General features: G+C 60.1%; 132 protein-coding genes and 3 tRNA genes (1 of these 135 cut by a window edge). 75 read left to right on the top strand and 60 right to left on the bottom strand.

Features of this window, described 5'->3' with window-relative positions; translation table 11 throughout:
- Window positions 1-102: 102 nt before the first annotated feature.
- Window positions 103-360: a hypothetical protein gene (locus DS839_RS16380; RefSeq protein ID WP_119271515.1), complete on the top strand. Its 258-nt coding sequence runs from the start codon at window positions 103-105 to the stop codon at window positions 358-360.
- 3 nt (window positions 361-363) lie between these two features.
- Here the strand turns inward: DS839_RS16380 and DS839_RS16375 are convergent, their stop codons facing one another.
- The gene (locus tag DS839_RS16375; RefSeq protein ID WP_119271514.1) at window positions 364-1068 is read right to left on the bottom strand and encodes a LexA family transcriptional regulator; all 705 of its coding nucleotides are present in this window, start codon (window positions 1066-1068) and stop codon (window positions 364-366) included.
- Window positions 1069-1140: 72 nt separating this feature from the next.
- Between DS839_RS16375 and DS839_RS16370 the strand changes: the two genes are divergently transcribed.
- From DS839_RS16370 to DS839_RS16350, 5 genes are all read left to right on the top strand, one after another.
- Window positions 1141-1554 carry a hypothetical protein gene (locus DS839_RS16370; RefSeq protein WP_162918587.1) on the top strand — a complete coding sequence of 138 codons (414 nt, stop codon included), beginning with the start codon at window positions 1141-1143 and terminating at the stop codon, window positions 1552-1554.
- Window positions 1555-1706: 152 nt separating this feature from the next.
- On the top strand, window positions 1707-2264 hold the full coding sequence (locus tag DS839_RS16365) for a hypothetical protein (RefSeq protein WP_162918586.1): 558 nt from the start codon (window positions 1707-1709) through the stop codon (window positions 2262-2264).
- Window positions 2265-2494: 230 nt separating this feature from the next.
- Window positions 2495-3316, top strand: a complete 822-nt coding sequence (locus DS839_RS16360) for a FecR family protein (protein ID WP_119271511.1) — start codon at window positions 2495-2497, stop codon at window positions 3314-3316.
- 53 nt (window positions 3317-3369) lie between these two features.
- Window positions 3370-6420: an autotransporter domain-containing protein gene (locus tag DS839_RS16355; protein WP_119271510.1), complete on the top strand. Its 3051-nt coding sequence runs from the start codon at window positions 3370-3372 to the stop codon at window positions 6418-6420.
- A 263-nt stretch (window positions 6421-6683) separates the two neighbouring features.
- Window positions 6684-7427, top strand: a complete 744-nt coding sequence (locus DS839_RS16350; protein ID WP_162918585.1) for a FecR family protein — start codon at window positions 6684-6686, stop codon at window positions 7425-7427.
- A 133-nt stretch (window positions 7428-7560) separates the two neighbouring features.
- Here DS839_RS16350 and DS839_RS36945 read toward each other — a convergent pair whose 3' ends face one another.
- Window positions 7561-7692 carry a hypothetical protein gene (locus DS839_RS36945; RefSeq protein WP_368911687.1) on the bottom strand — a complete coding sequence of 44 codons (132 nt, stop codon included), beginning with the start codon at window positions 7690-7692 and terminating at the stop codon, window positions 7561-7563.
- A gap of 146 nt (window positions 7693-7838) precedes the next feature.
- Here DS839_RS36945 and DS839_RS16345 point away from each other — a divergent pair, with 146 nt between their 5' ends.
- Complete coding sequence (locus DS839_RS16345) at window positions 7839-8012, top strand: DUF1328 domain-containing protein (protein WP_119271508.1); 174 nt, start codon at window positions 7839-7841, stop codon at window positions 8010-8012.
- Window positions 8013-8132: 120 nt separating this feature from the next.
- Here the strand turns inward: DS839_RS16345 and DS839_RS16340 are convergent, their stop codons facing one another.
- The 4 genes from DS839_RS16340 to DS839_RS16325 all read right to left on the bottom strand — a co-directional run bounded on the left by DS839_RS16340 (window position 8133) and on the right by DS839_RS16325 (window position 11568).
- On the bottom strand, window positions 8133-8633 hold the full coding sequence (locus DS839_RS16340; protein WP_119271507.1) for a YciE/YciF ferroxidase family protein: 501 nt from the start codon (window positions 8631-8633) through the stop codon (window positions 8133-8135).
- 146 nt (window positions 8634-8779) lie between these two features.
- Entirely contained in the window at window positions 8780-9055 is a 276-nt protein-coding gene (locus DS839_RS16335; protein WP_119271506.1) for a hypothetical protein, read from the bottom strand.
- Window positions 9056-9627: 572 nt separating this feature from the next.
- Window positions 9628-9993, bottom strand: coding sequence for a hypothetical protein (locus DS839_RS16330; protein ID WP_119271505.1), 366 nt, complete (start codon window positions 9991-9993; stop codon window positions 9628-9630).
- Window positions 9994-10080: 87 nt separating this feature from the next.
- A complete protein-coding gene (locus tag DS839_RS16325) occupies window positions 10081-11568 on the bottom strand; it encodes a PAS domain S-box protein (RefSeq protein ID WP_119271504.1) in 1488 nt (495 codons plus the stop codon).
- Between the two features lie 194 nt (window positions 11569-11762).
- On the opposite strand from DS839_RS16325, the gene DS839_RS16320 reads away from it, so the two are divergent.
- Window positions 11763-12116 (top strand): response regulator, encoded by a 354-nt coding sequence (locus DS839_RS16320; protein WP_119271503.1) that lies wholly within the window; start codon window positions 11763-11765, stop codon window positions 12114-12116.
- Window positions 12117-12288: 172 nt separating this feature from the next.
- Here the strand turns inward: DS839_RS16320 and DS839_RS36515 are convergent, their stop codons facing one another.
- Complete coding sequence (locus tag DS839_RS36515; protein ID WP_162918584.1) at window positions 12289-12453, bottom strand: hypothetical protein; 165 nt, start codon at window positions 12451-12453, stop codon at window positions 12289-12291.
- A gap of 195 nt (window positions 12454-12648) precedes the next feature.
- On the opposite strand from DS839_RS36515, the gene DS839_RS36510 reads away from it, so the two are divergent.
- Genes DS839_RS36510 through DS839_RS16310 form a run of 3 tightly spaced genes read left to right on the top strand, consistent with a single transcriptional unit; the run spans window position 12649 to window position 13801 of the window.
- Entirely contained in the window at window positions 12649-12855 is a 207-nt protein-coding gene (locus DS839_RS36510) for a hypothetical protein (RefSeq protein WP_162918583.1), read from the top strand.
- Between the two features lie 42 nt (window positions 12856-12897).
- Entirely contained in the window at window positions 12898-13176 is a 279-nt protein-coding gene (locus tag DS839_RS16315; RefSeq protein ID WP_119271502.1) for a hypothetical protein, read from the top strand.
- Between the two features lie 19 nt (window positions 13177-13195).
- Window positions 13196-13801 carry a cysteine hydrolase family protein gene (locus tag DS839_RS16310; RefSeq protein WP_119271501.1) on the top strand — a complete coding sequence of 202 codons (606 nt, stop codon included), beginning with the start codon at window positions 13196-13198 and terminating at the stop codon, window positions 13799-13801.
- 126 nt (window positions 13802-13927) lie between these two features.
- Here the strand turns inward: DS839_RS16310 and DS839_RS16305 are convergent, their stop codons facing one another.
- Window positions 13928-14143: a hypothetical protein gene (locus DS839_RS16305; RefSeq protein ID WP_119271500.1), complete on the bottom strand. Its 216-nt coding sequence runs from the start codon at window positions 14141-14143 to the stop codon at window positions 13928-13930.
- A 302-nt stretch (window positions 14144-14445) separates the two neighbouring features.
- Here DS839_RS16305 and DS839_RS16300 point away from each other — a divergent pair, with 302 nt between their 5' ends.
- The gene (locus DS839_RS16300; protein WP_119271499.1) at window positions 14446-15342 is read left to right on the top strand and encodes a hypothetical protein; all 897 of its coding nucleotides are present in this window, start codon (window positions 14446-14448) and stop codon (window positions 15340-15342) included.
- A gap of 55 nt (window positions 15343-15397) precedes the next feature.
- Window positions 15398-15601, top strand: coding sequence for a CsbD family protein (locus tag DS839_RS16295; protein WP_119271498.1), 204 nt, complete (start codon window positions 15398-15400; stop codon window positions 15599-15601).
- A 63-nt stretch (window positions 15602-15664) separates the two neighbouring features.
- Here the strand turns inward: DS839_RS16295 and DS839_RS16290 are convergent, their stop codons facing one another.
- Complete coding sequence (locus tag DS839_RS16290) at window positions 15665-16417, bottom strand: adenylate/guanylate cyclase domain-containing protein (RefSeq protein WP_119271497.1); 753 nt, start codon at window positions 16415-16417, stop codon at window positions 15665-15667.
- Between the two features lie 202 nt (window positions 16418-16619).
- On the opposite strand from DS839_RS16290, the gene DS839_RS16285 reads away from it, so the two are divergent.
- Window positions 16620-16793: a hypothetical protein gene (locus DS839_RS16285; RefSeq protein ID WP_162918582.1), complete on the top strand. Its 174-nt coding sequence runs from the start codon at window positions 16620-16622 to the stop codon at window positions 16791-16793.
- Window positions 16794-16900: 107 nt separating this feature from the next.
- Window positions 16901-17395 carry a low affinity iron permease family protein gene (locus tag DS839_RS16280; RefSeq protein WP_368911686.1) on the top strand — a complete coding sequence of 165 codons (495 nt, stop codon included), beginning with the start codon at window positions 16901-16903 and terminating at the stop codon, window positions 17393-17395.
- 70 nt (window positions 17396-17465) lie between these two features.
- Here the strand turns inward: DS839_RS16280 and DS839_RS16275 are convergent, their stop codons facing one another.
- On the bottom strand, window positions 17466-17807 hold the full coding sequence (locus tag DS839_RS16275) for a hypothetical protein (RefSeq protein ID WP_119271495.1): 342 nt from the start codon (window positions 17805-17807) through the stop codon (window positions 17466-17468).
- 212 nt (window positions 17808-18019) lie between these two features.
- On the opposite strand from DS839_RS16275, the gene DS839_RS16270 reads away from it, so the two are divergent.
- The 3 genes from DS839_RS16270 (at window position 18020) to DS839_RS16260 (ending at window position 19891) form a co-directional block, all read left to right on the top strand.
- On the top strand, window positions 18020-19108 hold the full coding sequence (locus DS839_RS16270; RefSeq protein WP_368911685.1) for a YihY/virulence factor BrkB family protein: 1089 nt from the start codon (window positions 18020-18022) through the stop codon (window positions 19106-19108).
- Window positions 19109-19170: 62 nt separating this feature from the next.
- Complete coding sequence (locus DS839_RS16265) at window positions 19171-19410, top strand: hypothetical protein (RefSeq protein ID WP_162918581.1); 240 nt, start codon at window positions 19171-19173, stop codon at window positions 19408-19410.
- Window positions 19411-19582: 172 nt separating this feature from the next.
- A complete protein-coding gene (locus DS839_RS16260; protein WP_162918580.1) occupies window positions 19583-19891 on the top strand; it encodes a hypothetical protein in 309 nt (102 codons plus the stop codon).
- 173 nt (window positions 19892-20064) lie between these two features.
- Here the strand turns inward: DS839_RS16260 and DS839_RS16255 are convergent, their stop codons facing one another.
- The gene (locus tag DS839_RS16255; RefSeq protein ID WP_119271492.1) at window positions 20065-20880 is read right to left on the bottom strand and encodes a PRC-barrel domain-containing protein; all 816 of its coding nucleotides are present in this window, start codon (window positions 20878-20880) and stop codon (window positions 20065-20067) included.
- A 267-nt stretch (window positions 20881-21147) separates the two neighbouring features.
- Here DS839_RS16255 and DS839_RS16250 point away from each other — a divergent pair, with 267 nt between their 5' ends.
- Window positions 21148-21753: a L,D-transpeptidase gene (locus DS839_RS16250; protein WP_119271697.1), complete on the top strand. Its 606-nt coding sequence runs from the start codon at window positions 21148-21150 to the stop codon at window positions 21751-21753.
- A 155-nt stretch (window positions 21754-21908) separates the two neighbouring features.
- Here the strand turns inward: DS839_RS16250 and DS839_RS16245 are convergent, their stop codons facing one another.
- From DS839_RS16245 to DS839_RS16225, 5 genes are all read right to left on the bottom strand, one after another.
- Window positions 21909-22556, bottom strand: a complete 648-nt coding sequence (locus tag DS839_RS16245; protein WP_119271491.1) for an SOS response-associated peptidase — start codon at window positions 22554-22556, stop codon at window positions 21909-21911.
- Entirely contained in the window at window positions 22557-22835 is a 279-nt protein-coding gene (locus DS839_RS16240) for a hypothetical protein (RefSeq protein WP_119271490.1), read from the bottom strand.
- Between the two features lies 1 nt (window position 22836).
- A complete protein-coding gene (locus tag DS839_RS16235) occupies window positions 22837-23091 on the bottom strand; it encodes a hypothetical protein (RefSeq protein ID WP_119271489.1) in 255 nt (84 codons plus the stop codon).
- A gap of 13 nt (window positions 23092-23104) precedes the next feature.
- Window positions 23105-23419 (bottom strand): hypothetical protein, encoded by a 315-nt coding sequence (locus tag DS839_RS16230; RefSeq protein ID WP_119271488.1) that lies wholly within the window; start codon window positions 23417-23419, stop codon window positions 23105-23107.
- A 96-nt stretch (window positions 23420-23515) separates the two neighbouring features.
- On the bottom strand, window positions 23516-23722 hold the full coding sequence (locus DS839_RS16225) for a hypothetical protein (RefSeq protein WP_119271487.1): 207 nt from the start codon (window positions 23720-23722) through the stop codon (window positions 23516-23518).
- Window positions 23723-24316: 594 nt separating this feature from the next.
- Here DS839_RS16225 and DS839_RS16220 point away from each other — a divergent pair.
- Window positions 24317-24559: a hypothetical protein gene (locus tag DS839_RS16220; RefSeq protein ID WP_119271486.1), complete on the top strand. Its 243-nt coding sequence runs from the start codon at window positions 24317-24319 to the stop codon at window positions 24557-24559.
- A gap of 109 nt (window positions 24560-24668) precedes the next feature.
- Here DS839_RS16220 and DS839_RS16215 read toward each other — a convergent pair whose 3' ends face one another.
- Window positions 24669-26759 (bottom strand): catalase, encoded by a 2091-nt coding sequence (locus tag DS839_RS16215; RefSeq protein WP_119271485.1) that lies wholly within the window; start codon window positions 26757-26759, stop codon window positions 24669-24671.
- A gap of 211 nt (window positions 26760-26970) precedes the next feature.
- Between DS839_RS16215 and DS839_RS16210 the strand changes: the two genes are divergently transcribed.
- On the top strand, window positions 26971-27507 hold the full coding sequence (locus DS839_RS16210; RefSeq protein WP_368911684.1) for a DUF421 domain-containing protein: 537 nt from the start codon (window positions 26971-26973) through the stop codon (window positions 27505-27507).
- An 88-nt stretch (window positions 27508-27595) separates the two neighbouring features.
- Here DS839_RS16210 and DS839_RS16205 read toward each other — a convergent pair whose 3' ends face one another.
- A complete protein-coding gene (locus DS839_RS16205) occupies window positions 27596-29215 on the bottom strand; it encodes an FAD-dependent oxidoreductase (protein ID WP_368911683.1) in 1620 nt (539 codons plus the stop codon).
- On the bottom strand, window positions 29212-29592 hold the full coding sequence (locus tag DS839_RS16200) for an NUDIX hydrolase (RefSeq protein WP_119271484.1): 381 nt from the start codon (window positions 29590-29592) through the stop codon (window positions 29212-29214). Before DS839_RS16200 ends, DS839_RS16205 begins: the two co-directional genes overlap by 4 nt.
- Before the next feature lie 237 nt (window positions 29593-29829).
- Between DS839_RS16200 and DS839_RS16195 the strand changes: the two genes are divergently transcribed.
- A complete protein-coding gene (locus DS839_RS16195; protein ID WP_119271483.1) occupies window positions 29830-30441 on the top strand; it encodes a cupin in 612 nt (203 codons plus the stop codon).
- Window positions 30442-30557: 116 nt separating this feature from the next.
- On the opposite strand, the gene DS839_RS16190 is transcribed toward DS839_RS16195, so the two are convergent.
- From DS839_RS16190 to DS839_RS16150, 9 genes are all read right to left on the bottom strand, one after another.
- Entirely contained in the window at window positions 30558-31244 is a 687-nt protein-coding gene (locus DS839_RS16190) for a hypothetical protein (protein ID WP_119271482.1), read from the bottom strand.
- On the bottom strand, window positions 31241-31639 hold the full coding sequence (locus DS839_RS16185) for a phage holin family protein (RefSeq protein WP_119271481.1): 399 nt from the start codon (window positions 31637-31639) through the stop codon (window positions 31241-31243). Before DS839_RS16185 ends, DS839_RS16190 begins: the two co-directional genes overlap by 4 nt.
- Window positions 31640-31662: 23 nt before the next feature.
- A complete protein-coding gene (locus tag DS839_RS16180) occupies window positions 31663-32103 on the bottom strand; it encodes a hypothetical protein (protein WP_119271480.1) in 441 nt (146 codons plus the stop codon).
- 58 nt (window positions 32104-32161) lie between these two features.
- Window positions 32162-33139: a hypothetical protein gene (locus DS839_RS16175; protein ID WP_119271479.1), complete on the bottom strand. Its 978-nt coding sequence runs from the start codon at window positions 33137-33139 to the stop codon at window positions 32162-32164.
- 291 nt (window positions 33140-33430) lie between these two features.
- Complete coding sequence (locus tag DS839_RS16170) at window positions 33431-33649, bottom strand: hypothetical protein (RefSeq protein WP_162918579.1); 219 nt, start codon at window positions 33647-33649, stop codon at window positions 33431-33433.
- Between the two features lie 20 nt (window positions 33650-33669).
- A complete protein-coding gene (locus DS839_RS16165; RefSeq protein WP_119271477.1) occupies window positions 33670-34032 on the bottom strand; it encodes a hypothetical protein in 363 nt (120 codons plus the stop codon).
- 199 nt (window positions 34033-34231) lie between these two features.
- On the bottom strand, window positions 34232-35320 hold the full coding sequence (locus tag DS839_RS16160; RefSeq protein WP_119271476.1) for an ROK family protein: 1089 nt from the start codon (window positions 35318-35320) through the stop codon (window positions 34232-34234).
- A gap of 111 nt (window positions 35321-35431) precedes the next feature.
- Window positions 35432-35827 (bottom strand): response regulator transcription factor, encoded by a 396-nt coding sequence (locus DS839_RS16155; RefSeq protein ID WP_119271475.1) that lies wholly within the window; start codon window positions 35825-35827, stop codon window positions 35432-35434.
- Between the two features lie 548 nt (window positions 35828-36375).
- Window positions 36376-36867, bottom strand: a complete 492-nt coding sequence (locus DS839_RS16150; protein ID WP_119271474.1) for a pyridoxamine 5'-phosphate oxidase family protein — start codon at window positions 36865-36867, stop codon at window positions 36376-36378.
- A gap of 252 nt (window positions 36868-37119) precedes the next feature.
- Here DS839_RS16150 and DS839_RS16145 point away from each other — a divergent pair, with 252 nt between their 5' ends.
- Window positions 37120-38424 carry a sensor histidine kinase gene (locus tag DS839_RS16145; RefSeq protein WP_162918578.1) on the top strand — a complete coding sequence of 435 codons (1305 nt, stop codon included), beginning with the start codon at window positions 37120-37122 and terminating at the stop codon, window positions 38422-38424.
- Window positions 38425-38861: 437 nt separating this feature from the next.
- On the opposite strand, the gene DS839_RS16135 is transcribed toward DS839_RS16145, so the two are convergent.
- The 7 genes from DS839_RS16135 to DS839_RS16105 all read right to left on the bottom strand — a co-directional run bounded on the left by DS839_RS16135 (window position 38862) and on the right by DS839_RS16105 (window position 42039).
- Window positions 38862-39338: a hypothetical protein gene (locus DS839_RS16135; protein ID WP_119271471.1), complete on the bottom strand. Its 477-nt coding sequence runs from the start codon at window positions 39336-39338 to the stop codon at window positions 38862-38864.
- A 13-nt stretch (window positions 39339-39351) separates the two neighbouring features.
- A complete protein-coding gene (locus DS839_RS16130) occupies window positions 39352-39792 on the bottom strand; it encodes a hypothetical protein (protein ID WP_119271470.1) in 441 nt (146 codons plus the stop codon).
- 51 nt (window positions 39793-39843) lie between these two features.
- A complete protein-coding gene (locus tag DS839_RS16125; RefSeq protein ID WP_119271469.1) occupies window positions 39844-40344 on the bottom strand; it encodes a YciE/YciF ferroxidase family protein in 501 nt (166 codons plus the stop codon).
- A 293-nt stretch (window positions 40345-40637) separates the two neighbouring features.
- Complete coding sequence (locus DS839_RS16120; RefSeq protein ID WP_119271468.1) at window positions 40638-41219, bottom strand: DNA-3-methyladenine glycosylase; 582 nt, start codon at window positions 41217-41219, stop codon at window positions 40638-40640.
- Between the two features lie 5 nt (window positions 41220-41224).
- Window positions 41225-41503, bottom strand: a complete 279-nt coding sequence (locus DS839_RS16115) for a helix-turn-helix domain-containing protein (protein ID WP_368911697.1) — start codon at window positions 41501-41503, stop codon at window positions 41225-41227.
- A gap of 18 nt (window positions 41504-41521) precedes the next feature.
- Complete coding sequence (locus DS839_RS16110) at window positions 41522-41716, bottom strand: hypothetical protein (RefSeq protein ID WP_119271466.1); 195 nt, start codon at window positions 41714-41716, stop codon at window positions 41522-41524.
- A complete protein-coding gene (locus tag DS839_RS16105) occupies window positions 41713-42039 on the bottom strand; it encodes a DUF982 domain-containing protein (RefSeq protein ID WP_119271694.1) in 327 nt (108 codons plus the stop codon). The genes DS839_RS16110 and DS839_RS16105 overlap by 4 nt, the downstream gene beginning before the upstream one ends.
- A 321-nt stretch (window positions 42040-42360) precedes the next feature.
- Here DS839_RS16105 and DS839_RS16100 point away from each other — a divergent pair, with 321 nt between their 5' ends.
- A complete protein-coding gene (locus DS839_RS16100) occupies window positions 42361-42564 on the top strand; it encodes a hypothetical protein (RefSeq protein WP_119271465.1) in 204 nt (67 codons plus the stop codon).
- 251 nt (window positions 42565-42815) lie between these two features.
- Here DS839_RS16100 and DS839_RS16095 read toward each other — a convergent pair whose 3' ends face one another.
- The 3 genes from DS839_RS16095 to DS839_RS16085 all read right to left on the bottom strand — a co-directional run bounded on the left by DS839_RS16095 (window position 42816) and on the right by DS839_RS16085 (window position 44597).
- On the bottom strand, window positions 42816-43061 hold the full coding sequence (locus tag DS839_RS16095) for a hypothetical protein (RefSeq protein WP_119271464.1): 246 nt from the start codon (window positions 43059-43061) through the stop codon (window positions 42816-42818).
- Window positions 43062-43450: 389 nt separating this feature from the next.
- Window positions 43451-43885, bottom strand: a complete 435-nt coding sequence (locus DS839_RS16090) for an NUDIX hydrolase (RefSeq protein ID WP_119271463.1) — start codon at window positions 43883-43885, stop codon at window positions 43451-43453.
- Between the two features lie 127 nt (window positions 43886-44012).
- Window positions 44013-44597 (bottom strand): LysE family translocator, encoded by a 585-nt coding sequence (locus DS839_RS16085; protein WP_119271462.1) that lies wholly within the window; start codon window positions 44595-44597, stop codon window positions 44013-44015.
- Between the two features lie 291 nt (window positions 44598-44888).
- On the opposite strand from DS839_RS16085, the gene DS839_RS16080 reads away from it, so the two are divergent.
- Together DS839_RS16080 and DS839_RS16075 are read left to right on the top strand one after the other, a co-directional pair.
- Window positions 44889-45395, top strand: a complete 507-nt coding sequence (locus tag DS839_RS16080; protein WP_119271461.1) for a ferritin-like domain-containing protein — start codon at window positions 44889-44891, stop codon at window positions 45393-45395.
- A 17-nt stretch (window positions 45396-45412) separates the two neighbouring features.
- Window positions 45413-45625: a DUF2934 domain-containing protein gene (locus tag DS839_RS16075; protein ID WP_119271460.1), complete on the top strand. Its 213-nt coding sequence runs from the start codon at window positions 45413-45415 to the stop codon at window positions 45623-45625.
- Window positions 45626-45787: 162 nt separating this feature from the next.
- On the opposite strand, the gene DS839_RS16070 is transcribed toward DS839_RS16075, so the two are convergent.
- Together DS839_RS16070 and DS839_RS16065 are read right to left on the bottom strand one after the other, a co-directional pair.
- Window positions 45788-46393: a cell envelope biogenesis protein TolA gene (locus tag DS839_RS16070; RefSeq protein ID WP_368911682.1), complete on the bottom strand. Its 606-nt coding sequence runs from the start codon at window positions 46391-46393 to the stop codon at window positions 45788-45790.
- Window positions 46394-46526: 133 nt separating this feature from the next.
- Window positions 46527-48698, bottom strand: a complete 2172-nt coding sequence (locus tag DS839_RS16065; protein WP_119271458.1) for a cation:dicarboxylate symporter family transporter — start codon at window positions 48696-48698, stop codon at window positions 46527-46529.
- 444 nt (window positions 48699-49142) lie between these two features.
- Here DS839_RS16065 and DS839_RS16060 point away from each other — a divergent pair, with 444 nt between their 5' ends.
- Entirely contained in the window at window positions 49143-49472 is a 330-nt protein-coding gene (locus tag DS839_RS16060) for a hypothetical protein (RefSeq protein ID WP_119271457.1), read from the top strand.
- Between the two features lie 760 nt (window positions 49473-50232).
- On the opposite strand, the gene DS839_RS16055 is transcribed toward DS839_RS16060, so the two are convergent.
- Window positions 50233-50859 (bottom strand): hypothetical protein, encoded by a 627-nt coding sequence (locus tag DS839_RS16055; protein ID WP_119271456.1) that lies wholly within the window; start codon window positions 50857-50859, stop codon window positions 50233-50235.
- Between the two features lie 470 nt (window positions 50860-51329).
- Here DS839_RS16055 and DS839_RS16050 point away from each other — a divergent pair, with 470 nt between their 5' ends.
- The 4 genes from DS839_RS16050 (at window position 51330) to DS839_RS16035 (ending at window position 53515) form a co-directional block, all read left to right on the top strand.
- Window positions 51330-51698 (top strand): hypothetical protein, encoded by a 369-nt coding sequence (locus tag DS839_RS16050; protein ID WP_119271455.1) that lies wholly within the window; start codon window positions 51330-51332, stop codon window positions 51696-51698.
- Window positions 51699-51940: 242 nt separating this feature from the next.
- On the top strand, window positions 51941-52252 hold the full coding sequence (locus tag DS839_RS16045; protein ID WP_119271454.1) for a hypothetical protein: 312 nt from the start codon (window positions 51941-51943) through the stop codon (window positions 52250-52252).
- A gap of 261 nt (window positions 52253-52513) precedes the next feature.
- Entirely contained in the window at window positions 52514-52831 is a 318-nt protein-coding gene (locus DS839_RS16040) for a DUF1236 domain-containing protein (protein WP_119271453.1), read from the top strand.
- A gap of 486 nt (window positions 52832-53317) precedes the next feature.
- Window positions 53318-53515 carry a hypothetical protein gene (locus DS839_RS16035; RefSeq protein ID WP_119271452.1) on the top strand — a complete coding sequence of 66 codons (198 nt, stop codon included), beginning with the start codon at window positions 53318-53320 and terminating at the stop codon, window positions 53513-53515.
- A gap of 278 nt (window positions 53516-53793) precedes the next feature.
- Here the strand turns inward: DS839_RS16035 and DS839_RS16030 are convergent, their stop codons facing one another.
- Window positions 53794-54162, bottom strand: a complete 369-nt coding sequence (locus tag DS839_RS16030; RefSeq protein ID WP_162918576.1) for a hypothetical protein — start codon at window positions 54160-54162, stop codon at window positions 53794-53796.
- Between the two features lie 348 nt (window positions 54163-54510).
- On the opposite strand from DS839_RS16030, the gene DS839_RS16025 reads away from it, so the two are divergent.
- The 4 genes from DS839_RS16025 to DS839_RS16010 all read left to right on the top strand — a co-directional run bounded on the left by DS839_RS16025 (window position 54511) and on the right by DS839_RS16010 (window position 55971).
- Entirely contained in the window at window positions 54511-54708 is a 198-nt protein-coding gene (locus DS839_RS16025; RefSeq protein ID WP_119271450.1) for a hypothetical protein, read from the top strand.
- Between the two features lie 47 nt (window positions 54709-54755).
- Window positions 54756-54974 carry a hypothetical protein gene (locus tag DS839_RS16020; protein ID WP_119271449.1) on the top strand — a complete coding sequence of 73 codons (219 nt, stop codon included), beginning with the start codon at window positions 54756-54758 and terminating at the stop codon, window positions 54972-54974.
- A gap of 539 nt (window positions 54975-55513) precedes the next feature.
- Window positions 55514-55702, top strand: coding sequence for a hypothetical protein (locus DS839_RS16015; RefSeq protein WP_119271448.1), 189 nt, complete (start codon window positions 55514-55516; stop codon window positions 55700-55702).
- Window positions 55702-55971 (top strand): hypothetical protein, encoded by a 270-nt coding sequence (locus tag DS839_RS16010; protein ID WP_119271447.1) that lies wholly within the window; start codon window positions 55702-55704, stop codon window positions 55969-55971. The genes DS839_RS16015 and DS839_RS16010 overlap by 1 nt, the downstream gene beginning before the upstream one ends.
- Window positions 55972-56093: 122 nt before the next feature.
- Here the strand turns inward: DS839_RS16010 and DS839_RS16005 are convergent, their stop codons facing one another.
- Both DS839_RS16005 and DS839_RS16000 read right to left on the bottom strand, forming a co-directional pair.
- Window positions 56094-56543 carry a universal stress protein gene (locus tag DS839_RS16005; protein WP_119271446.1) on the bottom strand — a complete coding sequence of 150 codons (450 nt, stop codon included), beginning with the start codon at window positions 56541-56543 and terminating at the stop codon, window positions 56094-56096.
- A 924-nt stretch (window positions 56544-57467) separates the two neighbouring features.
- Complete coding sequence (locus tag DS839_RS16000) at window positions 57468-57707, bottom strand: hypothetical protein (RefSeq protein WP_119271445.1); 240 nt, start codon at window positions 57705-57707, stop codon at window positions 57468-57470.
- A 156-nt stretch (window positions 57708-57863) separates the two neighbouring features.
- Here DS839_RS16000 and DS839_RS15995 point away from each other — a divergent pair, with 156 nt between their 5' ends.
- From DS839_RS15995 to DS839_RS15945, 10 genes are all read left to right on the top strand, one after another.
- Window positions 57864-58373 carry a hypothetical protein gene (locus DS839_RS15995; protein ID WP_119271444.1) on the top strand — a complete coding sequence of 170 codons (510 nt, stop codon included), beginning with the start codon at window positions 57864-57866 and terminating at the stop codon, window positions 58371-58373.
- A 360-nt stretch (window positions 58374-58733) separates the two neighbouring features.
- Window positions 58734-58916, top strand: coding sequence for a ribbon-helix-helix protein, CopG family (locus DS839_RS15990; RefSeq protein ID WP_119271443.1), 183 nt, complete (start codon window positions 58734-58736; stop codon window positions 58914-58916).
- A 340-nt stretch (window positions 58917-59256) separates the two neighbouring features.
- Window positions 59257-59724 carry a hypothetical protein gene (locus tag DS839_RS36505; RefSeq protein ID WP_162918575.1) on the top strand — a complete coding sequence of 156 codons (468 nt, stop codon included), beginning with the start codon at window positions 59257-59259 and terminating at the stop codon, window positions 59722-59724.
- Window positions 59708-61075: a PBSX family phage terminase large subunit gene (locus tag DS839_RS15985; protein WP_162918574.1), complete on the top strand. Its 1368-nt coding sequence runs from the start codon at window positions 59708-59710 to the stop codon at window positions 61073-61075. Before DS839_RS36505 ends, DS839_RS15985 begins: the two co-directional genes overlap by 17 nt.
- Entirely contained in the window at window positions 61075-63252 is a 2178-nt protein-coding gene (locus DS839_RS15980; RefSeq protein WP_119271441.1) for a hypothetical protein, read from the top strand. Before DS839_RS15985 ends, DS839_RS15980 begins: the two co-directional genes overlap by 1 nt.
- Before the next feature lies 1 nt (window position 63253).
- On the top strand, window positions 63254-63661 hold the full coding sequence (locus tag DS839_RS15975; protein ID WP_119271440.1) for a hypothetical protein: 408 nt from the start codon (window positions 63254-63256) through the stop codon (window positions 63659-63661).
- Window positions 63661-64320: a hypothetical protein gene (locus tag DS839_RS15970; RefSeq protein WP_119271439.1), complete on the top strand. Its 660-nt coding sequence runs from the start codon at window positions 63661-63663 to the stop codon at window positions 64318-64320. The genes DS839_RS15975 and DS839_RS15970 overlap by 1 nt, the downstream gene beginning before the upstream one ends.
- Before the next feature lie 62 nt (window positions 64321-64382).
- Window positions 64383-65000, top strand: coding sequence for a hypothetical protein (locus DS839_RS15965; protein WP_119271438.1), 618 nt, complete (start codon window positions 64383-64385; stop codon window positions 64998-65000).
- Window positions 65001-65331: 331 nt separating this feature from the next.
- Window positions 65332-66060 carry a hypothetical protein gene (locus DS839_RS15955; RefSeq protein WP_162918573.1) on the top strand — a complete coding sequence of 243 codons (729 nt, stop codon included), beginning with the start codon at window positions 65332-65334 and terminating at the stop codon, window positions 66058-66060.
- A 482-nt stretch (window positions 66061-66542) separates the two neighbouring features.
- Window positions 66543-66701: a DUF3309 family protein gene (locus DS839_RS15945; RefSeq protein WP_119271434.1), complete on the top strand. Its 159-nt coding sequence runs from the start codon at window positions 66543-66545 to the stop codon at window positions 66699-66701.
- Window positions 66702-66857: 156 nt separating this feature from the next.
- On the opposite strand, the gene DS839_RS15940 is transcribed toward DS839_RS15945, so the two are convergent.
- Entirely contained in the window at window positions 66858-67856 is a 999-nt protein-coding gene (locus DS839_RS15940) for a DNA topoisomerase IB-related protein (RefSeq protein ID WP_119271433.1), read from the bottom strand.
- A gap of 342 nt (window positions 67857-68198) precedes the next feature.
- Here DS839_RS15940 and DS839_RS15935 point away from each other — a divergent pair, with 342 nt between their 5' ends.
- From DS839_RS15935 to DS839_RS15880, 12 genes are all read left to right on the top strand, one after another.
- The gene (locus DS839_RS15935; RefSeq protein ID WP_119271432.1) at window positions 68199-69305 is read left to right on the top strand and encodes a glycosyltransferase family 4 protein; all 1107 of its coding nucleotides are present in this window, start codon (window positions 68199-68201) and stop codon (window positions 69303-69305) included.
- A gap of 15 nt (window positions 69306-69320) precedes the next feature.
- The gene (locus DS839_RS15930) at window positions 69321-71501 is read left to right on the top strand and encodes an amylo-alpha-1,6-glucosidase (RefSeq protein ID WP_119271693.1); all 2181 of its coding nucleotides are present in this window, start codon (window positions 69321-69323) and stop codon (window positions 71499-71501) included.
- Between the two features lie 214 nt (window positions 71502-71715).
- On the top strand, window positions 71716-72759 hold the full coding sequence (locus DS839_RS15925) for a hypothetical protein (protein ID WP_119271431.1): 1044 nt from the start codon (window positions 71716-71718) through the stop codon (window positions 72757-72759).
- A gap of 29 nt (window positions 72760-72788) precedes the next feature.
- Complete coding sequence (locus tag DS839_RS15920; RefSeq protein ID WP_119271430.1) at window positions 72789-73787, top strand: phage major capsid protein; 999 nt, start codon at window positions 72789-72791, stop codon at window positions 73785-73787.
- A gap of 183 nt (window positions 73788-73970) precedes the next feature.
- Window positions 73971-74459: a hypothetical protein gene (locus DS839_RS15915; RefSeq protein ID WP_119271429.1), complete on the top strand. Its 489-nt coding sequence runs from the start codon at window positions 73971-73973 to the stop codon at window positions 74457-74459.
- A gap of 18 nt (window positions 74460-74477) precedes the next feature.
- Entirely contained in the window at window positions 74478-75221 is a 744-nt protein-coding gene (locus DS839_RS15910) for a hypothetical protein (RefSeq protein WP_119271428.1), read from the top strand.
- A 78-nt stretch (window positions 75222-75299) separates the two neighbouring features.
- A complete protein-coding gene (locus DS839_RS15905) occupies window positions 75300-75995 on the top strand; it encodes a phage adaptor protein (RefSeq protein WP_119271427.1) in 696 nt (231 codons plus the stop codon).
- Complete coding sequence (locus DS839_RS15900) at window positions 75995-77572, top strand: hypothetical protein (RefSeq protein ID WP_119271426.1); 1578 nt, start codon at window positions 75995-75997, stop codon at window positions 77570-77572. The genes DS839_RS15905 and DS839_RS15900 overlap by 1 nt, the downstream gene beginning before the upstream one ends.
- A gap of 26 nt (window positions 77573-77598) precedes the next feature.
- Window positions 77599-78012: a GNAT family N-acetyltransferase gene (locus tag DS839_RS15895; RefSeq protein WP_162918572.1), complete on the top strand. Its 414-nt coding sequence runs from the start codon at window positions 77599-77601 to the stop codon at window positions 78010-78012.
- Window positions 78005-79003 carry a tail fiber domain-containing protein gene (locus tag DS839_RS15890; protein WP_162918571.1) on the top strand — a complete coding sequence of 333 codons (999 nt, stop codon included), beginning with the start codon at window positions 78005-78007 and terminating at the stop codon, window positions 79001-79003. The genes DS839_RS15895 and DS839_RS15890 overlap by 8 nt, the downstream gene beginning before the upstream one ends.
- Window positions 79004-79366, top strand: a complete 363-nt coding sequence (locus DS839_RS15885; protein WP_119271423.1) for a hypothetical protein — start codon at window positions 79004-79006, stop codon at window positions 79364-79366.
- Between the two features lie 40 nt (window positions 79367-79406).
- Entirely contained in the window at window positions 79407-80522 is a 1116-nt protein-coding gene (locus DS839_RS15880; RefSeq protein ID WP_119271422.1) for a hypothetical protein, read from the top strand.
- Between the two features lie 137 nt (window positions 80523-80659).
- Here DS839_RS15880 and DS839_RS15875 read toward each other — a convergent pair whose 3' ends face one another.
- Window positions 80660-81169: a hypothetical protein gene (locus DS839_RS15875; protein WP_119271421.1), complete on the bottom strand. Its 510-nt coding sequence runs from the start codon at window positions 81167-81169 to the stop codon at window positions 80660-80662.
- Window positions 81170-81782: 613 nt separating this feature from the next.
- Here DS839_RS15875 and DS839_RS15865 point away from each other — a divergent pair.
- From DS839_RS15865 to DS839_RS15825, 9 genes are all read left to right on the top strand, one after another.
- Window positions 81783-82649, top strand: a complete 867-nt coding sequence (locus DS839_RS15865; RefSeq protein ID WP_119271419.1) for a hypothetical protein — start codon at window positions 81783-81785, stop codon at window positions 82647-82649.
- On the top strand, window positions 82646-83041 hold the full coding sequence (locus DS839_RS15860; RefSeq protein ID WP_119271418.1) for a hypothetical protein: 396 nt from the start codon (window positions 82646-82648) through the stop codon (window positions 83039-83041). The genes DS839_RS15865 and DS839_RS15860 overlap by 4 nt, the downstream gene beginning before the upstream one ends.
- Window positions 83042-83339: 298 nt before the next feature.
- On the top strand, window positions 83340-83516 hold the full coding sequence (locus tag DS839_RS36500; RefSeq protein WP_162918570.1) for a hypothetical protein: 177 nt from the start codon (window positions 83340-83342) through the stop codon (window positions 83514-83516).
- A 30-nt stretch (window positions 83517-83546) separates the two neighbouring features.
- Window positions 83547-84473, top strand: a complete 927-nt coding sequence (locus tag DS839_RS15850) for a S1C family serine protease (RefSeq protein ID WP_119271416.1) — start codon at window positions 83547-83549, stop codon at window positions 84471-84473.
- Window positions 84470-85147: a lysozyme gene (locus DS839_RS15845; protein ID WP_119271415.1), complete on the top strand. Its 678-nt coding sequence runs from the start codon at window positions 84470-84472 to the stop codon at window positions 85145-85147. The genes DS839_RS15850 and DS839_RS15845 overlap by 4 nt, the downstream gene beginning before the upstream one ends.
- On the top strand, window positions 85144-85482 hold the full coding sequence (locus DS839_RS15840; RefSeq protein WP_119271414.1) for a PilN family protein: 339 nt from the start codon (window positions 85144-85146) through the stop codon (window positions 85480-85482). Before DS839_RS15845 ends, DS839_RS15840 begins: the two co-directional genes overlap by 4 nt.
- On the top strand, window positions 85463-85690 hold the full coding sequence (locus DS839_RS15835; RefSeq protein WP_119271413.1) for a hypothetical protein: 228 nt from the start codon (window positions 85463-85465) through the stop codon (window positions 85688-85690). The genes DS839_RS15840 and DS839_RS15835 overlap by 20 nt, the downstream gene beginning before the upstream one ends.
- A 1-nt stretch (window position 85691) precedes the next feature.
- Window positions 85692-85937: a hypothetical protein gene (locus DS839_RS15830; RefSeq protein ID WP_119271412.1), complete on the top strand. Its 246-nt coding sequence runs from the start codon at window positions 85692-85694 to the stop codon at window positions 85935-85937.
- A gap of 54 nt (window positions 85938-85991) precedes the next feature.
- Entirely contained in the window at window positions 85992-87497 is a 1506-nt protein-coding gene (locus tag DS839_RS15825) for a hypothetical protein (RefSeq protein ID WP_119271411.1), read from the top strand.
- 404 nt (window positions 87498-87901) lie between these two features.
- Here DS839_RS15825 and DS839_RS36495 read toward each other — a convergent pair whose 3' ends face one another.
- From DS839_RS36495 to DS839_RS15810, 4 genes are all read right to left on the bottom strand, one after another.
- Window positions 87902-88069 carry a hypothetical protein gene (locus DS839_RS36495; protein ID WP_162918569.1) on the bottom strand — a complete coding sequence of 56 codons (168 nt, stop codon included), beginning with the start codon at window positions 88067-88069 and terminating at the stop codon, window positions 87902-87904.
- Window positions 88070-88183: 114 nt separating this feature from the next.
- Window positions 88184-88576: a hypothetical protein gene (locus DS839_RS15820; RefSeq protein WP_119271410.1), complete on the bottom strand. Its 393-nt coding sequence runs from the start codon at window positions 88574-88576 to the stop codon at window positions 88184-88186.
- A gap of 91 nt (window positions 88577-88667) precedes the next feature.
- Entirely contained in the window at window positions 88668-88943 is a 276-nt protein-coding gene (locus DS839_RS15815; RefSeq protein WP_119271409.1) for a hypothetical protein, read from the bottom strand.
- 429 nt (window positions 88944-89372) lie between these two features.
- A complete protein-coding gene (locus DS839_RS15810) occupies window positions 89373-90266 on the bottom strand; it encodes a hypothetical protein (RefSeq protein WP_162918568.1) in 894 nt (297 codons plus the stop codon).
- Between the two features lie 351 nt (window positions 90267-90617).
- Here DS839_RS15810 and DS839_RS36490 point away from each other — a divergent pair, with 351 nt between their 5' ends.
- Complete coding sequence (locus tag DS839_RS36490) at window positions 90618-91010, top strand: hypothetical protein (RefSeq protein ID WP_162918567.1); 393 nt, start codon at window positions 90618-90620, stop codon at window positions 91008-91010.
- Here DS839_RS36490 and DS839_RS15805 read toward each other — a convergent pair.
- The 3 genes from DS839_RS15805 to DS839_RS15795 form a co-directional block, all read right to left on the bottom strand.
- Window positions 91011-91087: transfer RNA gene (locus DS839_RS15805), tRNA-Arg, on the bottom strand.
- A 96-nt stretch (window positions 91088-91183) separates the two neighbouring features.
- Window positions 91184-91912: a class I SAM-dependent methyltransferase gene (locus tag DS839_RS15800; RefSeq protein ID WP_119271692.1), complete on the bottom strand. Its 729-nt coding sequence runs from the start codon at window positions 91910-91912 to the stop codon at window positions 91184-91186.
- 224 nt (window positions 91913-92136) lie between these two features.
- Window positions 92137-92457: a hypothetical protein gene (locus DS839_RS15795; protein ID WP_119271407.1), complete on the bottom strand. Its 321-nt coding sequence runs from the start codon at window positions 92455-92457 to the stop codon at window positions 92137-92139.
- 211 nt (window positions 92458-92668) lie between these two features.
- Between DS839_RS15795 and DS839_RS15790 the strand changes: the two genes are divergently transcribed.
- Together DS839_RS15790 and DS839_RS15785 are read left to right on the top strand one after the other, a co-directional pair.
- On the top strand, window positions 92669-94975 hold the full coding sequence (locus tag DS839_RS15790; protein WP_119271406.1) for a sensor domain-containing protein: 2307 nt from the start codon (window positions 92669-92671) through the stop codon (window positions 94973-94975).
- Window positions 94936-95430 carry a pyridoxamine 5'-phosphate oxidase family protein gene (locus tag DS839_RS15785; protein WP_119271405.1) on the top strand — a complete coding sequence of 165 codons (495 nt, stop codon included), beginning with the start codon at window positions 94936-94938 and terminating at the stop codon, window positions 95428-95430. The genes DS839_RS15790 and DS839_RS15785 overlap by 40 nt, the downstream gene beginning before the upstream one ends.
- 62 nt (window positions 95431-95492) lie before the next feature.
- Here the strand turns inward: DS839_RS15785 and DS839_RS15780 are convergent, their stop codons facing one another.
- Together DS839_RS15780 and DS839_RS36485 are read right to left on the bottom strand one after the other, a co-directional pair.
- Window positions 95493-95708 carry a hypothetical protein gene (locus DS839_RS15780; protein ID WP_119271404.1) on the bottom strand — a complete coding sequence of 72 codons (216 nt, stop codon included), beginning with the start codon at window positions 95706-95708 and terminating at the stop codon, window positions 95493-95495.
- A gap of 105 nt (window positions 95709-95813) precedes the next feature.
- A complete protein-coding gene (locus DS839_RS36485; protein WP_162918566.1) occupies window positions 95814-95951 on the bottom strand; it encodes a hypothetical protein in 138 nt (45 codons plus the stop codon).
- A 326-nt stretch (window positions 95952-96277) separates the two neighbouring features.
- On the opposite strand from DS839_RS36485, the gene DS839_RS15770 reads away from it, so the two are divergent.
- Window positions 96278-97087, top strand: a complete 810-nt coding sequence (locus tag DS839_RS15770; protein ID WP_162918565.1) for an imm11 family protein — start codon at window positions 96278-96280, stop codon at window positions 97085-97087.
- Between the two features lie 223 nt (window positions 97088-97310).
- On the top strand, window positions 97311-97499 hold the full coding sequence (locus DS839_RS15765; RefSeq protein WP_162918564.1) for a DUF1127 domain-containing protein: 189 nt from the start codon (window positions 97311-97313) through the stop codon (window positions 97497-97499).
- 60 nt (window positions 97500-97559) lie between these two features.
- Here DS839_RS15765 and DS839_RS15760 read toward each other — a convergent pair whose 3' ends face one another.
- Window positions 97560-98009, bottom strand: coding sequence for a carboxymuconolactone decarboxylase family protein (locus DS839_RS15760; RefSeq protein WP_119271400.1), 450 nt, complete (start codon window positions 98007-98009; stop codon window positions 97560-97562).
- Between the two features lie 175 nt (window positions 98010-98184).
- Here DS839_RS15760 and DS839_RS15755 point away from each other — a divergent pair, with 175 nt between their 5' ends.
- Window positions 98185-98811, top strand: a complete 627-nt coding sequence (locus DS839_RS15755; protein WP_119271399.1) for a LysE family translocator — start codon at window positions 98185-98187, stop codon at window positions 98809-98811.
- 369 nt (window positions 98812-99180) lie between these two features.
- Here DS839_RS15755 and DS839_RS15750 read toward each other — a convergent pair.
- Window positions 99181-99255, bottom strand: a tRNA-Gln gene (locus tag DS839_RS15750).
- Window positions 99256-99451: 196 nt separating this feature from the next.
- Here DS839_RS15750 and DS839_RS15745 point away from each other — a divergent pair.
- A tRNA-Pro gene (locus DS839_RS15745) sits at window positions 99452-99528 on the top strand.
- A gap of 48 nt (window positions 99529-99576) precedes the next feature.
- On the opposite strand, the gene DS839_RS15740 is transcribed toward DS839_RS15745, so the two are convergent.
- Window positions 99577-100902, bottom strand: a complete 1326-nt coding sequence (locus tag DS839_RS15740; RefSeq protein ID WP_119271398.1) for a hypothetical protein — start codon at window positions 100900-100902, stop codon at window positions 99577-99579.
- A 302-nt stretch (window positions 100903-101204) separates the two neighbouring features.
- Between DS839_RS15740 and DS839_RS15735 the strand changes: the two genes are divergently transcribed.
- Together DS839_RS15735 and DS839_RS15730 are read left to right on the top strand one after the other, a co-directional pair.
- Window positions 101205-102440, top strand: a complete 1236-nt coding sequence (locus tag DS839_RS15735) for an MFS transporter (RefSeq protein WP_119271397.1) — start codon at window positions 101205-101207, stop codon at window positions 102438-102440.
- Complete coding sequence (locus DS839_RS15730; protein ID WP_119271396.1) at window positions 102433-103425, top strand: asparaginase; 993 nt, start codon at window positions 102433-102435, stop codon at window positions 103423-103425. The genes DS839_RS15735 and DS839_RS15730 overlap by 8 nt, the downstream gene beginning before the upstream one ends.
- Before the next feature lie 4 nt (window positions 103426-103429).
- Here the strand turns inward: DS839_RS15730 and DS839_RS15725 are convergent, their stop codons facing one another.
- Window positions 103430-104611, bottom strand: a complete 1182-nt coding sequence (locus tag DS839_RS15725) for an adenylate/guanylate cyclase domain-containing protein (protein ID WP_119271395.1) — start codon at window positions 104609-104611, stop codon at window positions 103430-103432.
- A 44-nt stretch (window positions 104612-104655) separates the two neighbouring features.
- A protein-coding gene (locus DS839_RS15720; RefSeq protein WP_119271394.1) for a TIGR03808 family TAT-translocated repetitive protein crosses the window boundary here: on the bottom strand, window positions 104656-105961 show its 3' portion. 32 nt of this gene lie beyond the right edge of the window; only the last 1306 of its 1338 coding nucleotides appear in the window; its start codon lies off the right edge, out of view — the gene reads right to left on this strand; the stop codon is at window positions 104656-104658.

Raw genomic sequence — 105961 nt, 5'->3', positions numbered from 1 at the left:
ATTGGCGTATACGTAGAGATCATATGGCAATGAACTCAAAAAGTTCTTGATTTGTTCTCATATTGGAGTCAGCCTGGGCGCAGCACAGGGAGGCAAAATCAGATGGCCATGCAGACTTATTTCGTCGTCCAGCCCTATCAGGAAACCAACCGGGGCGCTCTTGTCGCGCTACCGGCGATTGCCGCCAAGGATGCCGATCAGGCCCAGCGGCTGGTCGCGCAGCAGAAGAGGGTGGCCGTGGGCGTGATCGCCTTTTCACGCCGGGGCGACCCGGAGGCCGGCGATTATGAGGATGCGGTGGTGCTGTCGCGCTGGGGGCGGGTGCCCGATGACGGCGATATGGCGGACGCCGCGGCCTGAAGCTCAGCGCACATTGCGCTTGCCGACGATCCGGTGGCAGACCGTCCAGTCGGCGCGCGATTCGGTGAAATCGCGGGGCGGCTGGTATTGGCGCAATTTCCACTCGAGGTTCGACATGCCGATCAGCGTCTTGATGATCGCCTCGGCCTCGCCATGGGGCGGAACGTGATAGAGAACGACGTCGGTATCGCGTTCGATTGGCTTGTGAGGATTGACCCAGGCGACGTCGCCCGGCCTGTAGGCGGGCACCATGGACTCCCCGACGATCAGGATCCCATAGGCATCCCGCACCCGGATAAGCTCATCGGGCGGACGCACCTCTTCGATCGGATTGAGATCGATGATGATGTGGCCCTTGCCGCCCTGGGCGGCGGAATAGATCGGAACGAGGGATGTCCTGAGCGGTGGTAGCGGAGGATCGATGATCACGGGCGGATCTCCTCTCGGAGCTTGGGGATAGCCCCCGAGCGCCCAGACTTCATCGGCGGTTACCGGCACCTCGCCCTTGGCCGCACGGCCGGCGAAGAGGGGAGCAAGCTTCTCGAGGATCTCGCGCGGCAGATAGAGCTTGGTGAACTTTTTGGGGTCCTCGTAATGCTGATAGCCCGATGGCGTCTTGCGGCCCAAGGCCGCCGCGGCCTCGGCCATGCTGACGCCGGCGCGCACGCGCAGCGCCTTCAAACGTTCCGTGACCGGAATATCCACCATTTCACGAATATAACGTAAAAAGGTGGTGCATTCAAGTTTGACATTTGTACGTTAAAAACGTATAAATGAGTTATGACGATCACCATCTTCCCGTCCCCACAGATTCCGAGACCCGCCGTTCGAGATGAGCTCGCGGCGGCAGGGCCGGTCGAGCCGTCCTCCTCCCCGGACATGGCTCCCGGCCCGACCCTTTCCCCGCAAGGTGCGCGCGCCGATCAGTTTCGCCGCCGCAGGACATCGGAGCTCGTAAGCCAGGCGCGGCATCTTTATCGCCGCGGCGATAATTATGCGGGCATCGCCCGCGTGGTCGCCGTGACGCCCGACACGGCGCGACGCTGGCTCGATCCCGATTACGACTTGAGGCGCCGCCGCTACGCTGCCGTCATCGGTGCCTATCGGCCTGAGGACGAAGCAGACGTGCCGACCTTGGCCTTCGTGCCCGGCGTCGTCATCACCGGCCGCTATCGCATGAAGCGGCCATCGTGACGGCCGCAAGCCTGGCGCATCCCGGCGAAGTGGGATCACTTCGCCGAAAAAGGATTCGCGCCAAATCAATATTTTGGAGCAAATCCTTATCGCCAAAGTCTCCAACTTTGGCGGGATTTGCTCCGGCATCCGAACAACAGGAGGAGATGATCATGAGAGCCGGACGCAAGCGCAAGCCGGGGCACCGTTACGAATCGGGCGACAGGATGAACGCCGTGCGCCAGGACGAAGTGCGCCGCGTCGCGCTCGAGGCGCGCATGCGCGTCTTCGGCATACCGAGCGAACTCGCCTCGCGCGATGTGATGGGCTCCCCCTTGGGCCGGCTTCTGCATTGGAACATCATCACCCCGGCGCAGGCCGATGGCGGCTATAATTTCGCGCTCACCATGCGCGACTATCTGGCGGCGACGGGCGGCCAGCGGCCGAGCCAGAACAAGGCGAGCTTCCTGCCTTCGTTGCGGGGCTCGGGCGACCCCGATATGCCGGTCAAGGCCGAAGGGCGTGCCCGCGCTTACATGGAGGCGTTGCGGGAGGTCGACACGCTCGATCCATCGGCGCTCTCGGCCACCAGCATCGTCTGGGATGTATGCATTTCGGAGAACGACCGCATGCGCGATGCCGAGCTTGGCCTCTTGCGCTCGGGCCTCAATGCCCTGAGCCGGGTCCTGCATCGCGGCATCGTCATGGGGACGACCCGGAAAACGGGATAGACAGGCGGCCAACGTCGCCTGTCGGATTCCGTTTTTTCGACCACGAGTCCAGAAGTCCGCGGCAGCGGGGTCGAGCAGCCGGTTCCTCTATCCCAGCCCGGTAAGTCTGTGATCCAAAAGCCACAATCGGACCGGATTATGTGACCGGCCGTAACTTCCAGGTTGTTTTTTAAGGGCAAAGCCGCCAAAAAGAGTCGCATAGAGGGGGAATTGGCTGGGGGAGAGCCTTCATGGTGCGTTCCGCCCGACTTTTGTTCGTGGCATTGGTCGGCCTTTTTGCGCTGACGGGGGCAGGCACGGCAGCCACGCCCATTGGGCAAGTGGTTGCCGTCGTAGGTTCGCCCACGAGCTCGGGCCGCGCGCTAAGCGCCGGCAGCGCCGTCTATGAGAATGACAGGCTCGTCACCGGCAGGGGCAATGTCCAGATACTGTTCATCGACAATACCAAGCTAGTGGTCGGCCCCAATTCGACGCTGGTCATCGACCGCTTCCTGATGCGCGGCGGCAATCGGGCCCAGAAAATCTCCGTCGACGCCTTGCGCGGCACATTCCGTTTCATCAGCGGCAACAGCGCCAAGAGCGCCTATGACATCCAGACCGCCAATGCCACGATCGGCATCCGCGGCACCGCTTTCGATTTCTCCTCGGCTGGCCGCGAGACGCTGATTGCCGTGCTGCAGGGCGGGGTAAGGCTCTGTGCCCGCGGGCGCTGCGAATCGATCCCGCAAGGCTGCGGCGTCGGGCGCGCCAGGAGCGGCGATGTCGATCAACTGGGCGGCCGCGCCAAGGGCCAGGCCTTGCGCACGCTGCCTTATATCGTGAACCAGGGCTCGCTGGCGCGGGGCTTCCGGCTCAACACCCAGTCCTGCCGCTCGAGCCTGACCTTGGTGCCGACCGCGCCGGCCGGCCGAAAGGGTGACCGCGGATCGCCGCCGGGAAGCACTCCAGGCGGTGGCGGTGGGGGTGGGGGTGGTGGCGGCGGCGGACCGCCCGGCGGCGGCTTTGGAGGGGGCGCGCCAGGAGGCGGACCTGGCCATGGTGGTGAGACATAATAGTAGCTCGACATGAACGCCAGGGGTGAGATTCGGGACAAGGAATTGGGGATATGGGAAAGCCGCTGAACTGGATGCTGTCGGACACCCCCGCGCGGAAGGCGACGAGCCGTCTCCTGCGCAGCCGGCTGGCGGCGACGACCATCCTGGCCGTGGTGCCCTTCCTCGGCTATGGGCGTCAGGCCTATGCCTATTGCACCTCGGGCTCTGCAACGATCGTATGCAGCGGCACCGAGACCTTCATCGATCACAACGATACCGACGCGGCGGTGGAGACGGCGCCGCCGTCTTTGACCGTGACGGAGGGCGGCGTCCGGGTTACAGGCGAAGGCTTGATCCAGTTCCTCGACGACAATGCCTCCTCGATCACCAACCTGGATGGCCATGGCCTCGAGGTCATCGCGGATGACGGCTTGGAACCGCCGCCTGTTGGCCGCATCAATGTGTTCGCCAATGGCACCGCCATCACCGCCATTGAAGGCAGCGGCATTTACACGCGCAACTTTGGCAGTGGTGAAACGACCATCATGGTCACCGGCGATGCTCTGATCACCGGGACGACGAGTGATACCGAATTTCCCTACCCGGTCGCCGACGGCATCAATGCCTATAACCGGGGCACAGATCTCACCATCACCACGGACGCCAATACCATTGTCCGCGGCGCCCACAATGGCATCGATGCGGTGAACCTCGGTTTTGCCTATGATCCGGCGGAGGACGGCAGCGATCTCACGATCAACGCCAACGGCATAGTGTATGGCTATGGCTATGACGCCATCTATGCCCGGAACGGCTATAATGGCGGGATCGTCGCCGGCGATCTCACCATCACCACCGGCGCTCTGAGCGTCGTCAAGGGGGCCGGCCACGGCATACAAGCTCTGAATTACGGCGATGGCGAGCTCAGGATCGAGGCCAATGGCATTGTGGGTGGCTATGCCCAGGGCGCGTATCAGGGTGACGGCATCCATGCCTCTAATTCGTGGAACGGGAAAGCGCTGACCATCACCACGGGTCCGGGCAGCACCGTCAGGGGCGAGGGCGACGACGGCATCGATGCGCGCCAGAATGCCAACTGGGATCTCACGATCGATGTCAACGGGTCGGTGACGGGCGTAGGCAACACCTATGAGGATTATCCGGCCTTTGGCATCGCCGCCACGCATGGCGGCGACGTTTTCGAAGATGGCGTGGTCGACATCACCGTCGGCGGCGGCGGCCTGGTGCAGGGCGAAACGGGGGGCATCGGCGTCTGGTCCACTGCCCGCGACATCTCGATCTACAATGCGGGCATGGTGCGCAATCTTTCCGGCGAATCGCATGACCTCGCCATCATCACGAATGCCGAAGCTTACTTCTGTGATTATTACTGTTATTACGTGGGAAGCGGGAACACCCATGTCGACAATCGGGCCAACCTCATCGGCACGGTCCGCTTCGAAGCCGCTGAAGGCAATGACACGCTGGACAACCACGGCTTCTGGAACATGGCAGGCGGTGACAGCGATTTCGGCGGCCAGGAGGATTATGACCTTCTTAATTATGACATTCAGTATCAAGGTGGTGGTTATGACGTCGTGAACAACACCGGCACGCTGGTCGCTGCCGATGACTCGTCGAATCCCGAGACCTCACGCATATTCAATCTGGAAAAATTCAACAATGACGGCGGCCTGATTTCGCTTCTCGACGGCGACCACGATGATACCCTCGTGCTGACCAGTCAAACCCAGTTCGACTTCGAGAATGGCATAGGCACGCCCGCCTTGGCCTATACCGGCACCAATGGCCGGCTCGCGGTCGATGCCAATCTGGGGCAGGGAAACGATCCGGAAACCGATCATTTGTCCGACGAGCTTTTCGTCATCGGCAGCACCGCGGGCACGACCACCGTTCACGTCAATGTCGTTGGCGCCAATGGCGCCAATCTCGTGGGCATACCGGTGGTGCGCATCGTGGGCACGCAATCGGCGGAAGACCAGTTCAATCTCGCTGGTCCGATCAATGGCGGCTTCTTCGTCTGGGACATGCGCTTCGATCCGCTCAACAACTGGCACGAGCTCTATACCGTCACCGAGAACCCCGACGGCTCGGGCGACCCCGTTGTGGGTCCTGGCGCCTTCGAATTCCCCGCGGGCTTCGGCGCAACGCAGGACATCTGGTTCCAGACGATCGGGACCGTGCTGCAGCGCCAGGCCGATTTGCGCCCGCTCCTCCAGGGCCTGGGCGTGACCCCGGTTGCCGATTACAGCGAGCCGGTCGAGCCGACGCCCATCGCCGGCGCCATCATGGCCCCCGGCTTCTGGTTCAAGGGCTTCGGCACCTATATCGATCTCGACGATGAGGAGAATGGCTACGACCTCGACCGCAAGCAGACGATCTATGGCGGCATGGCGGGCTTCGACTTCGGCACCAAGGAAGCCTTTGGCGATGCATGGCTCTTCGGTGTCTTCGGCGGCTATGTCGGCTCCGATCTTGATTTCAAGGCGACCAACACCGAATGGGATTTTCAAGGCCCGATGGTCGGCGCCTATGTGACCTATCTCGACCAGGCCTTCTATGCCGACGCCACGGTGAGGGTCGACTTCCTCGACATCGACATCGACCCGCAAGACCTGGGAGGCGATGATTCCGATACCGATGCGGTGAATGTCGGCGGCCGCCTCGATACCGGCTACAAATTCGGCCACACGGCCTATATCGAGCCGCAGGCATCGCTCGCGGTCGTCTATACCGAGATCGACGACGTCGATGTCTTCGGCGGCACCGTCGAGTTCGATGACGACACGAGCGTGCGCGGCCGTCTCGGCCTGCGCTTCGGCGTCGATCATACCCATACCGATGCCACGGTCTATTCGGCCGACGTGACGGCGAGCGTGTGGCAGACTCTCACAGGCGGCGACTCGGATGTGACCATCGTCGATACGGGCGTTCCGGATTTCGGAGCCTCCGATGATCAGAGCTCGACCTTTGGCGATATCTCGCTGGGCCTGGGCGTGGCCAATCCCGACGGCTGGTCGAGCTTCGTGCGCGGCAACTATCTGTTTGCCGACGACTATGAGGCCTTCACCGGCAATGCCGGGGTGCGCTTCGTCTGGTAGTCGCGTGCCGCCTTGGGCGGCGCCGGTCGATAGCAGCGGTTCAGCGAAACATTTCGCAGGCCTTTTTTATGCCGCAATGATTCTGTGCCTGGAACGAAACAGGCACTCCCCGCAAATATTTGTAAGTTGCCTTTTTCCGAAAAACCGGTCAAAAGCTCGGCCCCTGAGAGAGGGCGAACTGACTGTGGAGATTCTGCATGTTGCGTTCCGCCCGCTTTTTATTTGCGGCAACGATTGGATTTTTTGCTCTCGCAGGGCCCGGCATGGCCGCAAGCCCCATCGGCAAAGTAGTCGCGGTCGTGGGTTCGCCCACGGGTTCGGGCCGCGCTTTGAGCCCCGGCAGCGCCGTCTATGAGAATGACAGGCTCGAGACCGGCAGAGGCAATATTCAGATCGTTTTCGTCGACAGCACCAAGCTCGTGGTCGGCCCCAATTCGACCTTGGTCATCGACCGTTTCCTCATGCGTGGCGGCAAGCGCGCGCAGAAATTTTCGGTCGACGCCCTGCGCGGCACCTTCCGCTTCATCAGCGGCAACAGCGCCAAGAATGCCTATGACATCCAGACCGCCAATGCGACGATCGGCATTCGCGGCACCGCTTTCGACTTCTCTTCCGGCCGGCAGACGCTCGTCGCCGTGCTGCAGGGGCGGGTGAGGCTTTGCGCTTCCGGTGAATGTGAGATCATCCCCGACAATTGCGGCGTCGGGCGGGCGCGCAGCAACGATGTCGATGAGCTGGGCGGCCGCGCCAAGGGCCGCGCTTTGCGCACGCTGCCCTATATTCTCGATCAGGGCACTCTGGCGCGGCCTTTCCGCCTCAACACCCAGTCCTGCCGTTCGAGTGCCACGCTGTTCGAGAATTTCTTCGGCGGCGGCAATAATTCCCGGAGTGACCGTGGCGGTGTCAGGGCGGGATCGGATCGGGGACCCCCGTCGGACGGCGGCGGCGAGCAGGATGGTGGCACCGGCGGCGATACCGGCTCTGACGGGCCCGGCCGCAATCTCTGAATCGCCGGGGAGAAAGCGGCGCGCGACCGGCAGTTGCGCGCTGCGCCATTTTGAGTTGCGAAAGCGAACGCTTCGGCAGGCCGACGCGTTTTTTCCGATCACGGAAGTGCGCCGGGTCGCATATTGGCGGCTATCAATGGCCGCCGGCGAACCAGACGATCAGCAATCCGATGAGGCCGGAGACGACGACCAGGCTTAAGGCAAAGGGCAGAGGTTGCTCGCTTGCCGCCAGCCGCGCCTTCGCTGATTTTGTTGTCCTTTTCATAAGCATTTAATTCTTGCAGGCTTCGATTGGTTCCACGCTTCCGTCATGTGGATGCCTGATCTCTACAGTGATATGCCGATGGAACCGCTCGCCCGAGCTCGACGTTCTATTGGACAGCTGTGGAAAGTCTGAGTGAGAAGATTCTCATGTTGAAATGGGCGCTCATATTCTTTCTGGTGTCGATTGTTGCCGGCGCATTAGGCTTTTCGGGCATCGCGCAAGGCGCGGCCGGAATTGCAAAGATTCTTTTCACGCTCTTTCTCATCCTCGCCGTTATTTTCCTCATTCTTCTTTTTGCCGGCATTTCCATCGTAAGCTGAAGCGAGAAACGTGGGCTTTGCCTCGCCACGGCAAAGTTCCGCTCTCCATGCGCATCCTGGTTGGATTTCGTTTGATGAAAAGGCCCGCCGGATCGACCGGCGGGCTGATGGGTGAATGCTTCAGGCGGCTTCCTTGCGTTCGGCCATGGGATTGACCTTTTCGGCGATGCCGTTCAGCTTCTCGTCCGCCGCCTTTTCCTGCTCGAGGCTTTCAACCAGGAGATCGGCAGCATCGGTCAGCTCGAGTTGCTTGGCCCAGGCGATCAGCGCGCCATAGCGGGCAATCTCATAATGCTCGACGGCCTGGGCGCTCGCGATCAGTCCGGCATCCATCACGCCGTCCTCCTCGGCCTCTTCCATGACGTGATCGCCCTCCGCCGAGAGGCCTTCCAACGCTTCGCACTTCTTGCCGCGTGCGGCCTTGTCGAGCATCTCGAAGACTTTTTCGATCCGCTCCACCTGCCCCGCGGTTTCCTCAGCATGCGATGTGAAGGCGTCGACGAGTTCCTGCGCGGTTGCCTTCTTTGCCATCTTGGGAAGGATGCGGGTCAGCTTCTTCTCCGCGTAATACATGTCGCGAAGAGTGTCTTCGAACAGGGCTTCAAGCGAGTCCATGGCCATGGGTGTCCTCCGTTGTCGAGTTGGGATGAGGCTTCAACGGCGAATCCGAATTTATGTTCCAGTCGCTGATCCGCTTGCGATTGCTCGAATGCCGCATGCGAAGGCCGCCAGACAATGAGTTGAGCAATCCACCTGGCGCCGGCGTTCTAGCGCTCGGTGTCAGGCGCCGGACCGCTCACGACGATGTCGTTGGTGCTGGCGACTTCGGGCAGCCCCGCGGCTTCCGGCGTCATGGGTGGAAGGACCTCGCCCAGGATCTGCCAGGGGGGCACGCCTTCTTGGGCCAGGCTCAAGATCCGCCGCGCCACCGCATCAACGGCAACGGGATGGGTGATCCCGCGACGTTCGAGGATGCGTTTTGCCTCGTGGAAGACCTCGACGAGGGCATTCAGATATTCGGGTTCGAAATAGGCCTTTGGCACGGCGCGTCTCCGGCGCTTCAAATGATGGGCTCGCCGAGGGGCTGCACGGCGGGCCAGGGCCTTCACCGGCGGCATGGACCGATGGCCAACCCGACATCGGACTCTGATCAGGGGCGGCGGGGAATGCCTTAACCCTGGTTAAGTCTGAGACGAAATCAGCTGGGAAAAACCTGGGGGCCTGAGGCGGGAATCAATAGTAAAGTCATGATTTTAGCCGGGATCCCTCGCCTGAGCCGGATCCCCGCAAGCCTATGGTTTCGATTTCGTTAACACACTTTTTACCCTGCGGAATAATCATCGGGACGCCCCTGCAGTGAGTTGGCGTACAACGGAAGGGCCGGGGGGATAACTTGGATCTCGGCTCTTCCGTTGATCTCAAGAAGCCAAGGCGAGGGCCGCGTGCAAGAAGGACCGCGACATCCCGGTAAAATGCGATTCTTGATCCTCTTCTGGCTCGGTGTTGTCGTGGCGGTCTTAGCCTTCTGGGGCGCGGCCTTATGGGGCACGCTGGCCTTCTGGAATTCGTGAGTCGGCGCACTCCCCGCGAGTCCTTCCGCTGACTATTGCGGAGCTCAGCTGCGCCTCAGCCAGAGCCGCGGCTTTCCACGATTGAGATAGCCATAAAGGGTGCTGTTCCCTTTGCGGTACAGCTCGCCGCATTTCGTGTCGCTGATGATCGATGAGAATGTCAGGCAGATCCTGTCGCCATCCGATGTGCGCTTGGTTGTCCAGCGGCCCGAGGCGGGTATGCCGTTATAGCGTCCCCTGACGGTCCCATCGGCGGCGATCGTCAGCACGAGCGAGGCCTTTTTGTAGTTGCCGGACCATGTACCGGGCACCACTTGGCGGATTTCACGCGCATCCAGCCGGTCGGCGGCGAAAGCCTGGGGGACGGCAAGGGAAAACGAAACGATGAGTGCGGCGAGGATGCGGTTCATCGCGGCAATAGATATGAGGCCCTCTCGGCCGTCAAGCCTCTTCGCCGGCTGCCTGCTTTCCTCCGGCGCGGAAATCCGTTGCGGGACTCAATCCACTGGCGGCGCCAGAAGCGGGCCCGACAGATCGAGGCTGATGCGCAGTCCCTCGGTCGTCCATTCGCGATCCATGCGGCCGCCGAGCTGGGTGACGGTCGCTTGCACGAGCAGGCTGCCGAACCCGTTATCCGGCTTGTCGGCAGGTTGCGATACGCCGGTCTCCGACCAGACCACTTTCACGACGTCGCCCTCCACGGAAAAGCCTATCTCGACGCGTCCGGCATCGTTGGAGAGCGCGCCGTATTTCGCGGCATTGGTCGCGAATTCGTGCAGCAGCAGCGCCATCGGGGTGATCGCCTTGGCGGCGAGGCGCATGTCGTCGCCCGAGATCGAGACGCGCGGCTTTTCCCGTTCATTATAGGGCGCCAATAGGGCCTCGGTGAGGCTGTGCAGGCTGGCGCTGTGCTCTCCGGCCTCGCCGCCGCTCATCGTCAGCGCATGCGCCCGGCCGAGGGCGGTGAGGCGCTCGGTCACGGAGGCCGCAAGTTCCCGAACCGAGGTGGCCGAGCGCGAATTGAGGCTGATGAGGCTGCTCGTGACCGCGAACAGGTTCTTCACCCTGTGATTCATCTCGCGCAGCAGAAGCTGCTGGCGCTCATGCGCGAGATGCTGGGTGGTCATGTCGCGGGCGATCTTCGAGGCGCCGAGGATCATGCCTTGGGGATCGACGATCGGCGAGACCGCGAGCGACACATGGACGAGGCTGCCATCCTTGCGCCGGCGCACCGTCTCGTAAGGCTCGACGCGCTCGCCCTTTCGGATTCGCGCCAGGATGGATGTCTCCTCGTCCAGCCGGTCATCCGGAATGACAATGGTGATCGGCTTGTCGATGGCCTCCGGGGCGCTGTAGCCGAACAGGCGCTCGGCGCCCGGGTTCCAGCTTTGGATGATGCCGTCCAGGTTTTTCGAGACGATGGCGTCCTCGGAAGAGTCGATCAGGGCGGCGAGCCGGCTGCCGGCCAGGTCGGCCGTTTCCCGCTCGATGGCGAAGCTGAGCTGGCGCGCGAGCGTCAGGGCGATCTCGCGCTCCTCATCGGTGAATTCATGGGGAGCCGCATGATAGACCATGAACTTGCCGATGGTCGCGCGATTGAAGGTAAGGGGGATGAAGGCCAAAGCCTGGATGCCCTCGCCGAGAACGACCTGCTTGAGTTCTTCGGATTCCCCCGATTGGGCGATATCGCTGACATAGATGGGTTCGGGATCGCGCGTGCCCGGACGCCAGGGTGAATGTCCGTCCACCGCCTGGCGATAGGCTTGCGAAAGTTCCCGCCAGGCGACGAAGCGCATGACGCCTTTGCTGTCGAAGCGCAGGATCGATGCGCGCTCGCATCCCAGAAGTTCCCGGATCGCATCGAGCGTCGCCTCATAGGCGTCCGACAGCGAGTGTCCGCGATACAGGCGGTCCGTCAGTTCAAAGAAGGTTCGCTGCTGAAAAAGTCCGCGCGTCAGCAGTCGTCGCCGCGTGCTATCTGCCATTCCCGTAGAAATTGTCCGTCTTTCTTTTTGCTTCTGAGCCTGAAGCTATCGGCCTTTCATCGGGATGAACAGCGGAAAATCCGTTTCTCGCCACCCGTGCCGCGCCGAGGCTCATGATCTGCATGGAGACCAAATATCTCGGCCGAACCTTTCGCCTTAACATGGGTTAAAGAGGAGACTGAGGACGGTCGATTATGCGGTACACCATTCTAGTCGTCGAGGACGAAGCGATCGTCCGGCTCGACATCAGCGATTTCCTGCGCGAGCGGGGCTTCGAGGTGCTCGAGGCTTCCTCGGCCGAGGAGGCGATGGACATCCTGGACGGGAACTCAGGCATATCACTGGTTTTCACCGATATTCAGATGCCTGGCTCGCTCAACGGCATCGATCTGGCGCGCTACATCAGGCGCAACCACCCTCGGATCAAGACGCTCATTACCTCCGGCCATCTTCCTGCCTCCGACCTTCCGCCCGATCTTGGCCGGCTCATCGACAAGCCGTATTTGCCAAGGGCGATTCTTGGTTTGGTCGAAGAGGCGCTTGCCTAGGCTGTGGCGCGGTCAAGGGATCTCCGCAAGGTTGCCGGGTTTCGCAATGGAAAACCCGCCCGGATGATACGCATGCGGGCGGGCAGGGGGTGACGACACATCTCGTCTCGGGGTTGGGGTGTGTGAGACGGGACGCCCGCTAACACTGGCACCGGCAAGAAGGTTCCATCCGTCAGGCGATTCCCTTGCCGGCCGGCCCTGCCTCCGTGCGCGCGGCTTCGGCCTCCCATTTCTCGGCCATTTGCAGGAAAGCGGTCTTCGATTCGGGCGAAGTGAGGGTTGCGGCAAGAACTCTCGCCCGCTTTGCCGCAAGGATCAGATCATCAGGCGCGGACATGCATCCCCCGTTCCTTTGCCCCGCCCGTCTCGCTGACATTGCCAAACGCGCTCGCCCAGCGAAGGTTCCCGGCAAATTTGTGTGCGATAGCGTACACGGCGCCGCGCGCTTGTCAGGACGCTCGCGCCATGCCGTCACGGACCCTGAAGGAACTCTGTAAGCAGCGAAATGTTTGTCAGTGAAAGGAGTTTCACCATGGCTGACAAACATCCGAGCGGCAATCCTGACCTCGTCGAGCAGCACAAGAAAATCCAGCGCGAAGGCGACAAGGAGCTGGCGGAGAGCAGCCACGACGCGCCAAGGCCTGGACAACGGAAAGAAACGCCCGAGCGAGCACCGGCGGGAAGGGATTCGGACAATTCCGGATCGAAGTCCGATGGCGGGTCCTTCGTAGGTCCTTGAACAGCTGCCCGGCGGCGTCGGCAAATTTCGGCGGAGACTCCCATGACGAGTGAAATCACCGTTGCGCTTCAGGCAGAGGACGACGAGCCCGACGTGAAGAAGGCGGCGATCGACCTTCTGGTGATGCGGGGCTATGCCCGCGAGGCTGCCGAAGACTTGGTGGGCAATGCGTCTCCGCCCGAGCCCGGAACGGATGCCCCTTCATGGGTTGCATCGATCGTATCGGCCGGAGCGGCGGATGCGCGGCGAAGGCTGCTGGCCCAGCATCACGAGCAAGGCATTCCGCCCTTCGAACCCCCGCCCTTGAAATCCGAATCCTGATGCGTTTCTGAGGCCCGCGATGGAGCACGTCAGAGGGCTGCGTTATGGCCCGTTATCGCGTTCCGCCGTGCATCTCTGCGTCGACATGCAGCGGATGTTCGACGCGGATACGCCTTGGGCGTCAGGCGCGGTGGGCGCTGCCTTGCCGGCTGTGAAGGAAATATGCCGCTATAAGCCGGCGAGCACGATATTCACCCGGTTCATCTGCCCTGCCGATGCCGGCGCCATAAAGGGGCAATGGGCCCGGTTCTATGCCGCATGCCCGGAGCTTCTGCGGCTCGATCCCAGGCTTTTCGACATCGTGCCCGGCTTGCAGGAATTCACTGGCGTCGCGGCGGTCTATAGCCGTTTCGTGTTCTCGGCCTTCCAGGATGGCGCGCTTCAGGCGATGCTGCGTGCGCGTTCCGCCGACACTTTGGTTTTTTCAGGTGTGGAGACCGATGTCTGTGTTCTGGCAACGGTCCTGGGCGCCATCGATATCGGTTATCGCGTCGTGATTGTCGAGGAAGGGGTGGCGAGCTCGAATGAGCAAGGTCATGCGGCCGCCATGGCCGGCGTCCTGCCGAGATTCGACCAGCAGATCGAGGTCGTCGGCGTGGCGGATGTCCTTCGCGATTGGCGATAAGGCGATCGAGGCTGGTAACGCGAGAGCGCCGCCAAAGGAAGCGTCGCGCCGTCGTCGAAAGTGTCCCGCCCTCTTTGCCGAAGGGCCCGCGAAAACGCGGGCCCTTCGTTCTTGCACTATGGGGCGTCAGTCATTCACGTTTTTGTTGCCCGTGCTGCCGCCGCGATTGGGATCCGTCTGCTGCTGCTGTCCCGGGTTGGTGCCGCCGCTCTGCTGATCCTGGCCAGGCTGGCGAGAGCCGCCACCCTGCTGATCCTGCCGTTTCGGCTGATCGCTCTGCTGCTGTTGTCCACCCTGGCTTTGCTTGTCGCCTTGTTGCTTGTCCTTGTCCTGGTTGGTCATGGATGTACTCCGTATCTCAGCCTCATTGCTGATGCGAATGAACGCATATCGGGCTTCTTGCGTTCCTCGCCGGCGCTTCGCCGCCAAGCCGGGCGTATCCGGCCACGGTCTGTCCTCCGACCTTTAGTTGCTCGCTTGAGGAACTCTGAGGCGGGATCGCGGGTTAGGATGTGCTTCGGAAATTGTTCCGGAGACAGACGATCGAGGAGGCGACCATGGGACGCGGAATCTTGCTTTGGCTGTTGGGGGTGCCCATTCCGATCATTTTGCTCATCATGTTTCTCTTTCGCTAGGAGGATGCCGTGGCGACCGTGAGTGTCCAGAATCCTCCTGCCATCGAGGCGCCGAGATCCGCTATCGCTTGGGGTGCGATCTTCGCCGGCGCCTTCGCTGCGGCGGCGACCACCGCCATCCTCATGCTCCTCGGTTCGGGCCTGGGGCTGACCTTGATCTCGCCCTGGTCCTCTGAAAGCGCGGGCCTGACGACCATTGCCGTTTCGACGGCGATCTGGGTCGTCATCGTCCAGTGGCTGTCGTCGGGGATTGGCGGCTATCTCTCCGGCCGGTTGCGCACCAAGTGGGTCGGCGTTCACACGGATGAGGTGTTCTTCCGCGACACCGCGCATGGCTTCATGGCCTGGGCGGTGGCCACGCTTCTGGTCATCGGGATGGTGGCCTTCCATTCCACCGTTCTGGTCGGAGCCGGTGCCCATGTGGCGGCAAATGTCGCGGGCGCCGCCACCAATGCCGCGGGTCAGAACGCGCAGGGAAACAATAATGATGGCGCGACAGGTTATTTGGTCGACACTCTGTTTCGCCCGGCCGATCCGGCGCGGTTGACCACGGCGGGCCCGGAGGGCGGCGAGGCTGCAGCCGCGCAGGCGACGCGCATTCTCGGCATGGGCGCGCTGCAAGGCGAAGTGAGCCAGGAAGACCGGGCCTATCTTTCGAGCCTGGTGGCGGCAAGGACCGGCCTGTCTCCGCAGGATGCGCAAGCCAGGGTCGAGGCCGTCCTGGCCAGGGCGAACGAGCTCAAGGCCAAGGCCCAGCAGGCGGCGGACGAGGCCCGCAAGGCCAGCGCGACCGCGGCCATACTCGGCGCCTTGTCGATGCTGATTGGCGCCTTCATCGCTTCGGTTGCCGGTGCGATTGGCGGAAGCCAGCGCGACGAGGAGGAAGCGATCGTGGTGACGGCCTGAGCGGCTGAGATAGCCATCGAATGGAAGTTTACTGTAGAGCGACAAAGGAGGTCTTATGGACTGGAATCGCGTTGAAGGTAACTGGAAGCAGGTCAAAGGCAAGGTCAAGGAACAGTGGGGGAAGCTCACCGACGATGATCTCGATGTGATCGACGGCCGCCGCGACCAGCTCGAGGGTAAGATCCAGGAGCGTTATGGCATCGCCAGGGACCAGGTCCGCCGCGACGTGGACACCTGGTACACGAACCAGGGCTGGTAAGCTCTGTGAGGGCCCCGGCGAAAGCTTGGGGCCTTTTCGCAGCACGCGGGGCTGACAAAGCTGTCAGTGCTTTTTGGCGAGCTTGGCGAGGCTGATTTCGGCGAGCTTGCGGAATTCCCCGTCCGGATATTTTTCCAGATAAGCCTCGAACATCGCCACATCGTCGCTGTCCTTGACGGTGTTCCAGAACGTCACTTCGATTTCCACCTCCGCCGGATCGAGCACCCGCGGTGCGTCTTCGGCGCCTTCGCCGGCAGGCTTTTCCCCGATCTGGACGGGCTGTGAGCGGTCGAAGATGACTTTGAAGATGCGCACCGGCCGGGCGATATTCTTGACCTGCCTTTCGCCCAGATCTTCGAACTTGTAGTCGACCTTGTCGCGCACGCTGTCGCGCGCCGCACGCGTCACGCATATGCCGCCGGGTTCGGCGAGTGCTTCGATGCGGGCGGCGACATTGATGCCGTCCCCATAGATGTCGCCGTTCTTGAGCATGACGTCGCCGACATTGATGCCGATGCGGAATTCCATTCTTTGCTCGTGCGGTTGTGCCCTGTTGGCCTCATGCAGGCCGCGCTGGATGGCCACGGCGCAATTGACGGCTTCCACGCCGCTGGCGAAGTCGGCGATGACGCTGTCGCCGGCGCTGCCGCTGATCTCTCCATTGTGCTGGGCGACGAGATCGTCGATGACCGAACGAAGCCGGGTCAGCGTGGCAAGTGCTGCCTCTTCGTCCTCATGCATCTGCCGGCTATAGCCTTCGACATCCGCCACGAGAATGGCGGCAAGTTTGCGCTCGACCGGGCCGTCCGATGTCATGGCCTGTACTTAGGAGAGAGCGCTGACCGACTCAAGCGCATAAGGGATCGTGTGAAGGCGCCCGGCCTGCTTTGGAACGGATTCCCCTTCGTGATGTTGCTTTCAGGTCCCTTTGACCCCTCTTTGGGACAGGCGGGTCGCGTCCGAGATTGACGGTGTCGACGGCGTGACCCGCCCTTATCTGTGCCGGGAGTATCGCCCGATGAGCGCCGAAACCTCTGAAAATCTGGTCGTGCCTTCGTGCCCACGCGAGGTCGCCGAATATCTGGTAGCTCTCCTCAGGGATCACGGCGACGAGCCTGAGTCGATCAAAGCCGGGGTGAGGTTCAGCATTCTGGCGCTCAAACGGATGGAGCGGGGATTTCTCAATTGCTGACAAGGAGCACTGGCGCCGCAACCGGAGCGCAAGTGGATGTAAGCCCCGCGTCGGGAACCGCAGTCGACTTCGGGGCTTGATACTCTGCCAGGCAATGGAGGCGTATCATGGCCGACCGGTCTTCCAAAATGAGCGATCTGTTCTCGAAATTCGCCAATCAGGTAGCATGGGCGGCGGGCAGCCCGATCACCTTCAGCATAGCGTTCTTGACCTTGCTGGCCTGGGCGGCATCGGGGCCATATTTCGGCTATTCGCAGGGCTGGCAGCTCCTGGTGAACACCGGCACGACGATAACCACTTTTCTCATGGTCTTCGTCATTCAGAACAGCCAGAACCGCGACGGTCTCGCCGCTCAGATCAAGCTGGACGAGATCATCAGAGGCGTGAAGGGAGCCAAGAATTCGATGATCGATCTGGAATGCCTGACCGACCAGGAGCTGGCGGATCTGCGCGTGAAATTCGCTCAAATAGCCGACGTTGCGCGCGCGGACGAAAAGAAGGTCACGAAAGCCCGTCGGTTCAATGGAGCGCACTTGTCGGGCAGCAAAAAAAGGGGCCCACGCCGCAAGGCAGCGCGCGAGCAGCGGGCATCGGCGGAGTAGATGGGCCGGAGGTGGGGGCGAATCCAGACACATTCCTTCCTCAAGCTTTAAAGCATGGATGGGATGAGCTTCATGCGTCGTCGATCCACAATCCGGCGATGCCCCCGCTTGGGCCGATGCTGCCGGCATGGTTGGTGCGCTTGGCCCTGGCCTTTCGAATGAGCAGATAGATTCGTTCACCGCGTTTCCATGGCGCGGCGTGCGCGATGCGTTCGACGGAGAAGCAATGCTCCATCCTGCCATCGATGACGACCTTCTTGCCGATGAGGTGGGCAAAGCTGTCTGTGTCTTGATCGAGGTCTACACAGACCATCGTGCCGATGTCGCGCACGGCGACCCGGTCGAGGGCCGTGAAGGTGGCGCGTGATGGTCGCTTCTTGATCTTCTTATGCCGGCCCAATTCAGTCGCCATGACGGCGAATCCCCTCTGCTTAAGTCTTCCACCCGGCTTCGCGGCAATGTGCAGAACGGTCAACCCGCCTGAAGGTTCCACGACTTGCGGCTCATCCCGCTCATCCCTCTTCCGGATAGTCCGGGCGAACGATCGGCGTCCCGAGGCGAACGTGACGTTGGAACCAATCGCTCCGTCAGCGGATTAACATGCGGCTTTCGTTTGGACTCGTCATGGCCCGCCGGTCGACTTTCAGTTCGTCTTCGCTCATCGGCTACTCGAAAATGTTGGCCGCCCTGGCTCTCTCCGGTCTCACTGCGCAGATTGCCGCTCTCAGATCCAGAAGACCCGGGCTTGCATCTCATCACGTTCAGCCATCGCGGCGCAGGCCCACCAAGGCCTTTATCGCCCCCGCGGTCTGGTGGTCGATCTTGCGGGCCGCTGTTTCCGGGTGGATGACACATAAGGCGTCCACCTTGGGGGCGGCCATCGCCTATTACTCGCTCTTCTCCATGGGCCCCCTGATCCTGATTGCAATCATGGTCGCTGGGCTGGCCTTTGGCGCGCAAGTCGTGCGAGAGCAGGTTATCCTCCAGCTTTCTCACCTTCTTGGCGAGCAAGGGGCGAAGGCTGTTCAGAACATGCTGCTGGTCGCGGGACAACCCGCCGAGGGTGTGTTCGCCACCCTTATCGGCGCAGGCGCGCTTGCTTTCGCGGCGGTCAGTGTGGTCGTTCAGCTGAAAGCGGCCCTGAACGCGGTCTGGGAAGTAGATGCGCCCTCGGGGTCTGGCGTTTGGGCGTTCTTTCGCACCTATGCCGTGTCCCTCGCTGGCGTGCTGTCCCTTGGGTTTTTGCTGCTGGTCTCACTTCTTCTCACCACGGCTTTGGCCGCAATGAGCACGATGTTTGCGAATGCCGCGCCCGAGATCGTGCTGCAAACGGCGAGTGTCGTCGTCACCTTTGCGATGACGGCCGTTTTGTTCGCCATGATGTTCAAGTGGCTTCCCGATATCTCGATTGGCTGGCGTGACGTTCTGCCGGGCAGCATCCTCACGGCGGCGCTTTTCGAAATCGGCAAGTTTCTGATTGGCTTTTACATCGGCAAGCAGGGTCTGGAATCGACATATGGCGCGGCGGCCTCGCTCGTCGTGGTGCTCATCTGGGTCTATTACTCGGCCCAGCTCGTATTGTTCGGCGCTGAATTCACCCGCGCTTATGCCTGGACTGTCGGCCACCGCAGGGGCCGAGAGCCAAGAAACAGAGAAGGGAGGCCGGCCGGCAATGCAAGAGATCGCCGAGAAGGCCTGGCGGCCGGTCAATAATGAAGTCATGCTTGGCAGCGTCACGGCGAGGGGGAAGGCTTCGGCCGATGAAGGAGACGGAGATGTTTTTCACGCGAATGACTTGGATCGCGGCGTTTGCCGTTCTTGTTTTTGGTGTCTTGCAGATCTTGATAGGCGTTGGGATTGGTCAAGGCATGATTGGACCGATAGAGGACGTGTTAAGTCGGTATTCGAGTCCCGTCCCGATCGGAACACAGATTGACCAGGGCGTTTACAAGATCATATTTGCGGTCGCGCTGGGGACGCTCGCCGAGATCAGTTTTGCCGCACGAAGGATCTGACCGTCTGGCTGTCATTCGCAGGCTTCGCGTCTTGATGCGGGAACTCGTTCCACGAAGGCATCGGAACGATCCCTTTTGACACACGTTGTTTTATGCAGATGCCGCGTATCGGCCAAAGGCCGTGTTCCTCGGGGCGTCCCGCTTCAGCCAGAATAATAAGGAGGACCTTATTGTGTTCAGCATCAAAGCATTGGCCATAGGCACGGCAGTCGCGGCCAGCGTCGGTTTTGCCATGCCGGTGGCGAGCCAGGCGGCGCCCGTCGCGGCGCCGGTGCAAATTCAGACGAATAGTGACAGCCATATCGTCAATATAGGCAATAAGAAGAAATCAAAGCGTTGGTGGTCGCGTCATTGTCGCGTCAGCAACGACGTGAAATGCGGGCGTTATTATACCAAAAAGCGCTATCGGTCGTACAAGGAGCCTTATTACGGTCAGTACAGGCCATATCGTAAGCCCGGCGTTACCATTCAGATCGACTGAGGCTCAGAAACAAAAGAGGCCCGCACGGCGATGCTGTGCGGGCCTTTTTTATCAACTGAGCAATCAATCGGACGCCTTGCAAGAAGTCCCCACCGAATGCTGCTAGGGCTTCGCGGAGCGGCCCGCTCGCGCAATTGAAAAGGCGCGGACATTCGCCCGCGCCCTCACCGTGTTCACCCGTTATAGGTGGGGAGAGCCTTCAAAGTTTCCTTGTCCGAATTGACATACACGCGAACATCGTCACCTTTCTCGTTGCGCATGATGTTCACCTGGTCCAGTGCCACGGCAATCCGGTGCTCACCCACGCCCAGGAAGCCGCCGATATCCAGGACGAGCTGCTTGACGCTGCCATCTGCGTTGAGGACCAGTTTGTCGACTTCGCCGACATCTTCGTCCTTTGCGCCGTAGACCCGCGCGCCGACCAGAGTCTCGGATGTAAGCTCCTTGGTCTCAGGCTGTCTGTAGCCTTCACGTTTCACCTCAGGCCGAACGAGTGCCGTGCGCGTGTCCGAGCCGGACGGGGCCGTGCTGTTGTCGGCCTTTTGGCTCTCTGTCGTCGTCTGCGAAGCGGCGTAAGCGGGCGCATCCGTGAGCATCTGCTTGTTTGTGTTGATCACCAGGAAATAGTCGTTCTCATCATCGCCCTTCTTGACGAATTTGAAATCCCTCATGGCAACGGCAACGTCTTTTTCGCCCATCCCGAGGAAGCCCCCGACGCCGACGACGACAGCCTCGACCTCGCCGTTCCGGCCGAGTATCACATCGTTGATTTCCCCGATATCGTCCCATTCCTTTTCATTTCCCGGTTTCGCTGAGGTGTCGCTGGCGATGTCCTTTTCGGTCGCATAGACGCGCATTCCGATAAACTTGGATGCCCGAATATCCGTCGGCTGTTGTTGGTAGGTTGTGATCTTGGAAACGTTGGCCGCATGGCCGGCGCCGGCAAGTAAAAGAAATGATAAGGCTGTGGTGGCTAGAAGTTGCTTCATAGGGAATCTCCTTCGCGTTCAAGGTTCGACCGCTCGCACCTCAAACCGGCAACGTCGATAATTGGTTCCTGTACGGTTTCGCACCGCTGCGTGGTATGAGCCTGGGGGAGCTGGCAAGACGATTGCTTTTCTGGTTGGCCTGGTCTTTCCTATGTTTCGGAGGCTGCATTGACCGCTGTCGGGGAGGGTGGGACCTCGCACACCCAGGAATCGGAACTTTCCCTGTTTATCTCGGTTGTAGCTTCACGGGCGGGTAAGGGATGGCACATGCGGCTTCGGCTTTTGACGGCGGCTTTGATTATCATGATTGCTGGACCTGCCTCTGCCGCGCGGGTCGTCGTCACCATCAATGAGCATAGCCAGGAAATGACAGTCATGGTCGATGGCCGGCAGGAATATGTCTGGCCTGTATCGACCGGGGTGGCCGGCTATGGCACGCCAGGCGGCACATACACGCCATTCCGCATGGAGGAGTACCATTTCTCGGAGGAGTGGGACGATGCCCCTATGCCCAATTCCATTTTCTTCACCCGCTTGGGCCACGCGATCCATGGCACGGAGCATATTGATAAGCTTGGGAAGCGCGCTTCACATGGCTGCGTGCGACTGGATCCTGCCAATGCGGCGGTGCTCTTTGCTTTGGTGCAGGAAGTCGGCCTGCCCAACACCACCATCGTTATCACGGCGAAAGCAGACAAGAAGCCAAACGCGGCCGCGGTGCTTGCCAAGAGAAAACGCAAGACAGATAAAAAGCCCGCTATTCTGGCAGACCAAATGTCCGACACGATCAGTGTGGCCGAGGAGAGAGCAGACAACAGGACAAATAAGACGAATAAGAAAAGAGAGTTGTGGCCATATGAGCGAGTCAATTAGCCGGTCGTAGCAGGAAATGGGCTCAACGTCCGGACTTCTATTAGCAAGATCGTAGAAACTACCGCTTTGCGAATTAAGCGATACTCCGTCAGCAATGGGCCCGCTTTCGGCTGGGCTTCCTCTCGGAAAATCGTCGCGATTGGGCGGGGCGAAAATCAATCACCTTTTGTCCCCCTTGCCACGATCTCTATTGCATCGTCGGGTAGGGGCTTTTGCATCTCCTTGGCCTCTTCGATCGGGAGCGTGAGCCAGGCATTCCACTCCTCGATGTTGCGCAAGATAACCGGCATGGACTTTGAGTGGACGGGTTTGACGTTGTTGTTCGGCTCGGTCGTCAGGAAGGTAAAAAGGAGATGCGTTCCCTCAACCGGCGCCTTTTTAGTGCCGCGCGTCCCGGTCCATTCCCGCCACAGGCCGGCGAACATGTAGGGAGAGCGGTTCGAGTTGAGGCCGAACCAGACGGTTTCCTTCTTGCCGGTCACCGGGTTCGGCTCAGGCGTCCATTCGGCAAAGCTTGTCGCTGGCACAAGGCAGCGATGCTCGACGCCAAGCCAGGGGCGCCAAAGCGACATGCTGAGTGAACGCGCATTCGTCATGAACTCGCGTCGGCCGGGGAGTGATGGAAAGCCCCAACGCATCATCGTGATTTCGAGTTGGCTGGCGCCTGGCGATCTGCGGATGACGGGAGCAACATAGTCCGGGTGGATGCTCTCATAGTTGATTTCCACGTCCGGCGGCGGCTCGGCATTGGCGAAGAGAGCGAGCTGCTTCATGTTCCCGCGCAGATTATAGGTATTGCACATTCAGGATTTCCGCCGCTTGACCCTGTGGGCTTTGTAAAGCTCCCAATCTTCAAGCATGGCGGTCATTCCTGACTCAAGCTCCTTTTCCGCATAGTCCATTCCGTCTTTGGCGCTGGGAAAGCTCTTGATCTTGCGGGTATGCGAGGTCAGCTCGAAATAATCCGGTGCCGGGCCGCCGGTCGATCTGCGGATGACAGAGAAGTTGATGAAACTTCCGAGATCGAGCGTGTAGCCCTCGCAGCCTCCACGCCCCCAACGCGACCACCGTCCTTTCGCCATTCTATCTCCCCCTTATGATCGGCACGCGCGGCCACCAGTCGTCTTTGCGGTCGCCCAGGCGGAACAGCACTTCCGCACCCGATCGGCCGGGACATCCGCGGTTTTTGCATCGCGCCCTTTCAGCAAGCTGCTTCATCGTCATCTCCGGCGGGAATTTGAGGAGCAGCTTGCCGGCGTCCATCAGCCTTTTGTGCCCGCACCACTGGCACTCCAGCACCATATTCAAGTTGAACTGCTGGACTTGAGCGAGCGTCACCTCATCGCGAGGGCTAGAAACGGATGGCGGGCGGCTCAGCGCCATGGCTGATCCCTTTGTCGCCATGCAGATCGGTCACGATGAGATCGACCAGCGCGCTCGGGTCCGTCACCTTAAGGCTGTGCTTCCTAAAGAGCGCATCAGCCTCTTCCCAGAGACCATCGTAGCCTTCATCCTCGAACCAATGGCCGAACTCGGTCTGATAGATTTCGGTCGCGGCCAGGATGACATCGTTCTGCCCGGCCCTTCCCTTTTTCAGGTGCTGCTTCTTGTAATAGGCGCGGGTTTCGAGGTTTTCTGGGGTCTCCAAATATTTTGGGTCTGACATCGGGCTACTCCTACGCATTCTCACTTACGAGAACAATTCAAGAACGAGAAGGCATAGGAGTCAACAGGTAGGTTTTCCTGACGGCCGAAAAGCGGCCTAGGCCTCGCGCTCTAGCTTCTCGCGTTTCCTGATCCAGGCGTCGAGCTTGTCGACCGGGATTTCATCGCCAACCGTGAGGCCCGCTTTGTCGCGCAAGACCTTGAATGTGCTGATCTTCACAATCACCGCATAATCGAGTTCCATCAGGAAGCGGCCCATGAACTTGTGTCGGCCTTCGTCGATCGTCAGAAAATTTCTCAGCATAAGCCGTCCCTCCGCCGCCCCCGGAGGTCTTCCGCCATGTTATTTGCGGCTCGGGCGAATGGGCAAGGTCCCCCACGGCGCGATCCGCCCCCAGCTCACGGGTTTCCAGGTCGACCTTAACAAGCGTTCCGCGATTGCAACTTTCCAGCGCTGGACCAAAACCGGGTTCCGGTAAGGGAACTTTTGAGGCGAGCCCTTCGTCCATCGAATGGCAAAGCCCCACACCCGAGCGGCAAAACCTCTGGAGCAGACCTTGAGCAATGATCCGATTGCGGAAGCTTCGAAGGGCCCCGAGCATCGGGACCAGGTTAGTCGCGCCTACGCATCGATCAATGATGCGCGGGCGGCAATTCCAGACACCGCCGCACTGCTTCAGATCCATAGGCCGTCGCCGCTGACCGCATTGGCGTCGATACCAAGGAGTGACCGCTAGAGGTTGAGCTGCCTCAACCGGTGATCTGACCATCTTCCCCTGATGCCCAATCCGGTGCCAGTCCGGCACCACGCTTCGCAAGAGCATCAAGCAAGCAATTTCCGGCGGCGCGCATATCCTATGTTAATCGCCTTGCGGCAGATCTGCCGTAGCCTTCAACCATGCGGACAAGATCAGAACTGCTGCGGCAATTGACGGAAATCAAGCGGCAGATTGAGCACAGCGAGGACATCATTGACGCCCAGCGCCGCCTCGTCGCCTCCCTGACGGCCAGAGGCCATGAAGCCACCCAAGCCGGAATGCTTCTGGATTCCTTCGAGCAATCGCGGAAAATTTGGCTTGGTGAGATGGACCGGCTGTTAGGCGCCTTGGACGAAATGCCAAGAGAGAAGGATGCCGCCTGAATCACGCCATTGCTCAGCCCCCATCTGAGCGTGGTGTGGGAATCGGCAGGGAGACGGCCCCTGCTGATTCCCTGTGCGCTGACAGATCGCCAAAGATTGGGCCACTCTGCTAGCCGGCGCCTCTGACGAGCGATTCTCGGTCCCAAATTCTCTGCCTTTTGCAACTTTCGATGAAGCGGTCCATGCTGCCCTGGTTTCCATCGAGCTTTATGAAGCCCTCATCCAGCCGATCTCCCAAGCCCGCCTTGGCCAGCAATTCATAAGCTGGCTGGCTGAATCCCAGAGTTTTTAGATGCCCATAGGCATCCCTGATCCAGTCGATGGCGGCCGCCTCATCCTGCAGGTCGCTATTGCCGGCTTCGCTGGTCAACAGCACGACAGCGTCGAAAAACACGGAAGGCGCTGCCGAAAGAGCTTGGTCGGCGGGCAGCTTTGACTTGTCCGCAAGAACTACGCCGCTGATTTTTCGACAGACCACGGCCAGCACTGCCCCCTCAGCCTCGACGGCCTTCCTCAGTTGCTTCACGAGTGAGCCGTCAACCCCGTTCGACAGAAGAACGCCGATCTTGCGCCCTTTGATGGTGGCGGGCGCTTTCTGCACAAGGCTCAGAGCGGGCGAAGGTGCGAGATCTCGCGGCTCGATCGCCGGCTTGATCGGATCGATTTCATTTGTTCCGAGTGCCTTGCTCACGCCTGCGCAAAGAGCCTTGTCGATGATGGCCAGATGGCCAAGCATCCGTTTTCTGATGGCCGGCGTCTCTACCTTTCCCAATTCGAACGCGAAGGCGCTCACTATGTGCCGGCGTTCGGGCTCGGTCATCGAATTGAAGAACAAGCGCGCCTGGCTGTAATGGTCCTTGAAGGTCTCGGACCGGATCCTCACCTTCTCGCTTCCGATGTCGCCGGTCGGATGCGTGACGAAGCCTTCCTGGGATTCCCTGGGTCCATCACCGCCGAGACTATTGGGCTCATAGGCGACCCGTCCCTTCGGAACATCGATGCGCCGCATGCCGTCGCGCTGGAAATTGCGCATCGGACAACGCGGGCGGTTGACCGGAATCTCATGGAAGTTGGCGCCCCCGAGGCGGGACAGCTGGGTGTCGAGATAGGAGAACAACCGCCCTTGCAGCAAGGGGTCGTCGGAAAACTCGATTCCCGGCACGATATTGGCCGGGTGAAACGCGACCTGTTCGGTCTCGGCAAAGAAATTGTCGGGGTTGCGGTTCAATGTGAGCCGGCCGACGACCTCGAGAGGGACGGTTTCCTCGGGGATCAGCTTGGTCGCATCGAGGATGTCGAAGTCGAGCTCTCCAGCCGCTTCTTCGTCGACGACCTGGACACAGAAATCGTATTCCGGAAAATTGCTCTTATCGATCGCTTCCCACAGATCGCGGCGGTGGAAGTCCTGGTCTGCGCCATTGATTTTGACCGCCTCATCCCAGATCACCGAGGCCGCCCCGAGGACTGGCCGCCAGTGGAATTTCACGAAACGACTCTCCCCCCTTTCGTTGACAAGCCGGAAAGTATTGACGCCGAAGCCCTCGATCATCCGGAATGACCGGGGAATGGCACGGTCGGACATGACCCACATCAGCATGTGCATGCTTTCGGGCATCAGCGAGACGAAGTCCCAGAAGGTATCGTGAGCGGAGGCATTCTGCGGGAAACCGCGGTCCGGTTCCATTTTCACCGAGTGGACGAGGTCGGGAAATTTGACGGCATCCTGGATGAAGAAAACCGGGATATTGTTGCCGACAAGGTCGAAATTGCCTTCTTCCGTATAGAACTTGACTGCAAAGCCGCGCACGTCGCGCGGCAGGTCCACCGATCCGGCACCGCCTGCCACCGTAGAAAAGCGAACGAAGACCTCGGTTTCTTTTTTCGGGTCTTGCAGGAAAGCCGCTCTGGTCAAATGCGACAGGGACTTTGTCGGTCGGAAAACGCCATGCGCGCCGCTGCCTCTCGCATGGACGATTCTCTCCGGAATACGCTCGTGGTCGAAATGCGTGATTTTCTCACGCAGCATGAAATCTTCGAGAAGGGTGGGACCGCGAGGCCCGGCCTTTAGAGAATTCTGATTGTCCGAAACGACAATTCCCTGGTTGGTGGTGAGCTCGTTACTGGAAGCTTTGGCTCTCTGGTGGAGCTCGCCGCCCGCTCCGGTCTCTTTCGCGGCGTTCGTGCGTTTAATGGGTGACATGGACCTCTCCTCGTGGCTGAACGAAACGGGCAGCAACGGCGAAAAGTTCCAAAGAGACGGAGAGCTATGCTACGGGCGCAAGCAGCGAATGACCGTGAAGCGCGGGGGCGCGCTAGTCCGGAACCTCGACCATGCTTTGTCGATTAGAAGGGGTGTCATAGGTTGATCGACAAGACTCCGACGAAAACAGGCAGCGGAGCGAGCGCTGAAGGTGGATAAGCTTTTCAGTATAGACTGGCCCGGACTTTGGATCCCAACTCACTCGATCGCGGAGGTGGTGCTCAGGGGGTCGTTGATGTATTTGGGCCTTTTCATCCTGATGCGGTTTTTTATGAAGCGGCAGGCTGGATCGTTCAGTCTTTCCGACATTCTGTTGATCGTCCTGATTGCCGATGCGGCTCAAAACGGGTTTTCGAAGCAGTACGAGTCCGTGACGGAAGGTCTCTTGCTTGTTCTGACTATTGTTGCCTGGGATTTTGCGATCGACTGGCTTGCCCACAAGTCGCAAATCTTTAACAAATTCGTTAGTCCGCCACCGTTGCTGCTGGTGCGGGAAGGCAAAATGCTGAGGCAAAACCTGCGGCAGGAGCTGATTACGCCCGAGGAGATGATGAGCCAACTCCGACAGCAAGGCATCGGAAAACTTGCGCAAGTGAAGCGCGCCTATATGGAATCCGATGGACAGATTAGCATCATCAGGAATGACGCTGCTGAATCGCACAAAAAGCGAAGGAAGCCTGCAGGCTAGCTTGTCGCCTTGGATCGTGGATGAGCGTTCCGCTGAAGTGGGAGCGCTCCGGCGTCGACCCAGCCTGCTCGGATAGCTGAACGAAATTCTACCCCCTTTGGCTCTGTGTCGGGTCTTGCGCCACCGCGCCATGCCGTGCGGAAGCGGAACGTCGTCTGCTCGCAGGCTCTGCGCTTCGCCGGGGAAGCTTCGCCGTCGCGAGCGCGTTCACCGCCGGTGCGTTGAGCGCTTCCCCGTCAGGCGCGAAATGCGAGCCATGGCAGGGGCAATCCCAGCACTGTTCGAAGGAATTCCATTTGATGAGGCAGCCGACATGGGTGCAGCTCGCCGAGTGGACATGGAGCCTGCCTTTGCGATCACGGCAAACCGCCAGCTTCTCGAGACCATGGCGCAGAATAGCGCCATTGCCGGGTTTGAGGCGTTCCGCCACCGAAATCTGGCCGGGGGTCAAATAGCCGAGCATGTTTTCGGCTACGGCCAGATTGTCTGAGACATAGCGGCCGAGCGCGTCGATCGTCTTGCGCTGCGGGCGATAGACGCCTTGCCATGGCGAAGATTTGCCGCGGATGAAGTCGGCGAGCAATAGCCCCGCCACGACGCCATGGGTCAGGCCTTGCCCGGAATCGCCCGTCGCCAGAAAGGTCCGCTTGCGGCCCGGGCTGCGCCCGATGAAGGCCGTATAGTCGATTGGGTCCAAAATCTGCCCCGACCAGCGATATTTGACGGCTCCCGCTTCCGGAAAACGCCGGCGCATCCACGTCTCGAGCTTGCGGAAGCGGACCTCGGCATTGTCCGCTTCGCCCGTACGATGGTCCTCGCCGCCGACGATGAGCATGTCGCGCCGCGAACCGGGCTGCAGCCTCACATAGTGATAGGGATCCTCCGTGTCCCAATAGAGCGCATCGGCGATCTTTTTCTTGGGGATTTCTGCACCGAGCACGTAGCTCCGATAGGGCATCTGCTTGGTGTGGATCGCAACCTTGGGCTCGATCGGCGAATTGGTGGCGACGACGGCCGTCTTGGCCCTGACCGTCTGACCCGAGGCCGTGGTGAGCGTGACGCCGGTTCGCGTCTCTTCAAGTCTGATCACGGGACTATGTGCATGGATATGGCCGCCGCGGGCTTCGATTCTCTTCAAGAGTGCGTTGAGATATTTGATCGGATGGAAACGGGCTTGCTGGGGAAAACAGAGGCCGCTCGTCGTCTTGAGCCTGGCCAGTTCCTCCTTTGTCGCCCAGCGGACCTCGCTGTAGCCGAGCCGGTGGCAAGCCTCGATCTCGTCCTTCAGGAGCTCGACCTTCTGCCCGCGCGCCAGGCCGAGGATGCCGTCGAGGCGCTTGTAATCGCAAGCGATGCCTTCGCTCTTCACGATGGTCTCGATGCGGTCGACGGCCGCCCGCTGGCTTTGATAGTGCAGCTTGGCAATGCGTTCGCCACGCCGGGCGATCACTTCCTGATAGAGATCGTCACTTTGGAACGTCAGATGGGCGCTGGTGCGCGAGCTCATGCCGCGCGCGATCTGCCCGCGGTCGAGCATGACGACAGCCACCCCCTTGCTCGTGAGCTCATAGGCGAGGGACGTGCCGCAGATGCCGCTGCCGATGATGGCGACCTCCGTGGTGTTGGATTTTTCCAGGGGTGTGGCGCGAAACGGCGCGACTTCCATCCACAAGGAACGCGAGGCCTCCGCCGCGGCATTTATCCTCATGCGAGCTGTGCCTCGATAAGCTGTCGAAGGCTTGAATTGGCGACCAGTTTCAAAGCGGACCTGGCGGATATCCAGCGCCGCCGGCGCTCTTCCTTTTCGGGCCATTTGGCAAGCTCGATCCGAACATGCATCTTGAAAACCCGGATCCGAAAGACGTCGCCCGCAGAGTTTTGGTGGAGATATGAGCCGATCGGAACAGATGACATGCGGCCACGCACACCGGCCTCTTCGAAGGCTTCCCGCCTGGCCGATTCTAAAGGTCCTAAGGAGGGGTCGATCTGTCCCTTGGCCAGTGCCCAGGTCTTCGAGTGCCGCGATGTTACGAGAAGCATTTGGCCGGGCTTCTTGTTCGAGACGACAAGGACACCGACACCCATTTTCGTTTTGTTCTTTGTCCTTGTTCGCTTTGGCCTTGGCAATTTATCCTCCGGAGATAAGCAGCTCTAGATAAGCGCGGCGTTGAATTAAAGTTTCTCCTGATCGTCGATGAGATCTGTTTTGCGCACTGACCGGGCGGCGGTTCCCGGAAATCAAGCCTTCCGGCTCTCGTAGAGGAACTTTCTTGTTCCGTGAAGCATTTAAAGGGAGTCGCTGAGCTGTCCTGGACCCCAAGAATGAGTATCCTGCTTCCCCATTCATCCGAGAAGCTCAAGAGGTTCGCCGAGAGGCTGACCGGCTGGCAGCGTGTTCCGAAGTCCGAAATTCCGCAGCTCATTATTGCCCGAAAGCCGAACCTTTATCGTTTTCGGGACGACGGCATCATTCCAAATCATCCTGAATGGCCGCTTATTTCTTATCGCAGCCCGGTTGCGCTGCCATCCAATGCCGATCCTGCTGCGGTCCTCGAGGATCTTTTCGGCATTAACGGCTGGGGCGACAGCTGGCGCGGCGGAATTTACAGTTATGTGCACTACCATTCGCGCATCCATGAGGTCATCGGGATTGCCCGTGGCAAGGTGAAGGTCCGCTTCGGCGGTAATCGCGGACGTACCTGCTATGGAAAGGCCGGCGACGTATTCGTACTGCCGGCGGGCACCGGTCATCAGTGCTTGGACGCGAGCAAGGACTTTATGGCTGTTGGAGCCTATCCGCCGCGTGGAACCTATGACGAGTGCACCCGCAGCGAGGACTATGCGAAAGCCGTCAAGTCCATCGCTAAGGTCGGCCGCCCGCGAAAAGATCCGGTCTATGGAACGGACGGACCGCTCGCCGATGCGTGGACATAAGTGCCGGTTCTTTTATCTGACGCATCTTGGGGCATGTTCGGAGGCGCCTTCACAACCTATGTCCGGTTGGAACCCCAAGGTCGGCCCGCCAATTCGCGCTCTAAATAAAGAAAAGATCACTTCCTCATCGAGTCGAGACCGGCATCCGCGACCGTCTTCAATTTCTCGGCCCCGGCTCTGACCGCCTCCTTGACGGCTTCGGGCGTCAGATCTTGAGCGACAGCTTCGTCGACGGCCTCGTCGATCGCTGCACCGGCCCTGTCGACGATCCTGTCCGTTGTGCTCGCCACGGTTTCCTTCAGCTTTTCGCCGGTTGATCCCATGATCCGGCTTTCGACGTCGGTCGCGGGAAAGGCGGCTGCCAGTGCGGCACCGACCGCCAGGCCGACGCCCGCCAATGCCAGGGGCTGCCGGTCGAGCAAATCTGCTAACCTGCTCGATGGCGGCGAGGGAAAGTGCCGCTGCAGTTCGCTTTGGTATTTGGGCTCATGGTGTGACGTCTTGAGGCCCTCGACCGCGTCGTCGATCTTGGTGCTCGCGGCTTCCACACCCTGGGACACGGCATCCTGGATGCCGCTGGCGGCCGTTTGCGCCTGGTTTAGGGCCTCGCGTGCCGCATTGGATGCGGTGTCGACCGTAGCGTCGATCGCCCGTTTGGCGCTGCGCGCCATGTCGGATTGCCGGACGGCCGGGCCGGATTGTCCCAGCACGATCCAGGCGAGTCCCAACCCAATGAGGCCCGCCGCAACGGGATTCTCGCGCACGGCGTTGTTCAAATTGTCAATGAGCTGTGTGGATCTCATGTGGCGATATCCTTGGCGGCTGCGATGTCCCGCTTGATTTGCTGCAGTGTGACGCTTGGCTTGAGGTTGTTCGGTCGAAGGTATTTCATCCCCGAAAAAGCGCAGATTGCGCCGATCACGGCTCCCAGCAGGGCGGAAATGAGCATCGACAGGGCGAGGGACATGCCCGTGGCGTCCCTGAGCCAGAGCGCAAGGGCGAGGAGAAGCAGCGTTATGACGGGAATCAGAAATATGGCGGTGGCGGCCAGATACGTCACGCCCCTGCCGATATCGGAGACTTTTTCGGAGAGCTCGGCCTGGGCCAGCTGGACTTCGGTCTGCAGCAGGTCGCCGAGCTGTTCGACGCCCCGGCCAAGCAATCTTGAAAGCGAACGTGATCGATCAACGAGGGACATGGAACGGCGCTCCTTTCAGCAGCTCACTGCCCGGCTTGTCTGCCATTCTGGCCGGATCTGGGGGCGGTCGTTTTGAAGAGCCGCACCGCGGCAAAGCCCAGAAACAAGGCGCCGCCGAAGAAGATGGCCGGCTGGCGGCGGGCAAAATCCTGCATCTCGTGGACGGCGTCCTGCACGTTCTTTGTCCGGACGGCATCGGCTACCGTGTCGATTTGCTGCGCCGCCTGGTGGATATAGCGCGAGGCTTGCGGGACCTCCCTCTCGAAGACGTCAGCCGCTTGATGGACGAGACCGGCCATGCTCTGCAGATAGTCGGCCCCTGTGGCGCGCTGTTCGTTCAAGGCCTTCTCGATCTTCTTTCCGGTATCGCCCGCGATCGTTTTCGCTTTTTCTCCGACTTTGGCCGCCTGTTCGCGGACGGCGCTCGTCACCTTCTCTGCCGATTCTGACGCCGCGGCCTTCATTTCATCTCCCACTGACTGAGCTCCGGCCTGGTCGGCTTGCGGCAGACCCTCGTCTCTTTCAAAACCTTGCATTCTCGTCTCCATCGCGTTTACTTCCAGTTTCAGCCTTCGAGGTCTTCCCGCCGAGTGCGGCATCAACGGCCCGATCCGCAACCGAGGCGACCTTGTCCGCGACGGTATCGACGGCTTGATCCAAGGCTTTAGGCGTGAGGCCGGCACCACGCGCGGCGACGGAAATATCGTCGACGACCCTGCTTGCCTCCGCCTTGGCCCCCTGGACCGCTTCATCCGTGGCTTTCCGCGCGGTGTCCTTCAAGACTTCGCCGCCCTTGCCGAGAACGCGTTCTTCGATCCTCGATGCGGGGAGGGAGGCGGCAATGAAGCCGCCGACGGCCAGCGCCACGCCCCCGACGATCAACGGGTTGCGCTCGACCAGGCTCGCGAGGCTGTCGCCCGTGTTCTTGGCCGCTTGCGCCGTAGTGGCCGCAAAGTCTTGTGTCTTGCACTCGACGCCCGCAGCCGCGGAACTGGCCATCCCGACCAGGCTTTTCGCCGCATGGGCGCCCTTGGACGCAATCGTACCTTGCGCTTCCTTCAGACCGGCACGAAGCCTTCCGCCCAGCCCTTCCTCACTCCTGTCTTGATCTTCATCTTCAGCCAGGCTCGTCGGTGCTGCCGTGTTTTTGCCATTTCCTTTGCGGACGAGGATAAGGCCGGCGCCGATCAAGGCGAGGGGGACTGGAACTTTTCTGAGCAGGCCGAGAAGCGGATAGGTGACTACGGCTCCAATGGCCAGGGCTTCGAGAGGCCGGTTAGTCACGCTCTCGCGCACGGAGCGAACGAGGTTCGCTTGCTTTTTCTTGGCATAGGCGCGCGCTTCGTCTTTCAGGTGCTCTGGAGAAAAGGTCGTCTTGATGTCGTCGCTGGTTTCCGAAAGGGCTTCGTTGAACTGGCCTATTGTCTCTTTAAGACGCGCCCTGGAGTTTTCGGCCTTGAGCCGCAGTGAGCCGACTGAAGATGAGGAAGAGCTGTCCATGTTTTCTCCCGTGGAGTTTTCTGATCGAACACGCGCAGGGGCATATGGTTCCTATTCAGGCTCATTGAGGACTTGCTTGCGATGTAACAACCGATGAGAAACTTTCCGAGTCGCAGAGCAGGGCGGTGATGGACGCCGCCCAGTGACGGTGCGCCATCTGATTGTGGTGTTGGACGCCATATGAACATCGGATCGACGATCTGCGCGCTGTCACAGCCGCGACACCTCAGCCGGCCATTTGCGACAGTTGCAGGCGGGCGATGCTTTGGATGGCGGTTCGCGGGACAGGAGCTAGGCCGGATCGACCATCGAAAATTTGAAGATCTGGGGCCTCGTGGCATAGGTATAAAGGACGTCGAAGTCTCGAACGCCGATCTTGCCGAGGAAGAGAATTCTGGCGCGCAGCCTTGAAAGACCCGCTTCGTCGGCGATTTCGAGATCGCGGCTGACTTCCTCGAGCACCGCGTCGAACAACATGAGCTCGATCTTGTCAAAAGGAGGATCGTTCATGGCATCAAACCGGACCGCCCTCATCCCTTTTTGATCAAAAGGCTCACGCGCTCGCCTTTCTTCACCGGCGGCGCATGCGGCAGGCGCTCGACCGAGAAGCACACCTCCATTTTCCCGTCGATGACGATCTTCTTGCCGATGAGGTGGGCAAAGTCCTCCGTATCCCGATCAAGCTCGACGGTCACCAGGACGCCGAGCTTTTTGGCCCTGAAGCGATCGATCGTGACGAATCTCGGGCGGGGTGGCTTTCGTTTATGAGCGGAGTGCGCTGCCTTCACGGCGACAGTTTCCGCGTTCCCGAAACCGGGTACAAATCTGGTCACCTTGGCCTTGACGGTCTGGCTTGCTGCGCTCGCTTCCTTGTCTAAGAGGTGCTTGGTCATGCGTCGATAACTAGGCCGAGCCTTTCCGGTTCCTGCCACAGTCCGCAGGTGGTGACGTGGTCGATTCGATGCATCCATTCTGTACGCTAACGTACAGGGGGCCCCTGGTCGCCTATGTGCCGTGCGGACGGGCTCTCGACCCGTCAATCACCCCAGGGCGGTCGGATCTGCTGGCGACACTGAACAGCCGGGATGCCGCCTACTGGGACGCTGGCTTTTTTGAGTGGCTGGATTGCCGGTTGGTGTAGGAAGCATTGCCAAGCCCCGTACCGATCGTGAGGACCGCCCAGTGACGGCGCTCCGTCATGAAAGGTAGCTCACTCAGGCCTTGGACCACGGCATCATTGTGCATCACCACCAGGGTTTCGGTCTGGTCGATCTTTGGCACCCCTTCACGGATCAGCCGGGGCAGGTTGAAACGGTTGCTTTCCCAGTTCCCGGGAAGGTTCTGTGCGCCTTTCGCAATGCTTCCGTCTTCTTCGATGAACCCGGGACAGCCGATGCCGATGATGGGCGCGAGCGACAGCTTGTTTTTCTCGCTCCAGCTTACGAGGTCATTCAGCATATCCGTCAGTCTTTCAATGGCGTCGTCGCGCTTTATCTTTTCCTCGCTATGTCGCCAGATTTCGGATTTGGCCACGCGCGCGCCCTTGAGGCTTGGTGACTTGTCGAGATTGAGCTCGATAAGGCCGGCGCGGATATTCGTGCCCCCGACATCGACCGCCAGGATGCCGTCATGGCCCTTGAGCATCCAGGCTGGCAGAAGATGCGCCGCGCCGAGTAGACCTGCTTCGTCCGGATCGTTGCGGATCATCTCGATGTCGACCTTGATCTCATCGGCCTTGAGCAGCAAAGCGGCGCGGGCAATGGCGACTTCGCCTATGCGGCTGCCGCGAAAGCCGCCGCCGACAACAATGCATTCCGTTTCGCGCCATTGCTTGATCCGCATGAACCGCTTTATGACCGACGCCAGTTGCTGCGCAAAATCCTCGACCGCACTTTGCACCAGGGCTACTTCTTCCGAATCGCCGTCGAAAAGCATTTCAGCCAGTTTCTTCTTGCTGATCTCTTCCGTGGCCTTGTCGCCCAGCGGGTCATCGGCCGATTCACGCAGTGGCTTGCGCCACTTTTCAACGAAATCCCAGAACGCACTCTTGCTGGCTTTATCGCCTATGAAGCCCTCATCGTCTTTAAGCTCGAGATTGTAGCTGTTCACGGTCACGCTCGGGAGCACCTCGGCTCCATGGGCCGGCAAATCGGCGCGCGGTGGTGTCTTGTCCTTTGGCATGCTGGGCTTCCTGACCGATATCTTGTTGGATGCGTATGGAATTGGGGTGGTCCGACAATTCGAAGCCGGCAGGCTTGACGCGAACTTTTGCTTGCTGCGTCACGCGCCGTATCAGCGACTATTGACCGGTTTGTGCCTTGTCTCATGCAAGAGCGCCTCGGCCCGCAAGCCGATCTCCTCCACCGAATAGGGTTTTGTATAGATCGTGCCTTCGGCGCCAAGCGGCAGCAGGGAAGAGGATTCATCTGTGGCGCCGGACACGATGATGAGCTTGATATGTGGATGGTTCTCGCGCACCCACAGCGCGAGGCCTATTCCGTCGTGCCACCCCGGCATCTGAATGTCGGTCACGATCAAGTCGACATTCGACTTCTTGATGAGTTCGATCGCCCGCTCGCCGGAGTCGGCCTCGAGGACTTCAAATCCCTCCTTGTCGAGATGATCGGCCAAGGCCAGCCTAATGGCCGGTTCGTCCTCGACGACTAATATCTTATAGTGCTTTCTCATGGCCGTCCTCGTTTGCTTTCTTTAAGTAAGGCCTATGCTTTTTGTTCCATAGGTCGCGACGGTCCTGTCAGGTGAAGCAGCCGATCTGTACGAAACCGTACGCCGTCTCACATCTCGCCTGGTGGGGGAGGGCCAAAAGCCGTTATCTCAAGCCTTGGAACCATGTGGCGAAGAATTGGAGCGCACGAACCGCGGGACAGGCACCCGATGAACATAAGGCCCCGCCGGTGCTGGTCCGGCGAGGCTTTGTGGCGGAGGGATCCGACGCCCTTTCGGGACGATTGTCCTGACTGCCGATCCGAGGACGCAACGGGTTGGTCATCCCCTTGGTTTCAAAATGCACCATGATTGCGAGCGTCTTGGCAGATCGTCCGCCCTCCGGAGACCGGGAGTCGCACCCTACCGAAGCCAGCTTGATTTGAGATTCTTCATTGCCATGATCGCTTGGGACGCTCCTTGTTCCGCGGCTTCTCGTCAGCGTCCGCCTGGCGAGGGGAGGGGATCTATCACACCTTGGTCAACGAGCTATGGCGAGGACTGAGATCGACCTAGCGCCCGAGCCGCACCTCGCCCGTCTTGTCGCGATATTCCTTCTTGGGATCGAAGCCGAGCAGGATCTTGATCCCGGCGACGAGGCTCGAGGCATCGACCCAGACTTCGGCGCGCTCGGGTTCGAAGCGCAAAAGCGCCAGCTTCGGATCGTCCTTGCCCTTCTCGAACCAGGCCGCGACATAAGGGTTCCACAGGCGGTCGATGGCGTCCCGGTCCATATCGAGCATGAGCGTGCCGTGGATCGCGGCGAAGAGATCATGCGATTTGGAGGCGAAAGTCGCGAAGGCCGGCCGCTCGGTCTTGAGCTTCTGCGCGATCTCGGTGTCCTTGGCGGTGAAGAACCAGATGGGTCCCTGCTCGTCACCTTCGATCTGCGCGGTCATCGGCCTGGCATCGCCTTCGACATCATCAGTGAGGCCCAGCATGACGGTCATGTCGGACTTGAGCGCCTTCCACAATTTCTCTCTGAGCTCTTTTTCTTTTGCCATGGCCTTCTCCAAAACGCGCCGCACCGAGGACAATTCTTGAATATCGTCTTGGGTTCCCGAGGGCCCGATCCTCACAAAGCATCGAAAAAGTCCTTGGTCGGAGGAGTTGGCTTCGAATTCCCCATTTTTCGGCTTGACTAAGCGGACATTCGCACCAGATTCAGCCGAAATTCTTGGCGCCGGCCCCTTAAAGACGGCAAATCTGACAAGAAGCGAGGCGACGGCGTGTGGATCGATAAAAGGCTGCCGAGGATGCGGCGGCATCCCTGGTACGGTGTCCTCGCCAGTATCGGCTTCATCGCGACGGCGGTCGTCCTCAAGCTGATTTTCCCACAGCTGCCGCCCTTTCTTCCACTCTATCCGGTCGTGCTGCTGAGCGCCTTTGTCGGGGGGCGCAGAGGCGGAATCCTGGCCTGGGCGGTGTGCACGGTCCTCGCCGCCTATTATTTCAAGACGTCCGGCGATGACAGCTATCCGGGAATATGGGGCAACTTGGCCGTGCTTGGCTTCGCGGCGGTTTGCGCGCTCATCGTCTTCATTGTCGACCTTCTCGACAATGCGGTGCAGCGACTGCAGCATGAAAGGAACCGGCTCAAGCTCGCCCTCGAGGCGGCCAACCTCGCGACATGGGAGCTGCACGCGGACGGCAAGCTGCATTGGGACGACAGCTTCTTCCGGATGCTCGGCCTTGATCCCGCCAAGGATCCACCCGCGACCGAGCGGTTTCTCGCCATGGTGCATCCCGACGACCGCGCGCGGATGCTCGAGGCGCGCAATCTCATGGATCAGGGGACCCGCCCGGCGCCGCGCGACGAATACCGGCTCAGGCGACCCGACGGACAGATGATCTGGCTTGAAAACTACCGCGCCGAGGTGAAGGACGGCAGCCGTCATTTCATCGGCATTACCCAGAACATCACCAGCCGCAAGCGGGACGAGAGGCGGATCGAGTCGCTGATGCGCGAGCTCGCCCATCGGGTGAAGAACCAGTATGCCGTCATCCTGGCGATGGTCCGCGAAACCGGCAAGCAGGCTGCCGGTCCGGCGGAATTCGAGCGCTTGGTGCAAGAGCGCATCGCCGCTTTGTCGCGCTCGCATGATCTTCTGATCCATGGCGAATGGGAATCGGTCGACCTGCGCCAGCTGCTGATCGCCCATGTGGAGGCCTTCGGCTTGTCCGATCGCCTTGATGTTTCGGGACCTGTCGTGTCGCTGACCGCGACCGCTGCGCAATATCTCGGCATGGCGTTCCACGAGCTGTGTACCAATGCCGCCAAGCATGGCGCCTTCTCGCAGCCGCAAGGACGCGTCGGCGTTGAATGGAGCATTGCGTCGATCGATTCCGAGCCGGTATTCACTCTTGCCTGGCGGGAAAGCGGCGGTCCCAAGAGCGAAGAGCCCGATGCGCATGGCTTCGGATGGAAAGTCTTGCGGAGATTGACGCCCGCGGCCCTCTCCGGTCATGCCAAGACCGCCTTCACACCGCTTGGCCTGACCTGGACGATCGAGGCTCCTGCGCGCCAGGTGGTGAGCCAGGAGGGGGCGGCGTTGGAGTAAGGCCCATCTGACCGGAACGCCATGTTCCCCATGCTTCATTCGCAAAGCCCCCGCTCAGGAGTCGCTCAAGCCGGGGAGAGCCTCGCCGGCCATCCGATCCGCGGCGGGGCTTTCACTGGGTTGCCCGTCCAGGTTGCTGTGGAGACCAGCCGGGAGAGGTTGATGCTGGAGCATGATCCGGAAGCGCGTGCCGTCCATGCGCCGCCGTCTATCGGCTTTCCGGAAAATCATGGGCAAAGAAGGTGAAGCGCGAAAGCGACTCGATCTGAAGCCATTGCGCTTAGCCCCTTTGGCGCTTGTCCTGTTCTTTTGGGGGAAGATCGGCCCAATCAGCCTCGCTCAGCGGCGTCGTCGCCGAGGTGCGGTCATTGGCTTCGTCTGCCTCTCTCTTGAACTCTCCGCCTTTCAGATAGGGTGAGGTTTCATCCGTGCCCCGTTTAGGTGGTTTCGGTCTGCTGGCCATTGCTTTCATCCATATTGTCTTTTGCGAAGGCCGCGGCCTTCAGCGTCTCCCACTTCGTCCCATGGGTTTCGACGAGACTCTCGGCATATTCCCGAGTCACGCCTTTCTGTACCAAAGCGTCGATAGCGGCTTTTTCATCTTCACTGTCGGTCGGTGAGGTCATGCGAGCGGGGACCTGACCTGCAGGGACGGGCGATCTGTCGAGCTCATCATCGCCGTGGCTCGCATCATTGGCCGAGGCCGTTTGGGGTCCGATCGGCGTGTCGTCTTCGTTCGGCTCGGCAAGCCGCTCTTGCTCGTGTTTGCGTGCCAGCCTTTGCGCTTCCAGCGGGTTGGGCGGTCGACCGGTGCGCGGGTCGCGCGTGGCGTCATAGGGTTCTTTTTCCCTGCTCACGGGGGTCAGGCCCTCGGCGCCCGACCTTCCCGGCGAATTCTGGTCACTATTCGTCATTTTGTCTCCTTGTTCATCGCTGATAGGCCTGGTCCTGATCCTTCTTCGTCGCATCGAAGCAGCCGCGCAGGTCGCTTTCTGACAACCCTGCCAGGCGGTTCAGAGTGTCCCTGGTCGAATTGAGGAGGCGGTCTTCGATGAGGCTGAGGGGCGTATCCTTTTCGACGATGACTGAAGACGTGACGGACACGGCGCTCACATAGGTATCGTTGACATACTCGGTGATTTCCACGGTTCCCTCGATCACGCCCTGTCCGCCATCGAGACTGTTGGACATCGTCGCGATGGCGATTTCATATGTCGTGACCGTTTCCGGGGCTGTGCTACTTTCCTCGACCGGCGCCGTATCGACGGGATCGGCCGGCGTCATCCGGGTGAGCCCGACTGTGCGCTGCGCTTCGAGCTCCTCGATGCCGGCCTCGACATCTGTTGACGGCTCTGGGTTGAGTCGCATTTGCACCTCCAAAAAAGGGGCCCGCCGCAGGGGCGGGCTGACACGCATGGGCTAGGCAGCTTCCTGGCGGGCTGCCATGGGGTTCACCGTTTCGGCGAGTCCGTTCAGCTTCTCATCGGCCGCCTTTTCTTCTTCCAGGCTTTCGGCCAGAAGATCCGCCGCATCGGACATATCGAGCTGCTTTGCCCAGGCGATAAGGGCGCCATAGCGGGCGATTTCGTAATGCTCGACCGCCTGCGCGCTGGCAATCAGGCCGGCGTCCATGACACCGTCGTCCTCGGCCTCTTCCATCACATGGTCGCCTTCCGCCGACAGGCCTTCCAGCGCTTCGCACTTCTTGGCGCGGGGAGTTTTGTCGAGCATGTCGAAGACCTGCTCGATGCGTTGGACCTGGCCCTGGGTCTCTTCCGCATGCGAAGTGAAGGCTTCGGTCAGCTCTTCGGACGTCGCCTTTTTGGCCATTTTGGGCAGGATCTTGGTGAGCTTCTTTTCTGCGTAGTACATGTCGCGCAGGGTATCTTCGAAAAGGGCATCGAGTGAGTTCATCGGCATGGCGGTTCTCCTATTCTGGGTTGAGAGGATGGTGAACTACCGTCGCGGTCGAAATGTTCCTTTTGGACGTTGAAGGCCCCACGCAGTTTCCTGCGTGGAGCCCGGAGACGTGCCACGGCCAAGTGGACACCTCGAGCAATGACGAGCGAGAACTTTGGTTCCTGAGGCATCCTCCGAGTTGGAGGGCACCACGGCCGTGATCGCCTGTCGTGCCGGGGCGTGAAGCTCAGCGCTAGTGAACGAGCTGACCATGGCATCTTGACGCCAATGGTGACGTAGGAGTTTCGGAATAGCTATGATGAGACGGCGCCGTGGCTGGTCCTGCTGACGAACGGAGATCCGGCCAGCTCAAAACGCCACAGGACGTCTTGTGCTCGATTGATTCCGATTCGTTTGCTGGCGACGACTGGAATGTCCCGCTCCCGTGGCGTGAGCAAAAGCGGCCAACGATTGAGCGGAAGGCCGTCATGGGACTTGCTTATGCCGAGCGCTTGGCCGACGCGGCCTGGACCGGCGCACAACGTGCGAAGCTGGCACTGGCCGCGTCGCTTTTCCATGGCGCCGATGCCGGCCGTCGGCTCGAGCGCGCGTAGGAGGACCGCCGCGCCGCGCCCGGCCTCACGACAGACAAAGTTCAGACACCAATGCAACCCATATGATCGGTATACATATATATGGGCGGGATCGCCGAACATGGCGGCGTTCCGCGCCGACGGGCCTTTATAGCTGTGCGAGGCGGGGTCAGCTTCGTCGTAAGCCTCGGTCTCGACAATCCGACCGCCGACCCCGTCCACAAAGAAAAAAGCTCCGATCAGCTTTTCGGCCACGTGCTCGGGCGCCTGTGTGAAGTCAATTTCCGTGCCGTGGATCGCCATGGCGATCAGTTTTGTTCACTCGGCCGGGTCCGGAGGCCCTTGGCCTCGAGATAGATCGGATCGAAGCCGGCCGCTTCCTTCAGAGCAGCGAGATCCGGTATCGCGATCCGCCGGCCGGCGGTGACGATCAGATTGGCTCGCCGCAAGACCTGGAGCATCCGGTTGACATGCACGGCGGAAAGGCCAAAGGCGTCTCCAAGTTCTTCCGGGTTGATGGGCTGGTCGAAGCCGTTGTCTTCGACCAGCCCGACGAAGCGGAGCCTCACATGCATCTCGCACAGCAGATGCGCGATCTGGCCCCACTATTCATCGCGCCTCGACGAGAGATAGCCCATTTCGGCGCACCAGTCCCGCAATGCGTGGCACATGACCTGTGGCCGGCTCATATCGGGCGCCTCCTCGGCGATATACCGGTCGAACGCTTTCACCAATGTCGGTGGAACCAGGATGGTTGCCCAGCCTGTCTTAGTGTCATCCGGCTCGTGAACGCCTGTCATTGTGCTCGCCTATCCAATCCCCTTTCGAGGGGCGCCCGTTCACCCGTTGGTCTCGTGCGTCCCTTCGATCCGCAGGGATCCTCCGAGACCAGCATCGCGGCGCGGCGGGCAAAAGCCACGAAGACTGACCTGGCCACGTCTGGATCGATCTTCCCATCGACCGCGGCCTTGCATGCGTTCACTGCTGCCTTATGCGCCGTCTCGAAGGTGGTCAGCCGGATGTCTGCAAGGAGCTGGTGGGCCTCGATTGCGCTTTCGATCCTCCTCGGGAAGCCCAGGCCGACCAGCACCGTAACCGGTTCCTCAAATCGGGTGCTCTTCATGTCCTCCTCCTGAAATGCAACAAGCTCCATCCGCCATAGGCCGGGAGGCTCGTCGGGGGTTTATCTAGTTCGCCCGCGGGCCTCTTCAAGGGTGGGTTTTTGCGAGCCCTGGCCGCGACGGGGCTAGGGTAGGCCGATGACCGGCCTGGACCGAACTGGCGGAAGTTTCCGCATATCCGGTACACCAATCACCCTCGCCGGCTTGAGTGAACCGAGACACGAGGCTCACTGCGCGAATCCACGCCGCCGGGCGGCGGTTGCTGGAACTGGTTGCCGGATTCTCTATTGATTCTTGGCCTATGCCACTAAGGAGGCCTCGCAATGGTGACGCAGAAGACAACGGAAAGAGGATGGGATTTCGTGACAGCCTTGCTGTCGCCGGTGCTGGTTGCGGCTCTTGACCGCTACATTCGCGAGGAAGCTCCCCACAGCAATCGATCGGATGCCCTGCGAGAAGCCTTTACCGAATGGTGCGTAGACCGCGGCTATATCAACCGAAACGACATCGATCCCACCTTGAGTTGATGCCCGACGGCTTTTCCAGATCACTTCTGAATAGATTCTGTCACTTGGGCTTGTCAGGCTCCGGACCAGGGGGCTGCGGCAATGGATCATGCGGCGGAACGGGGGCCGGTTGTGGGTCCGGAGTACCGGGCTGCGGGGGTGAAGGAATGGTTGCCATGCTTGTATAACGCCGCGTCCCGGGCGCCTGTTCCCCAGTACTGATGGGACTTCCAACCTTGCCGGCGGCTTGGCGGCGGTGGTTACCGACAAGGTCACTCGGCGGCGATGGGTGGCACGTTCAGTTCCGGGTAGACCGTCGCCCTGTTCCCGATCGCAATGCCTGCAGTGTCACCCAGGAGTTGTCGAGACTGGGTGATCAGTTTTCGCGATGCCGCCGCCATCGCACGAGAGGTCGCCGCAAAATCCCGCATTGAATGGAGAGTTGTGAGGCAAACGGCCTGGAGGTCAGTCAGGCCTTCTTCCGCTTCTTCGATGCGATCGGGTGAGTTGAGGGGCATAGCTGTGCTCCATGATCGAGGCGGGAACACATCGGAACTCTCAGCCGTTAACGCTGGTTGCGGTAAATGCACGTGCTGACGATATGTGGCGGATATGCCTCGCGGGGGGGGGGGGGCTCCAAGCACTTTATTTTCGGCCAGTCCGGAACCTTCGGGCCGGCAGTGGTCGAGCCATGCTTTGCCACACCTCCGGCGGACCAAGGCAAAGGCACCTGGCACCGGTATGGGTGACGCCAACGGGCAAAAAATTTTCGGCCCGGGTCTTGAAGGTGGATAAGCCCAAACTAGATCAAACTCGCCGGGTCGCAGGGGTATTTAGATCCGGTGCGGGCATCGGCGTATATCCCGATGCGCTGCCCGTACCCATGTTGCTCAAATGGAGGATGTGGCTATCCTCGTGGTACACCGAGCTGTATCTTGATAAATCGCCGAAGGCTCGGATTCGCGACCAGTTTCAACACGGATCTGCTGGAGGCCCAGCGCCTTTGGCGCTCCTTTTTTTCTGGCCATCTGGAAAGCTCCCTCCGGATGTGCATCTTGAAGACCCGCACCCGAAATATACCGCCGCTTGATTTGCGATGGCTATAAGAGCCGATAGGCATGGTGGTCATGCGGCCCAGCACGCCGGCTTCTTCAAAGGCCTCTCTTCTGGCGGACTGGGCAAGCCCCAGAATCCGATCGACATGGCCTTTCGGCAACGTCCAGCTCTTGGAGCGCCGCGATGTCACAAGAAGAATCTTACCGGGCTTTCTCGTCGAGACAACTAAGACTCCGACGGCGGCCTTCGCTTTAGGTTCGGTCGCTCTGCTTTTTGGCCTTGGCAACTGACAACTCCAGGAAAAGGACCGGCCTTAGACAAGAAGCAGCGTGAGCTAAAGTTTCTCGCTTGATTGATCCCAACTTCCAATCCGGTCGATGGGCTGGTGCAGTTTCGATGCCGGCATCTGGAGATTAGGGCCGCTCGATAAAGAGCATGTACAGAGCGAGCGACATAATGAAAATTCCGGCCATCCGCTGTTGCCACAGCTGGGCTTGCGGATGGCGCCTGACCCAATCGCCGACCAGACCAGCCGCCAGAGCGTAAGTACTGAGCACGACAGCGCCCGACACCTTCTGGGTCCCCCCCAGAATGAGCAGTTCGAGGACGGGACGGCTTGCGCGCGGATCGAGGAACTGGGGCAAAACCGCAACCATGAAGGTCATCGGCCAGGGATTGAGAAGGGTCGCTATCATCCCTTCCTTGACCGCCGCGAAAGGCGATTGCACCAATGGGCTTTGAATCGTCCAATCGGCCACAGGAGCCACTAATAGCCGGAAGCCAAGCCAAAGCAGGTAAGCGGCGCCCAGCCATTGCAAGCAACGAAAAGCCCAGGGCGAATTGGTAAGCAAGCCCGATAATCCGAGCGCAAGAAGAGGCAATTGTACGAGCCCTGCGCCGAGGGTCATCCCGAGCGTGGTTAAGAGAGCAGTGCGCGGCCCTTGCCCGATCCCACGCGCGACCACGAGCATGCTGTCGGGGCCAGGCGGCAGCTGCATGATGAAGACCGTCCCAAGGAATGCCAGCCATGATAAGAAGCTGATAATGACCTCTTCTGTTCCGTTCCGCGGTCTCGCCTTACACGTAGTTTTTCGGTCGCGAACTGTTCGATGCTTAACCAAGGATGCTCTTCGTGGTTCCTAAGCGTCGCCAATAGGAACCTTCTGCTCCCACCATTGATTAAGAGACGTCGCCCCAATCAAGTTGGCTTTGGCGACAAATGAGGCCCCGAATCGGCAGTATTTGTGGGCCTCCTTCGAATATGAACCCGAACGAGGAGACCCCTTCCAATGGCAAAAGCCGAAGAGCGCTTGATGGAGTGGTTGCGTGATGCCCATGCTGCTGAGGAGCAGGCTGAAACAATGCTGTCGAGCTTTGCAGATCGCCTTGAGCACTATCCCGAGCTGAAAGACCGCGTCACCCGGCACGTAAAAGAAACACAACGCCAGGCCGAAGAGATCAAGAAATGCATCGAGCGGCGTAATGGCAGCACCTCCGCGTTCAAAGTAGCGGGCGCCAAGGCTATCGGTCTTGGCCAAGCTCTCAGCGGAATCTTTGTCGGCGACGAGGTTATGAAAGGCGCTCTGGCAAGCCGCGCCTTCGAAGCCATGGAAATCACCTCCTACACAATCCTGGTCAAGACGGCCCAACAGGTCGGCGATACTGAAACCGCCACCGTCTGCGGCCAGATTCTGCGCGAGGAGGAAGCGATGGCCAAATGGCTCGATGAACACATTGAAAGCCTCACTGCAAACTATCTCCAGCGAGAAGAGGCTGGCGTGACCGCGAAACACTAGCAGGTGGAGATCGGTCGATGGACAACGACCGTGAAGAAAAAATCAGGATGCGCGCGCATGAAATCTGGAAGAGCGAGGGCGAACCCTTCGGCTTGGACCGAGAGCATTGGGACCGTGCCCGCGAGGAATTGGAGGCGGCGCAGAAGAATGCGGCTTCGGAAGAGGAAGCCCACGCGGTGCCCGCTGCATATGACCCAAAAGACAAGCTCGTGCCGGCTGAAGAAGACTGATGGTGGAACCCCGGTTGTACTTGTGGATTGTGAGGTTGTCCTAGGCAGGATGCTCCGAAAAGTCCCACGCGTCGCGGCTGTCGCGTAGGACTTTTCGTATAGTGCAGATCTATCGGCCTGCCTGAAGGTTCCATCAGTTTGCGGCTCGAACTTGGCTAGCCCCTAGCGGCCCGCCCTTTGCAACGCCTCTTCCAGCCTGCGCTCCAATTTCTGCCAGCGCGTCTCCTCTTGTTGTGCACGGCGGTCTACCGCGGCACGTTTCTTTTCGATCGCCGCGGTCTTTTTGACGTGTTCGCGGCGCGCTTTGTCGAGGGCTGATTTGGCCTTCTCCAACGCGGCATTTCGCCGGGAGCGAAGTTTCGCAGCGGTTGCCGCTTCCTTTTGGCGCTTCAATTCGCGCCGGCGCTCCTCTTTCTTATATGCGGCGGCCGCCTTTCGCTCTGCCTTCTCATCGACCTTAGCCGCGGCCTCACGCTCTGCCACTTCGGCAGCGTCGCGCTTTGCCTTCTCGATTGCCTTTGGTGATTTTGGCGCCGGGGCTTTCTTGCGCGGGAGCTCGGTCTTCCTGAAATGCTCCGAGAGCGATTCAGCGGTCGGCAGCTCGGCACGCTCTTGGAAGCCCTTGTTCGATCCGACCGGCCTCCGCAGGACCACTCCCGGATTTGCCATTGCGGCGGCGATGACTTGCCGGTCGTCGGATTGCTTGGCAAAACCCTGCTGAAACAGATTGCTTTCGCTCGCACCCCATGCTTTGAGTGCCGCTTTCATCGTAGGCGCTGCGATGGCGAGATCATAGAAGCCGAGTGATGTCTGATAGACCTTCAGTTTCCGTGGCATGCGAGCCCTATGTCCTGCAGTTCGCCAAGCGTCGCCTCATCTTGCGGACGGGATGTTATCCGACTTAAGTCCCCCGGAACATCGGTACAATCACATTGTCGATCAGGTTCCAGCGCGGCTCGTTCCCGCGCCGTGGGACGCCCTTCACCCAGTAACCGAGCGCGCCTTCGCGCACGCCGCTGCCCGCCTCGAACTGGAGCCACAGATTGACATAGCGCAGCATATCGGCGGAGGCGGGCGGCATCAGATAGGTGAACAGCAGTGGAGCGCCGGTGTCGGCGGGCACCACGGCCGTGTAGCCGGACCGCGCTTGCGTCCACGCCACCGCCTGATCCTCGGTCCATAGCGCCGCATCGACCTCCGTCCGTGCGGGCAGCTCGTCATAGGAGGCAAGTTCGACGATCCGCGCCTTCGGAAACAGCGATTGCACCAACGGCCCCAGAACCGGGTCGCGGAACACGGCGAGGGTCAGACCGGTCGTCTGTGCCACCGCCTCGTAAGATCGGAACTGCGAGGCGCGAGCCGACGGCACGATCAGCGCGAGCGGGTTGGCCAGGTAGAAGTCCGAGACGCCGAGCCGGCGCAGCCGGTCCGGCGTCGCATAGGCGCCGGCCATGACGATATCGTAGCGGCCCGCGATGAGGTCTTCTTCGACGCTTGCCCAGTCGATCGGCACCAGATCGAGCGCCACGCGCAGGTCACGGGCCAGGCGGTAGGCCGCCGCGACATCATAACCGACGAGATCGCCGGCGCCGTTGAAATAGCTGAAGGGTACGATGTCCCGGCCATAGCCGACGCGTAGGCGGCCGCGGCGTTTGATCCCGTCGAACGTGGCCGCCCCATCGAGTGAGGCTAGATCCGCCGGGCGCTCGCGCAGGACGGTGGCATCGACTTGGCGCACAAGGTCGCGATCGAGCGTTCGGGCCATGATGGCGACGTCGCTGGGTGCGGGAAACAGCTTGTCGGCATAAAGCCGCCCGCCCAGCGCCAAGGTGCCGAACACGGCCACCGTCATTGCCGCGGCCCCGAGCACCAGACGGAGCCGCAGCCGAGCCTTGCCGAAATAAATCAGGGTAGCGGCGAAGGTGACGAAGGCGAAGCCCATCACCGATAGAGCCACCTGACCGTAGCGGGTGATGGTCATGGTCTCGACATAGAGATTGACGGTGCTCGAGGGCAAATGCAGCCACTGCGCGAGAAAGGCGACCGCGTCCACCGAGGCGCTGGGCGAGCCGATGCCGGACAGCAGTGTCATGAAAGGCAGCACCAGCCACTGCGCGGTGTCCAGTGTCACGCGCTGGTGATAGGCGGCGAAGATCAAGAACAGGGCGACGAAATAGTTGCCCAGCTGGCTCAGCACATAGGCGACGGACAGGCTCGCCTTTATGACATCTCCGGATTCCTCGCTTTCCACCCCTTCCCGCCGGCACAATTCTTCCGCCGCCTTCTGGATGAAGGGCAGGGCGGCGACCGAGAGCGTCGTCACCAGCGCCAGGATGAGGGCCGGCCGCAGCTCGGCCAGGATCTCGCCGTAGCTCTGCGGCAGGAGCCGCGATAGCAGCCACGGAAGGATGATGAAGCCCAGCACGACGGTCCCGAACAGGAAGAGGGCGATATAGACGGCAAGGCTTCCGGCTGCGGCGGCATTCACCGTGCCGGCTGTCGCGGCGAAGAGCGCGAAGACGCCGACTGGCGCGAAATAGACGATCCAGTTCCAGATGACGACGCTGGCCTTGCGCAGCGCCTCCATGGATTCGAGCAGTGTCGCCTTCTGTGGGAGCTCCTGAATGGCGATGGCGTACAACAGCGCGAAGACGACGATGGCGGGTACGAAATTGCGGTCGAGCGCCACGGCGATGTTTGCCGGTATCACCAGGTCGAGGATGCCGGAGAGCGCGCCGTCCGAGCCCGGCAAGAGCACGGCCGGCGGAGGCGCGGCTGGAATGAACGCGCCGAGCAGGAAGATGGCGAGGAAGGTCAGGAGCCACAGCGCCCCATACACGCCCCAGCTGGCCTTCAGCAGTCTTGCTGCTCTGGCTCTCGGCAATCCGCCGAGGCCGACGAGCAGCGAACAGACCAGATACGGAAAGACGGCAATCTCCAGCATCTTGGAATAGGCAAGTCCGATCGGTTCCAAGATGCCTGCCTTGTCCCCGATGGTGATGCCGGTTATCGTGCCGATGACCGCACTCGCCAGGATATAGATCGGCAGTCTGGATTGCTTGACGTCCGGCATCGGCGGCCCCCCACCACGAGTCACGTGCGCAGTATGACACAGCGAATTTGGTATGGTCGAATGAAGCTGATTCGCAACTGCGAGGATCGTCCGTAAGAAATGCGGTCTGTGCGCTTATGTTGCGGAACGAGGCCAGGTGGCATTGTCTACCGGTGGCCTCGAAATATTTTTTTTCGGTCACGGGACCGATGGCCTCCACAAGGACGACCCGCCTCCGAAGCTTCGCCTCGGGGCGGGTTCTGGAGTGTGATGACGATCCGCAGGGGACTGGGGAGCAGTGCGGAACGATGAAAAAACGTATGGCACGGCGAAAAGTTCCGACCGGATGGAACTTTTGTCATCTCTGTGCTATTGTCCCGGCATCGTCAGCACGTGCATTCACTGCAACCGGGCTCTGACGGCTGAGAGTTTCCATGTGCTCCCGCCTTGATCGTGGAGCACAATATGCCCCCCAACTCGCACCAGCTTATCCAAGAGACCGGCCAGCAACTGGCGGACTTGCAGGCCGTTTCCCTCAAAATCATCCTGCAAATGCGGCTTTCTGCGACAACCACGCGCGCCATGCTAGTCGAGTCTCGCAGACTGATCGTCGAGTCTCGTCAGCTTCTGGCCGGCAGTTCTGGGATTGCAAGCGGCTACAAGGCAACGGTTGACACAGCACAGCGCGAACCGAGCGGCTCGCCGCCGGGACTGCCGCATTTTCACGGTCGCCCGGCCGCGCTTGGGCATTATAGGGACCTCGAAAAAGCTCATGCAGAAGAGCTGAAAGCATGAAAGCCCCGGAGGCGTCCAAGGGCTTTCATGGGCGCCAGTCACTACCGGGGGTCTTTGGTCGGGCGCCGTTGCGAGTTAAGCCCAGAATGATCGCAGGCCATAGCACCAGCCGGTGATTAATTTGTCGCCAGCTCATCAGAGCGTCGGCAGCCTGTCGCGTGCGTCCGGCAACCGCTCCATCTCTCCGGCATGCTCTTCGCACTCGGCGTCTGGCTCGCCCAAAGCAATTTGCAGTTGCTCCGTATTCTCGCCGGCTGCGTGCAAATCTGCGATTCTCAAAATTTCAGCAACCCTCAGGCGTGCACACTCATCTACCGCGTTGCGGTTTCGGCGCCACCTTTCTGGGACGGCATTCACCAACTGATCGCTTCACGCGAGCTATCTTCTGGGAGGAGGTCCGCCGGCAAATCGTGACCGACGGGCCTCTAGTCAGCGGCCAAGTGGCCACTTAAGGCCGCTGATTTTCTGTATGTGGGTTACCGGCGGACGCCGCGAGCAATTGTGCGCTACCGTACCGAGATGATCGCAGAGACCGTGCTACTTAAAGACTCTAAGATCCCCTTCGCTGTTGGGAGATCGAAAGCTTTAAACCCTTCAGTTAACCGAAGCCGGTCCCAGGACTACTCGAGTCACCCCGCCATCGTCATGGCCGTAGCCAAGGCAATGGCTCCGGAACTCATCGTTGCCACCGCCAGACCGGACAGGATCCAGAGCAGGAACCGCCGGTCTGGTTGCATCGTCATGATTGCGCGAGACCGTTTCATATCGGCGCGCGGCCGACAATGCGGCCCGAGCGAGAATTGAACAGGATGCGATAGCTGTCACCTTGCAGGCGGCCGACATAGGTATAAGTGCCGCCATTGCATTCGATCACGCGCACGCGGTTGAAGCGTTCGGCGACGATGGCCCGGCCTGCGCCGCAGCTGTAGCGTCCCCGACCGACGGTGTACACTTCCCAATAGGGTTGCGGATACCACCAGCCGTTATAGAAATAGATGTAGATCCCGCTCTTGCTCTTGCGGCGTTGATGCTTGCCGGGCACATACCTCCAATCGCTGCGGCTTGCGCCCTTTTTTCGGACGTCCACATCGACATCGACGTCCGTGCTCTGCTGGACCTTCTTCTTGCGCGGCATCTGGCCGTCCTGCATGTCGTCCTGGTCGGTCGAGCCCTGGATGCGCTTTTTGCGCGTTGGCGTCTGGCCGGTGTGGTCGTCCGTATTCTGATCATACTTCTTACGGCCTTGCTCGCCCTGCATGTCGGGCTTCGGGCAGTTTTCGCCGACGCAGGGCTGACCGTCCTGGGCAAAGGCCGAGGGCGACGAGATGGCGACGCCGGCGACGAGAAGCAGCGACGCAAGCGCGGTGCTAGTAAGAGTGGCTCTCATGGGACTCCTCCATTGGTGAAGGAAGTAACTCGACTTGCCGTTATTGGTTCCCTCGAGTAAATGCGGGTGATGTTGACTGGATGTTCAGTTCCCGGATGATCAATTAAGGGTTCCCCCGATAGAACCTTGATGGGTCATTTCGCTCACAGAAGTCCTGTCGCGTCTCGTCAGGCCCCTCCCAGCTGATTGCAGAATCCGACGGCCATGGGCCGTGGAGTTGGCGTAGGCTGCTTCCGGTCTTTGTCGCTGAACCTGTTGTGAATGGGGGCCCGGCGTGCTGTCGTCATGGTGGGTTTGGCCTGTCTCAAGGGCGGTGGATAATCAGCAGCGGGGGGAGCCGGTATAGCGAGCTTTGAGCTGCTTCACCCTCGGGTCGTCAATGTCGGTTCCGCTGATGATGGCCCAAGAGACTCCCCAGCGCTGGTTAGTCCTAGCCTTTTCGAGATACGTTTGCCGGGATATGAAGCACCATGCCAGACTTTGAAGTCCTCAGCGTTTCGAGCGAGGCCGACCCGGAGGATGGTTGCCTGATCCTGTTGCTTGGCGGCCAGCTGGACGGAACGCCCGGCAGCTGCCAGTTCAAGGTCGAAGGTGTCCGGGCGAAGGTTACCCGAGCCCCCGATCGTGACGTCCTGGCTTACAATGCCGTTGTAGGCGATCAGCCGTTGAACAGGATCAAGCAGCATCTGCTGGTAGAAGTCTCACCCGATGGCAGTACCATGAGATGGACGATTGAGACCGACGGCGGCGAGCAAACTCTCGTTATGTCGCTGGAGGTCGCGCGAAAATTTCTTCGCCACATGGAAGCCGCGATTGGACTGCCGCCAGCCGAGCATTAGGCAAGCGACTACTCCGAATTATGCCGTGATCGCGTCATTTCGAAACAGCTTTTTTGCGGCTTGATATTGTTGCGCCGAAGCAATTGGTAGATCATTGACGCAGCACTCCGCTCCTGTCGCCAGGTATGCGGATGCGGGGAGCCCGTCGCGGTGTATCGCCGTCCCCCGTGGCGGGTTCCTTCTCAAAGGAACTCTGCGGAACTGATTGAGCGTTTAATCATTATCTTGTTGTTCGATCCTACTTGGACATCTCCCTCAACTGGCTCGTGCTGTTTCTGATAGCGCGGGCTTTTTCTGCAGGGCGTCCGATTATTGCAGTGTACTCAACAGCCGTGGTGCTGGGACGGGAACCTATGGCTCTTACAACTAAAAAGCGGCTTCTTGATTATTTGGATGGAGCCCGAAGGGACGCTGCGAAGGCTGACGAGCAGATTGAACGGCAACAAGCCTTGATCGACGATCTGCAAGCTAGTGGCGCCGAAACCATCAATGCCATGACAGCGATGAAGGCGTTGGAGGCGAACGCGATTTACACTATTCCCGCATGGAGATGATTTTGAATCAGCTTGAGCTGGATAAATAGCTGGAGGACCCACAGGACCGACCGTCCGTTCGATCCTGCAGGCCCTCTGTCGTGCCGCCTGCCGGCGGCTCCAGACCATCGCGGTATGGCCAGAACGTGCGGTCGAAATTTTTAGTTCCTGACGCTGCCCCCACAAAAATTTTCTGATACGCGTTGCCGGTTCTCGGAACCGCTCGACACTCACCACGTTCCAAATTGATCCAGGGGGCATCAACGGAAAAAGGACAGACCCATGCGTATCCTGCCTTCTCTTTTTATCGCGTCCTCACTGGCATTCGGCGCCCCGTTGGCCTTAGCTGACGACATAGTCATTGCCCCGGAGATCGGCGTGCAGTTCCATGACGAGGTGAAGGTCAAGAAATACAAATCCCATAAGTGGGATGGCGACGTAAAAGTCGGCGTCGTGGTGCCGGCAGAAGTCGAAGTCTACGATGTCCCTGAGACGGTCGTTGTGAAGACCCCGAAGCTGAAGGGGCACAAGTATGTGTACCTGAATGACCGGGTCTACGTGGTCGACAGCAGCCGGAAGGTGGTTGCGGTCGTCAACTAGCCGCCCGACAGATCTGTCGGCGATACGTGTAAAGGCGGGCGGCCTGCTTCCGCTTCAGAGCACTTCAAGGCAGAAGTGAGTTAGCCGCTTTCCTAATGCGACGTCGGCGAAGTGCGCGGAGCCCGCCATCCTTCAGCACGGTGGCGGGCTCCGCTTTTGAATGTGCTAAGCTGTAGTGTGTTGAGGTTCGCCCGCCTGCGGCCCATTGGGGTCCTGCATGGAACACATCCTATGTTAAGTTGGCGTCCTGAAAGCTGTCGTAGCCTCCTGGCCAACAGGAGGCTCATGCAAGACAGAAAAAAGCCGCGCGCCCAGAAGGGTAACAAAATGGTCCGCCTCCTAACCCAGGCGGAACGCGCCCGGAAATTAGCCGCCGAATGTGGTTCATCCTTGGTGGCCGAGCTGTATGAAGTTCATGCCGGTATCTGCGAGCAGAACGCACGGGCGAGGCGACAGAAGCGGCGCGGACTGTGACTGAGGTGAGGCATGCAAAACGCCTTCAATCCGGCCGAAATAGCGCTCTTCTCGAAGGTCGTGGACGAAGCCTGTCTGAAACTTGGCTGTGATGATGCCGAGAGAGCAACGATAGCTGCGCGGATCCTGTCGTTTGCCGCCAAAGGCACGCGCGACTATGAAACCTTATTGGCCGTTGCGACATTTCAGAGGGATGCGCTCCCGCATTAGTGCCCGTTCAAATTTGAGGCAATATCCCTCAACGCAGCCGAGGGTTCCGCGCTGGATACGCTTGCTTGTCATTCTCTTTCTAGTTGGACTGCTGTTTGGCTTCGTTCTCGGCGCAGGAGCTTCTGAAATGGCCAACGAGCAAGAAGCGCGACAAGGCGGCTATCCTCATCGCTGACGCCTTTGCTGGCACGGCTGACATCGAGAAGGCCAAGAAAGCTTTGAGGCGGCTGCAAAAGAAGCGAAGGTATGGCTGCCGTATCGAGGGCCGCTGGCCTAGGTCATTTACGCCTTGGAGATAAGCGACCTTTCAATGCGCGGTCAGCTTCAAGCTCTCGCGCGTCGAGCCCGACTTCCATAATGGCCTCACCGCGATTGTAAGCCTCAAGCGCCGAAAGGACTTCAGCGTCAGTGAGGGTATCGCCATAGCTGCCGATAATACCCATCAGTTCAATAGGTGCGCCCAAGCGCTCCAGAGCCGCCGACAAGGCGCCCTCAGCGTTGCGCGTGCCAGCAAGGCGCAGCATAGCCGGCGGCGCTTTCAGGGCCTCCAAGGCATTCGCAATTTCGGCTTCGATCCTTACGTGAATATCCGTATTTGCCATGCGCCCCTTATAGCCCATGTCCGGCCCGAAGCTGTCATCAGCCAACAGCTAGACCCTGGGCGTTGACTGACGTTGCTAGGATTTTGGCATCGGCGTGCGCAGTAGGAGGTATCCGTGGGTTGCCATGCGCAATTCAGAAAACTGCGAACCGGCAAAGCAGTGATGGCGGTCCCTGCCGGCTCGACTGGTACGCGCCGCCCAATGGTGCCAGCGGCTTTCGAAGACAGAGCGACTTGCTTGCCACCCCACGTCACCGTGAAGGTGTTCGAACCTGGATGCTCGCGAGGTCGAGGTCGACTGGGCCATGAAAACTCGCCTCTCGCCCAAACGCAAATAGTCACGCGCCGGCGCGCTGCCTTTGGAACCGCGCGGGTCTCCCTACGTTAAGGGCGCATGGAAACGATCACCAAAGGCGAGGTTCTGACCGTCATCAGGGAGGCCGGGGTTGCGGCGGGCTCGAGGATTCGAACAGACGATGTTAAGGTCGCTGTCGAGGGCCATCTCGACCTGGGCACTCTCACCCGCCGTCTGAACGATCTGGTCGCGAAGCGTGCCCGGAAGGATCAGATGCTGAGAGAACAGGCGCGATGATTGTCGTCAAGCGCCAGCAAATTTAGACCGCTTCGATCCTCCGGCTCATGCCCAAATATCTCTCCGACCATGAAGTCTACGACCCCGTCACCAGGACAGAGCGGAAGGTCCAGCTTCTGATCGAATGCTCCGACAAGGTCATCACGTATCTGCCTGAGGAGGTTCTGGCGCACGTTGCCGCTGCCCTGCCCGAAAGGGGCTTCAGCCTGACCGTCAAGTTGCTCGAGCCCGATCAGAGTCCGACCGGCCGAAAGAGAAAGAGATGACGACCAACGCCAATCGAACCAACGGCCTAACTAGGCGTTGATCGCTTATGCGTGCTGCCTTCCTCATCACCGGCATTCTCGCCGTTACCGTCTTGGCGAATCCTTCTTGCGCAGCGCCACGAAGCGACGCGCGGTGCTGGGAACCGGCCCAACGCGCTGAGGGTGGCCATCGGGAGGGGTTCGCGTACCGGGATGCATTTGATGCGTGCGTGTCTGGCGGCACGATTCAGGAGCGCTGGGTTGTTGTGATCGAGGAAGTGGCCGGCCCGTGGATTGCCATCGAACCTGCTTCCGGCCGCCCCGCAACCTTTCAGACGCAAGCGCGTTAGCCGCACGTCGACCTGCCCCCACTCCCCGCAGTCCCCCTGGTAGGTCGTCACCTGACCCGCCCGCGGTGCACCATCCGGGCGGGTTCATCTTTGGATGAGTCGCGAAAGCGCAGGGCCGCCTACGCCCGCCGAAACAGGAACTTCCCGAATCCGCCGACGTTCTGCCCTCTTAGACCCCTCTGCACCAGGGACGGCGCATGAGGCTTTGCCATGAGAAATGCGCTGACTCCGGACGAACTGGACATGGTCGCTAAAGTGACCAACGAAGCCTGCGACACGCTTCAATGCGACGCAGCTATGCGGCCGATAATCGCCGCCCGCGTCCTCGGCTTTGCAAATCGAGGCGAGCGCCGATACGACGCCCTTCTGGCGATAGCGCTCGATAAGACGACCCGATAATGGCCAATCAGGATCTGCGAACGCGCATCGAGGCAGAGATCAGCATGGCGCTACAGGGACTGGGTATACCGCCGACAACGCCCAGCCTCGTCGGCACGCATGGCGCGCTACTGGCTGTAATCGATCGTCATGGCGCCCCCACCGCGCTCCGGGCGATCATCGGAAGCCGCGGCGATACACTGACTGAGGCCGAGGTCTTGAAAGCACTCGAGATTTATAATCTGGGCGAAGGGATCACGAAGGTCGACGAAGGCACGCGCGAGCCGTGAGGCGCACGAAAGACTCGGGGACACTGGTTCCGGCGCTCTCGCGAGCGCCGCCTTACGTTGGGGGCAAACGCTGGCAGGCTTTTTCTTTTGGCAGCGCGGGCGCGGCAGGACACGGCAAGGCGTTACCGCACGAGCAACACCGGCACGCTTCCGTCAGCCAGGACCTCCGATGTTTGACTCCCCATTAATAGCTTCGTGACGCCGCGACGCCCATGAGAGGCCATAACGATCAAGTCGCAACCTCTGGACTTTGCTGTCTCGATAATCGCAGTGGCTGGGTGCGCATTCGGAACATGCAACAGCTCTACAGATATCCCGATTTGCTCCGCCATGGCACGAACGTTATCCAGTATCTCGCCCGCACGTTCCTTGGCGGCTGCGTCAAAGTTATCGATCAATTCCTGCCTAGGGGTATATCCTGAAAAACCTCCCGCAAGGTTGGCCGGCATAGGTTCGGTCACGGTGACCACCGTTGCTTTGGCATTCAGGGCCTTTGCCAAAGCAACCCCATGCTCGACGCCTTTTTTCGCGACATCCGATCCATCCGTGCTCAAGAGAATATTGGCATACATTTGGGTGCTCCCTAGCTCGTCGACGGTGGGCAAATTACGGATTTTGCCCTCATTGCTCAAACAAAAACCCGCCAGCGCGGCCGAGCGGGGCACTCGATGGACGGCGATGATTTGGGCTTGCCACGCGCCAAATCCTCCTTACCTCGATTCGACCCGCGGGACACAAAACCTCGATGCAGCATAGATGCCCATTTCCCGCTGTCATGTCAGTGCAAGGACGGCGATTTCGAAACCTTGGCTACGCTAGTGGCCCCCGACCAGATCGGCCGTTCTAGGGCCGATTGCAGAATCTGGCCTCCGGGTGTCTGCTTTCTGCTTTCTACAGGAGTCGACCGACCATGCCGCCAGCAAACGACAACAGGTCTGAGTTGGTCGCCGCGCTGTATGAAGTTCACGCCGGTATCTGCGAGCAGAACGCACGTGTGAGGCGACAGAAGCGGCGCGGGCTATGACGGAGGTGAGGCGCCTTCAATCCGGCCGAAATAGCGCTCTTCTCGAAGGTCGTGGACGAAGCCTGTCTGAAACTTGGCTGTGATGATGCCGAGAGAGCAACGATAGCTGCGCGAATCCTGTCGTTTGCCGCCAAAGGCACGCGACTATGAAACCTTATTGGCCGTTGCGACCTTTCAGAGGGATGCGTTCCCGCATTGGTGACTCATTCGAGCGAAACGACGAACCGCCGGCCCACCGGTCACTTCGGCACTGGTTGCGTCTGCTCCTTATTCTCTTCTTGATTAGCGTGGCGTTTGGCTTCGTTCTCGGAGCCTGAGAGCATGAAAGCCCCGGGAGATATCCAAGGGCTTTCATGGGCGCCATCTCCTACTGGACGGGGGTCTTGGTAGGCGGCGCCGCAATCAATGAAGCCCAAAATGAGCCGTGGGACATAGAACCAGCCTGCTACTGTTTTGTCGCCAGATCCAAGGGTTAGACTTTCATTTCGATCGCGGGCAGGCCGTCGAGTTCGTCGAGCAATCTTTCCATTTCGGCGACATGCCGATCATACTCTGCTTCCCGTGCGATCAATGCGGCCTCCAGTAGCTGGGTGCTTTCTCCCGCCGCTCGCAAGGCCCTAATTGCAAGAATTTCGGTCACCCTGAGACGTTCACACTCATCCGCTGCCTTACGGGCGTGTGTGACCAGCTCTATTAGCTGCCTTCTGTCCATGATACAGAAAACGCTCCGGACCCCACGTCAGTTCTAGGTCATTTTGGGGCCATGTCGGGGCAAACTTGCTCTGCCAATCTGTAGTGGGTTCAAGTTTTGGAAATAGCTTCACTGTTGGATGGCGCGATTTGCATATTGAACTGATCGGAACACAGGATGCCTCGCCGGATCATCACCGTTAACGACACAATGCAGCGCCGCTATCGCTACGCACTGACCGCATCGGTAGGTCGCAATTTCGACCCGGAGTTTCAGCCCGACCTGACGCCCAAGCAGATGCTTGCACTGGGAGTGTTCTGCGGTAAGTACCTGACCGATTGTCGGGACGAATTTCCCGCGGCTTGGTTCGCACGGGCAAAACTTTCGCCTTCGCGCCGCGACTGCTCGCTCAATTATTTCGGCGTGGACGCGAGCCAATCGTTGTCAGCGTGGCGCCAGAAGGGATGGATACATCCCGATGATCCACGCGGCTGGTTCCAGTGGTATTGCCGCTATTACATGGGCCGACGCATGCCCGAAGAGGACAGTCGGCAGATCAGGCGATGGAAGGCGATGAGGCGGCATGTCGCTCAGATAAAGAGGAATTGCGATCCTGGCGACCGCATGTGTCGCCGGCGCCAGCGCCAAGCGCTCTTGCATTGGGCTTACGACAGCCGAAATCTGTGAGAGCGCGGTTGCGGGGCCGCTCGGTTTCCTTTGTCAACGGGCCGAGTTGAAGCCGCAGTTGCGATGTACAAATTTCGGGCTCTGCGACAAAGCCCATTGACATCGTGGGCCAAACGGTAGCATTGGGAAATATCAGGATCGGAACTGCGCCCGGAACAAAAAGCTCCCGGGCTTTTTCATGCTCTGACCGCCATTTGCGATTTGCGAGATTTGCATCCGGCTAGCGTTTCGCCGGCAGGCGAAGCATGCGATGGTCAGGCTTTGTCGTCCGGTTCAATGTCGGGATCTGCTTGTAGCGGCTATCATGCGACCAACCGGCCGTTCTTAGATTCGCCGTATTACGTTCAGTAAAATGACCGAATGTCGGACAAGGCTTTGATGATCAGTTTGTCAGTATCCTTGGATCAGGCCGAGGTGGAGGCCCTGGAGGTATTGCGCCTAAGAAAAGGGCTGCGCGACCAAGCGGATACGATTAGGGAGCTTATCCGCTGCGGACTGCGGGAAGAAGCTTTCGAAGCCTTTGACATTGTTGGCCCTCGATAAAATGAGCGGCTGAACCGCCGTCGGGCGGCGAAGGTCGGCACGGCGATACTTCAGTCGTCCAGAATCCGGTCGGCGACGAGCGCCCCGCCGGCGACCGGGAGGTGCCGACGGGGCTCGGCAGCGCGTTTGGGGGCGACCTATATGCGCCGCCGAGTCATATTTTACCTTGCGTAGACCCCGGGCGGAAGCGCGCCAGCGCAGCCGCCCGGGTCTATCGTATAGAGAGCTTCAGCGCGTCCCTGCGCAGCTTTCTCCTCCTCTCGCCCTTTCCATCCCGCCCTGGCTCTTCCGCGCCTTTTCTGGGCGCGCCGTGCCCACCATCGCAACATTGAGGAACATCATGGTCACCTATCGTTTCCGCGGCCAGCATTCGGCCGTGCCCGCCATCCTGACTGAAAAAGGCCATCGCACCAGCGATCCCCCGAAGCGGGGCAGGCAGCCGCGATCCGAACGCGCGGAGCCTTCGGCGGAGGATCCGCATACAGTCCCGTCGCCTCTCTTCATCGCTTCCGTACCGCCTGTCCGCCCGCCTGATCTCGCCTCCGTCCCATCGAGCCTTTTCCCTTCGCGCCAGGGCGGCATCACCGTCTTGCGCCACAAGATCATGGATTCGGGCGTCATCGACGCCCTGATCGATTTTGTCGAAGGCCGGCGCGATCTCTCGCCGGAGCAGGTGGCGACCGGCATTGCGCTCGCCAGGAAGATCGTGCCCGATCTTGCCACCGCTGCCTCGCCGGCTGAAAACGACGAGTCTGCCGAAAACGCGTCCCCCGAATTCGAGATCCACGTCGTTGATCCGAAAGCTTGATGTCCCGCGCGCTTTCCTGCCGCTGCTGACATCCAGACGCTACAAAGGCGCCTATGGCGGCAGGGGCGGCGCCAAGTCGCATTTCTTCGCCGGCCAGCTCGTTCTGCTGTGCGCCAGGGTCAAGACCCGCGCCGTGTGTATTCGCGAGGTGCAGAATTCCATCAAGGAATCCGTGCGCCAGTTGGTCGTCGACAAGATCGCTTATTATGGGTTGGGCGCCCGCTTCACCATTCTCGAATCCGAGATCCGCGGCAAGAACGGCTCGCTCGTCATCTTCAAGGGCATGCAATCCTACAATGCTGAAAACATCAAGTCGCTCGAGGACTATGACATAGCCTGGGTGGAGGAGGCGCAGAGCCTGTCCAACAAATCGCTCAGGCTCCTCAGGCCCACGATCCGCAAGCAGGGTTCGGAAATCTGGTTCTCCTGGAATCCGCGGCACGAGACCGACGCCGTCGACAAGTTTTTCAGGGGAGGGAAGCCCCGCGATGATGCCGTCATCGTCGCCGTCAACTGGAACGACAATCCCTGGTTTCCTGATGTCTTGCGCCAAGAGAAGGAAAGTGATTATGCCGCCGATCCTGAGATGGCGGCGCATGTCTGGGGCGGCGGCTACGAGCATGTCAGCGAGGCGAGCTATTATGGCCGTCTCATCGCCCAGGCCGAGAAGGACGCCCAAATTGGCCATTTCCCGCATGATCCGGCGCGGCCGGTCAAGACGGCCTGGGATATCGGCATCGACGATTACACCTCGATTTGGTTCTTCCAGGATGACGGCCTGTGGGCGACGGCAATCGACTATTACGAGACGAGCGGTCTCGGCGCCGAGGACATCGTCAGGGAAGCCTTGCCCGAGCTCGATCCGGACCTGGCCGAGGGTTTCCGGCAGCGCCGCGAGATCGGGCGCGAAGCGCCATTTCGCTATGGCGAGCACTTTCTGCCCCATGATGTGAGGAACCGCGAATGGGGGGCAGGCGGGCGAACCCGCGCGCTGACGCTCATGCGGCTCGGCGTGAAGCCCATCCACATTGGTGCGGCACTTGGGCCGGTCGAGCGCATAAACGCTGCGCGCGCTCTATTGCCCAGGATGCGCTTCAATCGGACCACGCGGGTGATGCTGGGGGTCTCGCGGCTGCGCCGCTATAGCCGCAGGTTCAACGAGCGCATGCAGACTTTCGGCGTCCCGCTCCATGACGAAAACAGCCACGGCGCCGATGCCTTCGGCGAGTTCGCCGTGAATTGCGGACTGGTGGTTCCGAAGACCGTCGAGAAGCCGAAGCCATGGCCTGGGGGCACGGTGTTTCTGCCCGGCGCCCCCGAGCCCTCCGCCAGCAAGAGGATGGTCATCTGATGGCCGCGTACGAAGCCGGCGGCGACACCGTATCGGCGGAAGATCGCAACGCCGCATATTGGTTGGACTGCATCGGCGATGCCCAGAAGTTCTTCGCTTTCTGGAACGAGAAATCCGATTCGATCGACAAGCTCTATGCCGACCTCAAGAAGATGGCAGCCACCGGTGTCGATCGTGAATACAAGATGTTCTGGGCCAATATGGAGGTGTTGAAGCCGGCGATCTATTCCAGGTCCCCGGTGCCGGTCGTGGTGCCGCGTTGGGCGGATCAAAAAGAACTGCCCCGCAAGGCCTCCGAGATGCTCGAGCGCGCGCTCATCCTCAATTTCGAGGAGATCGGTCTTGACACCATTATGCTGCAGGTCCGCGACGATCTGGCGACGGTGGGCCGCGGCATCGCCTGGGTCAGGCTTGAAGAGGCGGCCGGCGGCGACCGCAATGTCATCGACCACCTGGATCGGGCTGATTTCCTGCATGAGCCCGCCCGCAAATGGGCGGAAGTCGGCTGGGTGGCGAAGCGCGCCTGGCTGACGCGTGAGCAGGTCCGTGCGCGTTTCGGCGACGAGATTGCCCAGAGCATCAAGCTGAAGACACCGAACTATGCCAAAGGCGAGGTGCGGATTCCCGACTACAAGGGCGAGAGCAAGGCGGAGGTCTGGGAAATCTGGTCCAAGACGCGGGGCGTCGTCGTCTGGGTATCGCCCGGTGTCGAGGAGGTCCTGGACGCCAGGGACCCTTACCTGAAGCTCGACAGGTTCTTTCCGTGCCCGAAGCCCGCTTATGCCACGCTGGAGCGGCGCTCGCTCGTTCCGGTGCCTGACTTCTGTTACTATCGCGATCAGCTCGAGGAGATCAATGAGCTTACGGCGCGCATCTCGTCCCTGGCCGAGGCGCTGAAGCTCAAGGGCTTTTATCCGGGCGGCGCCGGCGATCTGGCCGAGGCTATCGAGGCGGCGCTCAAGGATACGAGCAACAATGCCCGCCTCATCCCGGTTGCCAATTACCAGAATCTGGGCGGCGCTTCGCTCAGGGACAGCGTCGTCTGGCTGCCGATCGTCGAGGTGGCGAACACCATCACCTCGCTTGTGGCGCTCCGCCGGCAGTTGATCGATGATGTTTATCAGATCAGCGGTATTTCCGACATCATGCGCGGCGCCACCGATCCGGAAGAGACGCTGGGCGCCCAGCGGCTCAAGAGCCAATACGGCTCGATCCGCATTCGCGACCGGCAAAGCGAGCTGGTGCGTTTCGCGCGCGACCTGACACGCATCTCGGCCGAGATCATGGCGGAGAATTATACGCCCCGGCAATTCGCCGATATGGCGCAAATGGATCTGCCGACCGAGGCCGACATTGCCGGGCAGGTGAAGGCTTTGGGCCGGCAGGCGCTGGAATACCTGGAATCCCCCGAAGGCCGGGAGTTGCAGCAGAACGTGCAAGCGCTGGCAAAGACTAAGAGTCAGATGGACGGGCAGATCCAACAACTCCAGGCCACGGTCACCATGGAAAAGATCGTCGGCCTCCTGCGTGAACAGCGCATCCGGCCTTTTGTGCTGGAGATCGAAACCGATTCGACGATCCAGCCGGACGAGAATGCCGAGAAGGCGAGCCGAACCGAGTTTTTGGGCGCGCTCAGCGGCGCCATGCAGCAATTGGTGCCCCTGGTGGCGCAACAGCCGGCGACGGCGCCATTTGCGGCCGAGACGCTCAAATTCGCCGTGGCGCCCTTCCGCGCCGGCCGCGCCCTCGCCGGCGCGATCGAACAATACGCCGAGACGGTGAAGAGAGAGGCGCAGCAGGCGCAACAAAGTCCGCAGTCGAGCGCTGAGCAGATCAAGGCGCAACAGGAAGACAAGAAGCTTGCTTTCGACAAGCAGAAGCACGACGACGAAATGGCCGTGCGCCGGCAGGAGATCGCGCATCGGCAGCGGCTCGAGGCGCGTCAGTCCCGCGCCGAAGCTGACCAGGAGCATATCTCACCGGTGAGCGGGAGTGGCGAGGCGGGAACAGTACTTCCGTCGGCCTATTCGCAGCAGGAGATGCTGGAACAACTGGCAGCCGGCCAATTGCAGATAGCGCAAGCCATCGAGCAGCTTGCCGGCGCCATCGCCGCGCCGAAGTCCGTCACGACGCCCGACGGCCGAACCTACACCACGGCTCCAGCGAGGATGAATTGATATGACGCTTCAATATTCGACCACGGTCCGCAATGCCAAGCTCGACGCCGTCGAAACGGCAATCGGCACTTCTGCCGTCCTGAAAATCAGGACCGGGGCCGCGCCGGGCAACTGCGCCGCAGCGGATTCGGGAACGGTACTTGCCACCGCTAACCTGCCGTCCGACTGGATGGCGGCTGCTTCGGGCGGCAGCAAGGCGAAGTCGGGCACATGGGAAGACCTTTCTGCTGACAATAACGGCACCGCCGCTCATTTCCGGCTCTATGCATCTGACGGAACGACCTGCCACGCGCAAGGCACCGTTACCCTGACGGGCGGCGGCGGCGACCTGACGGTGGACTCGACATCGTTCACTGCCGGCCAGGCCTTCACCGTCACGAGCTTCACACTCACTGCGGGCAATCCCTGATGGCTGACAATGTCACCATCCCCGCAACTGGATCGGGCACGGCAACTCCGATCGTCGCGACCGATGACGTCTCGGGTATTCACTATCAGCGCGTCAAGCTTGACGGTGGCGGTGATGGCGCCAGCACCCCGATCCTGGCCGGCGCTCAGGCATCTGCCTCCGCCCTGGCCGTTGTTGGACCGAATGACGAATTCGTCACCGTAACCACGGCCTTTAACCGGCCTGCCGACACCACGGCCTATGCCGTCAACGATACGGTCTCGGATTCCACCTCGGCGCCAACCACCTTCACGATCTCCAATGCTGCCAAGGCCTCTGGCGGATCGGGCCTCATCACCGATATCGTCGTGGTGTCGAACAATGACCCGGCCACGCCGCTTCAAGGTGAAATATTCATCTTCGACAGCTCCGTCACATCGCCGAACGATAATGCCGCTTTCGCTTTATCGGATGCGGACATGGCCAAGCTTGTCGGCGTTGTCCCAATTGCCCTTGAGGACGTTGGGAACAACGATGTTGACCATATTCAAGGGCTGAATATGGGATTCACCTGTGTCGGCTCAGCCAATCTTCGCTTTTTGGTTCGGGCAAAGAACGCCTACACGCCGGCCAGCGGAGAGGCCTTCACCTTCCGCTTCAAGATCCAGCGGTTGACGTGATGGTGACGGCATTGGACCGACGTCGCCATAGACTGGCGACAAGGTATAGATCGGTTCCAAAAGTGCTGATTGGCGGCAGTGCCGTGAATGCTACTGATCTTTCGTCGTACTCCTTCACCAACCTGGTGGTGCCCTATGGGCCTGATCGGCAAAGAGTCATTTACGCGTACGTCTTCAATCGGGTGACCGGCACCACAGTCGCGAACGCCCTGCCGAACTCTGTCATGATAGGAGGCGTCACAACCACTTTGCTGGAGCAGGTCACGTTCACCGAGAACAACACCATTGCCTTATCTCTCTATGCTGCTCTTGTGCCGGCGGGTGAGACGGTAATCGTGGCGACCACCTATCCAGCGACGCAGACTCGTGGCGGGGCTGTCATCGCCGCCACGATTGCACCCAGGATTACGCCCCGCTTCTCGGGAACGCTGTCAGCCAGCGGCACCGCCCCTATATCGGGCGATGTCATCATTCCCCGGACCGGTTTTGTAGGAGTCCTGGCTCAGGACGACACAGCGGCTAATCCGCTCACATTTACCGGAGCTGGATCGGCAGAGGTTGTTGATTCACTTGTCGAGGCGGGCACACAGATGGGCGCTGCAACACTGGCATCATCTGGAGTTTTGGGAGTATCATCCGCCAACGACGGTGGAATGATTGCCGCTTGGCTGGGATGGTAGGTCGAGGATGCGTAAGCGTTCCCGGTGATAGCTGAGCCGCTCCGGATCAAGTCTGCATTGGTCTCTATGATGCGCGATCTCGGCCATTACCTTGTTTGCGAGGTCATCACGTTCTGTAGCTATCATACGGAGGATAGTTGCGGCGTTCATAGGCGTCGACCACTAGACCTCCTCCTCGCAGTTGTCTGCGATCCACTTCGCTAGGTCCTCCAATTCCGCGGCAAAAGCTTCTATGGCCTGATTTGCGGGAAGAGCTTCGATGTTAGCCGGCATGGCATCTTCTCTCCGAATGGGTTGCCGGAGCGTAGCACCAAAGACGAGATAGCCGCAAATGCTCCTACTCCTCTTTGCCGGCGCCACGGCAAGCGCTTCAGTCGGCTCGCTTTCGGTTACAGAAGCAAACGACACGTCTTCGGCGACGGCGACGCTCCTGATTAAGGGCGCCGCGAGCCCAACGGAAGCCGGGGACACGCTTTCCAGCGCCGCAGCCTTGCTTATCAAGGGCACGTTCGCTGCCTCTGAGGCGAGTGATACGCCGGCTTCGGCCGGCGTCCTGCCGATCACCGGGACGCTGTCGCTCACCGAAGCTGGTGATACGCTGTCAGCTCAGGGAGCGGGCCAGCCGCTCACCACCGGCTCGCTCGACCTCGCCGAGGCAGATGATGGCCTGAGCGCCGCAGCTGCGCTTTCCATCACCGGCACGATCAGCGTCGCCGAGGCTGGCGACACGCTTGCAGCCACGGCGGCGGTCGCCGATGCGCCGGCCCCGCTTGTCTTCGCTCATGTAGGCGGCGATGACCCGCGCCTGATCCGCGAGCGGCGGCAACGCGAATGGCGGGAAGAGCTGCGCCGGATCATCGACAGGTCATTTCTGGTTGCTTCCGGCATCATCGACCCGGTCACAACTCAGCCGATCCCGTCGCCGGACTATTCGGCGGTCATCGACGGATTGCTCGCTCAGGCGCTGCTTGTCGATCGCGAGCGCCGGGAAGCCTTCATTGCCGAGCGGGAGCGGCTTCAGGAGGAGGAAGCCTTTGCTATTCTGCTGCTCGCGGCTTGAACGCTGACACGCGTTTCTCGGCAGGGCCACGAACGCCTTAACACAGGAGAATAGACACGATGCATTACGCCAATGTGATGGCCGCTCTTGAAGCGCCGTTCCGGACCTCGTGACAATGGTTGTTGTTCTTCGCATCTCCCACGGGGCGGCGCCGGCACGCCGCGCGCGATCGTCCTATGCTTGTCCCTCTGTCATGTCCGACACCATGGCGCCCGTGCGGTCGATGCTGGACGGCAGGCTTTATGACAGCAAGTCTGCGCTGAGAGCGACCTATCGCGCGGCAGGCATGATGGAGGTCGGCAACGACCCCGCAATGTTGAGACCGCGGCCCAGGACGAAACCCGATCGGCGGGCGATCAAGGCGGCAATAGCCCGGGCCTTCTCGCGAGCCGGCCTTCGGGGCTGACCATGTAAAGTTCCTGTTTGGGAACTCGGAACCGCCCTCTGCGTTGAGTACGGGCGGAGCTGAGAAAGGAAAACGAATGTCCACCATCCTGATTATCATCCTGATTTTGCTGCTGATCGGCGCCCTGCCGAATTGGGGTTATAGCCGTGGTTGGGGCTATTATCCGAGCGGCGGCATTGGCCTGATCCTGATTATTCTCCTCATTCTTGTTCTGATGGGCCGTGTCAATTTCTAGCGGGAGATGCGTGGAGTCCGAGACCTCGAGTGCCTGGCCCTCACACAAGGCCCGCCAATCGCATCGCGTCTGGCGGGCCGAGTGAACATTTCCCACACAAGGTAGGTATCTGTCGAACGGTGACGAAGGCGCGTTGGTTCCGATATTTGCGCGCTTCTATCGCCTACGCAGGAAGGCAAGCAAAAGACTCTCGGCTTGCGTGCATAAGGGGAGGGCCGTTCCGGCTCTCATCCCGGTTAGGTTGCCTTCTTCATACTGCGCGATGACCGGCGAATGGATGTAGCTCTTGCGGACGACGGCCGGCGTATTGCACAGGACGGCACTGATGTCGCGACAGGTCTTGGCGAGTATCCGCCGACGTGCCGTCGCCGTTTCCGCTGGATTCGTTTGGAGATCGACGATGGCGAGTGATGAAGCCCGCAAGGTCCGGAAATCCTTGGCCGATATGTCGCATTTGGCGATCCGGGCCAGATAGCTGTTGAGGTCGTTGGCGGTCATGTTGCGATGGGACTGGCCCGATTTGAGCTTGAAGAGGCGACTGCCCCGGATCCCACGTGCTTCCCTGACATTCCGGGCGACCTTGGCGTCGGTCAGGCTGGTCACGATCCGGCGCTTGCCCTTTCCGGGGAAATCGAGCTCCACGGTGTCCTGCTCCACCTGTACATGCTTGCACAGGAGGGTCGCTGCGCCGCGGCCGCTCTCCTCGCCGGCATATTCCTCGTGGCCGGCACGCAGGCACAACCGGTCCACGAGGCGGGCGGCGGTGGCCAGGACCCTTCTGTTGCCGGAATGATCGAGATCGCGCGCGATCGTCCGCCTTATGCGAGGCAATGCCCTGATCAAGCGTCGCAGCCTTAGAGCCTTTTCGGCGCTGCGCACGGCCTCCCATTCCTGGTGGTAGATATATTGCCGGCGTCCGGCCTCGTCTCGTCCCACGGCCTGGATGTGGCTGCGCGGGTCGGCGCTGATGCGCACGTCTCGCCAGGCCGGCGGTATCACCAGCTTCTCGATCCTCCTGGCGTCCTGCTCGGAGACGGGTCGCGTCTTGCCGTTGACCACTCTGCGCGCACGCCCGCCGGGCGAGCGCAGGATCGGGAAGCTCTCGACCTCTGCCTTGCGCAACTTGCGTCGCTCGATGGCTCCATCATGCGGCATGCGCCACAAACGCACTGACCCGGTCGCCGGTTCCGTCGGAGCGTCGGGTTCGACCCTCTTGCGCCCCGGCTGGGCTGTCGCCGTGGAGCCTCGGCCTCGCAAGGGCGTCGGGCGCGATTTATCTAGGCTCGTGCTGATCAGAGAAGGTAAGTCAGATTTTCGCGGTTGTAGTAAAAGTAAAACAGAATAGTGTCGGCGGAACGTTATTCCGAATCGCGTTTGCCTGGCTGGCCCTGCTTCTGGCGACGCGCTTGCGCCGCCCTTGAGGGAAATGCCGTAGAGATAGGAACCATCCGTGGCTGCGAGGGTTGTTTTGCGAAGTCAAGAAGATGGTTCAGTACAGTGAAGATTGCGCAAGTTGCGCCCCTTATTGAAAGCGTGCCCCCGAAGCTCTATGGCGGGACCGAGCGTATCGCTTCGTTCCTGACTGAAGAGCTTGTCAGGCAAGGTCATGAAGTGACCCTGTTTGCCTCGGGCGATTCGCAGACGGCTGCGGAACTCGTCCCGGGCAGTAAAGCGGCTCTGCGCTTGAGTAGTAACCGCCGCGATCCCGTGCTGCATCATCTCCTGATGCTCGAGAAACTGCGCGACCGCTGCCGCGATTTCGACGTTATCCACTTTCACCTTGATCTTCTCCAATTTCCCTTTTTGCGTGCTCTGGGTTGCCCGTCGGTGACCACGCTTCATGGCCGGCTCGACAGTCCTGGGATTCTTTCCTTCTACCGTGAGTTCAGCGAAGCCCAGCTTGTCACCATTTCGCGGTCTCAGCGCCGTATGCTGCCCGATGAGGTGCAGGCGTCTATGATCTATCATGGTCTGCCCCCTCGGATGCTGGGATGCGGTACGGGGGAGGGCGGCTACCTGGCCTTTCTCGGCCGGATTTCACCGGAGAAAAATCCCATCGATGCCATCGAAATAGCTGCTGCCACTGGCCTGCCTTTGCGGATTGCGGCCAAGATCGACAGGGTCGATGTCGATTACTGGCGCGAGGTCGTTAAGCCCATGGTGCGTCGCAATCGCAATGTCGAATATGTGGGGGAGGTCACTGAAAGGCAGAAGGCGGAGTTCTTGGGTAATGCGCGAGCGTTGTTGTTTCCGATCGACTGGCCCGAACCGTTTGGCCTGGTTATGATCGAGTCTATGGCCTGCGGGACACCGGTCATCGCCTATCCCCTCGGCTCGGTTCCCGAGATCATCGAGGAGGGCCTGTCGGGCACAATCGTCGGCAACCGCCAGGCGGCCATCGCCGCGGTGAAGAAGACCCACGAATTCGATCGCGGCATAGTGCGGCGATGCTTCGATCGGCGCTTTACCGTGGAGCGCATGGCCGGCGATTATGTCCGGCTCTATGAGAAGCTTCTGCAGGCGCGACCTGATAATCGACATATTTATGGTCCACCCCTCGCGCCGGTTCCATCGGTGGACCTCCAGCCCGTTGGCGCGTTGTAATTGACCGAGGCCGGGATGCTGCAAGACCGCACCGACCCGCATGAGGCGGGCGAAGAGCAGTTCCAGATTAGCGCTTTTTTTTCGCTTCAGGAGCGGCGTCCGCGCATCCTCAAACAGGACGAAGCCTTCGCGGTTCTGGATCCCAAAGGGGATTTTCTGTCGGGTTATGGCAGTTCCGATGGTCTCTATTACCAGGACACGCGCTATCTTTCTCACTACGAGCTTCTGATCTCGGGGGTGAGGCCGATACTGTTGTCGTCAAGCCTGACCGACGATAACACCATGGTCTTCTCCGATCTTGCCAATCCCGATGTCTTCGCCGGTCAGCAGCTCGTGTTGCGACATGATTCCATGCACATCCACCGGTCGAAGTTCCTGAATGCTGGCCGATGTCATGAACGCCTTATCATCCGCAACTATACCGATGCCTCTGTGACCCTGTCGCTCGAATTCCGCTTCCGTTCGGATTTTGCCGATATCTTCGAGGTGCGCGGTTTGGAGCGTGCTCGGCGCGGCGCCATCTTCGATCCCAAACTGGATAAGGAGGCCGTCAGACTTCAATATGAGGGGCTCGACCGGCGCACCCTCGCGACCGACATTGTCTTCGACCCGTCGCCGCAGCGGCTGGACGGAACCAGGGCTATCTACAATATTGCCTGCGCTTCTCAGGAGCATCGGATCATCTTCGTGACGATTTCCTGCACGGGTCCCCCGGGCCGCGCGCCGCGCGAAGACTATTTACGGTCCCTGGTTGCTTTGCGGCGGGAGAAACGCGCCCGCAAGCCCGATGCCGCTGAGGTCCATAGCTCCAACGATATTTTCAATGAAGCGCTGAGGCGCGCGCAGGCCGATATTGGCATGCTGACATCCCGCACGTCTCGGGGACCTTATGTCTATGCCGGCATACCCTGGTTCAGTACGGTTTTCGGGCGTGACGCCCTGATCACTTCTCTGCTGACTCTGTGGAGCGACCCCAGCCTTGCGCGTGGCGTGCTGTCGTTTCTGGCCGCTCATCAGGCGACGGAAGAGAATGCCTTCAATGATGCGGAACCCGGCAAGATCTTGCACGAGACCCGTAACGGTGAAATGGCTGTCTTGGGCGAGGTGCCGTTTCGCCACTACTATGGCAGCATCGATTCTACCTTGCTGTTCGTCATGCTCGCCGGAGCCTATTGCGATCGCACCGGTGATGACGGTTTTGCCCGCGAAATCTGGCCGATCGTGGAAAGGGCCATGCGCTGGGCGACGACCTATGGCGATCTCGATGGTGATGGCTTCATCGAATACCGCCGCAAGGCCGAGAGCGGCCTTTTCAATCAGGGTTGGAAAGACAGTCATGATTCGATTTTTCATCGAGACGGACGGCTTGCCGAGCCGCCCATCGCCCTTTGCGAGGTTCAGGCCTATTATTACGCCGCTCTGCTGGCGGCCGCGAATCTGGCTGATCGGCTGGCTGAGCTTGAGACGGGGACAGCCCTTCGTGCTCAGGCGGATGAGCTGCGTCGCCATTTCAACGAAGCCTTCTGGTGCGATGAGCTCGGTACTTTCGCCATGGCTCTGGATGGCGAGAAGGCATGCTGCGCGGTAAGATCATCCAATGCCGGCCACGCCCTCTTCGCCGGCATCGCTGAGCCCGACCTGGCGGCGAAGACCGTGAAGACCCTTATGAGTGAAAGATCGATGTCGGGCTGGGGCATCCGGACCGTGGCGACGGATGAAGCTCGATACAATCCGATGTCCTATCATAATGGCTCGGTGTGGCCGCATGACAACGCGCTCATTGCATTGGGTTTTGCGCGCTATGGCTACAAGTCTTCTATCCTCCGCATTTTCGAAGGTCTCTTCAGTGCTGCGACCTATCTCGACCTTCGCCGGCTGCCTGAGCTCTTTTGTGGATTTCCCCGCCGGCCGGGTCGAGGTCCCACCTTCTATCCGGTGGCTTGTTCGCCGCAGGCCTGGGCCGCCGCCTCGTTGCTGAGCTTGCTGCAATCCTCCCTCGGCCTTGAATGTGATCCGCAGACGGGCGAAATCCGTCTCGAGCGTCCGGAACTTCCGAAGTTTCTCGATGAGATCACGCTGCGGCGCGTCCATGCCGGCGAGGCGAAGCTCGACTTCACTCTGCGCCGGGCAGGCCGCGAGATCGCGGCGCATGCCGTTCATCGCACTGGTTGCGCGCGGCTTGTTCTGAAGAGCTAGCGAGCGCAAAAAAAGTTGGCTCTTGGCATCTGGCCTATTGACATCGCGGGCCATTCAATGAGATTTGGGAAATATCAGGATCGAAGAACCTGTGACCGGGCTTGACCCGGTCATCCCGCCCGGGCTTGAACCATCAAGCGTCCGGGCTTTTTTGTGAGATGCGCAGCTCATTGCGGCTGCGGATCTGATCCCCCAGTCAGGCGAGAGAATACACATGATTGACGAAGCCGGAGCGGCCAGCGCCGCGACCGAAAGCATTTCGCTTGCGCAATCGGACAATGGCGATGGCGGGCGGACCGACGCTCCGCAGGCGTCCCGCGCAACTGTCGAGCGATCACGGGAGACCGCACGCGCGTCCGTCGATCGGGCCTTCGCGGCGCTCGAACAGCCACGTTCTGAGGAAGCCGACGCGCGGAATGAGGCAAAGCCTGTAAAGGCGGATGCACCCGGCAAGGACGAGCGCGCCGGCAACCCGGCAGAGGCTCCAGCCCGGTTTTCGACCGAAGCCAAGGCCGCCTGGGCCGACGTCCCCGAATCTGTCCGCACCGAGACCCATCGCGCGTTTCAGGAGCTGAACGATGGCATGAACCGCTATCAGGCAGCGTTCGAGCCGCTGAAGCCCTATCAGCAACTGGCCGAAAAGCACGGCACCACCATCCATGAGACGCTCGGCCGCTATGTCGCCCTGGATTTTGCGCTCCTTTCCAAGACGCCGGATGAGCGGATGAACGCCATCGCCAGCGTCCTGGAATATGCCGGCATCACGCCGCGCGACTATGCCGCCCAGGTCATGGCTCAGAAGCCGGAAGCGACACAGCCGCGCGACGACGAAGCCATTCGCGGCCTTCGCCAGGAGTTGACCGATCTGCGCAATGAGTTGGGTGGCATGTCGAAGTCGCTCGAGCAGCGCATGGATGATGAGATTTCGAGGCAGGTGAATGCGTTTGCCGCTGAGAACCCGCGGCTGAAAGAGCCCGAAGTGCAGCGCATGATGACGCGGCTTCTGAGTGGCGGCCTCGCGCAGGACCTCAAATCCGCCTTCGATATGGCCGTCCGGCTCAGTCCGGAGCCGGTCAATGACTCTCAACCGGCTGCCTCAAACGCGGCCAACCGCAAATCTGCCCCGGCTCAGACCCGGCTCGGCAATCTCTCGATCACGGGCGCTCCTGGCTCCGGCTCAAACCCGGCTAGGCGCAAGGCGCCGCAAACCGCCCGGGAAAGCGTCGATAGCGCTTTCGCCTCTCTCGGCCTCGGGTGAGTCACCACTATTGCCTAAGGAATGAATGAATGGCCTTGAACACCAATGAGCGCCCGCAAGAGGCGTTCTCGCTGGCTTTGGAGGATCGCTCGCAAGGCTATGCCGACCTTGTGTCCAACTCCAATGCGCTGCTCTTCACCATGAAGCAGCGCGACCAGTTCAAGACGTTCTCGGGTCCGACGATCCGCGAGCGCCTGCTCTACAATGAAAGCGGCACCTATATTCGCTATGCGGGCTATGAGTTCCTCAATCCGCAACCGGCCGAGCTTTTCAACGATGCCGAGTTCGCGCCCCGCTTGGCGGCGGTTTCGGTTACCCTCTCCAATGAGGAGATCTTGAAGAACTCGGGCTCGAACCAGCTCAAGGAGGTCATGGAAGAACATATTACCGCAGCGGAGCAGGAATTGGTCGATCGTTTTGTCGAGGACCTTCACGCCAACGGCACGCTGCCGAATCAGATCGGCGGCTTGCAGCTCGCTATCCCCACGGTGGTCAATGCCGGCACCTATGGCGGCATATCCCGCTCGAATGCGATCTGGCAGACGAGTTCCTATGATGCAAATTCGGCCTTTCCCGGAATCACTCAGGTCGATGCCACGACCGTCCGGCGGATCTTCGAGACCATCATCATCCAGAGAAGCCGGGGCGCCAAAGGCCCGAATCTGATCTTGAGCTCGCTTGAGCATTATACCGCTTTCAGTTCGGCTCTCGTCGCCATCCAGCAGATCACCAACCAGAATGAGCTCGGCAAGCTCGGTTTCACGTCTTTGCGTTTTCACGGCGCCGGCAAGGCCGTCGACGTCGTGCTCGAAGGCGGCATCGGCACCGCCATGCCCCCCAACACCACCTATTTCATCGACACGGCGGCTTTGCGCTTCCGCTATCACCCGGACCGGAACTTCGTGCGCTTCGGCGGCAAGCAGATGCCGATCAACCAGGACGCCATCGTCCAGCATATCGGCTTCTTCGGCGAGCTCACCATGAACAACCCCCTCCACATGGCCAAGCTCTACGACTCCGCACCGTAACGAAATACCCTCGCCCCGCGCAGCGGGGAGAGGGAGGGCCCCATTGCGAAGCAATGGGAGGGTGAGGGGCCCCTCGACGACCTAGCTCCTCGCCCAACAACGACCTTCTGCTCACTTTCCACCCCGTCACGCTGAGGTGCTCGCGAAGCGAGCCTCGAAGCGTCCTTCAGGAGTACACGCCCCTTGCCCTTCACCATCCAGGAAAACACCCTCATCGGCCAACCGATCGCGGAAACCTCTTCCATCCAGCGTCACAACCTCGGCGCCATCATCCGCACGAAAGACCTGCTACTCGGCTCCAGCGAGCACATCTACCTGAAGGGTGTCGCCTCCACCGTCCTCGGCTCCGTCGTCATCTACAATCCCGACGACTTCTCCACCTCGCTTCTCGCCCCCAACGACATCGGCCCCGTCGCCGTAGCCATGGCGGCCACCGTCGCCAACCAGTTCGGTTGGTACCAGATCCAGGGCAAGGCCGTCGTCAAAGCCGGCACTGTCGTCAATGACGCCAATGTCTATGCCACCGCCACACCTGGCCAAGTAGACGACGCCGTCGTCGCCGGTGATCGCGTGAAGAACGCCAAATTCGCTTCCGCCGACGGCACGCCGTCCGCGGGCCTCGCCGAATGCGAAATCTGGCGTCCATTCATGGACGATGGATTGGCGGCATAGTTTACCGGAAGGACATCCATGTTCGATCCCTCGAGCACACGCCATTTGCACATCGAATTCCGCAATGTCGCCGTCGAAAACAAGGCCAAGAGTCTTAAAGAGGGCCGGCCGATCTATGACCAGCAGGAGCAGGTCTTCATCCGCTTCGCCGGCGACACGAAAAAGGAACTGGTCGCGCCAGCGCATGAGAAATGCATGCGCGACCCTCAATCGAACCTTTGGGTGAGCTACGCCCAGGTCTATCACCGCCACTATGAAGCCTTCAAATCCGGCGAAGCCGCCGTAGGGGAGGGCACGCCGATCGATGAATTGCCCTTCATCGATTCCGCCCGCCGTGCCGAACTGAAGGCGCTCCACGTCCACACGGCCGAAGCGCTGGCCGGCCTCGAAGGTATCAACCTGTCCCGCCTCGGCATGTTTGGCCGTGAGCTTAAGGAGAAGGCCGCCGCCTATATCGCAACGGCCAAGGATTCTGCCCATGCGACCGCGCTTGCTGCGCGGAATGCCGAGTTGAGCGAGCGCCTGGAGGCGCTCGAAGCAAAAGAGCGGCAGCGCGAGCAGGACGCGATCATCCGAGAAAAGCCAGCGGTCCAAGACGAACCGGCCCAGCCACCTGAGGGGCACGAAAACGAGCAGCCGCCACATCATGAGAGCCGCCAGCCTACACATCAACAAGAGAGCCCCCAGCCTCAACAGCGACACCCCAAGCCTCAGCACCACCAGAAGCACCGCAAGCGCGATCGTTGGTACCCGAACGGCTAATTGCCAAGCCTTTGGCATCCTGCCCCGGTGCGATTTTTCCCCATGCCAACAAGCCCACTCAATTGGTGAACACTGCCCATGACCGTTCTCACCGTCATCCAAAGCGCCTGCGGCACCCTCCCGCTGAACCGGCCGGATGCGATTTTCGCCAGCCAGGAGCGTGAGCATTTTGAATTGCAGGTTCTAGCGAACATGGCGGCCGATCACATCGCCAAGGACTATGAATGGCAGAAGCTCAAGGGCGTAGCCACCATCAACGGCGACGGCACGACCGAGGATTTCAACTTTCCGGCCGACTATGACCGAATGCTTAAGAAGGCGGAGCTGCGCACGAGCCGGCATGTTGCCGCGCTGAGGCATGTCACCTCGAGCGACCAGTGGCTCGACATGAGCATTCGCCAGTTCAATCTGGTGGCCGGCGCCTGGACGATCCATGGCGACCAGATCCACATCAAGCCGGCGCCCGCCAATGGTGAAGAGGTCAAGTATTTCTACATGAGCTCGAAATGGGCTCTGGACAGCAACGCGACCCCAAAGGCCGCTTTCTCGGCCGACAATGACACGTTCCGGCTCTCCGAGAAGCTGCTCGAATTGTGCATGATCTGGAAATGGCGGGCCAATAAGGGCCTCGCCTATGGCGAGGATTTCGGGAACTACGAGGACGCTAAAGAGAAGCTGATCACCGCCGACAAGGGCTCGCGCATTCTCACCATCGGCCGCGACCGCCTGCCATCCGATGCCCAGATCGCTCTTCCGGAGGCCATCGTTCCCTGATGCCCAATCTCCGTCGAAAAGCCGTTGCGGCGCAGGCTCGTGCGCATTCTATCCCCAAGACATTCCCCGCACCCGTCCGCGGCTGGGTCACGTCGGAGAGCCTGGCAATCGACCAGCCGGGCGCCGCTTCGATCCTCGAGAACTTCTTCCCGACGACACGCGGAATAAGACCACGCGGAGGCAGGCTCCGCCATGCGACCATCACGGATGGCGTTATCAGCCTCATGGCTTGGCGCAGCGGCACGGCTGAGCGGATATTCGCGAGCGATGCGGACAGCATCTACAACATCACGAGCCCGGCAAGCCCGACGGTGCAGCCAGCGGCCGATGTCACAGGCCTGACAAGCGGGTTCTTTTCATCGACAATGTTCTCGACATCGGGCGGTGATTTCCTGATCGCCGTCAACGGCGCCAACGACCGGCGCGTCTATAATGGTTCGACATGGAGCACCAGTCCCAGCATCACGGGTGCTACGTCATCGACCTTTTCCTATGTCTGGGTGTTCAAGAACCGGCTGTTCTTCATCCAGAAGGACACGCTCGTTGCCTGGTGCCTGCCCGTCGACAGCATTGGCGGCGCGGCAACGCAGATCTCCCTCTCCGGCGTCTTCAAGAAAGGTGGTTCGCTGCTGTTCGGCACGACGTGGTCGGTCGATGCCGGCGACGGCATGGATGATGTCTGCGTCTTCGTGACCACGACCGGGGAGATGGCGGCTTTTGCCGGCACCGATCCCGCTCTTCCGACGGCCTGGGGACTGGTCGGCACCTATGACATCGGCCAGCCGCTCGGCCCCAATGCATATTTTCGCGCCGGCGGCGATGTGATCATTGCCACTCTGGACGGGCTCGTCCCGCTGTCCGCGGCAAAAGAGAAGGATCCGGCGGCGTTGACGCTGGCCTCGATCACGCGGACCATTGAAGACGAATGGCGCGCGCAGGCGCTCGCGCGGCAGTCGTCGCGCGCCTGGTCTTGCGTCAAATGGGTGGCGCGCAGCATGGCCATCATCGGCCTGCCGAGCGTGGGCGCATCCGAAGTCTGTTGCTATGTCGTCAATCTCCTTACCGGAGCCTGGGCGAAATATACGAACTGGGACCTCTCTTGCTCGGTCGAGGCGGGAAGCCTGATCTATTTCGGCACGCCGGGCGGCGGGGTCTACATTGGCGAGGCCGGCGGCACGGATGACGGGCAGACATACCTCTCGACATTCGTGGGCCGCTACGATCACCTTGGGTCGCCGGCCTCGGCAAAGACCACCAGAATGGCGCGCACCACCTGGCTCTATCGGAAACCGATTAACCCGCGGGTCTCGTGCTCCTTCAACTATTTGCCGAAGCTGCCGCCATATCCCGCGGCGGCATCGCATCCGAGCCTCGATGTCTGGGACGCGGGTCTCTGGGACGTCGCTCTGTGGGACTCCTCGACGACGCAACAGACTGTGACGCGCTGGGTCAGCGTTACGGGCCAGGGATTTTCGGTGGCGCCGAACGTTCAGCTCACCAATTCCCATGTGGCGCCGCCGGAGGCGGAGCTCGTCTCCTTCGATCTTCTCTATGAGCAGGGCGGCATCGCGGTATGAGGCCGGTTTACGGCAATGATGAAGCTGTGGCGATGCTCGTTTCAGCTCTCATCGAAGATTGCGATCGCGAGGATTTTGGCGGCTGCACGGCCATTGGCGTGACGGACGGCGCTCGTCTCGTCGGCGGGTTCGTGTTCCACAACTACAATCCAAAGGCCGGCGTGATCGAGATCAGCTTTGCTGGAAATAACCGGAGGTGGTTGACGCGGCCGGTTCTCTATGCGGCTTTCTCCTATGTCTTCGATCAACTCGGCTGCCAGCTCGCCGTGGCCCGCACACCGGCCGGGCTGAAAAACGCGGTGCGCATCATTAGGGCCTATGGTTTCGAGCAAGTAACGGTACCGCGGCTCTTTGGCCGCGGCATGGACGGCATCATTTCGGCGCTCACCGCGGAAGCGTGGCGTGCGAATGGTTTTCATAAGGAACACATTCATGGGTAGCAAGAGCAGCAAGGCCCCGAAACCGCCTGATCCGAAGGCGACGGCGAGGCTTCAAGCACAGATGAACATCGACACAGCCTTGGCTCAAAACGCCATCAACCGCACCAACCAGGTCACGGATGATGGGGCGATTATCTACACTGAAACGGGAAAGCAGAAAGTGGGTGGGCGGGATATCCCGATCTACACCGCGACCACGACCCTGTCTGACGCCCAGAAGCGGATCAAGAACGAGGCCGATGCCGCCAAATACAATCTCGCCAATGCTGCCAGCTACTTGTCGGGAAGGATCAACAAGGAGCCCTTCAAGGTCGATGAGGAGGTGGAGGCGCGGCTCTTCGATCTCGGCAACAAGCGCCTTGCGCCGCGTCTCGCGGAAGCGCGTCGCCAGGCTGAAACCGATGCCGCCAATCGCGGTCTTCGCCTGGGGTCTGATGCCTATGATCGGCTCATGCGCCAAGTGGGGGAGAACGAAAACGACGCCTACAATCAGCACGCCTTGACCAGCCGCGCCGAAGCCTATGCGGAAGCAGATCGGGATCACGCCCGGGATCTCAACTATACCACGGCGCTGCTCTCGGGTTCCCAGGTCAGCCAGCCCAGTTTCGTCAGCAACACGCCACAGGCCGGCGTCGATGGCGTGCCTTTGGCTCAAATGGTTGACAATGCTTATCAGAACCAGTTTGCGGCACATCAGCAAGAGCAGGCTCAAAACGATGCCAGGCTCGGCAGCCTGCTCAGCCTCGCGGGGACGGCGATAGCCTATTCCGACAAGCGGCTGAAGGAAGACATCCACAAGGTTGGCGAGACTTCCGATGATCTCGGCATCTACAGCTATCGCTACAAGGGCGGCGGTCCGCTGCGCCTCGGTCTCATCGCCCAGGAGGTCGAGAAGGCGAAGCCGGAAGCGGTCGTCAAAGGCCCGGGCGGCTTCAAGATGGTCGACTATCGCAAGGCGCTTCGCCTTGGCGAACGTGTGAGGACTGCATAAATGGCATTCAACCTGTTTGGCAATGACGCCATCAATTCACCGGATGAACTGGCCGATCGCCGCGCGCTGATACGGGCGCTGGTCGCGCGCCAGCTTAACCAGCCCACTCGCAACATGTGGGACGGAGCCAATAAGCTCGTCGGCGCCATCAGCAGCCGGGTCGCGCAGGGCCAGCTTGACCAGGCTGGAATAGACGGGAAGGCGAGAGCGGAAACCAGTTTCGCGCCGCTCATCGAAGCCCTGCGAAAGAAGCAGGCACCGGACGCCGGCACCGTCGCGAGTGTCCTCGCAAATCCCTGGGTCAACCCGGGCCAGCGTTCCATTGCCAAAGCTCTCTATAAGCAACAGCTGAACCGGACGTAAGCCCTTGGGGTAGGGAGAGAGGGTATGATATGAGTCCGGCATGTTTGCGGCCATCCGTCGTCTATTGGCGGCGATACAAACGCCACTGGGAATTCTGGGCACGGCCATTGTTCTGTGGAAGCCGACGCTATGGCTAATAGGCAAGGCGGGTGACATGGAATTTATGCTCGCTCATTGGCCACAGGTTTCCAATTTCCTGAGTAGCGGATTGGGCTCTCTCGCGAGCGCACTGCTTGGAGGTTTCATAATCGCGCGTGCTATCCATAACACCTCGTCATTGCCGTCGCCTCAGCAACCCGTTGCGCTATTACCGGACACGACCAAAACGATAGAGGGGAACGCGGTCGAGAAACGACCCAAGACTGACCTTGAATGGAATTTTGACCTACACAAGAACTACCCTTTCATCGGTATGAGTGCGCCACAAGGGGCAATTGTTGTCCATGATTTCTATGCGTACGGAAAAAACCTAACGGGCGACCCAATCACAAACGCCCACGGTTATGTCAGGTCGGACACCACCAACGATATATATCCACTCTACTTCAAGATTGGCGATTCCTTCTATTCCGGTGATGAGATAAATCCGATACCGGTTGGCGCGAGTATAGCCACTCACGCCTTTTTTTCGCCTGACCGAAAGCCCATGCCGGTAGACAAGTTTCTTTCGAAGTTTGTTCCGTTTACTTTCTTCTTTGAGTACCACGACAAAAAGTACCGACGGTCCTTTACACACGCTGACATAGACCCGATTGTTAGGGAATATCTGGATGTAATACGAAAGCAAGAAATCAAACCGCCGCATGTGACGGTCCGCCAAGTTTCTAACCCGATCGACTGGGACAAATGGGACGCGCTCGACAGGTTCAAACTCTACGAGATTGCATGCTTGTGGGAATGCTATTTACCAAGTCTGCCTTTGCCTTCGCAAAAAGCTCGCGACCGCTTCGAGGCGCTAAGCCGCGATATTGAGTCCGGTGGATTGAAAGTAGTCAGAGAAAATTTGGGCGAAGTTATCAAAGACGCCATAGCAAAAACCAACAATGTCCCGGTCGCTGCAAATCCGTATTGGATCGTCGCCCGTGATACGGCGATGGAGTACTGTGAAAAGCTTGGAGCGGAGCCAGCGTTATTCTATCCAAAGAAGCGAGTGTGATTTTTGCTAGATGGGTTCAACGCTACTTAGCGCAATGCTCACCAGGAACCTAAGGCCATAAGAAGACTTCCAGCATCAAGTGAGACTGCTTCCTAAGACTTTCGAGCATTGTTCTTAATCCCGGAAGATTGTGAAATTTACCGCAAGGCCGGATTGTGCAATTGATCGTGTAGCTTCTTCAACTCATCAACCAGGCGCAGCATGGCCACAGCGGCGTTTTCGAGTTGTTTGGGACTGAGCCGTACCTCAACATACGATTTGCCCTTCTTGTGATCCGAGGTTCCGAAAATCACCCTTCCCTTTGAGTCCGTCCCTTGGCAGACGCTGTGAACCACATGGTTTCGAACCTGAAAGGCATTGTAGCAACGAATGAGTAGGGGGGCGGCCTCACTTCTTACGTTGGCGTATTTGGGTGATGATTTCAGGTGAAGCTTGATTTCCTCGACCTTCCTCCCAAACTGTTTCGGGAAGGGTATTGACCATAGGAAGCTGCCAGGGGTTTGCCCATATCGAAGATTATTCCGAAGCTTGGTAAGGACGCCTTCAACGCTTAGCTCAACAGGCCCCCAATAGATGGCGATCCGACCGCAAACGATATAGATCCGTTCCGATTCCTGCTGGGAATTGAAAGTCGGGACGTGAGTCATGGCAAAGACTCCCGAAGATGAAAGACGCGACGAATTTAAAGTGGCATGCTCATACACCGCACAAGCCGCACGCTGAAATTCCGACACAGAGCCAAAGAAGACGGCCAACAGAAAGGGAAAGGCCACCCAGCGTTGGCCGAGCAGCCTCCCTGCTAAGCGAGGATTGCCGTAATAATCGCCGCTATCCCGAAGAGACAGAGGGCGACATTGAGGCGGACCTCGATAACAACCAGCTTGGTCGGGCGCATTGCCCTGAACCTTTCTGGTCCGTGAGCCCACAGAACCGTAAGGTTGCTGTTGGTCATGGCCACCGAACGGGTAACCGCCGTTCGTGGCAGCATCGGCCCGCCCTCGACAGTCGCGAACTGCCTTGGGCGGGTCCTCGGAGCCCTGCCTGATCGGCTTAAGGAACGGCGCGACCGTCTGAGGGCCACGAGGTATTCGATTGCGCTCCCGCTACCTTGTGCAGGCACCAAGGGTGTCTCTTTGAGAGGCAGGCGTATCATAGCCCGGTCGCAGAGACCTCGGTGCGAGGATGCCCAAAGATTAGGCCGAGTCGTCCCGCCGCTCAAACGTTCTTTGAGTGCCCCTATCATTTCCTATGAGGTAATCCATGCCCCGCAACGGATCGGGCGTGTACGGCCCGCCGGCCGGCACAACGGCCACGCCCAACACGCCCATCGAAAGCGCCAAATACAACGCCTATGTCGCCGACAATGCCGAGGCGATGACCAACAGCATCAATGTGAACGGCACGGCGCCCTGGCAGGCCAATCAGCCCATGGGCGGCTTCAAGTTCACCAATCAGGGCGCGGGAACGGCGGCGACCGACAGCGCCAATCTGGGGCAGGTGCAATCTGACATCGTTGCGCATGCTGCCTCGGTCGGCGGCTCCGCCGATGCCATCACCGCCATCTTCGCGCCGACCTTCACGGCCTACACCGCCAAGATGCGCTTCCGCTTCACCGCTGGTGCGATGAATACGTCCGTCAATCCGACCATCAGTGTCGACGGCCTGGGCGCGAAGACGATCAAGAAGCTGAACGGCGTTGCCTTGGCGATCGGCGACATCACGGGCGCGGGCCACATCTGCGATTGCGTCTACAACGGCACCGATGTGATCCTGCTGAACCCTAATGTCGGTGGAACATCATTTGAACCACTAGGCGAGTATTCGGCCGTCAATGACCAGACCGGCACGACCTATACATTCGCGCTCACCGACAAGGGTCGCCTGGTCTCGGGCAGCAATGCCTCCGCCATCACCTGGACCGTGCCGCCCAATTCGTCGGTCGCCTTCCCGGTGAAGTCGAAGATCGACTGGTGGCAGAAGGGCATAGGCCGGATCACCTTCACGCAGGGCGCCGGCGTCACGCTTCGCCCCGCCAACAATTACAAGGCGCGCACGCAGTATTCGGCCGGATCGCTGATCAAGATCGCGACCGATGAATGGCTGCTCATCGGAGACATCGTGCCATGATGACGGCTCCGGGTTTCTTCGCCGGCGCTGGCGTCGCCGAGCTGGAGCGCAACACAAGCTGGTATACGCGCACAACAAGCAATGTGCTGGTCACCAGCGATGCAAGGCCGATCGGTACCGCCTCGGCGACAAGAAAGGTCTATGCGCTCATCTCCGCTGAACTGGGACTCGTATCGCCTGGTCCCGCCGCCCTTAATTCCGTGACGATCGGCGGGATTTCGGCCACCATCGAGGTGCAGCACAATAATGGCGACGATATCATTCTTGCGATCGCGTCCGCCACTGTCCCTACAGGCAGCGCCGCCGTTGTCGTCGCTACCTTCAGCCATGCAGTGCGTAGTGTAATGGTGCATAGCACTCGACAATTTGCAGGGCGGAGGAACCGCCCATGACACTGCAAGCACGGAAGAGGCCGAGCCGCTCCAACTCTCCATGGATTTTCCAGCCAATGGTTATGGGATCTTCCTTTCCCGGCGCAGCTCCTCGATAAATGTGATCCCCAACTGCTCATGGACAGGCGCTACCGAATTTTTCGAACAATACTTCGAAGATGAGGATGATGGTGACCTGTTTTACGAGCCGACATCCGCAGCCTACGTCCCCAAACAGAGCGGCAATGGAGTATCAATTCAGGCGAGTTGGGGAGAAAACGACAGCAATACCATGGTCGGTCTCACGGTGGGATAAGCAATGACCGCTCTCGCGAACTTCGCCATTGCCGGCGCGGCAATCGTCTCTCCCTGGTGGATCAGGATGTTGTTTGACGTGTCCGCTGCTGCCGCGCTGTTGCTCCCGATTTTCGGTCTTTTGCTTGCCGTCCTCCAGATCATCAAGCTTCTGCGGGATTGGCGGAAGCCGAAGCACTAGTCTCCAATCTCTCCCAAAAGGAACATTCACATGACAGTCCAGAAGTGGCTGATCGCGGCCCTTTGCGCATTCGGCATCATGGCCGTGCTCATCGATATCGAGTCCTGCTCGGCAGCAGAGGCCGCCCCGCAATGGAGCATTGACGCCATCAACGACTATATAGACAAAGCTAACGTCCTCGTTGGTGATGAGGATGGGGATTTCTGCTCCGGCACGGTGATCTCAATCCTGAACCGATTCATCCTGACGGCGGACCATTGCGTCAGGAACCGGATTCGCCGCGAGCAAAAGGAGTTCGTCGATCCGATCACCGGCGTGGTCACGACCGCCACCGTCGAGCGCCGCCTGGATCTGGTCGTCTCCAAGAACATCGTCAAGAACTACGAGATCGTCTCCCGGCAAAGCCTGACGGCGAAGATATGGGCGCGAGACCCCGAGAACGACGTCGCTATTCTCCAGATCGTCGACCCGGAATATGTCCTAAGCTATGCCGCCACGCTTGCGCCCGATGACTACAGGCTCAAGCGCGGTGAGACCATCTATGTCGTGGGCAATCCCGGCGTCGAGTTCGACAATTCGCTCACCAAAGGTATCGTCTCCGCCACCGAACGCACGCTCGACTTCGGCCGCGGCAAGAAGATCAAGGTCTTTCAGATCGATGCCGTGGCTATCGGCGGCAATTCCGGCGGCTCGGTCCTCAACGAGCAGGGGCAGATTGTCGGCACGCTTGACGCCGGCCTTCGTGGTGCCGGGATCAACTTTGTCGTTCCGATCGCGGCAACCAAGAAACTCTTGAAGGACAAGGGCTTCAAGGACGCAAACGGTCCGGGCATCGCCAAGGACGGTGCGACGAAGATTGATGAGAGAATGAGCAGCGGTCCCGGTCACGTCATGACCATGGACCTCGAGACATGGCCGCGCATCTTCCAGCGCATCATGGACAGGATGGCCCAATGAAGACCGGATCACGGGGCCTCGCCCTGATCAAGCAATATGAGGGTCTGCGCCTCGAAGCCTACCAGGATTCCCTCGGCATCTGGACCATTGGTTACGGCCACACGGCGCAGGCAGGCTCGCCGAGACCTGCGGCCGGCATGCGCATCACGAGGCTCGAGGCTGAAGCGATACTCGCCCAGGATCTGATCGAATATGAGCGCGTCGTCGACAAGGTGGTCACACGCCCGCCGAGGCAAAATCAGTTCGACGCGATGGTGAGCCTCTGCTTCAACATCGGGCCCGGCAATTTCACGCGATCGAGCGTCGCCCGTGCCTTCAATATCGGCGAGGAAATGAGGGCGGCCGAGGCGTTCCTCGCCTGGAACAAGGCCGGCGGCAGGGTTCTTCCCGGTCTCACGCGGCGGAGGGCAGCCGAGAAGCGGCTGTTCCTTTCGCGAGGCGGGACGACGCCCGCCAAATGGGCCGTTGCCGGCGCCTACGGCACGATCGGCGGCACAGCACTCGCCGGTGCGGCCGACAGCTTTGCATCGAGCTTGGGGCTTGGCCTGTCCTCGTTTCTCGATTGGCGCGGTCTTCTCGTCATCGGCGCCCTCATCGGCATTGCGGGTGTGGCGACGCTCTGGGCGATCGGCGAGGACCGCAGAGAGCGGCTGTGGGACCGCTTGTTCGGATGAGCTGGATAGTTTCTGGCCTGAGCGGTCTTTCGCTGCGGGCCTGGCTCGCGATCGGCGCCGTCGTCGCCTTCGCGGCCTGGAGTTTTTACGTCTATGGCCTCGGCTATTCCCTCGCCGACAGCTTGTGGAAGGCGAAGCAGCTCGAGGCGAAGATCGTGAGACTCGAGCTCGAGCTGAAAGTCCAGAAGGAGGCGGATGAAGCAGAAGACCGGCTGCGCGCCGAACTGGAGCAGGAAAACGAACAGCAGAAGAAGGTGATCGATGCTTACCTTGAAGAACTCGCGAAACGTCCTGACAAGTGCCTGCTTGGTCCTGATGCTGAGCGCCTGCAATAGGTCGGTTCCCGTCATCGACGCCTCGGGCACGAGACTGCCCAAGCCGCCGTCCTTCATGGCGCCCGTGCCGGTGCAGAAGCTCAGGGCCGAGCAGGATGCGCGCGACGCGTTGGCGCGCGACCGCATGGCCCTCAAGCAAGCCAACTCGCGCTTGCGCAAGAGCAAGGCGTGGTATCTGCGCCTGCGCCAGACGGCCGCCGGGAAATGACATGCCTCGCAAGGTCAGGATCGTGGAGCGCAAGCTGAAGCGTCAGCGCGCCGTCGGCCGTGTCTTCCTGGACGAGGGCATCATCGAAATAGAGCAGCGCCAGAAACCCCGGGAATGGCTGTCGACGCTCGTTCACGAGGCCTTGCATGTGGCCTTCCCCGGCATGGAAGAGAAGTCTATCGCCGCCGCCGAAAGGAAGATCGCCGACATCCTTTGGCGCGCGAGTGTCCGCCGCATCCACCAATAGGGAGCAGGCAAACTGGAGAGGCGGTCTCGCTTTATAGGCACCTCTCCTCCCTGAATGACCGGCATCATCGACGAAAGGATCATCATAATGCTCGTAACCCCCGATCGCCGAAAGGCCTTTGAATTTGCGCAAGCCCGCGAGCGCGAGATGCGCAGGAAGGGCGAGATCGATGTCCTCGAAGATGTCGCACGCAGCGGATTGACCGGTGTCGGCGAAGGCGTTGCCGGCGTGGTCGGACTTCCCATGGCGGCGATCGACATGGCGACCCGCGGCGGCGACTGGGTCGGACGCAAGGCAGGGGTCATTGAAGACACGCCGGAGCATCGCGCCTGGCTGGATACGCAACTGAAGGCGGTCGACGATTATCTCCCGACTTCGGATGAGACGCTTCAGGCGATGAACGGCTATACCAGAGGGTTCGGCTTGAATTCCGAAGGCCTGTTCAAGCATCAGCCGCGCACGACCGCCGGCAAATATGCCCGTACCATGGGCGAGCTCGCGCCAAGCTTCGTGACCGGACCCGCCGGCCTGGCGCGCAAAGGGGCCATGTGGCTCGGCAGCTCACTCGCCTCCGAAGCGGCGGGCCAACTCGCCGAAGGTACGGGCTACGAGGATTTGGCGCGTCTTGGTGCATCGGTGTTAACGGGCGGCAGGCCGCGCCTTGGGCGACCTGGTCCGCGCATGCCGCACCCGACGAAATATTGGGATGACCTGCTCGATGAGGCCGAAGCGCGCATAGCAAAGGTGGGGGAAAGAAATCCTGAGCGCTTCGCCGACGCACTGCGTCAAAGACAGGTGCCGGCCGCACAGGCGAAGAAAGGTGCGATCCTCGACGAAGCGGCCGATCCGTCTGGGAAGATGACGCCTGAAGGGATAAGGCATTTTTCACCTTCAGAGCAGGCCGCGGTGCGGCGCGCGGGCGGTGATGATCTCGTAGAAAGGACTTCGCGCTGGGTTGAGCGAAAATCGGCTTTGCCCTTGCCATTTCCGGACGAGATCGAGAGGTTCATTAAAAATGTCAAAGACAGCAGTAAGACAGGAGGTCAGATCGGTGGAAGTGCGGGATTATTGCTTGGTGACGCGTCGACAGCCGTCACCGGCGGAGCAATAGGGACACTGATAGGAGGAGGTGTAGGTGCATTGCCAACACTTTCGCGAGCGAGCGGGCCAGCTGCTGCTTTGCTGGCCCGTGCAACATCCAATCGCAATGTCCGAAATGCCGAGAGAGAAATCCGCAATGGTGTAAAGCCTGGAGCAGATCGAGCCGAGGCCCGGCAAACCCTCATTCGTGCACTGCTGCAGAACGAGCGATTCGGGCCGGCCAATGAGACCAGCTATTTCCCCTGGCTATCCGAAACTTGTGAGTGTTTCTCTCGAGCACGACGAGTCATTGCGACAATTGCAAGTGCCGCGCCGAGAAGGACCCAGGTTATCCGCACCCAATGGCCGAGAAGTTCTGCCATCCCATCCACGGCCCATCCAACCGCAAGTGAAGCCAGCACAACCGCAACAAGGGCAATGGCCAAATATACGGGATCTCTCCAACCTATCGCTTGCTGATGCTCGTTTGACCGCCTGAACAGCCACTCCGAAACCGGACTCCAGATGGAGGGAAAGGTCAAGAGTGCGATCACCTGCACCCATACGATCGTTAGATCATGCATAGTAAAGGCTAGGATGCAGAAAAGCATAATCCAGCCAAGGTCGGGCAGCGCATAAAGCAGTTTTTTTGTCGCGGTAGCGCTATTACTCATTTTATCAGACTCATCCGTCCGTAGTCAGCGCTGCATCCTAAGGTTAAGGAGATCGAAGTATTCAATCATGGGCTGACGAACTGCCTATATAAGAGAAAACTGCTGATCTCGCAATGGAGGCGGCGTTTACGGCCCACCCATCGCCGCAAAGGAAAGCGCAGACATACTGTGGGCACGAGCGACCGCCGGTTCGCTGGCAAATCGTTAGATTTATCCGCGCTGAGCGGCGGCGTCGGAGAACAGCTTCGTCAAGCCGCTGGCCAGCCGCTGCAGGATGTTGGTCGGCACGGAATAGGCGGTCACCACGCCGTCTTTGGTCTCAAGACTGAGGATCGAATGCGCGTGTTTCTGGGTTCCGCCGACGCTCAGCGTCGTCATGTGGCTCGGCAGCTCGCTCGCCTCCGAAACGGTGCGTCAGCTTGCCGAAGGTACGGGTTAGGAGGATCTGGCGCGTCTTGGAGCATCGGTGTTGCCGGGCTGGCGGCGCCAGGTCTATCCGCGGCGAGCAGCGACGTCGGAGAAAAGCTTCGTCAGGCCGATGGCCAGCCTCTGTAGGATGTTGGCTGGCACATGATAGGCGGTCACCACCCCGTCCTTGGTCTCGAGGCTGAGGATCGGATGCGCATGTTTCTCGGTTCCGCCGACGCTCAGCGTCGTCACATCGGCGATTTCGCTCAGGAAATCGGTGTTTTCGCCGGCTTTCCTGAGCCTTTCATGGGCTTCGCGCGTCCGCGCGGTCAAGACGCGGATCAAATGCCCGCTCAGCGACAGGGGCAGGTTGAGGGTGATGAGGCCGGAATCGGCCGTGTCGAGGGTGATGGAAATCGTCTTTCCGTCCGTGGCGACTTGGCTCTCGCCGATGCCATTGGGTTCAAACGCAGTCATGGCTGACCCCGTAGCCCGGCTTTCAGGGCGCGGTCAACCTTTGCCTGTGGCAGGAGGCTGGAAGGCAGGGTCTTTCGAGACCCGGGTTGCCCTATGTCTGTGCGCCAGGCCGCTGTCCGGGCTTTGCGAGATAGGGGCACGACAAGACATTCCCTTCGTCTTCCACGGTATTCTCGAAGGTGGAAAAGGGCATCCAGTACAGGCAATAGGTATTGCCGATATTGTCGCGCTCGCGCGTATAGTTAACGCCAAGCGTCGCCGAATAGAGATAGGCGCCTATCCCTAGAATTGCCACCAGGCAGCAAATGGCAAGATGTGTAAACAGCTTGGAGCGTTCGCGCGTCGTGTCGAACAACATGGTCGTCATCTTAAGTTTCCGTCCTCGGTCAAAAACTTTGAGGCCGCGTTGCTGGACAGACCGGCATCCGAATCACCGGACCGTTTACAAGATGGGCCTTAAGGGCCACCACTGCTCTGCCAAATCGGGCCTCATCCAATTGGCATGCCAGCAAGACACTACGATAACAATTCCCTGAGGTAATACCAGTCTCTTTGCCGCCTCGGCCACAAAAAATTTATTCGAGATCGCCTCGAAATGGTTCAAGCGTCAAGGTCGGTTCCGTGATGTTGTCGCAGTTCCCAATAGGCCAGTTGAATGTTCAGATGCAGCGCATTCGTCGCCGATGCCGTGGCGACTGTGAAGCAAATCAATTGTGTCTGCGGGAACCCGCGGCGCGTGGTTTCAATCTGGGACAGGCCGGCTCATCGTCGCCTGTGCCCGCAATAGAAGGAGATACTAAAAGCCAAACCAATTCTTGATGCGGCTTCCGAGCGGCATGTCTTTCTTGGTCATGACGATGACCTTGTCGTCGCCTCTCGCCGGCTCGGTCTTGGCGGGCTCCGGCCTTGGCTCCGCCGGTTCGGCCTTTACCGCCTTGATCTTAGTCTTGGTCGGCTTGTCCTGCGCGACCACGGCCTTGGTTCGCTTGGTCTTGGCCAGCTTCACTTTGGTCCGTTTGGCCTTGGCAACCCTCGTCTTCGTTGACTTCGCCTTCGTTACCTTCTTCCGGGTTGTCGTGGCCTTGGCCTTGGCCGGCTCGGCTTCTGTCGCTTCTTGTTTCGTGACCTTGGCCTTGGCATCAGTTGGTTCGGCTTCCGTCTTTTCAGGCGGTTCCACAGGAACGGGCTCTATCTTGACGATCTCTTCCTTTGCCGCCGCCGGCTCTTGCTTCTTCTCGTTCGCCGGCTTTTGCTTCTTCTCGTTCTCGGAAGCTGTCTTTGGCAGCCCTATGGGATCTGCGGTCGTGGTCGGCTTGGGCTCGAACCAGGGAACATCGGCGGATCCGCGCTCGACGACACTTGAATTGCCCGAATCTGCCTTGCCTGTATCGACGATGATGGGCTGTTGTCCCCCGGTGGCGCTCTCCTCCCGGCAGGGGTAAACGGTCGTCGTTGTGGAACCGGCATCGACGGACGGGCTCTGGCATTCGGCCCAGGCAGGCGCAGCGCCGAACAATCCAAACACGACAACTGCGCAGGCCAGAGACCCTCGCAGCTTCGGCTCTTCCGTTCCCATGCGCTTCAAGGCTTTCGCCAAAGGCATCTGTCGTCTCGTCCGTGGCCAGATGAAAGTAACATTCCGTAGAATGCTAATAAACTTCAAATATTCATCAATATTACCGGCCTTCATTTCTCATCCGGCTGTGGCGAAACTTTGACGCCCGAATCACCGGAATTAACCCGCAGACTCAATGATTTAGGAGGTCCGGTATCCAAGCGGAAAGTTATCAACAGGGAACGGCGGCGGTTGTGATTATCGTGCAAAAGCCGCCTGGAGACCGCCCCGCTGATTCTCCGCGGCGCCTGTCGACAATGGTCGAGATGCCTTATCGAGCGGAGGTCACAACGGCGTTTATAGCATCCCCAGTCTTGCTTCGGGTCTCGCCGTGTTGTCGGCGTTTGTTGTTTCACAGCCACTAACCGCTCATGCCGATGACGCCGCCGCCGCTTTTGCCGGCAGGATCGGCGACCTTGGGGCGCAATGCTTTCAAGAAGCACTATCATCACAGCGATGTCGCGCTTTTGGGAGGAGGGCAGACTTCAGCGCGCTGCCATCTCGAAACAGAACCGGATGATCTCGGTAAGTCCAAGCGCGATCGCTGACAGTGCGGCGCCGGCGGCAAGCAGGCTGTGCCGGCAATCCAGCACCAATGGGTTGCCTTATTTGGACGTGCTTGCCATGTCAGTGAAGATCGCCTCTTTGATCGACACCTATGGCATGAAGCTCATCGGCGGTTATGGCGCGCACGCCCGGCGGCCATTTGGTTGGGTCGGGCTTGCGCATGGGAGCAGTTCCCGCCTCCGGATCATTTGTCGTTCAGGTTGCCTCGATCTACTCACCGCCCGGTCCTCACGACGAGACTTCCTGCAATAATGGTGACCCCGGAAGGATTTGAACCTCCAACCCTCAGATTCGAAGTCTGATGCTCTATCCAATTGAGCTACGGGGCCCCGCAGTGATCTAGTCCGCCACCTGCCGCCCCGCAATGACCTTGCCGTGCAAGATGCAGATAATAATAGACTGAATAGTCGATTAATTAAAGAGAGCTATCGGGTCACAGCGACAAGCAGGAACATGGGGCGCTCGAGTTCTTCGGCAAATTCCGGCCGTTCCACGATTTGCTGGTCGCTCGGCCGCCACTCCTCCACATGCCTGACAACAAAGCCCGTGCGGATGAGAAGATTGAGCATCGTTCCCATCATGCGATGCTGCTTGATGACGCCGGGTGCCAGCCAGTTCGTGCTCCGCGGCCCTTCGATCAGATAGGAATCGAGAGGCCATGTCTTGCGTCCTTCCTGATCGATCTGCCATTCGGGACGTCGCGGCGCCATGTAGATGGGATGCTCGGTGGAAAACACAAAACTGCCGCCAGGCAGGAGTGCCCGGTGGATCACATTGAAGAGGCGCTCGAGGTTTTCCACGTAATGAACCACCAGCGAGCTGTACGCGACGTCGAATGCCGCTTCGGGCAGCATCAACGTTTCGAGATCGCTGCGCTGGTAGGTGATGCCATCCTGTCCGGGCTCGTTGAGTGCGCGCGCCAGCATCTTCTCCGACACATCGATGCCGAGAACGTCACGCGCCCCCGCGTTCAGGGCCCAACGGCAGAACCAGCCATAGCCGCAGCCAAGGTCGACCACATGCTTGTTTTTCATATCGGGAAGGAGTGCCCTGAGCGCTGGCCATTCGGCCATGCCGGCGAGACCTGTCTTCGAACGCTCGAGTTGGCTGTAGCCGGCAAAGAATTCGGGATTGTCGTAGATATTCTGGGTCATGGTGATCTCATGCTCGAAGCCGAAGTTCGGCAATCTTGCCGGTATTCGGGGAAGGATCGGAAGGGTTGTTCGTCACCGGAGCGCACATCGGCACAGCCAGAAGAAGCTATGCCACAGAGAAGCCTGAGCGGTGAAGAAATCGATGATCTGAGCGTGATGTTCGAACAAGCTGCTCCGACGCATCGATGGGTCGTGACGCGCGGCCGGTCCGAAAATTCCGGCTTTCAGATGTCTTTGTGTCGATCCTTGAAATGATCCAGAGCAGCATGATGGGCGCTTTCGTCATAGAAGCGGTTGCTGTGAAAGATAGCGACCATCAGCCCGACGCCCAGGGCATAAGATAGAGTAACCCCCAGGATCAAGGCCATCGCACCGCCCGCGCTTAGGCCGTTAAATCCGCCGAAAATGTACGTCCCCATCACCGTCAAGACGGCGAGCGCTGCTGTGCCGCCAATGATCTTGCCCAGGCTGATACGCGATAGTCCGGTTTCGACGGGCTCTTGCTGGCCCGACGGACCGGGAGGATGGTCGGGCGTCGTGGACATGAGATTATTGCGCCTTCGTTGTGTGTGAGCTCACAGTAAGAAGTGATCGATGAGCGTCCTCGGATCAAGGAGGCGCGACACTCACACACATCGGTCAATAGGTCCCTTTTGCAAAAGGTACAACCTTGAGTTATTAACCGCTAAAGCCTGCCTGGCCACTCAAGGTGGGCATTCGTGATAAACTTTCTCGGGGATTGCGGGACAGCGAAAGATGATTCCCGATACGCGAAATCCAGGAACCGGGGAAATAGGCGTTCTGACGAAACGTCTCGCCCGGGCCAATATGGACCTGCAGATTGAGCTCTCCGAGCTCATCAGCTCAGGCAAGGTTATTGAGGATTCGAATCTCCTTCGAACGATTGTGGATTTCCTGCCGGACTATTTGTTCGTCAAAGATCTGGCGAGCCGGTTTGTGATCGCGAACAAGGCCGTGGCCGCTGATCTTGGCCTCGCAACGGCCGCCGATCTCATCGGCAAGACCGATCTTGATTTTGTCAAACCGGAAATTGCCCAGCAGATCATGGCGGATGACCGGCGCATCATTGAGACGGGCGAGCCGCTTATCGACTTTGAAGAGCTTCTCATAACGTCGGCAGGCGTCAGGAAATGGCTCTCGACGACCAAGCTGCCGCTGCGCAACGCCGCCCAGGAGATCGTGGGCATCGTTGGCATGTGCCGCGACATCACCGACCGCAAGCGCAGCGACTTTCTGCGCAGCGGTGAGGGGCGCATCCTCGAGATGATCGCGACCGATATCGCCCTCGAGGATGTGCTCAAGGAGACGATCCATTTCATCGAAGGGCAGCTTGAGGGCATTACCGGTTCGATCCTCCTGCTCGATGAGGAACTCAGGCTCAGGCACGGAGCGGCGCCGAACCTGCCGATGAGCTACAATCAGGCCATCGACGGCATTGCCATCGGCCCGAGCGTCGGGTCCTGCGGCACCGCCGCCTTCCGGCGCGAAACCGTGATCGTGACGGATGTCCTGAACGATCCCTTGTGGGCCGATTACCATCAGCTTGTGGCTCCCTTTGGCTTTCGCAGTTGCTGGTCAACCCCCATATTGTCGCATCTGGGTAATGTGCTCGGCACTTTCGCCATGTATTCGCGCGTAGCTCGTTCCCCCAGTGGCTTCGAGCTCAGCCTTGTAGAAGCCGCCAGCAGGATTGCCGGTATCGCAATCGAGCGCCGGATCGTCGAGAAGCGTATCCATCATCTGGCGCATCATGATGCGTTGACCGGACTTCCCAATCGCACCTTGCTCAAGGACCGGCTGGCCCAATTGCTGCTCTATGCCGGCCGCTTCAAATCAAACCTTGCCGTTGCCTTCATCGATCTGGACAATTTCAAGCTCATCAATGACGGACTTGGTCACAATGCCGGTGATGAAGTGCTGCAGATTGTGGCGCAGCGCATGACATCCTGCGTGACGGCGAGCGACACGGTGGTGCGCCTGGGCGGTGACGAATTCGTCATCCTGTTTCTTGATCCCCCGGACGCGGAGGCCTGGTTTCATCGGCTGGAGACAAGACTTGCCGAGCCGATCCATGTCTGCGGCCATACCTTGCGGATCACCTGCAGCGCTGGCCTCGTCATCTATCCTTTTGACGGCGATGACGTCGAAACGCTTCTGACCAATGCCGATGCGGCGATGTATGCCGCAAAGGAGTCTGGTCGCAACAATCTCCAGCGCTATACCGGCGAGCTCAAAAAGAGGACGCAAGCCCGGCTGATGCTGCAGGAAGGCATCAAGAACGCGGTCTCGCGTCAAGAATTCAGGTTGCTATATCAGCCTCAGCTCGACCTGCGCACGGGCGAGATGTTTGCGGCCGAGGCGCTCATTCGCTGGCAGCATCCGCATTTGGGGGTCATTTATCCCACCCAGTTCATCCGCGAGGCTGAGGATAGCGGCCGCATCGTCGAGATCGGTGAATGGGTGCTCAATACGGCGTGCAGTCAATGCAAGGCGTGGCAAGAGAGGGAACAGCGAAAAATTGGTGTTTCGATAAACGTATCAGCCCGTCAGTTTATGGAGGATAATTGGATCAAGCGTGTCGAGGCGGCGCTCACCGCCAGTGATCTCGATCCGCAATATCTCGATCTCGAGCTCACTGAGAGCCTCATCATGCAGGATATTCAGCACGCCACGATGACCATGCACCGGCTCAAGGAAATGGGCGTGCAGCTTTCCATCGACGACTTCGGCACTGGCTATTCCAATCTGAGCGCCCTCAAGAGTTTTCCGCTGACGCGCCTCAAGATTGATCAGTCGTTCATCCGCGGCTTGCCGCTCAATCAAGACGATGCCGCGCTCGCGAAGGCCATCATTTCACTGGGTCGCCAGCTCAACCTCCGCACTCTCGCTGAAGGGGTGGAAAAGCTGGAGCAGATCGAGTTCCTGAGGCCGAATGGGTGCGACGAATATCAGGGATATTATTTCAGCAAGCCGGTGACGGCGGAGGAGCTCTTTGAAAGGAAATGCGCACAAGAATTTCCGGCACCACCTCAATCGATTTAGACAAGATGGACTTCGATCCTACCGAAATGCTCGCCAAGCCGTTGATGGCGCATCTCGCCACCGGCAGTCCCGATGGACCACGCGATTCACCGGTCTGGTTCCTATGGGAAGAGGGCGCTGTCTGGCTTATTGCGAACAGCGAAGATAGTTACCCCGTAAGGCTTCGCGCCGAGCCGCGTTGTGCGATTGGTATCGTGGAGTTTGACGTGACGCGGGGAATTCTGCGTCATGTCGGGATTAGGGGGCGAGCCGATATTCTTCCCCTCGACAAAGCGCGGCTTCGCCGGCTGCTCGAACGTTATCTGGGGCCGGTGCCGAGCGAATGGAATGAATGGTTCACGGCCCAGATCGTTGAGCCCTTGGATCTGATGATCCGCATTACGCCGGTGAGCACCGTTGCGCGGGACATGTCCTATTTCAAAACCGGACCGGATTTTCCCACTGCCGCCGCGTAAGTGCAGTGAGCCGAGCCGCTCACAGGACTGATCCTACATCTGATGTCTGTCGGATGACGGCGTTACGGCGATTGCCGTTCCAATTCGTTTGCCAGATTACGCACCAAGAGCTTTGCGTGACGAAGCGCCAAGGCTCGACGCTCCGCAGCAGGCTGGTCCAGACCAGCTCCCGGTAGGTCGGAAGCTACTTCGAAATTGAGGCGACCGACATGGTCTATGGTGAAGTTAGCCTTGGCCGAATGATCTTCCTCGCTCCAGATCAGTTTGCTTTTGCTCATGCAGGCCTCCCTAGTGTCCGGGCGGGGAGCCTATCAGCAGAATGCGCAACTGGGAAGCGAAACAGCCAATAATGGATCAGATGTCATTTTTGGTGATTGCCCAACTTATGGCCTTACTTTCCCCCGCGCTCGCGATGCCTTGATGCCTTGTTCCTTGACGACCTTTTCAGCAGCTTCGCGGGCCGCGCGCAGCCGTGCCGTCTTTTCATCGCGCCTTTTCTTTTCCGCGGCGATAATGGTCATGGCCGCGTCGTGCGCGGCTTTTATTCTCGCCTCATTGACGGAGCGTGCCGGCATTTTTCTAGCCGCCGAGCAGAACCCACGCCGCCAGGAGTCCGATAGCGGCGCCAGCCGTGCCGAAACCCAACACATATTTCATGGGTGGCACGTTTACCGCCTGACGTGCCTCGGCGGGTTTCAGATCGCGTTTCATCTTTGAGTAACAATTGCCACCGCGGATGGTTCCCGCGGCATGCACCTTGCATTAACCCAAAGTCAAAAATTGTCGCGGATAATGCCACTCATGGCAGGCTTGTCAGGCCTGATCACGAGTGGGTTAGTGGGAGTAGATGATGGGGTTTCTGAGAAGCCTGTTCGGGACCAAGGAGTCGCCGGCACCCGAAGCGGTTGTGACGGCCGCGGTAACGGCTCCGCCTCCACTTCCGCCACAGGCCAGTCCGTCATTCTCCGCCCCGGATTTCATCGAATGCACCGATCGGCGCTTTTTCGAGATTCTCGAAACCTATCAGAACCGCACGCGGCCGCTCCACGATCATGTGACCTGGGATGCGGATGAAGAGGCGCGGCTGAAGACGCGTCGGATTGAGGCCTACCAGCTTCGCAACGGCACCGGCTACAAGCCGCACGATGTGTTTCATCTCTGGCCTTACAATGCGGTCGAACCGGAGCATGTGATCAAGCGCGTGCAACTCAAGAAGACCGCGCCCAAGACGCTGCCCGAATACTCACAGATCATGCATGTCAATGTCGTGTCCGACCGGGTGATGAAGGCGATCACTGCCCTGGAAGAAGGGCGTCATGCTTTCTATCCGCTTGAAATCGTCCAGGCGGAGGGCGGTACGTCCTATCGCTATTACTTCATGCAATTCCTCGAACATACCGATTGCACGGTTCCGAAGCTCGGCGGCTTCCGCAAAGGCGTGCGGCAGGACGGTACGACCTACTGGGTCCGTGCTTCCACGGATGATAAAGTCTCGCTGGACATAGGGCGCGTCGGCGCACGTCATCTCTTCTGTGACAAGCGGGCCAAGTCGGGTTGCTTCATCTCAGGCGAACTCGTGACCAAGCTCGGCGATTTCCTGCCGCAGGGCTATTACCTCGCTGAGGTCGGACTGGTACGCGCACGGCCTGACGCTTGATCCGTGCGATTTTTGCGTATCTGCCAAGGGTTGAGTGTCCCGTAGCCGCGTTGGCAGACAAGACGACTGGATCTCAACAATATCAATTGATTCAGAGCGAGGCTTGTCATCGGAGATTCATGGATATTGGATATCCTGAAGCCCAGATGAACGGATCATTCAGCCAGGATTGATGCGGCGGCACCTAAGAACGCCAGCCATCAGTTTGCTTCAGGAGAGCCAAATGTTCACGCATCTTTCCCGTAGGGTCACGTCCAATGCCGGGGGCAAATCCTCGCTCGGCTTGTTCGAGCGGATTCGCCGGCATTACGTGAAGCGGGCGGCCCGCCACCAGCTCTACGCGCTCGATGAGCGGATGCTGCACGATATTGGTATCTCGCGGAGCGACATCGACCGCCTCACCAAGGGATGATCCCGGAAGCCGGATAGCGGGGGCGCAGCTGCTGCCTGTGGCCGCTGCGCCCCCGGCCGGTCACTTCCACTGCCCGGCAATCTGCCGCGTCGTGGCGTTGAGCCGGTTCCAGAAATTGATCAGCGCGATCTGGACAACTAGGGCACCAAGCGCCGACTCATCATAATGATGCGTTGCTTCGACCCAGATGTCGTCGGGTACCGGATCCGATCTGTCATTGAGGCGTGTCGCCGCCTCGGCGAGTGCCAGTGCGGCGCGCTCGGCGCCGCTGAAATAGGGCGTCTCGCGCCATGCTCCTACGGCAAAGATGCGCTCATCGGTGACGCCCGCTTTTTTCAGTTCGCGCGCATGCATATCGACGCATACCCCGCAGCCATTGATTTGGCTGGCACGCAAATGCACCAGCTTGCGAGTCGCGAAATCTATGCCGCTGGTGGCTTTATCGACTGCCAGCATCGCTTGCAGCACGTCGGGAAACAACATCACGACGTTCTTCATTCGGGCTTTCATTGTCATGTCCTTTCGCTGTCGGTTTGATGTGTCTTCGAGAATAAGACGAGACAGGGCAGGGGATCGTGACGTGCGCCGGAAAGATTTTTGGATGCCAAGACCCGCTGGCCTTAAGGAACGCTCCTCACGGGCCCATGGGCCAGCTATAAGGGGAAGACATGAGGGGAGTTCCCGGATGATCGACCAGGCTACTTTGCTGACATATCTCGCCGTGCTGACCGGCTTTGTCTTCCTGCCCGGGCCGGCCGTGCTATTGACCCTGGCGCGTTCGGCGAGCTCAGGTCCCCGGGCGGGCATTGCGACCGGTCTCGGCATCGCGACGGGGGATATGGCTCATACGGCAATGGCGGTATTCGGGCTTTCGGCGATCCTTGCCGCATCGGCGCTGCTCTTCACCATCATCAAATACGCCGGAGCGGTCTATTTGATCTATCTCGGGATCAGGGCGATCTGTGAGAAGACCGAAATCGGCTCGCTCATCCAAACTCCCCGCATCTCCATCGCGCAAGCTTACCGGCAGGCTGTCGTCGCCGAGCTTTTGAATCCGAAATCGGCGCTATTCTTCCTGGCCTTTCTTCCGCAATTCGTGCATCCCGGTAATGGCGCCGTGCCCATGCAGCTCGCATTTCTGGGCTTCCTCTTTGTGCTTCTCGGAGCCGTAAGTTCGACGGCCTACGCGTTAGCAGGCGGTTCGATCAGCCATTTACTGCGCCGCAATGCATTTGTCGCGCGCTGGCAGGGCAAGGTGGTCGGCGGCATTTATTGCGCTCTGGGAATCCGCCTCGCCCTGCAGGATAGGTGAACCGTTCCTAAATGAAACGGGCCGGCTGGGCCGGCCCGTCGCTGCATGGCCTTCGGTGAGGGCGCGTTAAGAACCGAAGGTCACGCGGGCCTCGAATATCTCTGGGATGCTGCTGGCGCCACACCCGATCGAGTGGGCGTCGCATAGCATGCATGTAGGTCGAAATCAGGGAGAACCGATGATTTTGGAGCTTTTCCGCGTCACTGTTGCGGAGCAGCTACACTCCCGCCCGGAATTGGATAGGAGAGAAGCAAATTCTGGTCGAAAGTGAAAAAGGCGAGCCGAAATCTTCAGAGCGGATTGAGAGAGCGAGCCGATCCGACGGGCAATCGCGGCGCCATCGCGCCAATAGCCGGCTTGTGCGGCGAATGGCTGGGGCGCCAGGATTCGAACCTGGGAATGGCGGAATCAAAATCCGCTGCCTTACCACTTGGCTACGCCCCATTGGCCGGAGGACCCTCCTCGCCAAAGCTTCGGAGGGCATCCTACAAAGCGCCGCAAGGCGCGAGGTAGGATTGGCCGGAGGACCATATACTGGCTCGCTTGCTGCACCGCAATGAGGGCCACGGGCTTGTCCCGTTTCTTTCTTGGGGGTTGACGGCAGGCGTTTGCGGGGGCAAAGAGCCAGCGTTTCAAGGAACGGAGTGTAGCGCAGTCTGGTAGCGCACCTGCTTCGGGAGCAGGGGGTCGGAGGTTCGAATCCTCTCACTCCGACCAGTTTTCCCTATCCCATTGATTTCATTGGGCTTAGCTGGTCCACAGGCCTTACTGGCCTGAGGCAAGCTCATTCTTGAGCCGCTCCAATATCCTGCCAACCTCGTTTTTCAGCCGGTTGTTCTTGGCCGCGCGACCGGCCGCCGCCCGGATGTCCTCCAGCGCCTCGGTCTGCTTCTGCACCCGCTTCTCGAGGCCCGGATCGACGGTGGCTGCCACCGTCTCCTCGGCCGGTGCGGCGCTGACGGGTGTCGGCGCCGGCGGCGGCGGCTCGGGCCCCAGGAGCCGCTCGACCAGTTTGTTCATGCCCTGCAGCGACAGGTTCCGATCATCGGCGAAATTGTTGAGCACCGAGAATTCAGTGCCTTGGGCCTTGCTGGCCTCGAGCGCGACCTCCCCGACATCGAGCCAGCCGAACCCTGCGCCGGCGACGATCTTCTTGAGCCTATCCTTGACCCCTTGCCGATTCGGCAGGAGGTCGCTGGCATAGCCTCGATAACGGGTGAATTGCGGGGCGAGGCTATAGATCAGCGGCGAATAGAAGATCGTAACCTTGCCGATCGATTCGTTCTGCGCCAGATTTTTGAGCGCGCTGATCACCTCTTCCGGCGTCCCGAGTCTGTCTCCCGAATCGAGATCGGCTTCCGAGTAGAAATAAATAAGCTCGTCAACCTGGCCGCGATAGCGCGGTATGGCCTTGGTCAGGTTGCAGATGACCTGTTCCGCCGAACCTTCGGGCACGGCGAGCGTGACATATTGCCGGCTATTGTCCCGTTTCTGCAGGCGCGAGGCGAGCGAATTAGCATCGTCGAGCAGAAGACCGAAAGCTGCGGATCCACCCGCCACGACCACTTTCCGCGGTTGCTCGACCAAGGGGACCGTCACCCGTTCGGCGAGCGCATTGGTGGTGAGGGTGTGAGCGCCGTAGCCATAATCCTGGAAAAACAGGCTGAGCTCCGGTGAAAGAGCCGTAGTGCGGTCATGAAAGGCAATGATCGGATCGAGCGGCTCGGACAAAGTGGAGCGCACGAACAACACGGTCTTGTCCAGATTGGCCTTCGGGCTGATGCATTCGCGATTTTCGATCGTCAGCCGCGCGCGGTCCGTCTGGGTCTGCGCATAGGACAAAGTCGAGAGCCCGATTCCGGCTTCCACCATCTTGGGGATCAGCGACTTGATTTGCTCCTCGTCGCTGACGACACCCGGGAATTCGATCTTTTCCTGGTTGTAATAGTCGGCCAATTGATCCCAGTCGATCGAGAATTGGCTCCAGGCGACCGGCAATTGGCCCCATCCGGGCGATGTGATGTTCTGCCACCCCAGGGTGACCACCAGAATCGCGGCGGCAGCCAGTGCCAGAAACGCACTGCGTATCATTCAAGGCCTCCTCTGACCGAGCGGCTTCTCTCGTGATCTCCGCAACCAGATGCCGATGCCGCCGTCATTCGCGTCATACTATAACCGCAAGCCGGGCGCTTGCCGAAACGGTTTCTGTTCAAATGGATACTACGCCTTAATGGCGCTCTCTCGTCCTTTTCAAGGCATGAGCCCTGAGTTCCCGCGCCACAGGGAGGCGCTGTCAATTGAGCCAAATGCTGCTATGACGGGGGTCCAGCCGCGGCGATTTCAAGCCCGGCTGTCTTTTTGAGCGTAGCAACCATCCCATCGGCATCTGCGACATGGCGCCCGGCATCCCCCTTCGCATCACAGCCACGGCGCTTGCCCCCTTCGCTTGTGGTTATTTGCTGTCCTACTTGCTGCGGGCGGTCAATGCGGTGGTGGCGCCCGATCTCGTCGCCGACCTGTCCCTGACCCCGGCCGAGCTCGGGCTGCTGACGTCGGCCTATTTACTGGCCTTTGCGCTGTTCCAATTGCCGCTCGGCATATTGTTCGACCGTTACGGCCCCCGCCGCGTCCAGTCCGCCCTGCTGGCGTTTGCCGCGGCAGGCTGCGCGCTCTTCGCCTTGGCGCCTGGCTTCCTCACCTTGTTTATCGCCCGGGCCATCATCGGGCTGGGCTTCGCCGGCGGCCTGATGTCGGGCTTCAAGGCGACCTCGCTGTGGGTGGCGCCGGAGCGCCGCACGCTCGCCAACTCCTGCATCATGGCGGTTGGCGCACTGGGCATTATCGTCGCGACCGAACCGACCCAATATCTGGTGAGCCAGGTGGGCTGGCGCAGCGCCTTTCTCATTTTCGCGGGCCTCGTTTTCGCCGGCGCCTGTCTGATTTTCCTGGCCGTCCCCCGCCGCGACGGTGAGCGGGTGGAAGCGCATTTCTCCGAGCAGTTCGGCCAATTGCGGCGCATCCTGAGATTGCCGCTCTATTGGCGCCTGGCGCCTTTCCTGGGCCTGACGGCGGGCGTGCAGATCGGCATCCAGACCTTATGGGCCGGCCCCTGGCTGCGCGATGTGTTGGAGCTCGGCCGGGACGAGGTGGCGCGCCATCTCCTGTGGATGGCCGTCGCCTTCATGGTCGGTATCTTGTCGATCGGCTTCGTGATCGATCGGCTCGGCCGGCGTGGAGTCAGCCCGCTCACCGTCATGCTGGTTTATTTGCTGGTCTATCTTGCGGCGCAGAGCGTCATCGTCCTGCGCGTCCCGGAAGTGAGCTTCCCCGCCTGGCTCGTGCTGGCGGCAACCGGGCAAGTGGGCATTGTCGCCTTTCCATGGTTCGCCGCCCAGGTCGGCAACGAGCTGGCCGGCCGGTCCAATGCCAGCCTCAATTTTGCGATGTTCGTCGCAGCCTTTATCGTGCAGGGCGTGATCGGCATGATCATCGGCCTCTTCGCGCCGACCGCCACCGGCTACGCGCCGGAGGCCTATAGTTGGGCCTTCGGTACCTTCTTCGTTCTCCAGTTGCTGGCGCTCGGCTGGTATCTCTGGGGATCTCATATCAAGGAAGCTCGCTATGCCTAATCCCGTGATCGCCGAAGTGACTCGCGGCGGTGTGGTCGAAAGCCGTCATACCGGCGCCTATGCGGTTGTGGATGCCGCGGGCAAGCTCGTCGCTTCGGCGGGTGATGTCACCCAGGCGGTGTTTCCGCGTTCAGCCATCAAGGCTTTCCAGTGCCTGCCCCTGATCGAAAGCGGTGCCGCTGACCGTTTTGGTTTCAGCGATGAAGAGCTGGCGCTGGCCTGCGCCTCCCATAGTGGCGAGGCGCCGCATGTCAGGGTCGCCGGCGGCATGCTGGCCAAGGCCGGCATGAGCGAGGCGCAATATGAATGCGGTGCGCACTGGCCTTACGAGCTTTCGGCCCAGCATGACATGGTGCGTCATGCGGAAGAGCCCCGCGCCATTCACAATAACTGCTCCGGCAAGCATGCCGGCATGCTGGCGCTGGCCCATCAGCTCGGGGTGCCGGCCGAAGGCTATAGCCGGATCGATCATCCGGTTCAGCGCGCCATCGCCCGCACCTTAAGCGAATTATGCGACGTCGATATCGGGTCGCAGCCCCATGGCATAGACGGGTGCTCGGTGCCGACCTGGGCCATCCCGTTGCGCAACCTGGCGCTGGGCTTTGCCCGCTTTGCCTCCGGGGCAACGCTCGATGAGGCGCGCAAGGCCGCCTCCTTGCGCATCATCGAGGCGGTGCGGGCCCATCCTTTCATGGTGGCGGGAACCAACCGCTTCTGCACCCGGGTGATGCAGAGGGTGCCGCGCGCCTTCGTGAAGACGGGCGCTGAAGGCGTGTTTTGCGGCGCCGTGCCGCATGCGGGCTTCGGCATTGCGCTCAAATGCGACGACGGCGCCTCGCGCGCCTCGGAATCAGCGATGGCGGCCGTCCTGGCGTCCTTGCCGGTCTGGACCGACAGTGAGCGCCAGGCGCTCAAGACCTTCGCCGGAAGCGATCTCAGCAACTGGCGCAAGATCCATGTCGGCGACGTGCACGCATTGATCTAGCTTTTCACGGGGGTAACGTCAGCTCGAAAAGGGTCTGCGGATCGGCAATACCCTTGAGCTGGTGCTGGCCGAGATCGCGCACCATGCTGGCCGGCAAGGACCGGGCGACGTCGGCCGAGCAAATGGCCGCCTTGTCGAGCAGTTTGGCCGCACTCTCCAGACGGCTGACATAGTTCACGGTCGGACCGACGACGGTGAAATCGAGCCGGTCGAGGCTGCCGATATTGCCATAGACGACCGGCCCCACATGGACGGCGCTGACAAAGCGCAGCTCGGGGTCGCTATTCCGGGCAAAAGCCAGGCCGACGCTGCGGACCGCCCGCGCGCACGCCTCGGCGCGCCCGTTCCCTTCGGAGGAAAAGAGTGCCAGCACGCCATCGCCAATGAACTTGAGCACATCCCCGCCCTCCGCCCGCACCGCATCGACGACGATCTCGAAATAGGCGCCCAGGAGCTGCAGAAGCCGGTCGGGCTTGAGCTTTTCCGACAGGCCGGTGAAGCCGCGCAAGTCGGTGACCATGACGGCGGCTTCGATCTGCGTCGTGGCGCCGCGCTGGAAGGCGCCACCCACCACCCGGTCGGCCGGACCCGAGCCGAGATAGACCTCAAGCAGGCTCGCCATCGAATGGCGCATCGCAGCGGGCTCCATGGCCGCCGCCAGCGCCGGCATCAGCCTCTCGATCAATGCGGCTTCCTCTTCGCGAAAGCCGCCCGGACGATCGGTGGTGAAGGCGCTGGCCTGGACCGAACCGTCACCATATTCGACCGGCAAGGCGAGATAGTCGGTGCTGCCCTGCGCCGCGAGCTCGAAAAGCACCTCATGGTCTCGGCCGCGCTCCAGTCTTTCGAGCGAGCCCCGGAACCGCGTCCGTGTCTTGACGACATGTTCGAAGGGGCTGCCGTAGAAGGCGTTTGTCTGCAGCACGCCGCGTGGCACGGTATAGAGCTCGGTGCCGCCACTGCGTTTCCACACGACGCCCCAGGCGCCGATCAGGGGATTGGCGACCTGCTGAGCGATGCGCACACGCCACAAAGGAACGCCGGCGTCGGTAAGCCGCTCCACCAAGCCATTGACGATCTCGACCGGCGTGCAGGATCGCCGTGCCGGACCGATCAACCAATTCGTTATCTGGGCCTCGGCTGCCGCGAAACCTTCGCCAGGCAACTCGCCGGGTTTGGTATCCATGCCGTAGCCTACGCCGGGCTCTGGCCGAAGGAAAGCGCGGGCGTCTAGCTGACGTGGTTGCCGCCGATCGCGAGATGCGCCGGTATTTCGGCGCCCATGGCCGAGAGTTCTCCGGTCTTCGTGACGTCATGGTCCATGCCGATGATCGCCTTCTCCGACTGCGCGATCATATTGCCCGTGATGCTGATGGGGCCCGCACCTTCGCTCACCGAAGGAGCGATCGCGATCACGCATTCGCGCAGGAGATTTCCACTGGCCATGAGATTGCGCGCATAAGGACCCCAGCCCAAATGGATCCCGCAATAGGCGACGCCTTCGATGACATTGCCAGTGACGATGGTGTCGGCTTCAGCGCCAATGGCGATGGCGCTGCTGTTGGGATTGGAGCCGCCGCCGGTGATTTGGCGGACGATATTGTTGGCGCAGACCGCCAGCCGGCCGCCTTCCCTGAAATTGGTGATCGAGATTCCCGCCGCCGCCGTCTCGATGATGTTGCCCGAGACAACCGCGCCATCGAAGGCGAATTCGACATAGATCGCCGTTTCATTGAGCCGCGAGACGGAATTGTTGACGATCTGGCAGTTGCGCCCGGAATTGTTGCGGATGGCGCTGTAGCCGCAATCGCTCACGCGGTTGTGGCTCACGATGACATTGCCGGCCCGGAACACCACGATGCCATTGCCGTTCTGGCCTGAGCCGCCATTGTCGTAGCGCACCCGCTCGATCCGGTTGCCGCAGACGATCGTGCCGTCGGGACGCTGCTCGCTGGTCCACACCTGGATGGCGTTATTGCCGATGTCGTGAAGGTCGTTGCCGGTGATCTCGAGCCCGGTCGAGTCGAGCGCGAAGATGCCGGTGCGCCCTATATTCGACGCGCTGTTATGGGTGACGCGCCCCGAGCATTGCGTGAGCATAAGGCCGTTGCCAGTGAAATTGCCGAAGCTGCAGTTTTCGACAGTGAGATTGGGACAGCTCCGTGCCGAGACCAGGTCCGCCTCGCTTTCTTCGGCTGTGCCCTGGCCCTCGAAGCCGATGCCATCGAGGGTGACGGAAGAGGCTTCGATGGCGAATATGCCGGTTTCCCTTGTCGTCAAGAGTGTCGTCAATCCGCGGATGCCTTGAAGAGCGATGGGACGATCGATGCGGATGTCCGACAGCTGATAGGTGCCCGCCGGCAGCAGCAAAACGCCGCCACGCTCGGAAACCTTGGCGATAGCCTTCTGGAAGGCCGCCGACAGGTCGCCCTTCGCATTGGGTCTCACGCCGAGATCGGTGGCCGAGATGAGCGCATTGCCGGATGCGGCGAGCGCCGCTTTCGGAGTGACGGCACCCGCGGCCAGCACCGGTGCT

Source organism: Taklimakanibacter deserti, assembly GCA_003574785.1.
This window is presented reverse-complemented; position numbering and strand designations above follow the sequence as displayed.

Bases quoted from the DNA above. Each gene is read 5' to 3' on its own strand.
- DS839_RS15830 (WP_119271412.1), top strand. From the start codon at position 85,692: ATGCCTCGCAAGGTCAGGATCGTGGAGCGCAAGCTGAAGCGTCAGCGC.
- DS839_RS36515 (WP_162918584.1), bottom strand. From the start codon at position 12,453: ATGTCCGCGCCTGATGATCTGATCCTTGCGGCAAAGCGGGCGAGAGTT.
- DS839_RS16310 (WP_119271501.1), top strand. From the start codon at position 13,196: ATGGAGCACGTCAGAGGGCTGCGTTATGGCCCGTTATCGCGTTCCGCC.
- DS839_RS16295 (WP_119271498.1), top strand. From the start codon at position 15,398: ATGGACTGGAATCGCGTTGAAGGTAACTGGAAGCAGGTCAAAGGCAAG.
- DS839_RS16155 (WP_119271475.1), bottom strand. From the start codon at position 35,827: ATGAGAAAGCACTATAAGATATTAGTCGTCGAGGACGAACCGGCCATT.
- DS839_RS16340 (WP_119271507.1), bottom strand. From the start codon at position 8,633: ATGGCCATGGACTCGCTTGAAGCCCTGTTCGAAGACACTCTTCGCGAC.
- DS839_RS16265 (WP_162918581.1), top strand. From the start codon at position 19,171: ATGTTTTTCACGCGAATGACTTGGATCGCGGCGTTTGCCGTTCTTGTT.
- DS839_RS15800 (WP_119271692.1), bottom strand. From the start codon at position 91,912: ATGACCCAGAATATCTACGACAATCCCGAATTCTTTGCCGGCTACAGC.
- DS839_RS15875 (WP_119271421.1), bottom strand. From the start codon at position 81,169: ATGACTCACGTCCCGACTTTCAATTCCCAGCAGGAATCGGAACGGATC.
- DS839_RS36485 (WP_162918566.1), bottom strand. From the start codon at position 95,951: ATGACCATTATCGCCGCGGAAAAGAAAAGGCGCGATGAAAAGACGGCA.
- DS839_RS16175 (WP_119271479.1), bottom strand. From the start codon at position 33,139: ATGGACAGCTCTTCCTCATCTTCAGTCGGCTCACTGCGGCTCAAGGCC.
- DS839_RS16230 (WP_119271488.1), bottom strand. From the start codon at position 23,419: ATGTCAGACCCAAAATATTTGGAGACCCCAGAAAACCTCGAAACCCGC.
- DS839_RS16145 (WP_162918578.1), top strand. From the start codon at position 37,120: ATGCGGCGGCATCCCTGGTACGGTGTCCTCGCCAGTATCGGCTTCATC.
- DS839_RS16025 (WP_119271450.1), top strand. From the start codon at position 54,511: ATGGAAACGATCACCAAAGGCGAGGTTCTGACCGTCATCAGGGAGGCC.
- DS839_RS16160 (WP_119271476.1), bottom strand. From the start codon at position 35,320: ATGCCAAAGGACAAGACACCACCGCGCGCCGATTTGCCGGCCCATGGA.
- DS839_RS36505 (WP_162918575.1), top strand. From the start codon at position 59,257: ATGGTCACCTATCGTTTCCGCGGCCAGCATTCGGCCGTGCCCGCCATC.
- DS839_RS16370 (WP_162918587.1), top strand. From the start codon at position 1,141: ATGACGATCACCATCTTCCCGTCCCCACAGATTCCGAGACCCGCCGTT.
- DS839_RS16205 (WP_368911683.1), bottom strand. From the start codon at position 29,215: ATGAGGATAAATGCCGCGGCGGAGGCCTCGCGTTCCTTGTGGATGGAA.
- DS839_RS15810 (WP_162918568.1), bottom strand. From the start codon at position 90,266: ATGAAGGCCGGTAATATTGATGAATATTTGAAGTTTATTAGCATTCTA.
- DS839_RS16130 (WP_119271470.1), bottom strand. From the start codon at position 39,792: ATGCGACTCAACCCAGAGCCGTCAACAGATGTCGAGGCCGGCATCGAG.
- DS839_RS16365 (WP_162918586.1), top strand. From the start codon at position 1,707: ATGAGAGCCGGACGCAAGCGCAAGCCGGGGCACCGTTACGAATCGGGC.
- DS839_RS16345 (WP_119271508.1), top strand. From the start codon at position 7,839: ATGTTGAAATGGGCGCTCATATTCTTTCTGGTGTCGATTGTTGCCGGC.
- DS839_RS16225 (WP_119271487.1), bottom strand. From the start codon at position 23,722: ATGCTGAGAAATTTTCTGACGATCGACGAAGGCCGACACAAGTTCATG.
- DS839_RS36510 (WP_162918583.1), top strand. From the start codon at position 12,649: ATGGCTGACAAACATCCGAGCGGCAATCCTGACCTCGTCGAGCAGCAC.
- DS839_RS36495 (WP_162918569.1), bottom strand. From the start codon at position 88,069: ATGACGACGCTGAGCGTCGGCGGAACCCAGAAACACGCGCATTCGATC.
- DS839_RS16010 (WP_119271447.1), top strand. From the start codon at position 55,702: ATGGCCAATCAGGATCTGCGAACGCGCATCGAGGCAGAGATCAGCATG.
- DS839_RS15755 (WP_119271399.1), top strand. From the start codon at position 98,185: ATGATCGACCAGGCTACTTTGCTGACATATCTCGCCGTGCTGACCGGC.
- DS839_RS16240 (WP_119271490.1), bottom strand. From the start codon at position 22,835: ATGGCGAAAGGACGGTGGTCGCGTTGGGGGCGTGGAGGCTGCGAGGGC.
- DS839_RS16375 (WP_119271514.1), bottom strand. From the start codon at position 1,068: ATGGTGGATATTCCGGTCACGGAACGTTTGAAGGCGCTGCGCGTGCGC.
- DS839_RS15780 (WP_119271404.1), bottom strand. From the start codon at position 95,708: ATGAGCAAAAGCAAACTGATCTGGAGCGAGGAAGATCATTCGGCCAAG.
- DS839_RS15770 (WP_162918565.1), top strand. From the start codon at position 96,278: ATGATGGGGTTTCTGAGAAGCCTGTTCGGGACCAAGGAGTCGCCGGCA.
- DS839_RS15885 (WP_119271423.1), top strand. From the start codon at position 79,004: ATGGCATTCAACCTGTTTGGCAATGACGCCATCAATTCACCGGATGAA.
- DS839_RS16325 (WP_119271504.1), bottom strand. From the start codon at position 11,568: ATGGCAGATAGCACGCGGCGACGACTGCTGACGCGCGGACTTTTTCAG.
- DS839_RS15995 (WP_119271444.1), top strand. From the start codon at position 57,864: ATGCCTCGCCGGATCATCACCGTTAACGACACAATGCAGCGCCGCTAT.
- DS839_RS15845 (WP_119271415.1), top strand. From the start codon at position 84,470: ATGAAGACCGGATCACGGGGCCTCGCCCTGATCAAGCAATATGAGGGT.
- DS839_RS16105 (WP_119271694.1), bottom strand. From the start codon at position 42,039: ATGAAGAGCACCCGATTTGAGGAACCGGTTACGGTGCTGGTCGGCCTG.
- DS839_RS16085 (WP_119271462.1), bottom strand. From the start codon at position 44,597: ATGCAGCTGCCGCCTGGCCCCGACAGCATGCTCGTGGTCGCGCGTGGG.
- DS839_RS15815 (WP_119271409.1), bottom strand. From the start codon at position 88,943: ATGACGACCATGTTGTTCGACACGACGCGCGAACGCTCCAAGCTGTTT.
- DS839_RS16005 (WP_119271446.1), bottom strand. From the start codon at position 56,543: ATGTATGCCAATATTCTCTTGAGCACGGATGGATCGGATGTCGCGAAA.
- DS839_RS16015 (WP_119271448.1), top strand. From the start codon at position 55,514: ATGAGAAATGCGCTGACTCCGGACGAACTGGACATGGTCGCTAAAGTG.
- DS839_RS15735 (WP_119271397.1), top strand. From the start codon at position 101,205: ATGGCGCCCGGCATCCCCCTTCGCATCACAGCCACGGCGCTTGCCCCC.
- DS839_RS16255 (WP_119271492.1), bottom strand. From the start codon at position 20,880: ATGAAGCAACTTCTAGCCACCACAGCCTTATCATTTCTTTTACTTGCC.
- DS839_RS15850 (WP_119271416.1), top strand. From the start codon at position 83,547: ATGACAGTCCAGAAGTGGCTGATCGCGGCCCTTTGCGCATTCGGCATC.
- DS839_RS16040 (WP_119271453.1), top strand. From the start codon at position 52,514: ATGCGTATCCTGCCTTCTCTTTTTATCGCGTCCTCACTGGCATTCGGC.
- DS839_RS16280 (WP_368911686.1), top strand. From the start codon at position 16,901: ATGGCCGACCGGTCTTCCAAAATGAGCGATCTGTTCTCGAAATTCGCC.
- DS839_RS16215 (WP_119271485.1), bottom strand. From the start codon at position 26,759: ATGTCACCCATTAAACGCACGAACGCCGCGAAAGAGACCGGAGCGGGC.
- DS839_RS16330 (WP_119271505.1), bottom strand. From the start codon at position 9,993: ATGAACCGCATCCTCGCCGCACTCATCGTTTCGTTTTCCCTTGCCGTC.
- DS839_RS16120 (WP_119271468.1), bottom strand. From the start codon at position 41,219: ATGGCGATCCACGGCACGGAAATTGACTTCACACAGGCGCCCGAGCAC.
- DS839_RS15880 (WP_119271422.1), top strand. From the start codon at position 79,407: ATGTTTGCGGCCATCCGTCGTCTATTGGCGGCGATACAAACGCCACTG.
- DS839_RS16065 (WP_119271458.1), bottom strand. From the start codon at position 48,698: ATGCCGGACGTCAAGCAATCCAGACTGCCGATCTATATCCTGGCGAGT.
- DS839_RS16305 (WP_119271500.1), bottom strand. From the start codon at position 14,143: ATGACCAACCAGGACAAGGACAAGCAACAAGGCGACAAGCAAAGCCAG.
- DS839_RS15785 (WP_119271405.1), top strand. From the start codon at position 94,936: ATGCGCACAAGAATTTCCGGCACCACCTCAATCGATTTAGACAAGATG.
- DS839_RS16185 (WP_119271481.1), bottom strand. From the start codon at position 31,639: ATGTCCCTCGTTGATCGATCACGTTCGCTTTCAAGATTGCTTGGCCGG.
- DS839_RS16360 (WP_119271511.1), top strand. From the start codon at position 2,495: ATGGTGCGTTCCGCCCGACTTTTGTTCGTGGCATTGGTCGGCCTTTTT.
- DS839_RS16095 (WP_119271464.1), bottom strand. From the start codon at position 43,061: ATGCCCCTCAACTCACCCGATCGCATCGAAGAAGCGGAAGAAGGCCTG.
- DS839_RS15940 (WP_119271433.1), bottom strand. From the start codon at position 67,856: ATGCCGCATGATGGAGCCATCGAGCGACGCAAGTTGCGCAAGGCAGAG.
- DS839_RS16350 (WP_162918585.1), top strand. From the start codon at position 6,684: ATGGCCGCAAGCCCCATCGGCAAAGTAGTCGCGGTCGTGGGTTCGCCC.
- DS839_RS15790 (WP_119271406.1), top strand. From the start codon at position 92,669: ATGATTCCCGATACGCGAAATCCAGGAACCGGGGAAATAGGCGTTCTG.
- DS839_RS16165 (WP_119271477.1), bottom strand. From the start codon at position 34,032: ATGACCAAGCACCTCTTAGACAAGGAAGCGAGCGCAGCAAGCCAGACC.
- DS839_RS16110 (WP_119271466.1), bottom strand. From the start codon at position 41,716: ATGACAGGCGTTCACGAGCCGGATGACACTAAGACAGGCTGGGCAACC.
- DS839_RS36945 (WP_368911687.1), bottom strand. From the start codon at position 7,692: ATGAAAAGGACAACAAAATCAGCGAAGGCGCGGCTGGCGGCAAGCGAG.
- DS839_RS16315 (WP_119271502.1), top strand. From the start codon at position 12,898: ATGACGAGTGAAATCACCGTTGCGCTTCAGGCAGAGGACGACGAGCCC.
- DS839_RS16220 (WP_119271486.1), top strand. From the start codon at position 24,317: ATGCGGACAAGATCAGAACTGCTGCGGCAATTGACGGAAATCAAGCGG.
- DS839_RS15840 (WP_119271414.1), top strand. From the start codon at position 85,144: ATGAGCTGGATAGTTTCTGGCCTGAGCGGTCTTTCGCTGCGGGCCTGG.
- DS839_RS15865 (WP_119271419.1), top strand. From the start codon at position 81,783: ATGCCCCGCAACGGATCGGGCGTGTACGGCCCGCCGGCCGGCACAACG.
- DS839_RS15980 (WP_119271441.1), top strand. From the start codon at position 61,075: ATGGCCGCGTACGAAGCCGGCGGCGACACCGTATCGGCGGAAGATCGC.
- DS839_RS16055 (WP_119271456.1), bottom strand. From the start codon at position 50,859: ATGAGAGCCACTCTTACTAGCACCGCGCTTGCGTCGCTGCTTCTCGTC.
- DS839_RS16355 (WP_119271510.1), top strand. From the start codon at position 3,370: ATGGGAAAGCCGCTGAACTGGATGCTGTCGGACACCCCCGCGCGGAAG.
- DS839_RS16180 (WP_119271480.1), bottom strand. From the start codon at position 32,103: ATGAAGGCCGCGGCGTCAGAATCGGCAGAGAAGGTGACGAGCGCCGTC.
- DS839_RS16320 (WP_119271503.1), top strand. From the start codon at position 11,763: ATGCGGTACACCATTCTAGTCGTCGAGGACGAAGCGATCGTCCGGCTC.
- DS839_RS16245 (WP_119271491.1), bottom strand. From the start codon at position 22,556: ATGTGCAATACCTATAATCTGCGCGGGAACATGAAGCAGCTCGCTCTC.
- DS839_RS15890 (WP_162918571.1), top strand. From the start codon at position 78,005: ATGGGTAGCAAGAGCAGCAAGGCCCCGAAACCGCCTGATCCGAAGGCG.
- DS839_RS16125 (WP_119271469.1), bottom strand. From the start codon at position 40,344: ATGCCGATGAACTCACTCGATGCCCTTTTCGAAGATACCCTGCGCGAC.
- DS839_RS16285 (WP_162918582.1), top strand. From the start codon at position 16,620: ATGAGCGCCGAAACCTCTGAAAATCTGGTCGTGCCTTCGTGCCCACGC.
- DS839_RS16380 (WP_119271515.1), top strand. From the start codon at position 103: ATGGCCATGCAGACTTATTTCGTCGTCCAGCCCTATCAGGAAACCAAC.
- DS839_RS16200 (WP_119271484.1), bottom strand. From the start codon at position 29,592: ATGGGTGTCGGTGTCCTTGTCGTCTCGAACAAGAAGCCCGGCCAAATG.
- DS839_RS16100 (WP_119271465.1), top strand. From the start codon at position 42,361: ATGGTGACGCAGAAGACAACGGAAAGAGGATGGGATTTCGTGACAGCC.
- DS839_RS16290 (WP_119271497.1), bottom strand. From the start codon at position 16,417: ATGACATCGGACGGCCCGGTCGAGCGCAAACTTGCCGCCATTCTCGTG.
- DS839_RS16250 (WP_119271697.1), top strand. From the start codon at position 21,148: ATGCGGCTTCGGCTTTTGACGGCGGCTTTGATTATCATGATTGCTGGA.
- DS839_RS15910 (WP_119271428.1), top strand. From the start codon at position 74,478: ATGTTCGATCCCTCGAGCACACGCCATTTGCACATCGAATTCCGCAAT.
- DS839_RS36490 (WP_162918567.1), top strand. From the start codon at position 90,618: ATGCTTTCAAGAAGCACTATCATCACAGCGATGTCGCGCTTTTGGGAG.
- DS839_RS16135 (WP_119271471.1), bottom strand. From the start codon at position 39,338: ATGACGAATAGTGACCAGAATTCGCCGGGAAGGTCGGGCGCCGAGGGC.
- DS839_RS16035 (WP_119271452.1), top strand. From the start codon at position 53,318: ATGCAAAACGCCTTCAATCCGGCCGAAATAGCGCTCTTCTCGAAGGTC.
- DS839_RS16170 (WP_162918579.1), bottom strand. From the start codon at position 33,649: ATGAACGATCCTCCTTTTGACAAGATCGAGCTCATGTTGTTCGACGCG.
- DS839_RS15900 (WP_119271426.1), top strand. From the start codon at position 75,995: ATGCCCAATCTCCGTCGAAAAGCCGTTGCGGCGCAGGCTCGTGCGCAT.
- DS839_RS16195 (WP_119271483.1), top strand. From the start codon at position 29,830: ATGAGTATCCTGCTTCCCCATTCATCCGAGAAGCTCAAGAGGTTCGCC.
- DS839_RS15990 (WP_119271443.1), top strand. From the start codon at position 58,734: ATGTCGGACAAGGCTTTGATGATCAGTTTGTCAGTATCCTTGGATCAG.
- DS839_RS15760 (WP_119271400.1), bottom strand. From the start codon at position 98,009: ATGAAAGCCCGAATGAAGAACGTCGTGATGTTGTTTCCCGACGTGCTG.
- DS839_RS15930 (WP_119271693.1), top strand. From the start codon at position 69,321: ATGCTGCAAGACCGCACCGACCCGCATGAGGCGGGCGAAGAGCAGTTC.
- DS839_RS16275 (WP_119271495.1), bottom strand. From the start codon at position 17,807: ATGGCGACTGAATTGGGCCGGCATAAGAAGATCAAGAAGCGACCATCA.
- DS839_RS16075 (WP_119271460.1), top strand. From the start codon at position 45,413: ATGGACAACGACCGTGAAGAAAAAATCAGGATGCGCGCGCATGAAATC.
- DS839_RS15955 (WP_162918573.1), top strand. From the start codon at position 65,332: ATGCTCCTACTCCTCTTTGCCGGCGCCACGGCAAGCGCTTCAGTCGGC.
- DS839_RS15860 (WP_119271418.1), top strand. From the start codon at position 82,646: ATGATGACGGCTCCGGGTTTCTTCGCCGGCGCTGGCGTCGCCGAGCTG.
- DS839_RS15820 (WP_119271410.1), bottom strand. From the start codon at position 88,576: ATGACTGCGTTTGAACCCAATGGCATCGGCGAGAGCCAAGTCGCCACG.
- DS839_RS16270 (WP_368911685.1), top strand. From the start codon at position 18,020: ATGGCCCGCCGGTCGACTTTCAGTTCGTCTTCGCTCATCGGCTACTCG.
- DS839_RS15730 (WP_119271396.1), top strand. From the start codon at position 102,433: ATGCCTAATCCCGTGATCGCCGAAGTGACTCGCGGCGGTGTGGTCGAA.
- DS839_RS16020 (WP_119271449.1), top strand. From the start codon at position 54,756: ATGCCCAAATATCTCTCCGACCATGAAGTCTACGACCCCGTCACCAGG.
- DS839_RS15920 (WP_119271430.1), top strand. From the start codon at position 72,789: ATGGCCTTGAACACCAATGAGCGCCCGCAAGAGGCGTTCTCGCTGGCT.
- DS839_RS15835 (WP_119271413.1), top strand. From the start codon at position 85,463: ATGCTGAGCGCCTGCAATAGGTCGGTTCCCGTCATCGACGCCTCGGGC.
- DS839_RS15825 (WP_119271411.1), top strand. From the start codon at position 85,992: ATGACCGGCATCATCGACGAAAGGATCATCATAATGCTCGTAACCCCC.
- DS839_RS16070 (WP_368911682.1), bottom strand. From the start codon at position 46,393: ATGAAAGCGGCACTCAAAGCATGGGGTGCGAGCGAAAGCAATCTGTTT.
- DS839_RS16060 (WP_119271457.1), top strand. From the start codon at position 49,143: ATGCCCCCCAACTCGCACCAGCTTATCCAAGAGACCGGCCAGCAACTG.
- DS839_RS15725 (WP_119271395.1), bottom strand. From the start codon at position 104,611: ATGGATACCAAACCCGGCGAGTTGCCTGGCGAAGGTTTCGCGGCAGCC.
- DS839_RS15905 (WP_119271427.1), top strand. From the start codon at position 75,300: ATGACCGTTCTCACCGTCATCCAAAGCGCCTGCGGCACCCTCCCGCTG.
- DS839_RS16080 (WP_119271461.1), top strand. From the start codon at position 44,889: ATGGCAAAAGCCGAAGAGCGCTTGATGGAGTGGTTGCGTGATGCCCAT.
- DS839_RS15925 (WP_119271431.1), top strand. From the start codon at position 71,716: ATGATTGACGAAGCCGGAGCGGCCAGCGCCGCGACCGAAAGCATTTCG.
- DS839_RS15970 (WP_119271439.1), top strand. From the start codon at position 63,661: ATGGCTGACAATGTCACCATCCCCGCAACTGGATCGGGCACGGCAACT.
- DS839_RS36500 (WP_162918570.1), top strand. From the start codon at position 83,340: ATGACCGCTCTCGCGAACTTCGCCATTGCCGGCGCGGCAATCGTCTCT.
- DS839_RS16190 (WP_119271482.1), bottom strand. From the start codon at position 31,244: ATGAGATCCACACAGCTCATTGACAATTTGAACAACGCCGTGCGCGAG.
- DS839_RS16150 (WP_119271474.1), bottom strand. From the start codon at position 36,867: ATGGCAAAAGAAAAAGAGCTCAGAGAGAAATTGTGGAAGGCGCTCAAG.
- DS839_RS15740 (WP_119271398.1), bottom strand. From the start codon at position 100,902: ATGATACGCAGTGCGTTTCTGGCACTGGCTGCCGCCGCGATTCTGGTG.
- DS839_RS15975 (WP_119271440.1), top strand. From the start codon at position 63,254: ATGACGCTTCAATATTCGACCACGGTCCGCAATGCCAAGCTCGACGCC.
- DS839_RS15765 (WP_162918564.1), top strand. From the start codon at position 97,311: ATGTTCACGCATCTTTCCCGTAGGGTCACGTCCAATGCCGGGGGCAAA.
- DS839_RS16050 (WP_119271455.1), top strand. From the start codon at position 51,330: ATGCCAGACTTTGAAGTCCTCAGCGTTTCGAGCGAGGCCGACCCGGAG.
- DS839_RS15945 (WP_119271434.1), top strand. From the start codon at position 66,543: ATGTCCACCATCCTGATTATCATCCTGATTTTGCTGCTGATCGGCGCC.
- DS839_RS16000 (WP_119271445.1), bottom strand. From the start codon at position 57,707: ATGGACAGAAGGCAGCTAATAGAGCTGGTCACACACGCCCGTAAGGCA.
- DS839_RS15795 (WP_119271407.1), bottom strand. From the start codon at position 92,457: ATGTCCACGACGCCCGACCATCCTCCCGGTCCGTCGGGCCAGCAAGAG.